The organism is Burkholderia cepacia GG4, assembly GCF_000292915.1.
GTDB lineage: Bacteria > Pseudomonadota > Gammaproteobacteria > Burkholderiales > Burkholderiaceae > Burkholderia > Burkholderia cepacia_D.
In genome coordinates this window covers 1,426,670-1,541,314 of record NC_018513.1, presented here as the reverse complement: position 1 = coordinate 1,541,314, position 114,645 = coordinate 1,426,670, and the positions used below count along the sequence as shown (strand labels likewise).

The 114,645-nt window shown below is 67.2% G+C and carries 97 protein-coding genes, 8 tRNA genes and 2 pseudogenes (2 of these 107 only partly in view); 40 read left to right on the top strand and 67 right to left on the bottom strand.

All coding sequences use genetic code 11. From position 1 onward, the window contains the following. The 3 genes from GEM_RS07030 to GEM_RS07020 form a co-directional block, all read right to left on the bottom strand. A protein-coding gene (locus tag GEM_RS07030; protein ID WP_014896727.1) for a cell division protein ZipA C-terminal FtsZ-binding domain-containing protein crosses the window boundary here: on the bottom strand, nt 1–1,145 show its 5' portion. It extends 163 nt beyond the left edge of the window; 1,145 of the gene's 1,308 nt are visible here — the first part of the coding sequence; it begins with the start codon at nt 1,143–1,145; its stop codon lies beyond the left edge, outside the window. An 85-nt stretch (nt 1,146–1,230) separates the two neighbouring features. Next, the gene (gene smc / locus GEM_RS07025; RefSeq protein WP_014896726.1) at nt 1,231–4,743 is read right to left on the bottom strand and encodes a chromosome segregation protein SMC; all 3,513 of its coding nucleotides are present in this window, start codon (nt 4,741–4,743) and stop codon (nt 1,231–1,233) included. Nucleotides 4,744–4,882: 139 nt separating this feature from the next. After that, on the bottom strand, nt 4,883–5,824 hold the full coding sequence (locus tag GEM_RS07020; RefSeq protein WP_014896725.1) for a DMT family transporter: 942 nt from the start codon (nt 5,822–5,824) through the stop codon (nt 4,883–4,885). A gap of 159 nt (nt 5,825–5,983) precedes the next feature. Here GEM_RS07020 and dapC point away from each other — a divergent pair, with 159 nt between their 5' ends. From dapC to cls, 6 genes are all read left to right on the top strand, one after another. After that, complete coding sequence (dapC, locus tag GEM_RS07015; RefSeq protein WP_014896724.1) at nt 5,984–7,231, top strand: succinyldiaminopimelate transaminase; 1,248 nt, start codon at nt 5,984–5,986, stop codon at nt 7,229–7,231. A gap of 44 nt (nt 7,232–7,275) precedes the next feature. Further along, nucleotides 7,276–8,103, top strand: coding sequence for a 2,3,4,5-tetrahydropyridine-2,6-dicarboxylate N-succinyltransferase (gene dapD, locus GEM_RS07010; protein WP_014896723.1), 828 nt, complete (start codon nt 7,276–7,278; stop codon nt 8,101–8,103). After that, nucleotides 8,103–8,471: an ArsC family reductase gene (locus GEM_RS07005; protein ID WP_014896722.1), complete on the top strand. Its 369-nt coding sequence runs from the start codon at nt 8,103–8,105 to the stop codon at nt 8,469–8,471. The genes dapD and GEM_RS07005 overlap by 1 nt, the downstream gene beginning before the upstream one ends. A 90-nt stretch (nt 8,472–8,561) precedes the next feature. Beyond that, nucleotides 8,562–9,701, top strand: coding sequence for a succinyl-diaminopimelate desuccinylase (gene dapE / locus GEM_RS07000; protein WP_014896721.1), 1,140 nt, complete (start codon nt 8,562–8,564; stop codon nt 9,699–9,701). Nucleotides 9,702–9,712: 11 nt separating this feature from the next. Then, nucleotides 9,713–10,621 (top strand): 50S ribosomal protein L3 N(5)-glutamine methyltransferase, encoded by a 909-nt coding sequence (gene prmB, locus GEM_RS06995; protein WP_014896720.1) that lies wholly within the window; start codon nt 9,713–9,715, stop codon nt 10,619–10,621. A 112-nt stretch (nt 10,622–10,733) separates the two neighbouring features. Then, nucleotides 10,734–12,173 carry a cardiolipin synthase gene (gene cls / locus GEM_RS06990; protein ID WP_014896719.1) on the top strand — a complete coding sequence of 480 codons (1,440 nt, stop codon included), beginning with the start codon at nt 10,734–10,736 and terminating at the stop codon, nt 12,171–12,173. A 105-nt stretch (nt 12,174–12,278) separates the two neighbouring features. Here cls and GEM_RS06985 read toward each other — a convergent pair whose 3' ends face one another. Continuing rightward, the gene (locus GEM_RS06985) at nt 12,279–12,758 is read right to left on the bottom strand and encodes a glutathione peroxidase (protein ID WP_014896718.1); all 480 of its coding nucleotides are present in this window, start codon (nt 12,756–12,758) and stop codon (nt 12,279–12,281) included. A gap of 135 nt (nt 12,759–12,893) precedes the next feature. Between GEM_RS06985 and GEM_RS06980 the strand changes: the two genes are divergently transcribed. Then, nucleotides 12,894–14,825, top strand: a complete 1,932-nt coding sequence (locus GEM_RS06980; RefSeq protein WP_014896717.1) for an ATP-binding cassette domain-containing protein — start codon at nt 12,894–12,896, stop codon at nt 14,823–14,825. Nucleotides 14,826–15,036: 211 nt separating this feature from the next. On the opposite strand, the gene GEM_RS06975 is transcribed toward GEM_RS06980, so the two are convergent. The 3 genes from GEM_RS06975 to alr form a co-directional block, all read right to left on the bottom strand. After that, a complete protein-coding gene (locus tag GEM_RS06975) occupies nt 15,037–15,303 on the bottom strand; it encodes a DUF2866 domain-containing protein (protein ID WP_014896716.1) in 267 nt (88 codons plus the stop codon). A 148-nt stretch (nt 15,304–15,451) separates the two neighbouring features. Beyond that, on the bottom strand, nt 15,452–16,828 hold the full coding sequence (radA, locus tag GEM_RS06970) for a DNA repair protein RadA (protein ID WP_014896715.1): 1,377 nt from the start codon (nt 16,826–16,828) through the stop codon (nt 15,452–15,454). Nucleotides 16,829–16,839: 11 nt separating this feature from the next. Further along, nucleotides 16,840–17,910, bottom strand: a complete 1,071-nt coding sequence (gene alr / locus GEM_RS06965; RefSeq protein WP_014896714.1) for an alanine racemase — start codon at nt 17,908–17,910, stop codon at nt 16,840–16,842. 218 nt (nt 17,911–18,128) lie between these two features. Here alr and lplT point away from each other — a divergent pair, with 218 nt between their 5' ends. Beyond that, nucleotides 18,129–19,436 carry a lysophospholipid transporter LplT gene (gene lplT / locus GEM_RS06960; protein WP_014896713.1) on the top strand — a complete coding sequence of 436 codons (1,308 nt, stop codon included), beginning with the start codon at nt 18,129–18,131 and terminating at the stop codon, nt 19,434–19,436. Nucleotides 19,437–19,494: 58 nt separating this feature from the next. Next, the gene (gene thiD, locus GEM_RS06955; RefSeq protein WP_014896712.1) at nt 19,495–20,304 is read left to right on the top strand and encodes a bifunctional hydroxymethylpyrimidine kinase/phosphomethylpyrimidine kinase; all 810 of its coding nucleotides are present in this window, start codon (nt 19,495–19,497) and stop codon (nt 20,302–20,304) included. A gap of 18 nt (nt 20,305–20,322) precedes the next feature. Here the strand turns inward: thiD and GEM_RS06950 are convergent, their stop codons facing one another. From GEM_RS06950 to tsaB, 4 genes are read right to left on the bottom strand one after another with little or no spacing between them, the layout of a single operon-like run. Further along, nucleotides 20,323–21,282 (bottom strand): DUF1853 family protein, encoded by a 960-nt coding sequence (locus GEM_RS06950; protein ID WP_014896711.1) that lies wholly within the window; start codon nt 21,280–21,282, stop codon nt 20,323–20,325. Beyond that, nucleotides 21,279–22,313, bottom strand: a complete 1,035-nt coding sequence (locus GEM_RS06945) for a uracil-DNA glycosylase (protein ID WP_014896710.1) — start codon at nt 22,311–22,313, stop codon at nt 21,279–21,281. The genes GEM_RS06950 and GEM_RS06945 overlap by 4 nt, the downstream gene beginning before the upstream one ends. Next, a complete protein-coding gene (rimI, locus tag GEM_RS06940; protein WP_014896709.1) occupies nt 22,300–22,800 on the bottom strand; it encodes a ribosomal protein S18-alanine N-acetyltransferase in 501 nt (166 codons plus the stop codon). Before rimI ends, GEM_RS06945 begins: the two co-directional genes overlap by 14 nt. Further along, on the bottom strand, nt 22,797–23,564 hold the full coding sequence (gene tsaB, locus GEM_RS06935) for a tRNA (adenosine(37)-N6)-threonylcarbamoyltransferase complex dimerization subunit type 1 TsaB (protein WP_041490472.1): 768 nt from the start codon (nt 23,562–23,564) through the stop codon (nt 22,797–22,799). The genes rimI and tsaB overlap by 4 nt, the downstream gene beginning before the upstream one ends. A gap of 147 nt (nt 23,565–23,711) precedes the next feature. Between tsaB and GEM_RS06930 the strand changes: the two genes are divergently transcribed. From GEM_RS06930 to aceA, 3 genes are all read left to right on the top strand, one after another. Next, complete coding sequence (locus tag GEM_RS06930; protein WP_014896707.1) at nt 23,712–23,981, top strand: acyl-CoA-binding protein; 270 nt, start codon at nt 23,712–23,714, stop codon at nt 23,979–23,981. A 356-nt stretch (nt 23,982–24,337) separates the two neighbouring features. Further along, entirely contained in the window at nt 24,338–25,885 is a 1,548-nt protein-coding gene (locus tag GEM_RS06925; RefSeq protein ID WP_014896706.1) for a DEAD/DEAH box helicase, read from the top strand. Nucleotides 25,886–26,266: 381 nt separating this feature from the next. Then, nucleotides 26,267–27,574 (top strand): isocitrate lyase, encoded by a 1,308-nt coding sequence (gene aceA / locus GEM_RS06920; RefSeq protein WP_014896705.1) that lies wholly within the window; start codon nt 26,267–26,269, stop codon nt 27,572–27,574. Nucleotides 27,575–27,794: 220 nt separating this feature from the next. Here aceA and GEM_RS06915 read toward each other — a convergent pair whose 3' ends face one another. Then, nucleotides 27,795–28,229, bottom strand: a complete 435-nt coding sequence (locus GEM_RS06915) for a universal stress protein (protein WP_014896704.1) — start codon at nt 28,227–28,229, stop codon at nt 27,795–27,797. 159 nt (nt 28,230–28,388) lie between these two features. Then, a complete protein-coding gene (locus GEM_RS06910; RefSeq protein ID WP_014896703.1) occupies nt 28,389–29,294 on the bottom strand; it encodes a LysR family transcriptional regulator in 906 nt (301 codons plus the stop codon). A gap of 155 nt (nt 29,295–29,449) precedes the next feature. Between GEM_RS06910 and GEM_RS06905 the strand changes: the two genes are divergently transcribed. Further along, on the top strand, nt 29,450–30,211 hold the full coding sequence (locus GEM_RS06905; RefSeq protein ID WP_014896702.1) for a haloacid dehalogenase type II: 762 nt from the start codon (nt 29,450–29,452) through the stop codon (nt 30,209–30,211). Nucleotides 30,212–30,278: 67 nt separating this feature from the next. Beyond that, entirely contained in the window at nt 30,279–31,871 is a 1,593-nt protein-coding gene (aceB, locus tag GEM_RS06900) for a malate synthase A (RefSeq protein ID WP_014896701.1), read from the top strand. 163 nt (nt 31,872–32,034) lie between these two features. Here aceB and GEM_RS06895 read toward each other — a convergent pair. Continuing rightward, nucleotides 32,035–32,427 (bottom strand): annotated as a pseudogene (locus GEM_RS06895) (gamma-glutamylcyclotransferase family protein); the annotation flags it as partial. A 300-nt stretch (nt 32,428–32,727) separates the two neighbouring features. Between GEM_RS06895 and GEM_RS06890 the strand changes: the two are divergent. Continuing rightward, the gene (locus GEM_RS06890) at nt 32,728–33,594 is read left to right on the top strand and encodes an AraC family transcriptional regulator (protein WP_041490627.1); all 867 of its coding nucleotides are present in this window, start codon (nt 32,728–32,730) and stop codon (nt 33,592–33,594) included. 27 nt (nt 33,595–33,621) lie between these two features. On the opposite strand, the gene GEM_RS06885 is transcribed toward GEM_RS06890, so the two are convergent. The 9 genes from GEM_RS06885 to gltX form a co-directional block, all read right to left on the bottom strand. Further along, complete coding sequence (locus GEM_RS06885) at nt 33,622–34,086, bottom strand: GNAT family N-acetyltransferase (protein WP_014896698.1); 465 nt, start codon at nt 34,084–34,086, stop codon at nt 33,622–33,624. Nucleotides 34,087–34,442: 356 nt separating this feature from the next. Then, nucleotides 34,443–34,519: transfer RNA gene (locus GEM_RS06880), tRNA-Asp, on the bottom strand. A gap of 73 nt (nt 34,520–34,592) precedes the next feature. Next, nucleotides 34,593–34,668 (bottom strand) — tRNA-Glu (locus GEM_RS06875). 65 nt (nt 34,669–34,733) lie between these two features. Then, nucleotides 34,734–34,810: transfer RNA gene (locus tag GEM_RS06870), tRNA-Asp, on the bottom strand. A gap of 82 nt (nt 34,811–34,892) precedes the next feature. Then, a tRNA-Glu gene (locus GEM_RS06865) sits at nt 34,893–34,968 on the bottom strand. A gap of 63 nt (nt 34,969–35,031) precedes the next feature. Further along, nucleotides 35,032–35,108, bottom strand: a tRNA-Asp gene (locus GEM_RS06860). Nucleotides 35,109–35,191: 83 nt separating this feature from the next. Next, a tRNA-Glu gene (locus GEM_RS06855) sits at nt 35,192–35,267 on the bottom strand. Nucleotides 35,268–35,407: 140 nt separating this feature from the next. Then, nucleotides 35,408–35,483 (bottom strand) — tRNA-Ala (locus GEM_RS06850). Nucleotides 35,484–35,611: 128 nt separating this feature from the next. Continuing rightward, a complete protein-coding gene (gene gltX / locus GEM_RS06845) occupies nt 35,612–37,021 on the bottom strand; it encodes a glutamate--tRNA ligase (protein ID WP_041490471.1) in 1,410 nt (469 codons plus the stop codon). A 280-nt stretch (nt 37,022–37,301) separates the two neighbouring features. Here gltX and GEM_RS06840 point away from each other — a divergent pair, with 280 nt between their 5' ends. Further along, nucleotides 37,302–38,228 (top strand): patatin-like phospholipase family protein, encoded by a 927-nt coding sequence (locus GEM_RS06840; RefSeq protein ID WP_014896696.1) that lies wholly within the window; start codon nt 37,302–37,304, stop codon nt 38,226–38,228. A gap of 142 nt (nt 38,229–38,370) precedes the next feature. On the opposite strand, the gene GEM_RS06835 is transcribed toward GEM_RS06840, so the two are convergent. The 6 genes from GEM_RS06835 to GEM_RS06810 form a co-directional block, all read right to left on the bottom strand. Next, nucleotides 38,371–39,045, bottom strand: a complete 675-nt coding sequence (locus GEM_RS06835; protein ID WP_014896695.1) for a C40 family peptidase — start codon at nt 39,043–39,045, stop codon at nt 38,371–38,373. Nucleotides 39,046–39,173: 128 nt separating this feature from the next. Next, nucleotides 39,174–40,796: an ABC transporter ATP-binding protein gene (locus GEM_RS06830; RefSeq protein ID WP_014896694.1), complete on the bottom strand. Its 1,623-nt coding sequence runs from the start codon at nt 40,794–40,796 to the stop codon at nt 39,174–39,176. Beyond that, a complete protein-coding gene (locus tag GEM_RS06825; protein WP_014896693.1) occupies nt 40,793–41,890 on the bottom strand; it encodes an ABC transporter permease in 1,098 nt (365 codons plus the stop codon). The genes GEM_RS06830 and GEM_RS06825 overlap by 4 nt, the downstream gene beginning before the upstream one ends. A gap of 75 nt (nt 41,891–41,965) precedes the next feature. After that, nucleotides 41,966–43,009, bottom strand: coding sequence for a microcin C ABC transporter permease YejB (locus tag GEM_RS06820; RefSeq protein ID WP_014896692.1), 1,044 nt, complete (start codon nt 43,007–43,009; stop codon nt 41,966–41,968). Nucleotides 43,010–43,061: 52 nt separating this feature from the next. Next, entirely contained in the window at nt 43,062–44,945 is a 1,884-nt protein-coding gene (locus GEM_RS06815) for an extracellular solute-binding protein (RefSeq protein WP_014896691.1), read from the bottom strand. 201 nt (nt 44,946–45,146) lie between these two features. Continuing rightward, entirely contained in the window at nt 45,147–45,527 is a 381-nt protein-coding gene (locus GEM_RS06810; protein ID WP_014896690.1) for a hypothetical protein, read from the bottom strand. Between the two features lie 313 nt (nt 45,528–45,840). Between GEM_RS06810 and GEM_RS06805 the strand changes: the two genes are divergently transcribed. From GEM_RS06805 to GEM_RS06790, 4 genes are all read left to right on the top strand, one after another. Beyond that, a complete protein-coding gene (locus GEM_RS06805; protein ID WP_014896689.1) occupies nt 45,841–49,059 on the top strand; it encodes an efflux RND transporter permease subunit in 3,219 nt (1,072 codons plus the stop codon). Continuing rightward, nucleotides 49,049–50,224: an efflux RND transporter periplasmic adaptor subunit gene (locus GEM_RS06800; protein ID WP_014896688.1), complete on the top strand. Its 1,176-nt coding sequence runs from the start codon at nt 49,049–49,051 to the stop codon at nt 50,222–50,224. Before GEM_RS06805 ends, GEM_RS06800 begins: the two co-directional genes overlap by 11 nt. Then, the gene (locus GEM_RS06795; RefSeq protein WP_014896687.1) at nt 50,217–51,632 is read left to right on the top strand and encodes an efflux transporter outer membrane subunit; all 1,416 of its coding nucleotides are present in this window, start codon (nt 50,217–50,219) and stop codon (nt 51,630–51,632) included. The genes GEM_RS06800 and GEM_RS06795 overlap by 8 nt, the downstream gene beginning before the upstream one ends. A 110-nt stretch (nt 51,633–51,742) precedes the next feature. Then, nucleotides 51,743–52,000, top strand: coding sequence for a DUF4148 domain-containing protein (locus tag GEM_RS06790; protein WP_014896686.1), 258 nt, complete (start codon nt 51,743–51,745; stop codon nt 51,998–52,000). Between the two features lie 76 nt (nt 52,001–52,076). Here the strand turns inward: GEM_RS06790 and GEM_RS06785 are convergent, their stop codons facing one another. From GEM_RS06785 to GEM_RS06775, 3 genes are read right to left on the bottom strand one after another with little or no spacing between them, the layout of a single operon-like run. After that, nucleotides 52,077–52,742, bottom strand: coding sequence for a response regulator transcription factor (locus GEM_RS06785; protein WP_014896685.1), 666 nt, complete (start codon nt 52,740–52,742; stop codon nt 52,077–52,079). Nucleotides 52,743–52,761: 19 nt separating this feature from the next. Next, the gene (locus tag GEM_RS06780) at nt 52,762–54,153 is read right to left on the bottom strand and encodes a sensor histidine kinase (protein WP_014896684.1); all 1,392 of its coding nucleotides are present in this window, start codon (nt 54,151–54,153) and stop codon (nt 52,762–52,764) included. A gap of 11 nt (nt 54,154–54,164) precedes the next feature. Continuing rightward, nucleotides 54,165–54,839, bottom strand: coding sequence for a response regulator transcription factor (locus tag GEM_RS06775; RefSeq protein WP_014896683.1), 675 nt, complete (start codon nt 54,837–54,839; stop codon nt 54,165–54,167). Nucleotides 54,840–55,056: 217 nt separating this feature from the next. Here GEM_RS06775 and GEM_RS06770 point away from each other — a divergent pair, with 217 nt between their 5' ends. Then, nucleotides 55,057–55,359: a DUF4148 domain-containing protein gene (locus GEM_RS06770; RefSeq protein WP_014896682.1), complete on the top strand. Its 303-nt coding sequence runs from the start codon at nt 55,057–55,059 to the stop codon at nt 55,357–55,359. Nucleotides 55,360–55,460: 101 nt separating this feature from the next. Here the strand turns inward: GEM_RS06770 and cyoD are convergent, their stop codons facing one another. From cyoD to GEM_RS06730, 8 genes are all read right to left on the bottom strand, one after another. Further along, complete coding sequence (gene cyoD / locus GEM_RS06765; protein ID WP_006759069.1) at nt 55,461–55,793, bottom strand: cytochrome o ubiquinol oxidase subunit IV; 333 nt, start codon at nt 55,791–55,793, stop codon at nt 55,461–55,463. Beyond that, on the bottom strand, nt 55,794–56,402 hold the full coding sequence (gene cyoC, locus GEM_RS06760; RefSeq protein ID WP_014896681.1) for a cytochrome o ubiquinol oxidase subunit III: 609 nt from the start codon (nt 56,400–56,402) through the stop codon (nt 55,794–55,796). Further along, nucleotides 56,402–58,408: a cytochrome o ubiquinol oxidase subunit I gene (gene cyoB, locus GEM_RS06755; protein WP_014896680.1), complete on the bottom strand. Its 2,007-nt coding sequence runs from the start codon at nt 58,406–58,408 to the stop codon at nt 56,402–56,404. Before cyoB ends, cyoC begins: the two co-directional genes overlap by 1 nt. Before the next feature lie 3 nt (nt 58,409–58,411). Further along, nucleotides 58,412–59,299, bottom strand: a complete 888-nt coding sequence (cyoA, locus tag GEM_RS06750; RefSeq protein WP_041490470.1) for a ubiquinol oxidase subunit II — start codon at nt 59,297–59,299, stop codon at nt 58,412–58,414. 300 nt (nt 59,300–59,599) lie between these two features. Further along, nucleotides 59,600–61,129 (bottom strand): NADH-quinone oxidoreductase subunit M, encoded by a 1,530-nt coding sequence (locus GEM_RS06745; protein WP_014896678.1) that lies wholly within the window; start codon nt 61,127–61,129, stop codon nt 59,600–59,602. A gap of 456 nt (nt 61,130–61,585) precedes the next feature. Then, complete coding sequence (locus tag GEM_RS06740; protein ID WP_014896677.1) at nt 61,586–62,959, bottom strand: hypothetical protein; 1,374 nt, start codon at nt 62,957–62,959, stop codon at nt 61,586–61,588. Between the two features lie 185 nt (nt 62,960–63,144). Continuing rightward, nucleotides 63,145–63,238: transfer RNA gene (locus GEM_RS06735), tRNA-Ser, on the bottom strand. Between the two features lie 110 nt (nt 63,239–63,348). Beyond that, a complete protein-coding gene (locus GEM_RS06730) occupies nt 63,349–64,602 on the bottom strand; it encodes an aspartate kinase (protein WP_041490469.1) in 1,254 nt (417 codons plus the stop codon). Here GEM_RS06730 and GEM_RS32495 point away from each other — a divergent pair. After that, nucleotides 64,585–64,822: pseudogene (locus GEM_RS32495) on the top strand (hypothetical protein); the annotation flags it as partial. The gene GEM_RS06730 and the pseudogene GEM_RS32495 sit on opposite strands and share 18 nt — an antisense overlap. 122 nt (nt 64,823–64,944) lie before the next feature. Here the strand turns inward: GEM_RS32495 and tilS are convergent. From tilS to cysS, 4 genes are all read right to left on the bottom strand, one after another. After that, complete coding sequence (tilS, locus tag GEM_RS06725; RefSeq protein WP_014896675.1) at nt 64,945–66,351, bottom strand: tRNA lysidine(34) synthetase TilS; 1,407 nt, start codon at nt 66,349–66,351, stop codon at nt 64,945–64,947. 43 nt (nt 66,352–66,394) lie between these two features. Beyond that, nucleotides 66,395–67,366 (bottom strand): acetyl-CoA carboxylase carboxyltransferase subunit alpha, encoded by a 972-nt coding sequence (locus GEM_RS06720; RefSeq protein ID WP_014896674.1) that lies wholly within the window; start codon nt 67,364–67,366, stop codon nt 66,395–66,397. Nucleotides 67,367–67,469: 103 nt separating this feature from the next. After that, a complete protein-coding gene (locus GEM_RS06715) occupies nt 67,470–68,333 on the bottom strand; it encodes a DNA-3-methyladenine glycosylase family protein (protein WP_014896673.1) in 864 nt (287 codons plus the stop codon). 43 nt (nt 68,334–68,376) lie between these two features. Next, complete coding sequence (gene cysS / locus GEM_RS06710; protein ID WP_014896672.1) at nt 68,377–69,774, bottom strand: cysteine--tRNA ligase; 1,398 nt, start codon at nt 69,772–69,774, stop codon at nt 68,377–68,379. Nucleotides 69,775–70,008: 234 nt separating this feature from the next. Here cysS and GEM_RS06705 point away from each other — a divergent pair, with 234 nt between their 5' ends. From GEM_RS06705 to GEM_RS06690, 4 genes are all read left to right on the top strand, one after another. Beyond that, nucleotides 70,009–70,731, top strand: coding sequence for a tetratricopeptide repeat protein (locus GEM_RS06705; protein ID WP_014896671.1), 723 nt, complete (start codon nt 70,009–70,011; stop codon nt 70,729–70,731). Nucleotides 70,732–70,773: 42 nt separating this feature from the next. Further along, nucleotides 70,774–71,349 carry a peptidylprolyl isomerase gene (locus tag GEM_RS06700; RefSeq protein ID WP_014896670.1) on the top strand — a complete coding sequence of 192 codons (576 nt, stop codon included), beginning with the start codon at nt 70,774–70,776 and terminating at the stop codon, nt 71,347–71,349. Between the two features lie 88 nt (nt 71,350–71,437). Beyond that, nucleotides 71,438–71,929, top strand: a complete 492-nt coding sequence (locus tag GEM_RS06695; RefSeq protein ID WP_006751616.1) for a peptidylprolyl isomerase — start codon at nt 71,438–71,440, stop codon at nt 71,927–71,929. Between the two features lie 23 nt (nt 71,930–71,952). Then, nucleotides 71,953–72,753 carry a UDP-2,3-diacylglucosamine diphosphatase gene (locus GEM_RS06690; protein ID WP_014896669.1) on the top strand — a complete coding sequence of 267 codons (801 nt, stop codon included), beginning with the start codon at nt 71,953–71,955 and terminating at the stop codon, nt 72,751–72,753. Between the two features lie 32 nt (nt 72,754–72,785). Here the strand turns inward: GEM_RS06690 and cysE are convergent, their stop codons facing one another. Continuing rightward, complete coding sequence (cysE, locus tag GEM_RS06685; RefSeq protein WP_014896668.1) at nt 72,786–73,559, bottom strand: serine O-acetyltransferase; 774 nt, start codon at nt 73,557–73,559, stop codon at nt 72,786–72,788. Nucleotides 73,560–73,862: 303 nt separating this feature from the next. Next, nucleotides 73,863–74,687: an RNA methyltransferase gene (locus GEM_RS06680; protein ID WP_014896667.1), complete on the bottom strand. Its 825-nt coding sequence runs from the start codon at nt 74,685–74,687 to the stop codon at nt 73,863–73,865. 279 nt (nt 74,688–74,966) lie between these two features. On the opposite strand from GEM_RS06680, the gene GEM_RS06675 reads away from it, so the two are divergent. Further along, complete coding sequence (locus tag GEM_RS06675; RefSeq protein WP_014896666.1) at nt 74,967–75,770, top strand: inositol monophosphatase family protein; 804 nt, start codon at nt 74,967–74,969, stop codon at nt 75,768–75,770. Nucleotides 75,771–76,086: 316 nt separating this feature from the next. Then, nucleotides 76,087–77,709 (top strand): NAD(P)/FAD-dependent oxidoreductase, encoded by a 1,623-nt coding sequence (locus tag GEM_RS06670; protein ID WP_014896665.1) that lies wholly within the window; start codon nt 76,087–76,089, stop codon nt 77,707–77,709. A 472-nt stretch (nt 77,710–78,181) separates the two neighbouring features. On the opposite strand, the gene GEM_RS06665 is transcribed toward GEM_RS06670, so the two are convergent. Beyond that, nucleotides 78,182–79,066: a LysR family transcriptional regulator gene (locus GEM_RS06665; RefSeq protein ID WP_014896664.1), complete on the bottom strand. Its 885-nt coding sequence runs from the start codon at nt 79,064–79,066 to the stop codon at nt 78,182–78,184. Between the two features lie 164 nt (nt 79,067–79,230). On the opposite strand from GEM_RS06665, the gene GEM_RS06660 reads away from it, so the two are divergent. The 4 genes from GEM_RS06660 (at nt 79,231) to GEM_RS06645 (ending at nt 86,068) form a co-directional block, all read left to right on the top strand. After that, nucleotides 79,231–80,430, top strand: a complete 1,200-nt coding sequence (locus GEM_RS06660) for an MFS transporter (protein WP_014896663.1) — start codon at nt 79,231–79,233, stop codon at nt 80,428–80,430. 331 nt (nt 80,431–80,761) lie between these two features. Continuing rightward, nucleotides 80,762–81,991 (top strand): flavin-containing monooxygenase, encoded by a 1,230-nt coding sequence (locus tag GEM_RS06655; protein WP_014896662.1) that lies wholly within the window; start codon nt 80,762–80,764, stop codon nt 81,989–81,991. A gap of 176 nt (nt 81,992–82,167) precedes the next feature. Further along, on the top strand, nt 82,168–84,825 hold the full coding sequence (gene mutS / locus GEM_RS06650; protein ID WP_014896661.1) for a DNA mismatch repair protein MutS: 2,658 nt from the start codon (nt 82,168–82,170) through the stop codon (nt 84,823–84,825). Then, on the top strand, nt 84,806–86,068 hold the full coding sequence (locus tag GEM_RS06645) for a hypothetical protein (protein WP_014896660.1): 1,263 nt from the start codon (nt 84,806–84,808) through the stop codon (nt 86,066–86,068). The genes mutS and GEM_RS06645 overlap by 20 nt, the downstream gene beginning before the upstream one ends. On the opposite strand, the gene GEM_RS06640 is transcribed toward GEM_RS06645, so the two are convergent. Then, on the bottom strand, nt 86,048–86,602 hold the full coding sequence (locus GEM_RS06640) for an FKBP-type peptidyl-prolyl cis-trans isomerase (RefSeq protein WP_014896659.1): 555 nt from the start codon (nt 86,600–86,602) through the stop codon (nt 86,048–86,050). The genes GEM_RS06645 and GEM_RS06640 overlap by 21 nt on opposite strands. Nucleotides 86,603–86,634: 32 nt before the next feature. Here GEM_RS06640 and GEM_RS06635 point away from each other — a divergent pair, with 32 nt between their 5' ends. After that, nucleotides 86,635–87,855, top strand: coding sequence for a cupin domain-containing protein (locus GEM_RS06635; protein WP_014896658.1), 1,221 nt, complete (start codon nt 86,635–86,637; stop codon nt 87,853–87,855). 54 nt (nt 87,856–87,909) lie between these two features. Then, on the top strand, nt 87,910–88,155 hold the full coding sequence (locus GEM_RS32490; RefSeq protein WP_011657350.1) for a hypothetical protein: 246 nt from the start codon (nt 87,910–87,912) through the stop codon (nt 88,153–88,155). A 305-nt stretch (nt 88,156–88,460) separates the two neighbouring features. Here GEM_RS32490 and GEM_RS06630 read toward each other — a convergent pair whose 3' ends face one another. The 10 genes from GEM_RS06630 to GEM_RS06585 form a co-directional block, all read right to left on the bottom strand. Beyond that, nucleotides 88,461–89,237, bottom strand: coding sequence for an MBL fold metallo-hydrolase (locus GEM_RS06630; RefSeq protein WP_014896657.1), 777 nt, complete (start codon nt 89,235–89,237; stop codon nt 88,461–88,463). A gap of 4 nt (nt 89,238–89,241) precedes the next feature. Beyond that, the gene (gene bamC / locus GEM_RS06625; RefSeq protein WP_014896656.1) at nt 89,242–90,387 is read right to left on the bottom strand and encodes an outer membrane protein assembly factor BamC; all 1,146 of its coding nucleotides are present in this window, start codon (nt 90,385–90,387) and stop codon (nt 89,242–89,244) included. A 111-nt stretch (nt 90,388–90,498) separates the two neighbouring features. Beyond that, the gene (gene dapA / locus GEM_RS06620) at nt 90,499–91,404 is read right to left on the bottom strand and encodes a 4-hydroxy-tetrahydrodipicolinate synthase (RefSeq protein ID WP_014896655.1); all 906 of its coding nucleotides are present in this window, start codon (nt 91,402–91,404) and stop codon (nt 90,499–90,501) included. A gap of 47 nt (nt 91,405–91,451) precedes the next feature. Beyond that, nucleotides 91,452–92,054, bottom strand: coding sequence for a class I SAM-dependent methyltransferase (locus GEM_RS06615; protein ID WP_014896654.1), 603 nt, complete (start codon nt 92,052–92,054; stop codon nt 91,452–91,454). Nucleotides 92,055–92,063: 9 nt separating this feature from the next. After that, nucleotides 92,064–93,266, bottom strand: a complete 1,203-nt coding sequence (locus GEM_RS06610) for a tryptophan--tRNA ligase (protein ID WP_041490468.1) — start codon at nt 93,264–93,266, stop codon at nt 92,064–92,066. Nucleotides 93,267–93,274: 8 nt separating this feature from the next. Further along, nucleotides 93,275–93,937, bottom strand: a complete 663-nt coding sequence (locus GEM_RS06605) for a site-2 protease family protein (RefSeq protein ID WP_014896652.1) — start codon at nt 93,935–93,937, stop codon at nt 93,275–93,277. Between the two features lie 50 nt (nt 93,938–93,987). Next, the gene (locus GEM_RS06600; RefSeq protein ID WP_014896651.1) at nt 93,988–94,620 is read right to left on the bottom strand and encodes an L-threonylcarbamoyladenylate synthase; all 633 of its coding nucleotides are present in this window, start codon (nt 94,618–94,620) and stop codon (nt 93,988–93,990) included. A 72-nt stretch (nt 94,621–94,692) separates the two neighbouring features. Beyond that, a complete protein-coding gene (locus tag GEM_RS06595) occupies nt 94,693–95,523 on the bottom strand; it encodes a 3',5'-nucleoside bisphosphate phosphatase (RefSeq protein ID WP_014896650.1) in 831 nt (276 codons plus the stop codon). 82 nt (nt 95,524–95,605) lie between these two features. Then, nucleotides 95,606–96,496: an alpha/beta fold hydrolase gene (locus GEM_RS06590; RefSeq protein WP_014896649.1), complete on the bottom strand. Its 891-nt coding sequence runs from the start codon at nt 96,494–96,496 to the stop codon at nt 95,606–95,608. Between the two features lie 203 nt (nt 96,497–96,699). Further along, the gene (locus tag GEM_RS06585; protein WP_014896648.1) at nt 96,700–97,557 is read right to left on the bottom strand and encodes a ferritin-like domain-containing protein; all 858 of its coding nucleotides are present in this window, start codon (nt 97,555–97,557) and stop codon (nt 96,700–96,702) included. A gap of 143 nt (nt 97,558–97,700) precedes the next feature. Between GEM_RS06585 and GEM_RS06580 the strand changes: the two genes are divergently transcribed. The 3 genes from GEM_RS06580 to GEM_RS06570 all read left to right on the top strand — a co-directional run bounded on the left by GEM_RS06580 (nt 97,701) and on the right by GEM_RS06570 (nt 99,698). Beyond that, nucleotides 97,701–98,225: a gamma carbonic anhydrase family protein gene (locus GEM_RS06580; protein WP_014896647.1), complete on the top strand. Its 525-nt coding sequence runs from the start codon at nt 97,701–97,703 to the stop codon at nt 98,223–98,225. Between the two features lie 25 nt (nt 98,226–98,250). Further along, complete coding sequence (gene hslO, locus GEM_RS06575) at nt 98,251–99,201, top strand: Hsp33 family molecular chaperone HslO (RefSeq protein WP_014896646.1); 951 nt, start codon at nt 98,251–98,253, stop codon at nt 99,199–99,201. Nucleotides 99,202–99,347: 146 nt separating this feature from the next. Then, nucleotides 99,348–99,698, top strand: a complete 351-nt coding sequence (locus GEM_RS06570) for a hypothetical protein (protein ID WP_014896645.1) — start codon at nt 99,348–99,350, stop codon at nt 99,696–99,698. Between the two features lie 85 nt (nt 99,699–99,783). Here the strand turns inward: GEM_RS06570 and ftsB are convergent, their stop codons facing one another. From ftsB to GEM_RS06525, 9 genes are all read right to left on the bottom strand, one after another. Then, nucleotides 99,784–100,209: a cell division protein FtsB gene (gene ftsB, locus GEM_RS06565; protein WP_014896644.1), complete on the bottom strand. Its 426-nt coding sequence runs from the start codon at nt 100,207–100,209 to the stop codon at nt 99,784–99,786. 82 nt (nt 100,210–100,291) lie between these two features. Further along, nucleotides 100,292–101,575, bottom strand: coding sequence for a phosphopyruvate hydratase (eno, locus tag GEM_RS06560; RefSeq protein WP_009689673.1), 1,284 nt, complete (start codon nt 101,573–101,575; stop codon nt 100,292–100,294). 106 nt (nt 101,576–101,681) lie between these two features. Continuing rightward, complete coding sequence (gene kdsA / locus GEM_RS06555; RefSeq protein ID WP_014896643.1) at nt 101,682–102,536, bottom strand: 3-deoxy-8-phosphooctulonate synthase; 855 nt, start codon at nt 102,534–102,536, stop codon at nt 101,682–101,684. Between the two features lie 2 nt (nt 102,537–102,538). Further along, nucleotides 102,539–104,191 (bottom strand): CTP synthase, encoded by a 1,653-nt coding sequence (locus tag GEM_RS06550; protein WP_014896642.1) that lies wholly within the window; start codon nt 104,189–104,191, stop codon nt 102,539–102,541. Nucleotides 104,192–104,367: 176 nt separating this feature from the next. Then, nucleotides 104,368–105,213, bottom strand: a complete 846-nt coding sequence (locus GEM_RS06545) for an alpha/beta fold hydrolase (RefSeq protein WP_014896641.1) — start codon at nt 105,211–105,213, stop codon at nt 104,368–104,370. A 239-nt stretch (nt 105,214–105,452) separates the two neighbouring features. Further along, the gene (locus tag GEM_RS06540) at nt 105,453–107,936 is read right to left on the bottom strand and encodes a DNA internalization-related competence protein ComEC/Rec2 (protein ID WP_014896640.1); all 2,484 of its coding nucleotides are present in this window, start codon (nt 107,934–107,936) and stop codon (nt 105,453–105,455) included. Between the two features lie 57 nt (nt 107,937–107,993). Next, a complete protein-coding gene (locus GEM_RS06535) occupies nt 107,994–108,782 on the bottom strand; it encodes a TatD family hydrolase (protein ID WP_014896639.1) in 789 nt (262 codons plus the stop codon). 65 nt (nt 108,783–108,847) lie between these two features. Further along, entirely contained in the window at nt 108,848–109,606 is a 759-nt protein-coding gene (lolD, locus tag GEM_RS06530) for a lipoprotein-releasing ABC transporter ATP-binding protein LolD (RefSeq protein WP_080599365.1), read from the bottom strand. Beyond that, a complete protein-coding gene (locus GEM_RS06525) occupies nt 109,599–110,852 on the bottom strand; it encodes a lipoprotein-releasing ABC transporter permease subunit (protein ID WP_014896637.1) in 1,254 nt (417 codons plus the stop codon). The genes lolD and GEM_RS06525 overlap by 8 nt, the downstream gene beginning before the upstream one ends. 152 nt (nt 110,853–111,004) lie before the next feature. On the opposite strand from GEM_RS06525, the gene GEM_RS06520 reads away from it, so the two are divergent. From GEM_RS06520 to prfB, 3 genes are all read left to right on the top strand, one after another. Next, nucleotides 111,005–112,081, top strand: a complete 1,077-nt coding sequence (locus GEM_RS06520) for a hypothetical protein (RefSeq protein ID WP_041490466.1) — start codon at nt 111,005–111,007, stop codon at nt 112,079–112,081. Between the two features lie 10 nt (nt 112,082–112,091). Next, on the top strand, nt 112,092–113,789 hold the full coding sequence (gene recJ, locus GEM_RS06515) for a single-stranded-DNA-specific exonuclease RecJ (RefSeq protein WP_014896635.1): 1,698 nt from the start codon (nt 112,092–112,094) through the stop codon (nt 113,787–113,789). Between the two features lie 161 nt (nt 113,790–113,950). Next, nucleotides 113,951–114,645, top strand: a protein-coding gene (prfB, locus tag GEM_RS06505; protein WP_148283807.1) for a peptide chain release factor 2 whose coding sequence is annotated in 2 segments (ribosomal slippage) — nt 113,951–114,031 and nt 114,033–114,645 — 1,104 coding nt in all; it runs 410 nt beyond the window's last position. Because the reading frame shifts where the segments join, the coding sequence is not laid out codon by codon here.

Here is a 114,645-nt window from a genome sequence, read left to right as displayed (position 1 = left end):
AGCGACTTCGCGTAGTCGCACATCAGCCGGAACGGCAGGATGTCCTCTTCGGCAACGGGCACGTCGAGCACCAGCGTGATCATGTTGCCGCCCTTGTACGTCAGGTCGTCGCGCAGGAAGTTCGTGTCGCCGAACTGCAGCATGAACACCGGGTTCTGCTTCGCGTCGAGCTTCACGAAACGCGTGCCGTCGCGCGACAGCAGCAGCCCGTCCTGCGATGCGATGGCCTGCACGTAGTTCGCCGACCACGGCGCGCCGTCCGACATCACGTTGATCGACAGTTGTGCGTCGCACTGCGCGGCGAAGGCGTCGAGTTCGCGCGCCATCGCGACCGTCTCCATCATGTCCGGGAATTCCGGTGCGCCGTCGATCGTGTCGGCGAACTGCTGGACGCCCGTGACGAACTCGGAGAACTCGAGCTCGTTCAGCGCGCCGCTGCGGTTCGCGAGCTGCGCGGCCGCGCGCAGCTCTTCATAGCGCACGCCGTTCTGCAGCAGCTCCCACTGGCCGCCCTCCGGCTTGCCTTCGATATGCACGGGCTTGCTGCCTGCGCGGCGCAGCCGCTGCGCGGCCGGCAGGATCTTGTCGCCCGGCAGAGACGCACCGAGGCGAATCGGCACGATGCAGTCGATCCGGCGGTCGACGATCGCCGGAGGCGCCGACGAAATCGTCGTCGCGGCCGGCAGCACGGGTTCAGCCGGTTCGGCCGGTTCGTTCGGCGCAGCGGCGGCCGGCGCTTCCTGCGCAGCGGCTACCGCCCCGTCGGCGACGGCTTGCTCGGTCGACCCGTTCAACTCCAGCGGCGTGTCGACCCCGGTAGCCTCGGCCTGCAGATCGGCCGGCATGTCGGCAGGCGCCGCGCCGCCGAAGGTCGGCTCGACGCGCGCAGCTTCGACCGGCGCGCTCGGGGCGGCCGCCGGCGCCGCTGCGGGCGCCGCGGGCTCGCGGCGCGCAGGCTGGCGCACCGGCTCGATGAACGGCAGTTCATCGTCGCGCTCGGGGCGATTCATCGCCTCGGCCGCTTCCTCCGGCATCGGGCGCGGCATCCTGCGCCGCACCTTCGCGCCCTGCCACGCGTTGTAGACCACGACGCCGCCCACCACGACGGCGCCCGCGCCGATCAAACCGAGTGTCAACTCGTCCATGCACGCTCCATCAGCAATTCTTTTTCGACGGATCCGCGAACGGGCGCCCATGCGCCGCGCGAACGCGGTCCGGTTTCGTCAAACGTCAATTCTGGGCAAAACCCGCGGCGGTTTCCATGTCCACCGCGACGATCCGCGACACGCCCTGCTCCTGCATCGTCACGCCGATCAGCTGTTGCGCCATCTCCATCGCGATCTTGTTGTGCGAGATGAACAGGAACTGCGTCTTGTCGGACATCGCGCGCACGAGATTCGCGAAACGCTCGGTGTTCGCGTCGTCGAGCGGCGCGTCGACCTCGTCGAGCAGACAGAACGGCGCCGGGTTCAACTGGAACATCGCGAACACCAGTGCGGTGGCGGTCAGCGCCTTTTCGCCACCCGACAGCAGGTGGATGGTCGCGTTCTTCTTGCCGGGCGGCTGCGCCATCACCTGCACGCCGGCATCGAGGATTTCGTCGCCCGTCATGATCAGCTTCGCCTGGCCGCCGCCGAACAGCCGCGGGAACAGGTCGCTGAAGTGACGGTTGACCTCGTCGAAGGTGCCCTGCAGCAACGTGCGGGTTTCCTGGTCGATCTTGTGGATCGCGTCCTCGAGCGTCGTGATCGCGTCGATCAGGTCGGCCGACTGCGCATCGAGGAACACCTTGCGCTCGCTGGCGGCCTTCAGTTCGTCGAGCGCGGCCATGTTCACCGGGCCGAGCGCGTTGATCGCGTTGTTCAGGCGCGTGACTTCGCCCTGCAGGTACGACGGCTTCAGGTCCGCCGTCAGCTTCGCGGACAGCGCGGCCTCGTCGACCTCGGCCGTCGCGAGCTGCTCGGCGAACTGCTCGACGGACAGGCGCGCGGCCTGCTCCTTCAGCTGCAATTCGGTGATGCGGTCGCGCAGCGGCTGCAGCGAGCGCTCGGCCACGAGACGCTGCTCGTCCGAGGCGCGCAGCTTCGCGGTCAGGTCGTCGAGTTCGATCCGCGCGGCCTGCAGCGCCTCTTCCTTCACCGCGCGAATTTCGAGCGCGTCCTGCAAGCCCGTGTGCGCGGTCTGCTCGTTGATCGTCTCGAGTTCGGCGCGCGCGTCCTCCAGCGACGCCGCGACGCGTTCGCTCTGCTCGTGCGCGACCTGGATGCTGCGCTTGAGCTCGTCGATCCGCGTGACAGCATTGCGCGCGGCGAAGCGCGCGTCGTTCGCGCCGCGCTCGAGGTCGCGGGCTTCCTGGCGCGCCTGCGTCAGCGATTCGTCGAGCGCTTCGAACGCGAGCTGGTTGTCCTCGAAGCGCGCCTGCAGTTCCGCGAGCTCGCCATCGAAGCGCTCGAAGTTCGCTTCCGATTCCGCGCGCAGTGCGCGCTGCTCGTCGATCTGCGCGCCGATTTCCTCGAGCTCCTCGCGGATCTGCGTGCTGCGCTGCGTGTAGCGTTCATGCGCCTGCGCGAGCTTCAGCACGTCCATCTGCAACGCATGCACGCGCTGCGTCGCGCGTTCGGCCTGCGCGCGCACGTCGCCGAGCGCCTGCGTGGCCTGCGTGTGCGCGGCTTCCGCCCGCACGGCGGCCGTCCGGGCCTCGTCGGCAAGCAGCGCCTGCGCGCGCACCTGGCGCGACAGGTTCTCGATTTCCTGCTGGCGGGCCAGCATCCCGGCCTGTTCCGAATCGGCCGCGTACAGTTGCACGCCGACCCGCGTGACGATGTGGCCGGCCTTGACGACGAACGCGCCGCCCGCCGGCAGTTGCGCGCGCGTCGCGAGCGCCTGCGCGACGTCGTCGGCGACATACACGTTGCCGAGCCAGTCATTCAGCACCGCGCGGATGCCCGCATCGTCGATGCGCAGGAGCGACAGCACCGGGCGCAGCCCGGCCGCGACGGCAGGCGCCTCACCCGCCGCGGGCGGCGCGTAGAACGCGAGCTTCGCGGGCGGCGCGTCGGTCGCGAACGCCTTCACCCAGTCGAGATTCGACACTTCGAGCGCGGCGAGGCGCTCGCGCAGCACCGCCTCGAGCGCCGCTTCCCAGCCCGGTTCGACGTGCAGCTTCTTCCACAGACGCGGCAGCGCGCCGAGTTCGTGCTTGTCGAGCCACGGCTGGATCTTGCCTTCGGTCTGCACGTTCTCCTGCAGCTGCTTGAGCGCGGCGAGCCGTGCCTCGAGCTGGTGGATCTGTGCGCTTTCGGCCTGCACGCGCTCCTGTGCCGCACGGCGTTCGCCGTCGAGGCGCGGCACCGTTTCCTGTGCATCGGTAAGGCGTGCCTGCGCTTCGGCGAGGATCTCTTCCTGCTCGGCGAGCTGCATGCGCAACTCTTCGAGCTGCGCCTCGTCCGGTGCGTCGAGCCCGCCCGCCTCGGACTTCAGGCGCTCGTGGCGCTGCTGAAGCTGCTGGAGCTGCTGGTCGGCATTGCGCTGGTGCGCGGCTTCGAGCTTCAGCGACTGTTCGGTCTGCGCGATCCGCGCGCGCTCGTCGTTGAGCTGCGCCTGCGCGTCGCGCCACTTCGCTTCGAGCGCCGGCAGCGCGTCGTGCTTCGCGGCCGCATTGTCCTCGGCGAGCGCGGCCTTCTCGTCGGCCATCGCGCGCGCCTCTTCGGCGTCCTCGAGCTCGTCCTGCGCCTTCTCGGCCTGCGCACGCCATTGCTCGCGCTGCGCGTTCAATGCGGCGATCTGCGCCTGCACGCGATTGCGCGATTCGACGATGAACTTGATCTCGGCCTCGAGGCGGCTCACTTCGGCATTCGCCTCGTAGAGCGCACCCTGCGCGCCCTGCATCGCGTCGCTCGCCGAGTAATGCGCGACCCGCAGCGTCTCGAGCTGCGACTCGACCTCGCGCAGCTTTGCCGTCTGCGCCTCGAGGTCGATCTGCGCCTGCTCGATCGCGCGCTGCTGCTTCTGCTGCTCGCCCGCGGCCTCGTTCTTGCGCAGCAGCCACAACAGGCGCTGCTTCTCCTCGCCGTCGGCGACGAGTTCCTTGTACTTGGTCGCGACGACCGCCTGCGCCTCGAGCTTCTCGAGGTTCGCGCCGAGTTCGCGGACGATGTCTTCGACGCGCGTCAGGTTCTCGCGCGTGTCGTGCAGACGGTTCTCGGTTTCGCGGCGGCGTTCCTTGTACTTCGACACGCCCGCGGCTTCCTCGAGGAACACGCGCAGCTCTTCCGGCTTCGCCTCGATGATCCGCGCGATCATGCCCTGCCCGATGATCGCGTACGCACGGGGCCCAAGGCCCGTGCCGAGGAAGATGTCCTGGATGTCGCGGCGGCGCGCCGGCAGGTTGTTGATGTAGTAGCTCGACGTGCCGTCGCGCGTCAGCACGCGCTTCACGGCAATCTCGCCGTACTGGCCCCACTGGCCGGCCGCGCGGCCGTCGGAGTTGTCGAAGATCAGCTCGACGCTGGCCCGGCTGCCGGGCTTGCGGGCGGTCGAGCCGTTGAAGATCACGTCCTGCATCGACTCGCCGCGCAGCTCGGACGCGCGCGACTCGCCGAGCACCCAGCGCACGGCATCGATGATGTTGGACTTGCCGCACCCGTTCGGGCCCACCACGCCGACAAGCTGGCCCGGAACCTGGAAATGCGTGGGATCGACAAAGGATTTGAAGCCAGCGAGTTTGATCGAGCTCAGACGCACGGCGGTATCGGATGTGAAGAAGGTGTGAAACGGACGGGGCCGCGATGCGCGGGGCCGGACGGCCCGTGTGCGCGACGCGCCCCGGAATTCAAAAGCGGGGCCGCGCGCATCCAGCGTTGGGCCCCGCAAACGGCTTCCATCATACCATCGCGCGTGCGCCGTCCCGCCCGTCGCCAGGTTTGCCCGATGCCGGCGCGGCACGATGGACCCGGCTCGACAGCAGCGTCGCCAGCACGATGCACGCACCGCCCGCCCACTCGCGCGCCGTCGGCAGTTCGCTCGCGAACACCCACGCGGACAGCGCGGTGATCACGATCTCGAACAGCATGATGATCGACGCGCGGTTCGCCGGCACGCGCGCCAGCCCGTACTGCACGAGCAGGTTGTTCACCGCGATCGTCACGCCGATCGCGACGATGATCAGGGCGGCGACGCCGAGCTGGCCGCTGGCCGGCGCGGCCGGCAGCCCCTCGAACAGCGATGCGACCGCGCCGAACACCGCCGCGCCGCCGAACAGCGTCGCGGTGCGCATTTCCGCACGCATCTGCGGCAGCTCGCGGCTCGCCTTGATCACCAGCACGTTGCTCATCGCGAAACTCAGCCCGGCCGCGAGCCCCGCCCATTCGGCCGGATTGGCCGGCAGCGGCATGCCGAGCTTCGGCGACCACAGCATCAGCATCGCGCCGCCGATCGACAGCGCCGCGAGCCCCGCGCCGGCCCAGGTCAGCCGCTCGCGCAGCAGGAAATGCGCGTAGATCGCGGTCCATGCCGGGGTCAGGTAGAACAGCAGCATCACGCGCAGCACTTCACCGTGGATCGTGCCCCACACGAAGCCGAGGTTCGTCACGCCGGCCGTGATCGCGATGCCCGGCAGCACCCAGTGCCAGCGCAGCGTCGCGATCGTGCGGTGGCGCACGACGACCACGAACAGGAATGCGACGGCGCTCGTCAGCGCGCTCGCGAGCGTGCCCGTCAGCCCGAGCGACGCGAGGATCCGCAGCGGATACCAGATCAGGCCCCATACCGAAGCGCCGATCAGGATGGCCAGCGTCGGCAGGCTGCCGCGTACCGCGTTATTCATTTGCTTCGATACCCTTTATTCGACCGGCCCGGCCGCCGTTCCGGCGGGCCGTGACCGCATTGCGTCACGCTATAATCGTCCGTTGCGACCCGCGCGCCGTCGGCGCCCGTTCGCAACCGTGCGGCACGTCCGCCGCTCCTTTCGCTCCAACCGGCCGCGATGGCCGCCTTGCCCGTGAACCCTCGACTCGACTCGCTCCAGCCCTATCCCTTCGAAAAGCTGCGCGCCCTGTTCAAGGACGTGACGCCCGCTGCCGGTGCGCCCTCCGGCAGCCTGAAACCGATCAGCTTCGGCATCGGCGAGCCCAAGCACCCGACCCCGGCACTGATCCGCGACGCCGTGGTGGCCGCGCTCGACGGCCTGGCGTCGTACCCGGCCACGGCCGGCTCGGACGCGCTGCGCACGTCGATCGCCCACTGGCTCGAACGCCGCTACGGGCTGCCGGCGATCGATCCGGCCACTCAGGTGCTGCCCGTGTCGGGATCGCGCGAGGCGCTGTTCTCGCTCGCGCAGACGGTGATCGACGCGCGCCCGACCGACGACGGCAAGAAGGCGATCGTACTCTGTCCGAATCCTTTCTATCAAATTTACGAAGGCGCGGCGCTGTTGGCCGGTGCCGAACCCTATTTCGCGAACAGCGACCCGGCCCGCAACTTCGCGTGCGACTACGCGGCCGTGCCCGACGAAGTCTGGGCGCGCACCCAGCTGCTGTACGTGTGCTCGCCGGGCAACCCGACGGGCGCCGTGCTGACGCTTGACGACTGGCGCGAACTGTTCGCGCTGTCCGACCGCCACGGCTTCGTGATCGCGGCCGACGAATGCTATTCGGAGATCTATTTCGACGAAGCGGCGCCGCCGCTCGGCGGCCTCGAGGCCGCGCACCGCCTCGGCCGCGGCTTCGAGCGCCTCGTGATGCTGTCGAGCCTGTCGAAGCGCTCGAACGTGCCGGGCATGCGCTCGGGCTTCGTCGCCGGCGACGCCGCGCTGCTGAAGAAATTCCTGCTGTACCGCACGTACCACGGCGCCGCGCTGTCGCCCGTCTGGCAGCACGCAAGCATCGCCGCGTGGAACGACGAGGCGCACGTGCGCGAGAACCGCGCGCTGTATGTGCAGAAGTTCAATACGGTCACGCCGATGCTGGCCGACGTGATCGACGTGAAGCTGCCCGACGCCGCGTTCTACCTGTGGGCCAACGTCGCGCGCACCGGCCTGTCGGACACCGAGTTCGCCCGCCGCCTGTACGCCGACTATAATGTTACGGTTCTGCCCGGCTCGTACCTGGCGCGCGACGCGCACGGCACCAATCCGGGCCGCGATTTCATCCGGATCGCGCTCGTCGCGGGCACCCCCGAATGCGTCGAGGGCGCGCAACGCATCGTCGATTTCTGCCGGTCTCTCGCGCGGTAATCGTCCATCCGATCAATTCCATCCAATCTCCTGCGAAAACGAACATGTCGCAACAACTTCAGCAAATCATCGATACCGCCTGGGACAACCGTGCCGAGCTGTCGCCGAAGGCCGCACCGGCCGACGTCCGCGAAGCCGTCGCGCACGCGATCGAGCAGCTCGACAAGGGCGCGCTGCGCGTTGCCGAGAAGATCGACGGCAACTGGACCGTGCACCAGTGGCTGAAGAAGGCCGTACTGCTGTCGTTCCGCCTGGAGGACAACGCGCCGATGCCCGCCGGCGGCTACTCGCAGTTCTACGACAAGGTGCCGTCGAAGTTCGCGAACTACACGGCTGAAGATTTCGCCGCGGGCGGCTTCCGCGTCGTGCCGCCGGCCATCGCGCGCCGCGGCTCGTTCATCGCGAAGAACGTCGTGCTGATGCCGTCGTACACCAACATCGGCGCATACGTCGACGAAGGCACGATGGTCGACACGTGGGCGACGGTCGGTTCGTGCGCGCAGATCGGCAAGAACGTGCACCTGTCGGGCGGCGTCGGCATCGGCGGCGTGCTCGAGCCGCTGCAGGCGAACCCCGTCATCATCGAAGACAACTGCTTCATCGGCGCGCGTTCGGAAGTCGTCGAAGGCGTGATCGTCGAAGAGAATTCGGTGATCTCGATGGGCGTGTACCTCGGCCAGAGCACGAAGATCTACGATCGCGAAACGGGCGAAGTCAGCTACGGCCGCATCCCGGCCGGCTCGGTCGTCGTGGCCGGCAACCTGCCGTCGAAGGACGGCTCGCACAGCCTGTACTGCGCGGTGATCGTGAAGAAGGTCGACGCGAAGACCCGCGCAAAGGTCGGCCTGAACGAGCTGCTGCGAGGCGACTGATGGCCAAGCCGCACACCGTGGTCGTCTACGGTATTCCGAACTGCGACACCGTGAAGAAGGCCCGCGTGTGGCTCGACGATCACGGCGTCGAGTTCGAGTTCCACGACTTCAAGAAGCTCGGCGTCAGCGCACCGCTGGTCGAAGACTGGCTGAAGGACGTGTCGCTCGACGCGCTCGTCAACAAGCGCGGCACCACATGGCGCGGCCTGGACGACGCCATGAAGGCGGCCGCCGAAACGAAGACCGGCGCGGTCGCGCTGATGATCCACAAGCCGTCGGTCATCAAGCGTCCCGTGCTCGTCGTCAACGGCCGCGTGAAATCGCTCGGCTTCGTGGCCGATCAGTACGCGGCGCTGTTTGCCGCCTAGGGCCGCCCGCGCCGCGCCCGCTGGCGCGGCTCGACGTCTCATCGCTGCCGGCCACCGCGCCGGCATTTTTTATCGAAAGTGGTCCGAACCATGTCCGCCACCCTAGCCCTTACCGAACAGCTGATCGCCCGCGCGTCCGTCACGCCCGACGACCAGCACTGCCAGCAGATCATGACCGAGCGGCTCGCCGCACTCGGCTTCGAATGCGAGACCATCGCGTCGCACGGCGTGACCAACCTGTGGGCCGTCAAGCGCGGCGCCGACGGCCGCGACGGCAAGCTGCTCGCGTTCGCGGGCCACACCGACGTCGTGCCGACCGGCCCGCTCGAGCAGTGGACCTCGCCGCCGTTCATTCCCGCCCATCGCGACGGCAAGCTGTACGGCCGCGGCGCGGCCGACATGAAGACGTCGCTCGCGGCGTTCGTCGTCGCGTCCGAGGAATTCGTCGCGGCCCACCCCGGCCACCGCGGCGCGATCGCGTTCCTGATCACGAGCGACGAGGAAGGCCCGGCCACCGACGGCACCGTGAAGGTCGTCGAGCTGCTCGAAGCACGCGGCGAACGCCTCGACTACTGCATCGTCGGCGAACCGACCTCGACCGCCGAACTCGGCGATGTCGTGAAGAACGGCCGCCGCGGCTCCATGTCGGGTGAACTGGTCGTCAAGGGCGTGCAGGGCCACATCGCCTACCCGCACCTCGCGAAGAACCCGATCCACCTGCTCGCGCCGGCGCTCGCCGAGCTCGCCGCCGAACAGTGGGACGAAGGCAACGAATACTTCCCGCCGACCACCTGGCAGGTGTCGAACCTGCACGCGGGCACCGGCGCGACCAACGTGATCCCCGGCCACGCGGACCTGATGTTCAACTTCCGCTTTTCGACGGCGAGCACCGTCGAGGGCCTGCAGGCCCGCGTGCATGCGATCCTCGACAAGCACGGCCTCGAGTACGCGCTGAAGTGGTCGGTGAGCGGCCTGCCGTTCCTCACGCCGCGCGGCGACCTGTCGAACGCGCTGGAGAACGCGATCCGTGCCGAGACCGGCATCACGACCGAACTGTCGACGACGGGCGGCACGTCCGACGGGCGCTTCATCGCACGCATCTGCCCGCAGGTGATCGAGTTCGGCCCGCCGAACGGCAGCATCCACAAGATCGACGAGCACATCGACGTGCGCTTCGTCGACCCGCTGAAGAACGTGTACCGCCGCGTACTCGAACAACTGATCGCCTGATGGAGCCTCGCATGACGACACCTTTTGCAACAGTTCGCGACCTGCTGCGCTATGCAGTCACGCGCTTCTCGAAGGCAAAGCTCGCGTTCGGCCACGGCTCCGACAACGCGTACGACGAAGCCGCCTACCTCGTGCTGCATACGCTCGACCTGCCGCTCGACACGCTCGAGCCGTTCCTCGATGCGCGCCTGCTGCCGGACGAAATCGGGGCCGTGCTCGCGGTGATCGAACGACGCGCGACGGATCGCGTGCCGGCCGCGTATCTCACACACGAAGCGTGGATGCACGGCCACCGCTTCTATGTCGACGAGCGCGTGATCGTGCCGCGCTCGTTCATCGGCGAGCTGCTCGACGACGGGCTGCAGCCGTATGTCGCCGACCCCGAGCAGGTCGGCGCGGTGCTCGAACTGTGCACCGGCTCCGGCTGCCTCGCGATCCTCGCGGCCAGCGCGTTCCCGAACGCCGAGATCGACGCGGTCGACCTGTCCGACAAGGCACTCGAAGTCGCCGAGATCAACGTGCGCGACTACGGCCTCGAGGATCGCGTCACGCTGCATCACGGCGACCTCTACGCGCCGCTGCCCGCGTTCCGCACCGCCCCCGGCGCACGCTACGACGTGATCCTGACCAACCCGCCGTACGTGAATGCGGCGTCGATGGCCGCGCTGCCGCCCGAGTACCGGCACGAGCCGGAGATGGCGCTCGCCGGCGGCGACGACGGGATGGACATCGTGCGACGGATCATCGCGGATGCGCACAAGTGGCTGCACAACGACGGCGTGCTCGTCGTCGAGATCGGCAACGAGCGCGAGCACGTCGAAGCCGCGTTCGGCGGCCTCGACCTCACGTGGCTGCCCACCAGCGCGGGCGACGACAACGTGTTCCTGATCCAGGCATCCGACCTGCCGCGCAAGGGCTGAGGGCCGCGGCGACCCAACCGTGCGGTGTGCCACACCGCTGCATCGCACGGTTGGGTAAGATGCGCGTAAGCGGCCATCGCGCCGCACGACTTCAGGAGTCCGTCACGCGCCTATGACCCTCGACTGGCTACACCTCGGCACCCTGATCCTGGCCATCCATGTGCTCGGGATCATCGCGGCGTGTCACGCGATCATGAACACGCGCACGTCGCAAGGCGCGATCGCGTGGGCCGTGTCGCTCGCCGCGATGCCGTACCTGACGCTCATCCCCTACCTGTTCCTCGGCCGCAGCAAGTTCTCCGGCTACGTCGACGCACGGCGCCACGAGATGGAAGCGTTGCGCACGCACACGCCGCGCGCGCCGTGGCTCGATGCGGACGCGACCGACGGGCCCGCCGTCGACGCGATCGGCCGGGCCGCCGTGCTCGCGCTCACGCGGCTTGGCGGCATGCCGTTCGTCGGCGGCAATGCGGTGCGCACGCTCGTGAACGGCGATGCGACCTTCTCGGCGATCCTGTCGGCGATCGACGCCGCGCGCGACTACGTGGTCGTCCAGTTCTTCATCGTGCGCGACGACGCGCTCGGCCAGATGCTGAGCGACGCGCTGCTCGCGCGCGCGGCGGCCGGCATACGCTGCTACCTGCTGTACGACAGCATCGGCAGCTTCGACCTGCCGCACAGCTACGTCGACACGCTGCGCCGCGGCGGCGTCGAGGTTCATCCGTTCGCGACCCACCGCAAGTTCGTCAACCGCTTCCAGCTCAACTTCCGTAACCATCGCAAGATCGTCGTCGTCGACGGCAATCGCGCGTTCGTCGGCGGACACAACGTCGGCGTCGAATATCTCGGCGCGAACCAGCGCCTGTCGCCGTGGCGCGACACCCATATCGAGATACGCGGCCCGGTGGTCGCCAGCGTTCAGTACGTGTTCGCCGAAGACTGGCACTGGGCGACGCAGACGCTGCCGCCGCTCGCCGCGCCGCCGCCGGCGCTGCCCGACGACGCGATGCATTGCCTCGCGGTGCCAATGGGCCCGGCGGACCAACAGGAAACCGGCTCGCTGTTCTTCGTCGAGGCGATCAACGCGGCGCGCGAACGGGTCTGGATCACGACGCCGTATCTGGTGCCCGACGAAGCGGTGATCGCCGCGCTGAAGCTCGCGGTGATGCGGGGCGTCGACGTGCGCATCCTGATCCCGAGCCGGCGCGACCACTACGTCGTGTTCGAGGCGTCGAAGCTCTACGCGCGCGACCTCGTCGATGCAGGCGTCAAGGTGTTCCGCTACCGGCCCGGCTTCCTGCACCAGAAAGTCGTGCTGATCGACCGCATCGCAGCCGCGATCGGCAGCGCGAATCTCGACAACCGCTCGTTCCGGCTCAACTTCGAGATCATGGTGCTGACCGTCGATCGCACGTTCGCCGACGAGGTCGAGGCGATGCTCGACGCCGACTTCGCGCAGGCCTACGAGGTCGATGCGAGCGAGTACCGGCAATCGCCCGCGTGGCGGCGCATCGCGATGCACGTCGCGCGCCTGTTCGCGCCGATCCTGTAGCGGCAGCGCGAACGCCGGCACCGCGCTGCCGGTATCGCGGCGTAGCTCCCCACCTTGCGCGCCGGCGCGACGGCCGCGGCCCTTTCGGCCCGCCGCGTCACACGGTTACAGCAGCTTGTCGATATCCGCCGCGATTTCCTCGGGCTTCGTCGACGGCGCGTAGCGCTTGACGATCCGCCCATCGCGGTCGACCAGGAATTTCGTGAAATTCCACTTGATCGCCTTGAGGCCGAGGATGCCGGGCGCCTCGTCGGTCAGGTAGCGGTATAGCGGATGCGCGTGATCGCCCTTCACGTCGATCTTCGCGAACATCGGGAACGTGACGCCGTAGTTGCGCTCGCAGAACGCGCCGATCTGCGTGGCATCGCCCGGCTCCTGCTTGCCGAACTGGTTGCACGGGAAGCCGAGCACGAAGAAGCCGCGCGCCGCGTACTGGTCGTACAGCTTCTGCAGGCCCGCATACTGCGGCGTGAAACCGCACTCGCTCGCGGTGTTGACGATCAGCAGCACCTGGCCGCGATACGCATCGAGCGACGCCGGCTCGCCGGCGAGCGTCTCTGCGCTGAACGAATACAGGGTGGACATCGGGCACTCCTTTTACGAAACCGGATCGACGGGAGTCTAGGCGAAATCGCGCCGTTGCGGCACCTCCCGAACGGCAGATGCCCGGGGCAAGTCGCGCGCAGTCTAGAATAGCGGTTTTGGCCAGTCATACACGCCGTGATCCGTTTCAATCAGTTCAGCCTTGCGCGCGGCACCAAGCCGCTGTTCGAGTCGGCCTCGTTCGCGCTCAATCCCGGCGAGAAAGCCGGCCTGATCGGCGCGAACGGCGCCGGCAAATCGACGCTGTTCTCGGTCCTGCGCGGCGAGCTGCATTCCGACGCAGGCGATTTCGCGATGCCGCCGTCGTGGCGGATCGCCCATGTGTCGCAGGAAACGCCCGCCGTCGACCGCTCGGCGCTCGACTACACGCTCGACGGCGACACCGCGCTGCGCGAGATCGAAGCGCGCATCGCCGCCGCATCGGCCGCGCATGACGGCGCGGCCGAAGCCGACGCGCATGCAGCCTTTGCCGACGCCGACGGCTATACCGCGCCGGCGCGCGCCGAAGCGCTGCTGCTCGGCCTTGGCTTCACGCTCGCGCAGACGCGCGAGTCCGTGGCCAGCTTCTCCGGCGGCTGGCGCATGCGCCTGAACCTCGCGCAGGCGCTGATGTGCCGCTCCGACCTGCTGCTGCTCGACGAACCGACCAACCACCTCGACCTCGACGCGATCGTCTGGCTCGAAGACTGGCTGCACCGCTACGCCGGCACGCTCGTCGTGATCTCGCACGACCGCGAATTCCTCGACTCGATCTGCAACGTCACGCTGCACCTGGAAAATCGCCAGGTGAAGCGCTACGGCGGCAATTACTCGCAATTCGAAGTGCTGCGGGCGCAGCAGCTTGCACTGCAGCAAAACGCATACGAAAAGCAGCAAAAGACGATCGAGCACCTGCAGAGCTTCGTCGATCGCTTCAAGGCCAAGGCAACCAAGGCCAAGCAGGCGCAAAGCCGGATGAAGGCGCTCGAGAAGATGGAGCTGATCGCGCCCGCGCACATCGCGTCGCCGTTTACGTTCGAGTTCCGCACGCCCGATGCCGCGCCGAACCCGATGATGGTGATGGAAGACGTGCGCTGCGGCTACCATGCCGACGACGGCGCGGACATCCCGATCGTCGATCGCGTGGCGCTGTCGATCCAGAACGGGCAGCGCATCGGTCTGCTCGGCGCGAACGGCCAGGGCAAGTCGACGCTGATCAAGACGCTGGCCGGCACGCTCGCGCCGCTGTCGGGCCAGGTGCGCGACGGCAAGGGGCTGACGATCGGCTATTTCGCGCAGCACCAGCTCGAAACGCTGCGCGAGGATGATTCGCCGCTCGCGCATCTCGCGCGGCTCGCACCCGATACGCGCGAGCAGGAACTGCGCGACTTCCTCGGCGGCTTCAATTTCTCGGGCGACATGGCGACCAGCCCGGTCGGCCCGTTCTCGGGCGGCGAGAAAGCGCGGCTCGCGCTCGCGCTGATCATCTGGCAGAAGCCGAACCTGCTGCTGCTCGACGAGCCGACCAACCACCTCGACCTCGAAACGCGCCACGCGCTGACGATGGCGCTCGCGCAGTTCGAAGGCACGCTGATCCTCGTATCACACGACCGCCACCTGCTGCGCGCGACCACCGACCAGTTCATGCTGGTCGCGAAGCACCGGCTGCAGCCGTTCGACGGCGACCTCGACGACTACCGCGACTGGCTGCTGCAGCATGCCGCCGAGCAGCGTGCCGCGGCGAAGGCCGACGGCGCGGCCGCGGCGGGCGCGGATCCGGGCGTCAACCGCAAGGATCAGAAGCGTCAGGCGGCCGAGGAACGCCAGCGCCTGTCGCAGTTGAAGAAGCCGCTACAGAACCGCGTCACGAAGCTCGAAAGGGAAATGGAAACGCTGCACGCGGAGAAGGCGCGCCTCGACGCGTTCGTCGCCGATCCGGCGAGCTACGAGGCCGCGCGCAAGACGGAACTGACCGACGCGATCCGCAAGCTCGGCGAGGTCAATACGCGGCTCGAAACGGTCGAGGCGGACTGGCTCGCCGTGCAGGAAGAACTCGAGCAGATCGGCTGACCGCGGCCCGGGAGCCGTCAGCCGATCGGTTCGGCGGCAGCCCGGCATCCCGGGGGCGCCCACGCCCCCACGCGACCGCCCGCGGCGCCGGGCCCGGATACGACAAGGCCGGGCGCCCTGGCCCGGCCTCTTTGTCATCGTTGCGTTCGACGTTGTCACGTCGGCCAGCATCGGCCTGTTGCATCGGCCGTATGCCGGCCACGCCATCCGCTCAACGCCGCGGCAGCGTATCGCGCGGCAGCTGCTCGTCATCGCCCATCAGGTAACGGCGTCCTTCGGTCGGCCGGCGGATCGCTGCGGCGACTTCCGCTTCCGTCACGTCCTCGGATACGACGCGGCGCGCCAGGCGCCCTTCGTCGTCGATCCACTCGACGATCCGGCATCCGCCGCCCCAGGGCTGGACGATCGGCTCCGATACGCGGCAGCCGCGCAGGTTGTAAAGGCGTCCGCTCGGCGCTTCCCCATACTGTTTCAACATAGGTTCCCTTCGCATTGCGCGGTTCGACAATCCGGCAAAGGATAGGGAAAAGGGATGTCCGGCGGGTTACAGAAGCCTACATAATCTTTACAACCAATTACGCGACAGATCCCGCTGGCCGGCACGCGGTGGGGCCAGCCACCCGCGGTCATTCGAGATCGCGCACGCGGTCGATCGCCTGCTCGATCCGCTCGACGGCCATCACGTTCAGCCCTTCGATCGGCTGTTTCGGCGCGTTCGCCTTGGGGATCAGCGCAGCCGTGAAACCCAGCTTCGCCGCCTCGCGCAACCGCTCCTGCCCGCGTGGAGACGGCCGGATCTCGCCCGCCAGGCCTACTTCGCCGAACACGATCAGGCCCTTCGGCAGCGCCTTGTTGCGCATCGACGAATGGATCGCGAGCAGCACCGCGACGTCGGCGGCCGGCTCGGTGATCTTCACGCCGCCCACCGCGTTCAGGAACACGTCCTGGTCGAAGCACGCGATGCCCGCGTGCCGGTGCAGCACCGCGAGCAGCATCGCGAGCCGGTTCTGCTCGAGGCCGACCGCGAGCCGGCGCGGATTCGGCACGTGGGCCGTATCGACGAGCGCCTGGATCTCGACCAGCAGCGGGCGCGTGCCCTCCTGCGTGACGAGCACGCAGGAACCCGGCACCACCTGCTCGTGCTGCGACAGGAACAGCGCGGACGGATTCGCGACACCGCGCAGCCCGCGCTCGGTCATCGCGAACACGCCGAGTTCGTTGACCGCGCCGAAGCGGTTCTTGAACGCGCGCACGAGCCGGAACGACGAATGGGTGTCGCCCTCGAAGTACAGCACCGTGTCGACGATGTGCTCCAGCACGCGCGGACCCGCCAGATTGCCCTCCTTCGTCACGTGCCCGACCATGATGATCGCGGTGCCGGACTGCTTCGCGATGCGCGTGAGCTGCGCCGCGCATTCGCGCACCTGGGCGACCGAGCCGGGCGCCGAGGTCAGCGCCTCGGAATAGACGGTCTGGATCGAGTCGATGACGGCGACGTCGGGCCGTTCCGCGTCGATCGCGGCCTGGATCTTTTCGAGCTGGATCTCGGCGAGCAGCTTCAGTTCGTCGGCCGGCGCGCCGCCGTCGAGCAGCGCGAGCCGTTGCGCGCGCAACGCGATCTGCGCGGCCGATTCCTCGCCGCTGATATAGAGTGCGCGCCGCTCGCTCGCGATGTCCGCGAGCGACTGCAGCAAGAGCGTCGACTTGCCGATGCCCGGATCGCCGCCGATCAGCACGACGCCGCCCGGGACCAGCCCGCCGCCCAGCACGCGATCGAATTCACCGATGCCCGTCGAGAAGCGCGGCACGTCGGCCGCCTCGATGTCGACGAGACGCTGCACGGGCGCCCGCTTCGCGAGCGACTGGAACCGATGGGCGGCCGGCGATTCGGCGACCGATTCCACGAGCGTGTTCCAGGCCTGGCATGACGGGCACTGCCCCTGCCACTTCGGAGTTTGTCCGCCGCACTCGCTGCAGACGTAGACGGTTTTCTGTTTGGCCACGCGCGCTACCCTTATTCCGCGCGCACCGGTACGCGGCCGGCGACCGCGCACATCAGTTCATAGCCGATGGTTCCGCAATGCCGCGCGACGTCGTCGATCGGCAGCGTATTGCCCCACAGCTCGACCCGCGCGCCGACGCCGGCCTGCGGGCACGGGGTCAGGTCGACGGTAATCATGTCCATCGACACGCGGCCGACGATCCGCGTACGGATGCCGTCGACGATCACCGGCGTGCCTTCGGGCGCGACGCGCGGATAGCCGTCCGCGTAACCACACGCGACGACGCCGATACGCATCGGCGTTTGCGCGGAGAACGTCGAGCCATACCCGATCGCCTGCCCCTTCGCGATGGTCTGCACCGCGATCAGCTCGGACGCGAGCGTCATCGCGGGCTTCAGCCCCGTCTCGGCGATATCGGCCGACAGCCCCGACGGCGACGCGCCGTACAGCACGATCCCCGGTCGCACCCAGTCGAAGTGCGTCTCCGGATGCCACAGCACGGCGGCCGAATTCGCGAGGCTACGCGCGCCGGCAATGCTGTGCGCGCCGCGCTCGAACGTCGCGAGTTGCTCGGCGACGCCGCGCTCGTTGTCCGCGTCCGAAAAATGGGTCATCAACGTGATCTGGCCGATGCCGGGGCACGCGCGGGCGCGCTCCCACGCGGCACGGTATTTCTCCGGCACGTAGCCGAGCCGGTTCATCCCGCTGTTCATCTTGAGCTGCACGTTGACGGGCTTCGACAGCCGCGCCGTTTCCAGCATCCGCATCTGCTCGTCGTTGTGGACGGTGGTCGTCAGGCTGTAGCGGTCGATCACGTCGATGTCGGTCGAGCGGAAGAACCCTTCCAGCAGCAGGATCGGGCCGGCCCAGCCGAGCTCGCGCAACTTCACGGCCTCGTCGAGGTCGAGCAGGCCGAAGCCGTCGGTGCCGCGCAGGCCGGGAAAGGCGCGCGCGAGACCGTGGCCGTATGCGTTGGCCTTGACGACCGCCCAGACCTTGGACGGGCCGGCAAATCGGCGGACGACGGAGAGATTGTTCGCGAGAGCGGCGGTATGGATGGTGGCGGAGATCGGGCGCGGCATGGGAAATTTACGTAAAGACGCTTGCGAATCATCAGCTTACCGCGCCTTTTGAGCACCGAAGCCGACAATTTGCGGAACGATCGGGGAATCTTGCTAGTCCGAATTGCCGTATTTTCGTGTTATAAAGCCGTGCGCACAACCCATTTCGAACGGAATAAGCCGATCGCATACCAGGCGGCCTACGCGGCCTTGCCGCAGCGACGAAAGCATCGCATCAGATGAAAAAAGGTTTTTACACCATCATGGCCGCGCAGTTTTTCTCGTCGTTGGCCGACAATGCGCTTCTCATCGCCGCCATCGCCCTGCTGAAAGACCTCCACGCCCCCAACTGGATGACACCGCTGCTCAAGCTGTTCTTCGTGTTGTCGTATGTGGTGCTGGCGGCGTATGTCGGTGCGTTCGCGGATTCGCGCCCGAAGGGCCGCGTCATGTTCATCACCAACTCGATCAAGGTGATCGGCTGCCTGATCATGCTGTTCGGCGCCCACCCGTTGATCGCGTACGGCATCGTCGGATTCGGTGCCGCGGCCTACTCGCCCGCGAAATACGGCATCCTGACCGAGCTGCTGCCGGCTGACCGCCTCGTCGCCGCGAACGGCTGGATCGAAGGCACGACCGTCAGCTCGATCATCCTCGGCACCGTGCTCGGCGGCGCGCTGATCAGCCCGCACATCGCCTCGCACGTGATCGCGCACACGCCGGCCTGGATCGCCACGCCTGCCGAAGCGGCGATGGTGATCATCATGGCGATCTACGTGGTCGCCGCGATATTCAACCTGCGGATCCCCGATACGGGTGCGCGCTACCCGAAGCAGGAGCGCGGCCCGGTCAAGCTCCTCACCGATTTCGCCGACTGTTTCATGGTCCTCTGGCGCGACAAGCTCGGCCAGATCTCGCTCGCGGTCACGACGCTGTTCTGGGGCGCAGGCGCGACGCTGCAGTTCATCGTGCTGAAGTGGGCCGAAGTCTCGCTCAACATGTCGCTGTCCGAAGGCGCGATCCTGCAGGCGGTGGTTGCGGTCGGCGTCGCGGGCGGCGCGATCGCGGCCGCAGCGCGGATCCCGCTGAAGAAGTCGCTGACCGTGCTGCCCGTCGGCATCATCATGGGCATCGCGGTCATGCTGATGGCGTTCTACACGCGCGACCTGTTCCCGTCGCACTGGGCTCTGCACATCGGTCACCTGCGCCTGCCGGCGTACCTGATCGTCGCGTATATCTTCCTGATCGGCGTCGGCGCGTTGTCCGGCTATTTCGTCGTTCCGATGAATGCGCTGCTGCAGCATCGCGGCCACGTGCTGCTGTCGGCCGGCCACTCGATCGCGGTGCAGAACTTCAACGAGAACCTTTCGGTGCTTGTGATGCTGTGCCTGTACGCGGTGCTGGTATGGCTCGACGTGCCGGTCGGCGTCGTGATCGTGCTGTTCGGCACGTTCGTCTGCCTGACGATGTGGCTCGTGATGCGCCGCCACCAGGCGAACCAGCGCCAGTTCGACTCGGTCGCGCTGATCGGCGAATCGCGGCACTGACGCTACACTTTCCGTTTCCGTCCGTCGACGCCGGTCCTCGAACCGGCGTCTTGCCATCATGACGCACCCGATACCCAACGTCCTGACGATCGCCGGCTCCGACTCGGGCGGCGGCGCAGGCATCCAGGCCGACCTGAAGACCTTTTCCGCGCTCGGCGCGTACGGCGCGAGCGTGATCACCGCGCTGACCGCGCAGAACACGCGCGGCGTGACCGGCGTGCATGCGCCGGACGCCGCGTTCGTGACTGCGCAGCTCGACGCGGTGTTCGACGACATCCGCATCGACGCGGTCAAGATCGGCATGCTCGCGAACGCGGCGATCGTGCACGCGGTGGCCGACGCACTGCGGCGTTACACGCCGCGCTTCGTCGTGCTCGATACGGTGATGATTTCGAAGAGTTCCCACGCGCTGCTCGCACCCGACGCGGTCGACGCGTTACGCGACGCGCTGCTGCCGCTCGCGACCGTCGTCACGCCGAACCTGCCCGAAGCGGCCGCGCTGCTCGGCGAGGCCGCCGCGACGACCGAAGACGACATGGTCCGGCAAGGCCACGCGCTGCTGCAGACCGGCGCGCGCGCCGTGCTGATGAAGGGCGGCCACCTGCCCGACGCGGCCGCGAGCCCCGACTGGCTCGTCGATGCGGCGCATACCGTGCGGCTCGACGGCGCGCGTGTGCCGGTCAGCAACACGCACGGCACGGGCTGCACGCTGTCGTCCGCGATCGCCGCACTGCTGCCGCAGCAGCCCGATCTCGACAGCGCGGTACGCGAAGCGAAGGCGTACCTGACCGGCGCGATCGCCGCGAGCGGCCAGCTCGACGTCGGCCGCGGCGTCGGCCCCGTCCATCACTTCCATCGCTGGTGGTAAGCAGCGGCTGACGCGGTGTCAGCTGTCCTGCGCCGCGAACGCCTGCGCGCGCGCCGGCCAGTCGTCCGGCACGATGAAGCCGCGCGCCGTCTCCCGCCATGCGCCGGCGCCGTCCGGTCGATGGACGCCGATCAGCGCGGGCGCCTGGCGCGCCGTCAAGACGGCCGGCAGCCCAAGCGAGTCCGCCAGCGGTTCGGGCGCGGCATCGGCCGCCATCCGTCGCGGCGCGAGCCATGCCAGCCGTGCCAGCACGCTCCACGCCGCGCCGTCGGGTTGTGCGGCCGCCCAGGCCGGCCACTGCGCATGCGTGAGCCAGAAGCCGCGCGAATGATCCGCCGCGATTTCCGCGGATACCGGCGGCAGCGGCACGCCATGCGGATAGAACAGCCAGCCCTTGATGAACATCTGCGCGTCGGACGGCGCGCCGTAGCCGAGCAGCGCAAAACCGTGGCGATCGCTCAGCCGCAGCTGGTGCTCGAGCAGCCGGCTGCGCTTGCGGTCGAGGCGGTCGACGAGATTCGGGCCGACGAAATCCGCGAGCGATGCGCCGCCGCACACCGGTGCGCATAGATAGCACTTCACCGCGAGTTCCCAGTGCAGGCGCAGCCCGCCCGGCGCATCGACGAGGAAATCGACTTCGCCGAGCGTCTTCCCGTTGCTGCGCAGCGGCAGGTTGGCGGCGACGAGCCGCAGCGACGGCCCGTGCGTGAGGAAATATTCGAGCAGGCATTCGGCATAGCGGCCGAGGCGCACCGGCCGCAACCCGTCGAGCGCGCGGTGCAGCGGCTCGGGCGCGGCATCGAGCGCGACGAGCCACGCTTCGACGGCCACCCGTTCGACCGCATCCGACCACGGATGCGCGAGCGGCGCGCCGGGCGCCGCGGTGAGCAGGCTCGGGCTCGCGAGGAGCCAGCCCAGGTCTCGAACCGCGGCATCGCGCAGCGTATCGACGAACGCGAATGCCGCGCCGTTCGTCATTGTCCAGCCGGCCCGTTCGCGTCGGCGTCCCCCGCCTGCTGGAACGTGTCGCGCGCAAGGCACAGGTCGGCCCATGCCTTCGACTTGTCCTGCAGGCTGCGCAGCAGGTACGCAGGGTGGTAGGTGACGATGACGGGCACGCCTTCGTATGCGTGCACACGGCCGCGCAGCGAGGCGATGCTCGCATCCGTCTTCAGCAGCGTCTGCGCGGCGAAGCGGCCGAGCGCGACGATCAGCTTCGGCTTCACGAGCGCGACCTGGCGCTGCAGGTACGGCTCGCAGCGCGCGACCTCGTCGGGTTCCGGGTTGCGGTTGCCCGGCGGCCGGCACTTGATCACGTTCGCGATATAGACGTTGTCGCCGCGCTTGAGCGACAGCGACTGCAGCATGTTGTCGAGCAGCTTGCCGGCCTGGCCGACGAACGGCTCGCCCTGCTTGTCCTCGTTCTCGCCCGGCGCTTCGCCGATCAGCATCCAGTCGGCTTCGCGATCGCCGACGCCGAACACGGTATTGGTGCGCTTCTCGCACAGGCGGCAGCTCGTGCAATCGGCAACGCGCGCGGCGAGCGTATCCCAGTCGAGCATCGCGACCGGCGTTGCGACAGCACGCGGTTCGGCGGCCGGCAGCGGATCGCCGGTCGGCGTAGCGTCGAACCACGCGAAATCGTCGTCGGTGACCGGCGGCATGTCGTCCGCGGAAGCGGCCGGCACGTGCCTGGCCGAGGCACGATCGTCATCGATCGCTGCACGTGCGGCCGTGCCCGATTCGGCAGCCGGCGCCGCATCGCGCGCGGCGCCACCCACCTGCGACGCATCGTCGCGCACGAGCGCACGGGCTGCGGCAGGCTGCGCATCGCGCGCCTGCCCGGCCACCGGCCGCGGCGCCGCCGCGACGGTTGCGGCCGCAACGGCAGGCAGATCGTCCGCCGCAGCCGGCGCTTCGGCCACCGCGCCAGGCTCCGCGCGCTGCCCGCGCCGCACCCAGATCTGCGCAAGCCCCATTTCCTCGAGCGCTGCTTCAGCCCACGCCATGCGCGTCCCCTTCGTCCTTGTTCAGCGTCAGACGCATCACGATCGCGTCCTCCCGGCTGCGATGCCGCGCCGGATAGTAGTTCTTGCGCCGGCCGATCGTCACGAAGCCAAAGCGCTCGTACAGATGGACCGCGCGCGAATTGGACGGCCGCACCTCGAGCAGCACGCCGTCGAGCCGTTCCGCACGCGAGACGCGCACGGCTTCGCGCAGCAGCGCGAGGCCCGCGCCCGATTGCTGGGCGGCCGGCGCAACGCACAGGTTCAGCAGGTGCATCTCGTCGATCACCGGCATCAGCACGCAATAGCCGACCAGCGCACCCGTCACGTGCCGCAGGCACACGCCGAAATAGCCGTTGCGCAGCGAATCCTCGAAGTTGCCGCGGCTCCACGGGAATTCGTACGCAACCTGCTCGATCGCGACGACCTCGTCGAGATCGGTATCGGTCATCGGCGACAAATAGCGGTCGCTCAGCAATACTCCCGTCATCCTTGCGCCCCGCCCTTCTGCGCGGCGCGTGCCGCGATCCTCTCGGCGGTGGTCTGCGCGACCTTGTCGCGCACGTATTCGGGCGCGGCCTGGTCGGCCGGCACCGCACGGCCGGCGCGGAACGCCCGCAGCCCGGCATGCGCGACTGCCAGCGCATGCGGCAGCGCGTCGCCGTCGATCACGGCCGCGCGTGCCGTGGCCGGCAACTGCGCGCCGAACGCCGCGGCCGCATTGCCCGCGAGCGTGAACGGCGCGTCGGGCACGCCGACGGCGCCCGGCGCATCGAGCGAAGCCGGATGCAGCGTGCGCCAGTCGCCCGCGACGTCGTCCCACGCGAAGTCGGCCCAGTACGCTTCGTCCATCCGCGCATCGAGCGCGACCAGCACGCGCGTCGTGCCCGGCGCGCGCAGCCGCGCGTGCTCGGCGCACGCGAGCAGCGTGCTGACCGGCACGACCGGCAGCCCGCGCCCGAACGCGAGGCCCTGGGTAATGCCGGTCGCGGTGCGCAGCCCGGTGAACGAGCCGGGGCCCGCGCCGAACGCGATCGCGTCGCAGTCGGCGAGCGTGAGGCCCGCTTCGGCGAACAACTCCTGGATGGCCGGCAGCACGCGCGTGCTCGACACGGCGCCCGTCAGCTCGTGGCGGGCCCAGGTTTGCGGGATGGAAACGGCGTCATCGGCGTGGGCCGAGCGCAGCAGCGCGACCGAGCAGTATTCGGTCGACGTATCGATGGCGAGGAGCACTGTTTGCGTCATGGCCGACATTGTAATGCGGCGCCCCGCTCCCACGGGCGATTGGACCCGATCGCGGTGCGCGCGCCGCGCCGCCGGCGGTTTGGAAGGATCGCTCGACCCCGCGCGGCGCGGCGCTTGTTAAGATCGGCCGACTCGAAACTCTTACGGAGACACACGATGAGCGAACTCACCACCCAATTCGACCAGGCCCAGGTCGACGTCAAGCAACTGACCGAGCGCCCGGGCAACCTGACCCTGCTGCGCCTGTACGCGCTCTTCAAGCAGGCCACCGACGGCGACGCGCACGGCGACAAGCCGGGCTTCACCGACATCGTCGGCAAGTACAAGTACGACGCGTGGGACGCGCTGAAAGGCACGTCGCAGGATGCAGCAAAGCAGCAATACATCGAGCTCGTCGAATCGCTGAAGAACGGCACGGCGTCCTGACCTGTCCCTCCTGACGCAATAGGCAATCAAATCAGTGGCGCAGCGCAGCAAATTTCTTTATAATGCGGCCTGCGTCACCTCCGCGCTCGGCTCGCAAGCCGTCCGGCCTGACGCCTCGTAGCGTTAAGCTCCAATCCGGTTTAGAACCTGTCCCCTCCTGCTTCGACCCTTGCGGTCGTCAACTAGGCTGGCGGCCTCGCTCCAGAAGCGCGCCGCACCCAAAACAGCTTCTAATGCCTCATCCGCCGACGGTTCGGCGGATTGCACCCGTTTCCCGATTTGCTCGCTGAATCCGACGACTTGGGTATGCGCGATTGGCGCCGACGTTTCACCCACTGTGTGTTTCAAGGATTGTTATGACTTCGAGCATCAACTCCAGCCCGCTCAACGCGATCGCCGACCAGGCGCTCGGTCTCGACGACGCCGCCGCACCGGCCGCGGTCGAACCGGCGTCGGACGAGCCGACTTTCGCGTCGCTCGGGCTGTCGCCGGAGATCGTCTCCGCGCTGCAGGCCGCCGGCTACGCCAAGCCGACGCCGGTCCAGCAGCGCGCGATTCCGGCCGGCATCGCCGGTCGGGATCTGCTGGTGTCGAGCCCGACCGGTTCGGGCAAGACCGCCGCATTCATGCTGCCCGCGATCGAACGTTTCGCGCAGCTCCAGAAGACGCAGGCGCAGCAACCGCGCGCGCCGCGTGAACCGAACCAGGGCGACCGCCGTGTGCGCCGCCCGCAGCCCGTCGCCCGCCCGGGCCTGCTCGTGCTGACGCCGACCCGTGAACTCGCGATGCAGGTCACCACGGCCGCGTCGACCTACGGCAAGCACCTGAAGCGCCTGCGCACGGTCAGCATCCTCGGCGGCGTCGCCTACGGCCAGCAGCTGATGCTGCTCGCGAAGAACCCCGAGATCCTGGTCGCGACGCCGGGCCGCCTGCTCGACCACCTCGAGCGTGGCCGCATCGACCTGTCCGAGCTGAAGATGCTCGTGCTCGACGAAGCCGACCGCATGCTGGACATGGGCTTCATCGACGACATCGAGACGATCGTCGCCGCGACGCCCGAGTCGCGCCAGACGATGCTGTTCTCGGCGACGCTCGACGGCAAGATCGGTTCGCTGACGAGCCGCCTGCTGAAGGATCCGGAACGCATCGAGATCCAGCAGCGCCTCGAATCGCGCGCGAACATCGCGCAGACCGTCCATTACGTCGACGACCGCGACCACAAGGACCGCCTGCTCGATCACCTGCTGCGCGACGACGCGCTCGACCAGGCGATCATCTTCACGGCGACCAAGATCGATGCCGACCAGCTCGCCGGCCGTCTCGCCGACGCTGGCTTCGAATCGGCTGCGCTGCACGGCGACCTGCCGCAAGGCGCGCGTAACCGCACGATCCGTGCGCTGCGCGAGCGTCGTGTGCGCGTGCTGGTTGCGACCGACGTCGCGGCACGCGGCATCGACATCCCGGGCATCACGCACGTGTTCAACTACGACCTGCCGAAGTTCGCGGAAGACTACGTGCACCGGATCGGCCGTACCGGCCGTGCTGGCCGTTCGGGCACGGCAGTGAGCCTCGTGCACCACGCCGAGCAAGGCGCGCTCAAGCGCATCGAGCGCTTCGTGCGCTCGCCGCTGCCGGTCAACGTGATCGAAGGTTTCGAGCCGCGCAAGGCGCCCCCGCGCAACGATCGCGGCACCGGCGGCCGTGGCCGTCCGGGCGGCGGTAACGGCGGTCGTCGTTTCGGCGGCAAGCCGGGCGGCGGTTATGGCGGCAACGGCGGCGGCCGCAGCTACGGCGGCGGCAATGGCGGCGGCTGGAGCGGCAAGCCGAGCGGCAGCCGTGACGGCGGCCCGCGTCGCGACGGCCAGCGCAGCGGCGGCCCCCGTCGCAGCAATTCGGCGTCGTAAGCACGCCCGGGCGGCCCTTCGGCCGCCCCGCCCATCCGGCAGACCGGCGCATCCGCGCCGGTTTTTTTTCGTCCCGCGCCAAATTTCACGATGCGGAAAATTTTTTTGCGTCGTAAAAAACCATGCTGCGTGGCACAACCCTCGCGATTGCGGGATGGGAAAATACGTTTCTTACTGTGAAATGTACATTGCAAGCAATTGATTTATAACAGCTAAAAAAATTCACACATCCTGATAAAGCCCCTGTTTCACTCCGATCGGTTTGCCTAGACTCTTATACAAGACCTCACGAAACGGAAACGCACGACGCCCCGCTTCGAGAACAGCATCCCACCGTCCGATTCGACCCATCAGGCAATACACCGCATCAAGGAGCTCATCATGTCGCGACAGCAACAGGCACAGGAACTGCAACAGCAATGGGAATCCGATCCGCGCTGGAAGGGCATCAAGCGCAGCTACACGGCTGAGGACGTGGTACGCCTGCGCGGCTCGATCGCCGTCGAGCACACGCTGGCCAAGCGCGGCGCGGAAAAACTGTGGCGCCTCATCAACGAAGAGCCGTTCGTCAACGCCCTCGGCGCACTGACCGGCAACCAAGCGATGCAGCAGGTGAAGGCCGGTCTCAAGGCGATCTACCTGTCCGGCTGGCAAGTGGCCGGCGACGCGAACGTCGCGGGCGAAATGTACCCGGACCAGTCGCTGTACCCGGCGAACTCGGTGCCGCTCGTCGTGAAGCGCATCAACAACACGCTGACGCGCGCCGACCAGATCCAGTGGTCGGAAGGCAAGAACCCGGGCGACGAAGGCTACGTCGATTTCTTCGCGCCGATCGTCGCGGACGCGGAAGCCGGCTTCGGTGGCGTGCTGAACGCGTTCGAACTGATGAAGGCAATGATCGAGGCAGGCGCATCGGGCGTCCACTTCGAAGACCAGCTCGCGTCGGTGAAGAAATGCGGTCACATGGGCGGCAAGGTGCTCGTGCCGACGCGCGAAGCGGTCGCGAAGCTGTCGGCGGCGCGTCTCGCCGCCGACGTGATGGGCACGCCGACCGTGCTGGTGGCGCGCACCGACGCGGAAGCCGCGGACCTGATCACGTCCGACGTCGACGACAACGACAAGCCGTTCCTCACGGGCGAGCGCACGGTCGAAGGCTTCTTCCGCACGAAGCCGGGCATCGAGCAGGCCATCTCGCGCGGCCTCGCGTATGCGCCGCATGCCGACCTGGTGTGGTGCGAAACGGGCAAACCGGATCTCGAGTACGCGAAGAAGTTCGCGGAAGCGATCCACAAGCAGTTCCCGGGCAAGATGCTGTCGTACAACTGCTCGCCGTCGTTCAACTGGAAGAAGAATCTCGACGACGCGACGATCGCGAAGTTCCAGAAGGAGCTCGGCGCGATGGGCTACAAGTTCCAGTTCATCACGCTGGCCGGCTTCCATGCGCTGAACTACTCGATGTTCAACCTCGCGCACGGCTACGCCCGCACGCAGATGAGCGCGTTCGTCGAGCTGCAGCAGGCCGAGTTCGCGGCGGCCGACAAGGGCTTCACGGCCGTCAAGCACCAGCGCGAAGTCGGCACCGGCTACTTCGACGCCGTGACGCAGACAGTCGAGCGCGAAGCCTCGACGACCGCGCTGCACGGCTCGACCGAGGACGAACAGTTCTTCGACGGCAAGAAGGTCGCGTAACGCGGCCGGCGTCAAGCCGATGCCCACCCGTCACGCGACGGCGCGGCATCGGCAGCACCGAACAACCATCAGGGAGGAGACGGCAGGCGCGCGACGAACGTCGCGCGACCGGCCGCGCGGCCTGCGGCCGCCAGCAACGACGCGCGCCGGCTTCGTCCGGCGCGCCCTTATTCATGCGGCTGCCGTGCCGCCGCCCGCGCGGCAACCAGCGGCGTCGCATTTACCGATAGACGATCACCGGAATTTTCGTATGGGTCAGCACGCGCTGCGTTTCGCTGCCGATCAGCAGGCTGCCGAGCCCGCGGCGCCCGTGGGACGCCATGAAAATCACGTCGCAGCCGCCGCGTTCGGCCGCCTCGATGATGCCGAGGTACGGCGACGGATGCACGCTGGTCCAGCTGTCGCAGACGACGCCGGCCTCCTTCGCGGCCGCCTGCACCTCGTCGAGGTGCGCGCGCGCCTCGCGCTCGCTGCGCGCCCGGAAATCGGCGGGCGGCTCGATGATCACTTCGGAAAACGGCGAGTACGGATATTGCGGCAGGCACGCATAGGCCGTTACCTGCGCGCCGACCGCGCGCGCCAGGTCGATCGCGCCGTCGATCGCCTTCCGCGACAGTTCGGAACCGTCGGTTGGAACGAGGATGTGCCGGAACATCGCGCCCTCCTGCGTCAGTCGCACCGTGCGCGCCGCGAACCCGTGCGAACCCGTCGCGACCCGTTGCCCATGTCAGTTTCGATTGTAGTGCGCGAAACCGCGCGACCGGGGCCGGCAGCGGGTTCGTCCTCATATCGGAAACGCGCGGGCCAGCACGCCCTACTCGCCCCAATATCCGGGCCGTTCGTACGTATGTTTCAGGTAATCGAGGAACAGGCGCACGCGCAGCGGCAGGTGGCGGCGTTGCGGAAACACCGCGTGGATACCGATCGGCGGCGCCGCGAACGCATCGAGCACGCTGACGAGGCGGCCGGCCGCGATGTCGTCGCCGACCTCCCACCACGATCGCCACGCCAGGCCGTGGCCGGCCAGGCACCACTCGTGCAGCACCGCGCCGTCCGAGCACTCCATCGTGCCGTTCACGCGGATCGACACGACCTTGTCGTCTTCCTGGAATGCCCAGCCGCGCTGCTGGTTCGCGTTGGCGGCAAGCGCGAGGCAGTTGTGGCGCGCGAGTTCCGCGAGCGTGGCAGGCGTGCCGCGCCGTGCGAGATACGCGGGGGACGCCACGCATACGCGACGGTTCTCGCCGAGTTTCAGCGACACGAGCGACGAGTCCGGCAGCTCGCCGAGCCGCACCGCGCAATCGAACCCTTCATTGACGAGGTCGACCATCCGGTCGGACAGGTCGAGCGTGACCGACACGTCCGGATGCACGCCGCTGAATTCGGGCACGAGCGGCGCGACGTGCCGCCGGCCGAAGCCGGCCGGCGCGGAAATGCGCAGATGGCCGCTCGCCTTCACGCCGCCGGCGGACACGCTCGCCTCCGCGTTCTGCATGTCGTTGATGATCCGCTGGCAATCCTCGAGAAAGGCCGAACCCTCGAAGGTCAGTGTGAGCTTGCGCGTCGTGCGCACCAGCAGCTTGACGCCGAGCCGCTCCTCGAGCGCGTCGAGGCGGCGGCCGATGATCGCCGGCGCGACGCCTTCCGCGTGCGCAGCCGCCGACAGGCTGCCCTTTGCCGCGACCGCGGCGAACGTTTCGATCTGTTTGAACCGGTCCATGACTCGAAAGGACGGCGCTCCCGCCCCTCATATTGACTGAAGCCGCTCAAGATTAGGTATATGAAAGTAAAAGATCAAGTGATGTTTAGCGTCTTTTTTAGTAGATACGATCACGAATAGAATCGAACCGACCTCTGAAACTGGAGCGCAAGGCTATGTCGGCCACAACGACACTCTCCTCTCCCGACGCAATCCTCTTCGACGCATTCGGCACGTTGTTCGACGTGCATGCGGTCGTGGCCGCGTCGGAGCAGATGTTTCCCGGCCACGGGGAACGGTTGTCGCAGCTGTGGCGACGCAAGCAAATCGAATACTCGCAGTTGCGCACGCTCGCCGATCCGGCCGGCGCCCGCTATCGGCCGTTCCGCGACATCACGCTCGACGCGCTGCGGTTCGCCGCGCGCTCGCTCGGCCTCGCCCTGAACAGCGCGGCCGAAAAGCGGCTGATGGACGAATACGCGTGCCTGTCCACGTACCCCGACACGGTGCCCGCGCTGCGCAAGTTGCGCGCGCTCGAACCGCGCCCGCCGCTCGCGATCCTGTCGAACGGCAACCCGCAGATGCTCGACATCGCGATCAAGAGCGCAGGCATGACCGGTCTGTTCGATCGCGTGCTGTCGGCCGACACCGTGCGCGCGTACAAACCGAGTCCGGCCGTCTACGCGCTCGGCACCGCCGCGTTCGGCGCGAACCCGCGCGACATCGTGTTCGTGTCGTCGAACGCGTGGGACGTCGCCGGCGCTGCGTGGTTCGGCTACACGACGTTCTGGCTCAACCGCACGGGCGCGCCCGCCGAGGAACTCGGCGTGTCGCCCGACGGCACCGGCACCGGCATGGCCGACCTGCTCGCATTCCTCGCCACCCCGGCTCCGTCCGGCAGACCCGCAAACCGCGCGCGCCCCGGCCCGGGTGCATGACGTTCGCAGCGCTGCCGCCTTCCCCCTTCACCGAAACCGCAACTGACCGACCAAGGAGATGAGACTCATGAGCACCCCGATCACGCTGCCGCAAGGCATGGCGATCACCGGCGAAATCAAGCCGGGTTACGAAGCGATCCTGACGCCCGAAGCGCTCGCACTCGTCGCAGCGCTGCACCGCACGTTCGAGCCGCGCCGCCAGGCGCTGCTGCAAGCCCGGGTCGAGCGCACCCAGCGCCTCGATGCCGGCGAACGCCCCGATTTCCTGGCCGACACGCAGGCGATCCGCGAAGGCGACTGGAAAGTCGCGCCGCTGCCGGCCGACCTGCAATGCCGCCGTGTCGAGATCACCGGCCCCGTCGAGCGCAAGATGATCATCAACGCGCTGAACTCGGGCGCCGATTCGTACATGACGGACTTCGAGGATTCGAACGCGCCGAGCTGGACGAACCAGATCGACGGCCAGATCAACCTGAAGGACGCGGTGCGCCGCACGATCTCGCTCGAACAGAACGGCAAGTCGTACCAGCTGAACGACAAGATCGCGACGCTGATCGTGCGTCCGCGCGGCTGGCACCTCGACGAGAAGCACGTGACGGTCGACGGCCAGCGCGTGTCCGGCGGCATCTTCGATTTCGCGCTGTTCCTGTTCCACAACGCGAAGGAACTGATCGCGCGCGGCTCCGGCCCGTACTTCTACCTGCCGAAGATGGAAAGCCATCTCGAGGCGCGCCTGTGGAACGACATCTTCGTCGCGGCCCAGGAAGCGGTCGGCGTGCCGCGCGGCACGATCCGCGCGACGGTGCTGATCGAAACGATCCTTGCCGCGTTCGAGATGGACGAGATCCTGTATGAACTGCGCGAACACAGCTCGGGCCTGAACGCCGGCCGCTGGGACTACATCTTCTCGGCGATCAAGAAGTTCAAGAACGACCGCGACTTCTGCCTGGCCGACCGTTCGAAGATCACGATGACGGTGCCGTTCATGCGCGCGTACGCGCTGCTGCTGCTGAAGACCTGCCACAAGCGCAACGCGCCGGCGATCGGCGGGATGAGCGCACTGATCCCGATCAAGAACGATCCGGAAGCGAACGACAAGGCGATGGGCGGCGTGCGCTCGGACAAGCAGCGCGACGCGACCGACGGCTACGACGGCGGCTGGGTCGCGCACCCGGGCCTCGTGCCGATCGCGATGGAAGAATTCGTCAAGGTGCTCGGCGACAAGCCGAACCAGATCGCGAAGCAGCGCGACGACGTGCAGATCGAAGGCAAGAACCTGCTCGACTTCCAGCCTGAAGCGCCGATCACCGAAGCCGGCCTGCGCAACAACATCAACGTCGGCATCCACTATCTCGGCGCCTGGCTCGACGGCAACGGCTGCGTGCCGATCCACAACCTGATGGAAGACGCGGCCACGGCCGAGATTTCCCGCTCGCAGGTGTGGCAATGGATCCGTTCGCCGAAGGGTGTGCTCGACGACGGCCGCAAGGTCAGCGCGGAACTCGTACGGGAGTACACGAAGGCCGAGCTCGACAACGTGAAGCGCTCGGTCGGCGGCGACACGCAGCCATACGAGCGTGCCGCGGCGATCTTCGAACAGATGTCGACGTCGGAAGGCTTCACCGAATTCCTGACGCTGCCGCTGTACGAGGAAATCTGACGGCCATGGCCGAGGCCGGGAGGCCCCGGTCTTCCCCGTCCTGCCCGCCATCGGTCGCACTGCACGACGGCATGAAACAAGCGCCCCTCGGGGCGCTTTTTCTTTTGCGGCGTGGCGGTTCGCCGGGTCGGCGTTCCGGCCGCTCAGGCGGCTTCCCGCTCGCGCGGTGCTGAACCCAGTCGCCCGACGCGATGCGCGGGCGGTCGGCTGCCGCATGCGCGGCGACCGGATAGTAAACGCACGCGTACGCGCGGCCGCCGAGCTCGACGGTTACCGGTTCCTGGCGGAACAGCGTGTCGACGCCCGGATAAACGCGCTCGATCTCGTCGAGCACGGGCATCAGCCGCTCGTCGATCTCGTAGACGTCGCCCCACACGAGCGACTGGCCGGCCGCCCCGACAACCATGCCCGGATACGTACCGAAATCGTACAGTTCGCCCGGCAGCGCGGCCGCACCGAGCAGCGTCGGCGCGGTGATGCCGTGCCGCGCGGCCGCATGGCCGATGTCGTTGGCCTCTCCCTCTCTCAACGTGCCGTAGACGAATACATAGCGCATCGTGGTTCTCCTCTTCGCTTCAGGTATTGCCGTGCCGGGCTGCCGCGGCCTTGCCGCGGGCACCGGCGTTGCCTGCGCGCCGCTTGCGCGGACACGCATGCATCGATAGACCGCACGGGCGGCCCGATGGTTCGGTTCGGCATCCGGTGCCGCGCCGGCTCGGGCTCGCGCCGCCCGCAATGCGCGCGGCCCCATACAAAGTTCATTTGACCGGCGCATTATCGGCCGAAAGACCGCCGCATGCGCCTGCGCGGCGCCTTCTACAATAACGGCATCGCTGCCGCGCCGACCGAATCGTCCATGAATCCGCCTGCCCAAACCGACGCATCGAATCCCTACGACGTCATCGACATCCCGCCCGAGTTCGCGCCGACCCGCGCCCACCCGATGCGCGTCCGGGCGCGGCAGGTGGATGCCGGCCGCCGGATCCCGCTGCACACGCACGCGTGGGCGCAGCTCGCGTATGCGTCGCGCGGCGTGCTGCGCGTCGCGACGACCGGGACGACGTGGATGGTGCCGCCGTCCCGCGCGATCTGGGTGCCGCCGCACATCACGCACGAGGTCGTGATCGTCGAGGAGGCGTATTTGCGCACGCTGTATATCGACGAGTCGATCGTGCCCGACGGGCTCGACGCGTGCCGCGTGGTAGAGGTGACGGGCTTGCTGCGCGAACTGATCGTCGCGCTCGATGCGCGCGACCTGAGCGACGCGCGCGAGCGGCTGCTGTGCGGGCTCGTGCTCGACGAGCTGAGCCACGCCGAACCGCTGCCGCTCGCGGTGCCGATGCCCGACGAGAAGCGGCTGCGCACGCTGTGCGAGTCGGTACTCGCGCAACCGGCGCACGCGGAGTCGCTCGAACACTGGGCGAGCGAGGTCGGCGCGAGCACGCGCACGATCTCGCGGCTTTTCAAGCAGGAACTCGGCGTGAGTTTTTCGCAGTGGCGGCAGCAGGCGCTGCTCGCGCGCGCGATCCCGCTGTTGAATCAGGGGCGCCCGCTGTCGCATATCGCACGCGAGCTCGGCTACCAAAGCCAGAGTGCGTTTTCAGCGATGTTCCGCCGCGCGTTCGGCGAAAGCCCGCGCGCGTTCATGCTGCGCGGTTACGAACATCGTGGCGCGGAAGACAGCATCGCGGTGGACGACGACGCGATCGGCACGGCCCGCTGACCGTCGCCGCGTCGAACCGTCACGCGCTCAGACCGGGCGCACCATATGGCGGATCGACCCGAGCTGCGCAAGCCTCGGCCCGGTGACGCGGTAGCCCATGCGCAGGTAGAGCCGCGCGGCCGGGTTGTCGACGAACACGCGCAACTGCAGTTCATGCAGCCCGCGCGCACGCGCCCAGCGGTGCGACATGTCGAGCATGTAGGTGCCGGCGCCCTGCCCGCGATGACCGGCCGCGATCTGCACGTCGCGGATGTGCAGCGAATCGCCTTCCTCGGTCACGCGCAGCACGCCGATACGCTCGCCGTCGGCTTCCAGGATGAAATTCTCGGATTCGCGCCAGCTCGCGTAGAACAGGTCGCTACGCCAGACGAGCCCGTGGCGCTTGTAATAGCCGCCCATGTTGCCGTGCGTGAGCGCCTCGGCAAAGGGGAAATCGCCAGGCTCCGCGGGCCGGAGCTGATACAGCAATCGCAGGTCGGTCGGATCGAGCATCGCGCAGGGGTCAAGAACGCATTCCGCCACGATAGCGCAGTCGCGTGCGGATGCAATCGCGAATTTCTCGTAGCAGTGCGGCCGCCACCGCACGAACCGGCGACGCGCCCGCAAGCGGGTACAACCGGAAACGCAAATGAAAAAGCCCGCACAAGGCGGGCTTTCTCATTTTTTGGCGGAGCGGGCGGGACTCGCCTACATCCTGCAGGCCGCGGCTGCGCGTGCACGCGCAGCCCTTCGAGTCCCGCCGGAAGCCGCGCAGGCGGCTTCCTCCGCGCCGCAGTCACGCGCCCGCAAACGGGCGCGATCAACGATACAAATGAAAAAGCCCGCACAAGGCGGGCTTTCTCATTTTTTGGCGGAGCGGACGGGACTCGAACCCGCGACCCCCGGCGTGACAGGCCGGTATTCTAACCGACTGAACTACCGCTCCAGTCTTGCTTCTTGCCTGGCAGGCGTCGGTTACTTCCTGCCGGCGCATCGTTTGTTCGAACGACGCCGAAATCTGGCGTCCCCTAGGGGATTCGAACCCCTGTACTCACCGTGAAAGGGTGATGTCCTAGGCCTCTAGACGAAGGGGACAACGTACTGCTTACATCTTTAATGCATCAGCCCGTTCAAAAACGTCCTTTGAACGGGCTTCGTTCTGGCGGAGCGGACGGGGCTCGAACCCGCGACCCCCGGCGTGACAGGCCGGTATTCTAACCAACTGAACTACCGCTCCAGCTTTCTTCACCCTCACCTGCAGGACCTCGTTCACGTCCTGCAAGCGCTGCGACACTTCTACTACGAAACGCCGCTGAATCTGGCGTCCCCTAGGGGATTCGAACCCCTGTACTCACCGTGAAAGGGTGATGTCCTAGGCCTCTAGACGAAGGGGACAACGTACTGCCTACATCTTTAATACAAAAGCCCGCTCAAAAACGTCTTGAACGGGCTTCGTTCTGGCGGAGCGGACGGGACTCGAACCCGCGACCCCCGGCGTGACAGGCCGGTATTCTAACCGACTGAACTACCGCTCCAACTTTCTGCACCGTTACCCGCAGGACGTCGGTTACGTTCCTGCAAGCCTCGCGACACTTCTACTACGAAACGCCGCTGAATCTGGCGTCCCCTAGGGGATTCGAACCCCTGTACTCACCGTGAAAGGGTGATGTCCTAGGCCTCTAGACGAAGGGGACATAATCTTTTCAGATCTGTCTGACTCTCGCTATTCATTCATCATCAACAGCGAAGGCCGAAATTATAACTGCTTTAAATCGTTTTGTGAAGCATTTATTACTACCACCACTGCTTCGCAAATCAATTCATTCTGCTCTGATGGTGGAGGTAAGCGGGATCGAACCGCTGACCTCTTGCATGCCATGCAAGCGCTCTCCCAGCTGAGCTATACCCCCTTGCAGAACAGAAATGAGATTATATGGACCGAATTTGAACTTGTAAATACCCTTTTTGCGATTCGAGCGAAATTTTTTGCGAAGCCGCCGCGATGTCACGCGCCGACGGCTTCGCTCGCGCCCGAACCTCAGGCCAGCGCGGCCTCGATACGCGACACCACGACGTCGCGACCGAACAGCACGAGCACCGCGTCGATCGACGGCGTATGCGTCGTGCCCGCCACCAGCAGGCGCACCGGCATCGCAAGCTGCGGCATCTTCAGCTTGTGCGTGCCGAGCGTCCCCTTCAGCGCGGCGGACACCGCCTCCTTCGTCCAGTCGGCCGCCTTCAGCGCGGCAACCAGGTCGGCCAGTGCCGGGCGCACCGTATCGGTCACGTGCTGCGCGAGCGCATCGGCGTCCGGCGCCGGCACGCGGTAGAACATCGCGGCGCCTTCGGCGATCTCCTTGACCGTCGTCGCGCGATCCTTCATCAGGCCGACCACCGCGTCGAGCGCAGGGCCCGTCGCGATCGCCGCGTCGTCGATGCCGAGCGCCTCGAGGAACGGCTTCGCCAGCCCGGCGAGGCGCGCGTTGTCGGCTTCCTTGATGTAATGGGCGTTCAGCCAGCTCAGCTTGCTGTGGTCGTATTGCGCAGGCGACTTGCCGAGATGCTCGAGATCGAACCATTCGACGAACTGCTCGCGCGTAAAGATTTCTGCGTCGCCGTGCGACCAGCCGAGACGCGCGAGATAGTTGACGACGGCCTCCGGCAGGAAACCTGCGTCGCGGTACGCCATCACGCTCATCGCGCCATGCCGCTTGCTCATCTTCTCGCCCTGCTCGTTCAGCACGGTCGGCAGGTGCGCATAGACGGGCGGCTCGCCGCCGAGCGCGCGCAGGATGTTGATCTGGCGCGGCGTGTTGTTCACGTGGTCGTCGCCACGGATCACGTGCGTGATGTTCATGTCCATGTCGTCCACGACCACGCAGAAGTTGTAGATCGGCGTGCCGTCCGGACGCGCGATCACGAGGTCGTCGAGTTCCTCATTCGAGATCTCGACGCGCCCCTTCACCGCGTCGTCCCACACGACCGTGCCGGTCAGCGGGTTGCGGAACCGCAGCACGGGCTTTACGCCGGCCGGCGGCTCGGGCAGCACCTTGCCCGGCTCCGGACGCCACGTGCCGTCGTAGCGCGGCTTGAGGCCTGCCTCGCGCTGGCGTTCGCGCAGCGCGTCGAGTTCCTCGGCCGACATGTAGCACGGGTACGCGAGGCCCTGGTCGAGCATCTGCGCGAGCACCGCGCGATAGCGGTCCATCCGCTGCATCTGGTAGATCGGACCTTCGTCGAAATCGAGGCCGAGCCACTGCATCCCCTCGAGGATCGCGTCGACGGCTTCCTGCGACGAGCGCTCGACGTCGGTATCCTCGATACGCAGCACGAACGTGCCTTTCATCTTGCGCGCGAACGCCCACGGATAGAGCGCGGAGCGGATGTTGCCGAGGTGGATGAAGCCGGTGGGACTCGGCGCGAAGCGGGTACGGACAGGACGGGTCATAAACGGTAACTCGAACGCCTGGGGCGCATGAATGATTCGACGCGGGATCGACGGCGACAGCCCGGACAGCAATGGGGCCGGCCGCGCCCGGAACGGGAAAGAAGCCGGAATTATACTCGTGCCGTTCATCGCGCCAAGCGCGCGGCTTGCTTTATGATGTGCGCGCCGCGGCCGCCAGCCGGCGCCGCGCCGGCCGCACGGTGTCCGCCGCACGGCCGCTTGGAACCTATCGCCGCCGCGGGCCGGTCAGCCCGCCGCCAAGCCGCCGGAGAATCATTCGATGTCGTCCCCTCGCCTGTCGCGCCGCCACTTCACGATCGCATGCGCATCCGCCAGCCTCGCCGCCTGCACGTCGTTCGGCGACAAGTCCCGCCCCGACAACGCCGCGAATCCCGCGCAGCCGCACGAGAAGCCCGTGAAGATCGGCATCGCGCTCGGCGGCGGTGCCGCCCGCGGGTTCTCGCACATCGGTGTGCTGAAGGCGCTCGAGGCACGCGGCATTCCGGTCGAAATCGTCGCGGGCACGAGCGCGGGCTCGGTGGTCGGAGCACTTTACGCGTCGGGGATGAGTGCGCTGCAGATCAACAAGATCGCGCTCGACATGGATCAGGCGGCGATCAGCGACTGGGCGCTGCCGTTCCGCTCGCGCGGACTGCTGCAGGGCGTCGCGCTGCAGAACTTCCTGAACAAGACGCTCAACAACCGGCCGATCGAAAAGATGGCCAAGCCGCTCGGCATCGTTGCGACCGATCTGCAGAGCGGCCAGCCGATCCTGTTCCAGCAGGGCAATACGGGGCTCGCAGTGCGTGCGTCGTGCAGCGTGCCGTCGGTGTTCGAACCGGTGAAGATCGGCAACCGCGAGTACGTCGACGGCGGCCTCGTGAGCCCGGTGCCCGCGTCGTTCGCGCGCAAGATGGGCGCGAGCTTCGTGATCGCGGTCGACATCTCGGCACGGCCGGACGGCGCGGCAACCAGCAACCCGATCGAGATGCTGCTGCAGACTTTCACGATCATGGGCCAGACGATCAAGACCTACGAGCTCGACAAATACGCGGACGTCGTGATCCGCCCGAACCTCGCTGCAATGGGCGGCAGCGACTTCAACCAGCGCAACGCGGCGATCCTCGCGGGCGAGGAAGCCGTCGCGCGCATCATGCCCGAGCTGCAACGCAAGCTCGCGGCGGCCCGTGGCGTCGCGGCGGCCTAAGCGGACGCTTCGCGGGGCGCGGGGCGTAGCGGCGCGCCTCGCCGCCAACAGCGCCCCACCCGCCGCTTCCGCGCGCCCCAAAACAAAAAGCCCTGCCGCCTTTCGGTGACAGGGCTTGTTTCGGCGGACCCGCCGGCGAGCGTCAGTTGCTGCCGTTCGCCGCGTCGTCGCCGATCGTCGCGCGCACGCGCTGGCGCAGGTCGTCGGCCTTCATCGGAAACTCCGATTCGATCCGGCGCGCGCCAGTGAAACGCTTCTCCCAGTAGCCGCTATCGAGGTCGTCGACGCGAATCGTGCTACCCGTCGACGGCGAATGCACGAACTTGTTGTCGCCGATGTAGATGCCGACGTGCGAGAACGTACGGCGCATCGTGTTGAAGAACACGAGATCGCCCGGCTTCAGGTTGCTCATGCTGACCTTCTCGCCGACGCGGCTCATCTCTTCCGCACGACGCGGCAGCGACATGCCGAGCGTGTCCTGGAACACGTAGCGCACGAAGCCGCTGCAGTCGAGGCCGGAATCCGGCGAGTTGCCGCCCCAGCGGTAGCGCACGCCGATCATGTTGAGCGCGCCGACGACGACGTCGCCTGCCTTGCCCGCCATGCCCGCGAGGAACGACTTCGCGCCGCCGCTCGACGGCTGGGCGCTGGCCTGCTGGACGGAGGAATTCGAGCCGAATTGGGTCGAATTCGTGACATTCTGGTTAAAACTGCTGACTTCGTCGGCGAACGCGCCGGGAGCTGCTGCGAACAGGGCGCCGATGAACAGCCCGGCGAGGGTGCGCGCGCATGCCTGGGTCAGGGATCGATGCTGCATTGGTCGATGGAATTTGCTTAAAAATCAGCTGATTGGCGGAAAATTTCGGTCGATACTAGCCAGCGCGTAATCGTTTGTCAAAACAAATTAAAAAATACAATCGAGATGGTCAGACCATTGGACGCTTATCACGCTTTCCAGACCGCTTTCAACAGCTTTTGTGTGTAAGGATGTGACGGTTTCGTGAAGATGTCGGCCACCTCGCCGGACTCGACGATCGCCCCGCCCTGCATCACCGCGACGCGGTGCGCCATGGCGCCGATCACCTCCAGGTCGTGGCTGATGAATACATAGCCGAGGTTGTATTTCTGTTGCAAATTCGCGAGCAGTTTCAACACCTGCTGCTGGATCGACACGTCGAGCGCGGAAGTCGGCTCGTCGAGGATCAGGATGCGCGGCTCCAGCACGAGCGCGCGCGCGATCGCGATCCGCTGGCGCTGCCCGCCCGAGAATTCGTGCGGATAGCGATGCAGCACCGTGCGATCGAGGCCGACTTCGCGCAGCACGGCCAGTGACTTCGCCCGGCGCGCGTCCGGTGTCAGCTCCGGACGGTGCAGTTCGAGCCCCTCGCCGACGATCCGCTCGATCGTGTGGCGTGGCGACAGCGAACTGAACGGGTCCTGAAAGACGACCTGCATGTTCGAGCGCAACGCGGCCTGTTCGCGGCCGCGATAGGTCGACAGCGCGCGCCCCTGGAATTCGATCTCGCCGTGCGCGGTCCTTTGCAGCCCGAGCAGCGCCATCGCGAGCGTCGATTTCCCTGAGCCCGATTCGCCGACGATGCCGAGCGTCTCGCCCTGCCGCACCGACACGGACACGTCCGCGACGGCGGTCACGGGCACCGTGCCGAACCAGCCCGCAAAGCCCGGCCGCTTGCGCGCGAACTGCACGCTGACGTGGCGCGCGTCGAGCACCACGGGCGCGATCGGCATGACCGGCGCGACCGCGCGCTGCGGCCGGCTGTTCAGCAGCCGCTGGGTATACGGATGCTCCGGCTCCACGAAAATCCGCTCGACCGGCCCGCTCTCGACCAGCTTGCCGCGTTCCATCACCGCGACCCGCTGGGCGAAGTGCCGCACGAGGTTCAGGTCGTGCGTGATCAGCAGGATGGCCATCCCGCGCTTTTCGGCCTCCTCGCGTTGCAGTTCGAGCAGCAGGTCGACGATCTGCGCACGGATCGTCACGTCGAGCGCGGTGGTCGGCTCGTCGGCGAGCAGCAGCCGCGGCCGGCACGCCAGCGCCATCGCGATCATCGCGCGCTGCCGCTGGCCGCCCGACAACTGGTGCGGGTAGCTGTCGACGCGCTTCTCCGGCTCCGCGATGCCCGTGCGCGCCAGCAGCGCGATCGCCCGCTTGCGCGCCTCGGCCGCCGTCACGCCGTCGTGCAGCACGATCGTCTCGCCGATCTGCGCGCCGATCGTATACAGCGGGTTGAGCGCCGTCATCGGCTCCTGGAAGATCATCGCGATGTCCGAGCCGCGCAGTCCGCGCATCTCGCGCTCGCTCTTGCCGGCGAGGTCGTGCCCCGCGAAGCGGATCGTGCCGCTCACGTCGGCATCGCGCAGCAGCCGCAGGATCGACAGTGCAGTCACGCTCTTGCCCGAACCCGACTCGCCGACGAGCGCGACACGCTCGCCGCGGCCGATCGCGAGCGTCACGTCGTCGACGGCCACGGTGTCGCCGAAGCGCACGTGCAGATGTTCGAGCGACAGCAGCGGCTCGCCCGGCTTCGCTACGACCGTGTCGCTCATCGCTGGCCTCCCGCCGCGCGCACCGAATCGGCGATCCGCGTGTCGAGCGCGTTGCGCAGCGCGTCGCCCATGAAGGTCAGCAGCAGCAGCGTCGCGACCAGCACGCCGAACGTCGACAGCGAGATCCACCAGGCGTCGAGGTTGCCCTTGCCCTGCGCGAGCAGCTCGCCGAGACTCGGCGTCGGCGGCGGCACGCCGAGCCCGAGGAAGTCGAGGCTCGTAAGCGCGAGGATCGCGCCGCTCATCCGGAACGGCAGGAACGTGATCACGGGCGTCATGCTGTTCGGCAGCACGTGGCGCCAGATGATCTGCCAGTTCGTGAGCCCCATCGCGCGCGCCGCGCGCACGTAGTCCTGGGTGCGGTTGCGCAGGAATTCGGCGCGCACGTAGTCGGCAAGGCCAATCCAGCCGAACAGCGACAGCAGCACGATCAGCAGCAGGAAGCTCGGCTCGAAGATCGACGCGAAGATGATCAGCAGGTACAGCTCAGGCAGCGAGCTCCAGATCTCGATCAGCCGCTGCCCGACGATGTCGATGCGCCCGCCGAAGAAGCCCTGCACGGCGCCCGCGGCGATCCCGAGCAGCGTGCCGATCGCGGTCAGGATCAGCCCGAACTCGACCGACACGCGGAACCCGTACACGAGCCGCGCTAGCAGGTCGCGCCCCTGCGCATCGGTGCCGAGCCAGTTCGCGTGCGACGGCGGCGCCGGGTTCGGCACGGCCGAGAAGTAGTTCAGCGTGTCGTAGTAATAGCGGTTGGGCGGATAGACGACGTAGTTGCCCGGCGCCTCGAGCCGCTTGCGGACGTACGGATCGAGATAGTCGGCCGGCGTCGGGAAATCGCCGCCGAAAGTGGTCTCCGGGTACGCATGGAACATCGGGAAATAGTATTGGCCGTCGTAGCGCACGACGAGCGGCTTGTCGTTCGACCACAGCGGCGCCGCGAGGCTCGCGGCGAACGCGACGACGAAGATCACGAAGCTCCAGTAGCCGAGGCGCTGCTGGCGAAAGCGCTGCCATACGCGGCGCGCGGGCGACGGCGACACGCGCGCGCGCGCCGCATCGATGCGGGACGACACGACGGCCCGGTTCATCGCGCACCTCGCCCGGCCGACGCGGGCATGCTGGCAGGCGCGCCGGCAAGCGGCGTGCGAACGGACGGTTTCATGTCAGCGCTCCAGGTTGTCGAATTGAATGCGCGGGTCGACCCACACGTAGCAGAGGTCGGAGATCAGCTTGGTCGCGAGCCCGATCAGCGTGAACAGATACAGCGTGCCGAGCACGACCGGATAGTCGCGCCGCACGACCGATTCGTACGACAGCAGCCCGAGGCCGTCGAGCGAGAACAGCGTCTCGATCAGCAGGCTGCCCGTGAAGAACGCGCCGATGAACGCGGCCGGAAACCCGACGATCAGCGGCAGCATCGCGTTGCGGAACACGTGCTTCCACAGCACGGTGCGCTCGGCGAGCCCTTTCGCGCGCGCGGTCAGCACGTATTGCTTGCGGATCTCGTCGAGGAACGCGTTCTTCGTCAGCATCGTGATCACCGCGAAGCTGCCGACGACCGAGGCCGTGATCGGCAGCGCGATGTGCCACAGATAGTCGAGCACCTTGCCGGCGAGCGACAGCTGCGCGAAGTTGTCCGACGTGAGCCCGCGCAGCGGGAACAGCTGCCAGAACGAGCCGCCGCCGAACAGCACCAGCAGCAGCACGCCGAGCACGAAGCCCGGGATCGCATAGCCGACCAGCACGACGAGGCTCGTCGCGAGATCGAACGGCGAGCCGTTGCGCACGGCCTTCGCGATGCCGAGCGGCACCGAGATCAGGTACGTGACGAAGAACGTCCACAGCCCGATGCTGATCGACACCGGCAGCTTCTGCACGATCAGCGACCACACGCTCTGGTGGCGGAAGTAGCTGTCGCCCAGATCGAAGCGCGCAAAGCGCTGCAGCATCAGCCAGTAACGCTCGAGCGGCGGCTTGTCGAAGCCGTACAGCGCCTTGAGCTGCGCGAGCTGCTGCGCGTCCACACCCGTATGCGCGCGCATCCCGAACGGCGCCGCGCCCTGCTCCGTCGCGCCCTTGCGCAGTTCCTGCACGGCCTGCTCGACCGGACCGCCGGGCACGAACTGGATCACGGCGAACGTGAGTGTGAGCACGCCGACGAGCGTCGGGATCATCAGCAGCAGGCGTTTGAGGATGTAGCTCCACATAGGGCGTCGACTCGCGAACGATAGGCTGGGTTGGACGAAGGGCCGGCAGGCTTCAGTGATCGGGCTTGGCCCACCAGGTCGACACGACCCAGCCCTCGGCCGAATAGTACAGCGGCAGCGTTTGCGGATAACCGAGCGTGTGCCTGTAGGCGATCCGGTGCGTGGTGCTGTACCACTGCGGGACCGCGTAATAGCCGTGCATCAGCACGCGGTCGAGCGCATGCGTCGCGTCGAGCAGGTCGACGCGCGTCTGCGCGGCGCCGAGCGCATGCAGCAGCGTGTCGACGGCCGGCGACTTCAGGCCGACGATGTTGTCGGAGCCTGGTTCGTCGGCGAACTTGCTGGCGTAGCGCGAGAACTGCTCGGCACCCGGCACCTGCACGCCCGGCAAACGGACCGTCGTCATGTCGTAGTCGAACGCGTCGAGCCGCTTTTGCAGCAGCGCGTAATCGGCCGTGCGAAAGCGCGCGTCGATGCCGAGCTTCGCGAGATTGCGCTGGTAGGCGGTCACGACACCTTCCATCGCCGCACCCGAGTCGTCGAGGATCTCGAACGTGAACGGCTCGCCCTGCGCGTTGCGCAGCGCGCCGTCGCGATAGGTCCAGCCGGCCTGCGCGAGCAGCGTGCGGGCCTTCAGCAGGTTCGCGCGCAGCGTGCCCGGCGGGCTCGTGGTCGGCTGCGTGACCATCGGGCCGAACACGGCCGGGTCGAGTTGCCCGCGCAGCGGCTCCAGCAGCTTCAGCTCGCCCGGGCCCGGCGTGCCGGTCGCCTGCAGGTCGGTGTCGGCGAAATAGCTGTCGAGGCGCGTGTACGCGCTATAGAACAACTGACGGTTCAGCCATTCGAAGTCGAACGCGAGATCGAGTGCCTGGCGCACGCGCACGTCGCGAAACAGCGGCCGGCGCAGGTTCATGAAAAAGCCCTGCATGCCCGCGCCGTTGTGCTGGCGGAATTCGCGCTTGACGAGCTCGCCGCTGTCGAAGCGCTTGCCGACGTCGCGCCGCGTCCAGTTGCGCGCGATGTACTCGACCAGCACGTCGTACTCGCCAGCCTTGAACGCCTCGAGCCGCGCGACGCCATCGCCGTACAGCTTGTAGACGATGTGTTCGAAGTTGTTGGTGCCGACCCGCACCGGCAGGTCGGCGCCCCAGTATGCGGGATTGCGCCGGTACGTGATCGTGCGGCCGTTGTCGTAGCGCTCGATCAGGTACGGGCCGCTGCCGATCGGCTGCTCGAACGCGAGCTGGTCGAATGGAATCCGCGAACCGTCCGCGCGCAAGCCCCACTTGCGCGAGAACACCGGCACGCCGCCGGCGATCAGCGGCAGTTCGCGGTTCGCGCTGCGGAATTCGAATCGCACCGTCGCAGGGTCGACCACCACGGCCTTCGCGATTTCGGCGAAATACGCGCCGAACTGCGGCGCGGCCAGCTTGCTCTTCAGCGTGTCGAACGAAAATTTGACGTCGTCGGCCGTGACGGGATCGCCGTTCGAGAAGCGCGCGCGCGGGTTCAGGTGAAACGTGACCGAGCGGCGGTCCGGCGCGATCCCGATGTCGTCGGCGAGCAGCCCGTAGGCGGACGCCGGTTCGTCCGAGCTGCCGGTCGCGAGGCTCTCGAACAGCATGTCGATGCCCGGCGCGGGGTTGCCGCGCATCGTGAACGGATTGAACTTGTCGAACGACGTCAGCCGGCTCGGGTTCGCGAGCACGAGCGTGCCGGCCTTCGGCGCGTCCGGATTCACGTAGTCGAAATGCTTGAAGCCCGGCGGATATTTCGGCTCGCCGTACTGGGCGATCGCATAGGCCGCGTGCGCGGCCGCCGCGGCCAGCACCGCCTGAATTGCCCATACTGCCGCCGTGCGGCCGGCGGCCCGTACCGCATACGCGGCGCCGAAGCGGATGCGCGTGGCGGCGGTCCGGGGCGAACCCTTCGTCATAGAAGCCCTGTCGGTCGATTGAGGGGTGTAACGTGGGTCGATTCTACCCATTCAATTCGACGTCGAGCCAGCCTGCGGCTGTTCGTGCGTGGCGCCGGCGCGTCGCGACATCCGCGCGCGGCCCGCGCAGGCAAAAGAAAACCGCCACGTGGGCGGTCTTCATCTCATGCGCGCACGCAGCACGCGTGCGCCGCATGTCGATCAACGCCAGCCGTTGTGGCGGCCGTTATCCCAGTGACCGCGATCGCGATCGTGATCGCCGCCCCAGCCGCGGCCGTGATGGCGATACCAGTCATCGCGGCCCCAGTAGCGGCGGCCGTCCCAGTAGCGGTCGCCGTGCCAGCCGATCACGATCGCCGGCGCGTAGACGGGTGCCGGTGCATAAACAGGCGCCGGTGCGTACACGGGCGCCGGCTGGTAGACGACCGGCGGAGGCGGCGGCGCATACACGGGCGCGGGCGCAACGTAGACCGGAGCCGGCACGCCGACGTTGATCCCGACATTGACTCCCGCCATTGCTGCGCCCGACACGAGCAAGGCCGTCATACCGGTCAAGAGCGAGGCAACACGCAAAGTCTTCATGGATTCCTCTTCGAGTTGTTTCATGTGTGATTCGACTATAACGGCAAGCACCGTCCCCGCATATTTCAAGTTTGTAAGAACTGATGCGCCGCATCGCAACGGGAAGCGCTCGCTAACGTCTTGTAACAATTGACGCCCGGCCTTGCTGCGCCGGCCGCCGGCGTTCTCGGCCCGTTCCTGAAACATCTTTCATCCTGGCCCGCGCCGGGCGTTAAGCGACGCCACGCACACTGCGCGAGCCGATGCACGCTCCCGCCGCGCTTCGGCACCTCGCTGACAGGCCGGCGCCCCCGCGCCGGCGGAGACCTCGCCGATGCTGAAACTCGTCCGACTCGCGCTCGCGCGCCCCTATACGTTCATCGTCCTTGCCCTGCTGATCCTGATCGCGGGACCGCTTGCGGCACTGCGCACGCCGACCGACATTTTCCCCGACATCCGGATTCCGGTCATCAGCGTCGTGTGGAACTACGCGGGCCTGCAGCCGGCCGACATGGCCGGACGCATCGTCACATATTACGAGCGCACGCTCGGCACGACGGTCAACGACGTCGCGCACATCGAGTCGCAATCGTTCCGCAGCTTCGGGATCGTCAAGATCTTCTTCCAGCCGAGCGTCGACATCCGCACCGCGACCGCGCAGGTCACGTCGATCTCGCAGACCGTGCTCAAGCAGATGCCGCCCGGCACCACGCCACCGCAAATCCTCAACTACAACGCGTCGACCGTGCCCGTGCTGCAGCTGGCGCTGACGAGCGACACGCTGAACGAGCAGCAGCTCGGCGACTACGCGACCAACGTGATCCGGCCGCAGCTGCTGTCGGTCGCAGGCGTCGCGATTCCGTCGCCGTATGGCGGCAAGGTACGCCAGGTGCAGATCGACCTCGATCCGCAGGCGCTGCAGGCGAAGGGTTTGTCCGCGCAGGACGTCGCGACCGCGCTCGCGCAGCAGAACCAGATCATCCCCGCCGGCACGCAGAAGATCGGCCGTTTCGAGTACAACATCCGGCTCAACGACAGCCCGCTGACCATCGACCAGCTCAACGCGCTGCCGATCCGGACGGTGAACGGCGCGGTGATCTTCATGCGCGACGTCGCGCATGTTCGCGACGGCTTTCCGCCGCAGGGCAACATCGTGCGCGTCGACGGGCGCCGCGCGGTGCTGATGAGCGTGCTGAAAAGCGGCTCGGCGTCGACGCTCGACATCATCGCCGGCGTGAAGGCGCAGTTGCCGCGCATCGAGGCGACGCTGCCGCCGTCGCTCCGGCTCGTCGTGATGGGCGACCAGTCCGTGTTCGTCAAGGGCGCCGTGAGCGGCGTGGCGCGCGAAGGCCTGATCGCCGCCGCCCTCACGTCCGCGATGATCCTGCTGTTCCTCGGCAGCTGGCGCTCGACGCTGATCATCGCCGCGTCGATTCCGCTCGCGGTGCTGGCGGCGATCGCCGCGCTCGCCGCCGCGGGCGAGACGCTGAACGTGATGACGCTCGGCGGGCTCGCGCTCGCGGTCGGCATTCTCGTCGACGACGCGACCGTCACGATCGAGAACGTGAACTGGCACCTCGAACAGGGCAAGGACGTCCGCAGCGCGATCCTCGACGGCGCGTCGCAGATCGTCGCGCCGGCGTTCGTGTCGCTGCTGTGCATCTGCATCGTGTTCGTGCCGATGCTGCTGCTCGACGGCGTGGCGCGCTTCCTGTTCGTGCCGATGGCCGAAGCGGTGATCTTCGCGATGATCGCGTCGTTCGTGCTGTCGCGCACGTTCGTGCCGATGATGGCGCGCTACCTGTTGCGCCCGCACGCCGCGCATCCGGCGGCCGTCATCGCGCCGCACGGCGCGTCGCACCCGCCACCGCGCGCGCGCAATCCGCTCGTCGCGTTCCAGCAGGGATTCGAGCGACGCTTCGGGGCGTTGCGCACCGGCTACCGCGCCGTGCTCGGCCTCGCACTCGCGCACCGCGCGCGCTTCGTCGCGCTGTTCCTCACGGCGGTCGCGCTGTCGTTCGTGCTGGTGCCGTGGCTCGGCCGCAACTTCTTCCCGTCGGTCGACGCGGGCGAAATTGCGCTGCACGTGCGCGCGCCGATCGGCACGCGCATCGAGGAAACGGCCGCCCTGTTCGACCGCGTCGAACGCACGGTGCGCGGCGTGGTGCCGCCGCGCGCGCTCGCGAGCATCGTCGACAACATGGGCCTGCCGAACAGCGGGATCAACCTCACGTACAGCAACAGCGGCACGATCGGCCCGCAGGACGGCGACATCCTCGTGTCGCTCACGGGCGACCACGCGCCGACGGCGGACTATGTAAGGCAACTGCGCACCCTGCTGCCGCGCGCGTTTCCGGGCGTGACGTTCTCGTTCCTCCCTGCCGACATCGTCAGCCAGATCCTCAACTTCGGCGCGCCCGCGCCAATCGACGTGCAGGTGACGGGCCCCGATCTCGCCTCGAACCGCGCGTATGCGACCGAGCTGCTGCGGCGCATCCGCACGGTGCCGGGCGTCGCCGATGCACGCGTGCAGCAGGCGTCGACCTATCCGCAGTTCACGGTGTCGGTCGATCGCGCGCTCGCCGCGCAGCTCGGCATTACCGAGCAGGACGTCACCGATGCCGTGGTGGCGAGCCTGTCCGGCACGAGCCAGGTGTCGCCGACCTACTGGCTCGATCCGCACAACGGCGTGTCCTATCCGATCGTCGCGCAGACGCCGCAATACCGGATGACGTCGCTGTCGGACCTGCGCGCGCTGCCCGTCACGGGTCGCTCGGGCGCCCCGCAATTGCTCGGCGGGCTGGCGACGATCGTGCGCGGCCAGACCGATGCGGTCGTGTCGCACTACGACATCGCGCCGCTGTACGACATCTTCGCGACGACGCAGGACCGCGACCTCGGCGCGGTCAGCGCCGACATCGACCGCCTGCTGCGCGCAAGTGCCGCCGACCTGCCGAAGGGTTCGCGCGTGACCGTGCGCGGCCAGGTGCAGACGATGAACAGCGCGTTCGGCGGGCTGCTCGCCGGCCTCGCCGGCGCGGTGCTGCTGATCTACCTGCTGATCGTCGTGAACTTCCATTCGTGGCGCGACGCGTTCGTGATCGTGAGCGCGTTGCCGGCGGCGCTCGCCGGCATCGTATGGATGCTGTTCGTCACGCGCACGCCGCTGTCGGTGCCGGCGCTGACGGGCGCGATCCTGTGCATGGGCGTCGCGACCGCGAACAGCATCCTGGTCGTCACGTTCGCGCGCGAACGGCTCGCGCATACCGCCGACGCGACCGTCGCCGCGCTCGAGGCCGGCTTCACGCGCTTTCGGCCCGTGATGATGACCGCGCTCGCGATGATCATCGGCATGGCGCCGATGGCGCTCGGCCTCGGCGACGGCGGCGAACAGAACGCGCCGCTCGGCCGCGCGGTGATCGGCGGCCTGCTGTGCGCGACCGTCGCGACGCTCGTGTTCGTGCCGGTCGTGTTCAGCCTCGTCCACCGGCGCGATCGCGCGCCCCATTCCGAATCCGTGTCCCTCACTCCGGGAGAACAGCATGTCCACTGAATTCGACGTCCGTCCCCCCGGCACGCCGCGTTACCTGAAGCCGCTCGCGATCGCGGGCGTGATCGCCGCCCTCGCCGCTGCCGCAGCCGGCCTCGTCGAGCGCGCGCACGATGCGCACGCGGTCGCCGCGTGGACCGCCCGCCAGGCGATTCCGACCGTCGCGACGGTCGCACCGCAACCGGCCAGCGCCGATGCGCTGACGCTGCCCGGCCGCCTCGACGCATACGTCGACGCGCCGATCTACGCACGCGTGCCCGGCTACCTGCACGCGTGGTACGTCGACATCGGCGCGCACGTGAAGGCCGGCCAGCTGCTCGCGTCGATCGATACGCCCGATCTCGACCAGCAGTTGCAGCAGGCGCGCGCCGACCTGCAAAGCGCGACCGCGAACGAACGGCTCGCGACCGTCACCGCCGCGCGCTGGGCCGAGATGCTCGCGCAGGATTCCGTATCGCGGCAGGAGGCCGACGAGAAGCGCAGCGATCTCGACGCGAAACGCGCGGCCGTTGCCGCCAGCACCGCCAACGTGAGGCGGCTCGAAGCGCTCGAATCGTTCAAGCGCCTCACCGCGCCGTTCGATGGTGTCGTGACCGCGCGCAAGACGGATGTCGGCGCACTGATCGACGCGGGCAGCGGCAACGGCGCCGAACTCTTCACCGTATCGGATGCGCGGCGGCTGCGGCTCTACGTCCATATTCCGCAAGACGATGCGGGTGCGATCCGCGCGGGCATGCAGGTCGCGCTGACCGTCCCCGAGCGGCCCGGCACGACGTTCGATGCGACGCTCGCGGATTCCGCGCAGTCGATCGATCCGGCTTCCGGCACGCTGCTCGCGCAGTTCTCGATCGCCAACCCGGCAGGCACGCTGTTCCCGGGCGAATACGCGCAGGTGCGGATCGCGGTGCCCAACGCCGCGCATGCGCTGACGATTCCGGCGAGCACGCTGATCTTCCGCCGCGACGGGCTGCAGGTCGCCGTGCTCGATGCGAACGGGCATGCGCGGTTGCGCAACGTGTCGATCGCAACCGATCTGGGCACGCGCGTCGAGATCGCGTCGGGGCTCGACGCCGGCGACCGCGTGATCGACAATCCGCCCGATTCACTCGCGGACGGCGACCCGGTGCGCATTGCCGGCACCTCGACCACGGAGCGTGCGCATGGCTGACCGTACGCTCGCTGCATGGCTGGGTAGCGTCGCGCTGCTCGCCGGCTGCTCGTTCGCACCGGCGTATCGTGCGCCGGCCGTGCCGGTGCCGGCCGCGTTTCGCGAAACCGGCCCGTGGGTCGATGCCGCGCCGGCCGACCGTCTGCCGCGCGACGGCTGGTGGCGCGTGTACGGCGATGCGACGCTCGACCGGCTCGAACCGCTCGTCGCACGCGCGAATCCCGACCTCGCCGCCGCCGTCGCACGGCACGACGAAGCCGACGCGTTGTTCGACGAGGCGCACGCGGCATTGCTGCCGACCGTCGGCATCGCCGCCGAGACCGACCGCGACCGGCAGTCGGCGCGCCGGCCGCTGCGTGGCAGCGGGCAGCCCGATGTCTACGAATCGAACACGCTCGAAGCAGGGTTCAGCTACGACCTCGATCTGTGGGGCAAGGTCCGCAACACGGTCGCCGCCGGCCGCGACAACGCGCAAGCCGCCGCCGACGACCTCGCCTCCGTCCGGCTCAGCCTCGAGGCCCGCGTCGCCAGCACCTATTTCGATCTCGCGGGACTCGACCGCGAAGCAGACTCGCTCGCGCAAACGATCGACGCATATCGCCGCGCGTGGCAGCTGACGGTCAGCCGTCATCGCGGCGGGCTGGCATCCGGGCTCGACGTGTCGCGTGCGCAGACCCAGCTCGCGCTCGCGCAGGCACGCGCGTCCGACATCGCCGCGCGCCGCGCGCTCGACGAGCATGCGATCGCGGTGCTCGTCGGCGTCTCCGCGTCGACCTTCTCGCTGCCGGCCGCCACCGCGCTGCCCGCCATTCCGTCGATTCCGACCGGGCTCGCGTCGACGCTGCTCGAACGGCGACCGGACGTTGCCGCCGCGGAACGTCGCGTCGCAGCCGCTAACGCGCGGATCGGCGTCGCACGCGCCGCGTACTTCCCGGACCTGTCGCTCGGCCTCGATGCCGGCTTCCAGAGCGATACGTTTTCGCCGTGGCTCGCCGCGCCGAACGAGATCTGGTCGATCGGGCCGCGTCTCGCGACGACGCTGTTCGACGGCGGCCTGCGCGCGGCCGGCGTACGCAACGCGCGTGCGCAGTTCGCCGAACAGGGCGCGCGATACCGGGCGGTCGTGCTGGTGGCGTTCCGCGAGGTGGAGGACGATCTCGCGCTGCTGCATCGGCTCGGCGACGAATCGGCCCAGGACGACACGGCGCTCGTCGCGTCACGGCAGTCGCTTGCGCTCGCGATGTCGCGCTATCGCGACGGTGCCGTCAGCTATCTCGACGTGGTCACCGCGCAGACGACCGAGCTCGATACGCAGATCGCGTCGCTCGATGTCGATGCACGACGCCTGCAGGCGTCGGTCGGGCTCGTGCGCGCGCTCGGCGGCAGCTGGCGCGACGCGCGTTCATGAACGTTTCTTCATCGGCGTGCCGGCTGCCTGGCGGTGCGCGCCCGCTAACGTGTTTCCTGCCGGCGTCACAACCGTGGCGCCGGCCTCCGTCATTCGCACAGGACCCCGCCATGAAGACCTTGCTGTTCGCCACCCTGCTCTCCGCCCTCTGTATCGCATTGCCCGGCCGCGCCGATGCGGCGCCATCCGATGCGGCCAGCGCGCCACACCCGCTCGCATTGACCGCGCCCGCAGCGGCGTCATCGCGCGACGCGTGGCATGCGCCGGCGGCTACCCCGCTCACGCGCGCACAGGTCTATCGCGACCTCGTTCGCGCCGAACGCGACGGCCAGCTCGCGCAGCTCGATCGCGAGCTTTATTCGCACTGATTCCGCGACCACGGATACGCCGTGCCATCTGCCGGCATCCGCTCGCCATCCGCCAGCCTGAACAGATGCCGCGTCGTCACCGTCCCGCGTCGAACCTGAACCCGAAGCGCGCGATCGTTTCGATGCTCGCGGAAAATGCATGGGTGGCCAGCTTGCGCCGCAGCCGCACCACCAGCGCATTGACCGTTTCAGGTTCGATGTCGGCTTCGCCCCATGCATAACGCAGCACGGCGTCGCGCCCGACCGGCCGCCCCGCTTCGCGCAGCAGGCATTCGACGACCCGGAATTCCCGTGCGCTGAGTGCCAGCCTGCGGCCGCGCTCCTCGAGCGCACGCGTTGCCGCGTCGAGCCGCACCGACTCGCGCAACGCGATCACGCCCGTGCGGCGCCACAGCGCACGCAAGCGCTCGTGCAGTTCCACGAATGAACACGGCTGTGCGAGACACACGTCGCAACCGGCCTGCAGCATCCGCGCACGCCGCGCGGGCGTCGCACCGACGACGAGCGCGGCAATCGTCGCGCCGCCGGCCGATGCGGCAAGCCGCGGCAAGATCTCGAGCACCGTCGCACCGGCGGCCGCATCGGGTTCGACCAGCACGATCGCGTCGAAGCGGTCCTGGGTCGCCGCGAAGCAGCCGTCGCGCCAGCCGTCGGCGCGCTCGACGCCGTGCATGCTTTCGCGGAAGGCCTTGTCGAGCCGCGCCGCCTCCGGCGTCGGTGGTGAAATCAGCAGGATGCGCATCGACCGTGCTCCGGCGCCATCATGCGAGCGAGCGCGGCCAGCATTCGACCGTGATCGCTGCGCCGGCCGGCGGCGCATCGCCGATCCGCAGCGCGAAGCCGTGCACGCGCATCACCGCCGACACGACGCTCAACCCGAGCCCCGATCCGTTCACGTGACGCGTGCGCTCGCCGCGATAAAAGCGCTCGAGCACCGCGTCGCGCTCGCCGGGCGCGATGCCGGGACCGGTATCCTCGAACCGCACGAGCGGGCCATTCGGCGTCGCCTGGAGCACGACGCGCACGCGACCGCCGGGCGGCGTGAACTTGATCGCGTTGTCCGCGAGATTGCTGAACGCCTCGAACAGCAATGCGCGGTCGCCATGAATGCCGTCGACCGGCACCGCATCGAGCTCGAACGCCACGTCGCCCGCTTCGGCCAGCGGCTCGTACAGTTCGCACACGTCGCACAGCAATGCCGCGACGTCCACCGCGGCGAAGCCGCCGCGCCGGCTCAGCGTACCGATCTCGGAGATGCGCAGCATCGCGCGAAAGCGCTCGAGCAACCGGTCGGTTTCATCGCGCGCCGACGCCAGCAGTTGCGCCGAGGCGGGATCGTGCGCGCAATGCGGCTGTTCGGCGAGCCGCGCGAGCATCGTGTGCACGCGCGCGAGCGGCGTGCGCAGATCGTGCGCGATGCCGTCGCAGGTATGACGCACCTCGCCCATCAAGCGCTCGACTTCATCGAGCATGTGGTTCACGAGATGCGCGAGCAGGTCGAGTTCGTCGTAGCGGCCCACCGGCAGACGCTTGCCGAGATCGCCCTCGGCGATCTGCCGCGTGACGCGCCGGATCGCAGCCACGCGGCGCATCTGCCGCATTCCGAGCATGCTGCCACCCGCGATGCCCGCGATCAGGATCAGCACGCCGCCGACCACGAGCCCGCGGATCGCGACTTCGCGAATCTGGATGAAATGCGACAGGTCGCGTGCGACGACCAGCGTCATCCCGTTGTCGCGGCGCACGGCCATCGCACGCGTGATCGGCGCGGGCTGGCCGTCGAGGGGCGCGAGCGTGCGGTCCAGCGTGCGCCCCTGGCGATCCGTGCGCAGCACGGGCGGCGTCGCGATGTCACCGGCCACGCGGCGCCCGGTTGCGTCGAACAGTCCGTAGAAACTCGTATGCATGTGTTCGTGCTCGAGCCGCCGATGGATCGCGAGCGGCAGCTCGGCATCGGGAATCGAATCGAAGTAGATCAGCTGCCACGCGAGCACCTCGTCGGTGTCGCGCGTCATCGTGTGCGTCGCCGCGACGTTGATCACGCCCGCAAGCAGCAGCAACGAAACCGAGAAGATCACCGCATACGCGCACAGCCAGCGAAACGTCGTCGTATGCCAGCGACGCGTGAAGTTCGCCGCACGGGCCGCATCCATCGGTGCCTCCGTCATCCAAGCATGTAGCCCGAACCGCGCACCGTCTGGATCATCGGCGCAGCGCCAGGCGGGTCGATCTTCTTGCGCAGCCGGCCCATGTGAACATCGATCAGGTTGGTGCCCGGGTCGAAGTGATAACCCCATACGGCTTCGAACAGCATCGTGCGCGTGATCGTCTGGCCGGCGTTGCGCATCATGAATTCGAGCACGCGAAACTCGGTCGGAAGCAGCGGAATCTCGTCGGCGCCGCGGCGCGCGCAGCGCGAAATGAGATCGAGCTCGAGCGCGCCGACCGTCAACAGCGTCTGTTGCGGCACGCCCGATGCCTGCCGGCGCCGCAACAGCACTTCGATGCGTGCGCTCAGCTCGCCGGAATCGAACGGCTTGGTCAGGTAGTCGTCGCCGCCCGCGCGCAGCCCACGGATGCGCTCGTCGACATCGCCGAGCGCGCTGAGCATCAGCACCGGCGTATCGATTCCGACCGTGCGCATCGCGGTCAGGATCGCGAGACCGTCCGCGCCCGGCAGCATTCGATCGAGCGTGATCGCGTCGTAGGACGCACTCATGGCGCGCATCATCCCCTCGCGGCCGTTGTCGATCCAGTCGACTTCGAACCCGCGCGCGGTCAGCTCGCCGACGATCTCGTTCGCCGTCACCGCATCGTCTTCGACCGTCAGTACTCGCATGCATGCCCTCGCTTTGAACGTCACGGCAGGCGCATCCCATGCGCCCATGCTCATCGTAGACGACCCGATCGCCGTCCGGTGTCACATGAAAATTGCTTCATCCGGCGCCGTGCGAAACCGGGTGAAACATGTTTCATCCGTGCGTCGCCCGCCTGGTCCTGCGCCGCACCTACGCTGACGTCATGCGGCATTGGGCCGCGAAACCAGGAGCCACCGGATGAAACTGTCGACTACCCTCGCCTGCCTGCTGCTCGCATGCGCCAGCACCGCCGCGTTCGCGGCGCCCCACCTGACGCCGCAGGAATGCAACGCCTACCCGTTCGTCCACACGCAGCACGACGTCACGCATGCGGATCTCGTGCGCGAGCTGACCGAACTCGAACGGGTCGGCTACGATCCCGCGCACAGCAGCCCCTACTACCCGGACGATCTCGACGGCGCGAAGCACCGGCTCGCCGCCGAATATCGCGCGGACTGCACGCACGCGTTGACCGCGGACGCGGGCACCGGCACGCATTGACCGGCACGCGAGGCGCGACCGAAACGAAAAAAGGCGGCACTCGCGTGCCGCCTTCCTTTCATGAACGCGCATGGAGATCGTCCGCTGCGCCGCGATGTCGCTCAGCGCGACATCATGTTCATGCTGACGTTGTGCATCACCCACAACGTGCCGACGATCAGGATCGCCGCGGTCAGCACGGTGTAGCTGAACGCCATCACGTTCCAGCGCTGGCCGGACGAACCGTTCATGTGCAGGAAGTACACGAGGTGCACGACGATCTGCACGAACGCGAGTGCGGCGAGCGCGATCAGCGACGCGTGCGGCGACAGCACGCCGCCCATCACGAGGCCGAACGACGCGGCCGTGAGCAGCACCGACAGGATGAAGCCGGCGACATAGCCGCCGACGCTGCCGTGCCCTTCTTCGAGTTGAGACGAATGCGAATGGGCCATTTAGATCACGCTCGCAAGATAGACAAAGGAAAACACGCAGATCCACACGATGTCGAGGAAGTGCCAGAAGAGGCTCAGGCACGTCAGGCGCCGCAGGTCGCGATCGGTCAGGTCGCCGCCGCGCAGCACGATCTGCCCGGCAAGCACGAGCATCCACAGCAGGCCGGCCGTCACGTGCAGCCCGTGCGTGCCGACCAGCGTGAAGAACGCCGACAGGAACGCGCTGCGCTGCGGGCCCGCGCCTTCCGCGATCAGATGCGAGAACTCGCGCAGTTCCATCGCGAGGAACGCCGCGCCGAGCACGAACGTCACCGCGAGCCAGGCGAGCAGCGCGCCGCGCCGCTGCTTGTACGCAGCCAGCATCGCGAAGCCGTAAGTGATGCTCGACAGCAGCAGCGCGGCGGTTTCCACCGCGACGCCCGGAATGTCGAACAGGTCCTTCGCGGTCGGACCGCCCGCATGCTGGTTGCCGAGCACAGCGAAGGTCGCGAACAGCGCCGCGAAGATCACGCAGTCGGTCATCAGGTACAGCCAGAAGCCGAACACCGAGTGCGACGGCGGATGGTCGTCGTGCTCGAGCAGGGTTGCGCTCAAGGTTTTCTGCAGCATCAGTTGGCCTCCAGTTCCACGTCGTCGACACGCGTGGCCACGCGCGCCGCCGGTTGCTTCTCTTCGATCTTGCGCACCTTCGACGCCGGGATGTAGTAGCCGTCGTTGTCACGCGAGCTGTAGATCACGAGCGTCGCGACGATCCCGACCAGGCCGCCGATCGCCATCCACCAGATGTGCCACACCAGCGCGAAGCCCAGCACGAGGCTGAAGATCGCGACCACGAGACCCGCACACGTATTCGACGGCATGTGGATGTCGCGGATCGTCGCCGGGTTCGGCCGGCCGTCACCGCGCGCCTTCATGTCGGCGTACGCGTCGAGCGTGCGCACTTGCGGGATCACGGCAAAGTTGTACTCGGCCGGCGGCGACGTGGTGGCCCACTCGAGCGTGCGGCCGCCCCACGGATCGCCCGTGGTGTCGCGGTACTCAGGCAGGTTGCGGTTGCGGATGCTGACGACCAGTTGCAGCAGCTGGCAGGCGATGCCGATCGCGATCAGCACGGCGCCGAACGCCGCGACCAGCAGCCACGGATGCCACGCCGGGTTGTCGTAGTGGTTCAGGCGCCGCGTCATGCCCATGAAGCCGAGCACGTAGAGCGGCACGAACGCGACGTAAAAGCCGACCTGCCAGAACCAGAACGCGGCCTTGCCGAGCTTCTCGTTCAGCTTGAAGCCGAACGCCTTCGGGAACCAGTAGTTGAAGCCCGCGAGATAGCCGAACAGCACGCCGCCGATGATCACGTTATGGAAGTGCGCGATCAGGAACAGGCTGTTGTGCAGCACGAAGTCCGCGCCCGGGATCGCCATCATCACGCCGGTCATCCCGCCGATCGTGAACGTGACCATGAAGCCGATCGTCCACAGCACCGGCGTCGTGAATTCGATCCGGCCGCGATACATCGTAAACAGCCAGTTGAACACCTTCACGCCGGTCGGGATCGCAATGATCATGGTCATGATGCCGAAGAACGCGTTCACGTTCGCACCCGAGCCCATCGTGAAGAAGTGATGCAGCCACACGAGGAACGACAGCACCATGATCGCGCAGGTCGCGTACACCATCGTCTTGTAGCCGAACAGCGGCTTCTTCGAGAACGTCGCGATGACTTCCGAGAAGATGCCGAACGCCGGCAGGATCAGGATGTACACCTCCGGATGGCCCCACGCCCAGATCAGGTTCAGGTACAGCATCGCGTTGCCGCCGGCTTCGTTCGTGAAGAAGTGCATGCCGAGGTAACGGTCGAGGCCGAGCAGCGCGAGCGTCGCGGTCAGGATCGGGAACGACGCCATGATCAGCACGTTCGTGCAGAGGGCCGTCCACGTGAACACCGGCATCTTCATCAGCGTCATGCCGGGCGCGCGCATCTTGATGATCGTCACGAAGAAGTTCACGCCGGTCAGCAGCGTGCCGACGCCCGAGATCTGCAGCGCCCACAGGTAGTAGTCGACCCCTACCCCCGGACTGAACTGCAGCTCCGACAGCGGCGGATACGCGAGCCAGCCCGTCTGCGCGAACTCGCCGATCACGAGCGAGATGTTGATCAGGATTGCGCTGACCGCCGTCATCCAGAAGGAGAGCGAGTTGATGAACGGGAATGCGACGTCGCGCGCGCCGATCTGCAGCGGCACGACCAGGTTCATCAGGCCGACCATGAACACCATCGCCATGAAGAAGATCATGATCACGCCGTGTGCCGTGAAGATCTGGTCATAGTGATGCGGCGGCAGGTAGCCGGGTGCGTTGTACGCGAGCGCGAGCTGCATGCGCATCATGATCGCGTCGGCGAAGCCGCGCAGCAGCATGATGAGCGCGACGATGATGTACATCACGCCGAGTTTCTTGTGGTCGACCGTCGTCAGCCATTCCGTCCACAGCCACTTCCAGCGGCCGGTGACGGTCAGCGCCGCGAGGATGCCCAGCACGGCCAGCCCCATGAAGGCGCCGGCCACCATGATGATGGGCTGATCGAACGGGATCGCCGATAGTGTGAGTTTGCCGAACATGCGTTACCCCTTCGTGCCGCAGGCGGCGTCCTTCAGATCGAGGACGTGGCCATCGTTGTATTTCGCGATGATGTTGTGGAAGAGCCGCGGATCGACCGACGAGAAGTAGCGCACCGGCGCCTTCTCGCTCGGCTGCGCGACGGTGCCGTACACGGTCGCGTCGAGCCGGTCGGGTGAGGCCTTCACCTTCTGCACCCATGCGTCGAACTGCTCGCGCGGCTCGGCGAGCGTGCGGAACTTCATGTCGGAGAAGCCGCGGCCGCTGAAGTTGGCGGACGTGCCCGCGTAGTCGCCGGCTTCGTCAGCGATCAGGTGCAGGCGCGTCTGCATGCCGGCCATCGCGTAGACCTGGCCGCCGAGCTGCGGAATGAAGAACGAGTTCATCACCGAATCCGACGTGATGTGGAAGTTCACCGGTGTGCCGACCGGAATCGCGAGCTGGTTCACCGACGCGATACCGAGGTCCGGATAGATGAACAGCCACTTCCAGTCGAGGGCGACGACCTCGACGTCGATCGGCTTCACCGACGACTCGAGCGGCTTGTACGGATCGAGCTCGTGCGTGGTTTTCCACGTGAGCACGCCGAGGAACAGGATGATCAGCGTCGGCACCGTCCAGATCACGACTTCGATCGCGGTCGAGTGCGACCAGTTCGGCGCGTAGGTGGCGTTGCGGTTCGATGCACGGTAACGCCACGCGAACCACAGCGTGAGCAGGATCACCGGCACGACGACGATCAGCATCGTCCATGTCGAGGTCGCGATCAGCGCCTTTTCGGCGGCACCGACGCTTCCTTTCGGATTTAGTACATCTAAATTACAACCTGACAGGCTCAGCGCCGCGCCGATCGACATCAGCGCCGTCCAGCCTTTTGAAGCTCTTCTTTTCATCACACAGCCCGAGAGTCATTGAATCTGTTGCGTATGCCCGATGCGCATTCGATCCACGAAAGTGGCCGCATCATACGTCGCGCGAGCGCGATGAAAACCGGTGGATGCGGCAAATCATCATTGCAGAATCTGTTGTGAGACAGATTGTCGCGGGGCAATTTCACGCAGCCTGAAGACGGCCGCAAGCCGCCCGAAACCGGCCCAAAGCCGCGGGATAGCCCAGCCCTTCCCAGATGGATGTGCGCGCAACGACGTCCGCATCGGCGCGCGATGCGGCCCGTCGTGCGCGACGTCAGGCGATCAGCCGTGCGTCGATGCCATGTACGCCGGCTGCGCCGGTGCGTCCCCGTCCCCGGTCGGCACCTTCGAATGGCTCGCGTCTTCGATCAGCCGCCCGACGGTCGGATCGATCGCGTCGGTGAACGGCTTCGGATCGACGCCGACCATCAGCACGATCAGCGCGAGCGACGCGAACATCACGATCTCGCGACGGCTCAGGTCGGCGAGCTTCGCGATGCGCGGGCTCGCGACCTTGCCGAACACGACGCGCTTGACCATCCACAGCGTGTACGACGCGCTGAGGATCAACGTGAGTGCCGCAATTGCGCCGATCCAGAAGTTGAAACGGATCGCGCCCATGATCACCATGAACTCGCCGACGAAGCCCGACGTGCCCGGCAGGCCGACGTTGGCCATCGCGAACAGCAGCGTGAAGGTCGCGAAGCGCGGCATCACGCCCGCCACGCCGCCGTACGCGGCGATCTCGCGCTGCTTCGTGCGATCGACCAGCACGCTCACACACAGCAGCATCGCACCCGCGACGAAGCCGTACGACACGAGCTGCACGATCGCGCCTTCGACGCCGATCCGGTTGAACAGGAACAGCCCGAGCGTGACGATCCCCATGTGTGCGACCGTCGAATACGCGAGCAGCTTGCCGAGATCGGTCTGCGCGAGCGCGATCAGGCTCGCGTAAACGATCGCGAACAGCGACAGCGCGATCACGGCCGGCGCGAAGAAGTGGCTCGCGTCCGGCGTGATCGGCAGCGCGAAGCGCAGGAAACCGTAGCCGCCGAGCTTGAGCATCGCGAGCATCAGTGCGGCGCCCGTCGGGCCGTCCGTGTAGACGTCGCGCAGCCACGTATGAACCGGCCACATCGGCACCTTGACCGCGAACGCGGCGAAGAAACCGAGGAACACCAGCAGCTGCGGCGCGAAGCCGAGCTGCAGCGTGCGCCATGCGTTCATGTCGAACGTGTGCGACTTCGCGTACAGGTACAGCATCGCCATCAGCAGCAGCAGCGAACCCGCGAACGAGATGAAGAAGAACTTCACGGCCGCGTACACGCGATGCTCCCTGCCCCACGTGCCGATCAGCAGGTACAGCGGAATCAGCGTCGCCTCGAAGAAGATGAAGAACAGCAACCCGTCCTGCGCGACGAACACGCCGACCATCAGCCCCGACAGGATCAGGAACGACGCGTAGTACTGCGCGACACGTACCGTCACCGACTCCCACGACGCGATCACGACGACGAGCGTCGTGAAGGCGGTCAGCACCACGAGCCACAGCGACGCGCCGTCGATGCCGACGCGCCAGCCGGCATTGAAGGCCCCGAGCCAGTCGCGGCTTTCGGCGAACTGCATCGCGGCCGAATGCGAATCGAAACCGGCGACGAGCGGCACGACGGCCGCCAGCCCCGCGAGTGCGCCCACGAGCGCGATCAGTCTCGTGCGCTGCAAATGACGGTCGGAACCGGCACGCAGCAGGCTCGCGCCGAACAGGATCGGAACCCAGATCGCCAGGCTCAGAAAGGGGAAATCATGCATGTCAACAGGCCTTGAGAGGGTCGCGCACTGCATCGGGGACAGGCGTGACGAAGGGAACGAAATCAAATCGACCGATAGATTTCGTGGATCGCCATTGTTGGCAAAATGTAAAGCGGAATCAGAGCAAAACTTGACGCCGCTCAAGCGCAATCGGGTTAACCAGCATACGGCGATTGATTATTTTTTGCAGCGCAGCAGACCTTCATTTTGCGGCGCACCGATAGACCACTGATTTTTATGAGTAATTTTTTGTATTACACGATGCAGTCGATCGCAAGAATCGGTGCGATGCCGCATTTTTTTCGGAAACTCGGTGCGCCAGAGCACAAGAACAGAATGTAGGGAACGATGAATGAGAGCGATTCAAACCTTACAGTCATGCTTTCATTTTTATTTCGCCGAACCCCGATCGCCGCGATCCCGGACACCGGAAGCCCCGGCGCATGCCGCTTTCAATTACCGCTGATGGCTCAACCTGTCCCACACGCACATCGTCACCGCGCGATAGTGGTTGTGTTGCGCAGGGAAATGAACGAAGCGGCTGTCGCGCGTCGCATAAACCGGCGATGACGCGAGCGACACCGCGTCGACGATGTAACGCGCGTCGATCATGCCCGCCTGCAGCAGTTCGACATAGATCGCCTGCTGGTCGCCGCCGCTCGCGTAGACCGACGACCGATCGTCGACGCTCTCGATGCGCGCACAGATGCGCTCGACCAGCTCGCGCATCGGCGCGACGTTGCGCACGGCGATCATGCACGAGTTGATCGCCCAGGCCGTGTGGTCGGTGCCGATTACGAAATCGCGGCCGTCGATCACGCTGTCGACCGTCTGGCGCTGGTCGATCGCGAGGATGTCTGCGTCGACCCAGAACACGAACGCATGATCCGGTAGATGTTCGCGAATCAGGTGCAGCTTCGCCCAGTTCGCATCGATGCCGGCCGGCACGAACGCGGGCGGTTCGCGATACGCGTGGTACGCATAGCCGTGTCGCGTGCAGTAGCGCACGAAGTTCTCTTCGTGAAGATCGCCGTAACCGGCGATGTGCGACGTGTGCAGGCTCACGAACGCGATGCGCGCGTCCGGGTTCAGGTGTCGCGCCGGCTCGCGTGTGCGTTGCCGCGCGCCCCGCCAGTCGTCCATCGCGCGCGGTTGCTCGCCTTGCTGGACACGCGCCGCATCATCGACGAGCGCGAGCACGTAGCGAAAGTCGTAATCGGGCGTCGGTGCCCACTCGCCGTCCGTCTGCCGCCATTCGGGCGCCTGGTGCGCGACGAGCGGAAGCGCGGCGACCACCTCGTCGATCGCATGCCCGTCGCCCCACACCGTCTGCGCCGACGCGTAATAGCCGCTCGCAAGCGGCTGGTCGAACCGCAACGGCGGAAAGTATCCGGCCAGCAACGTCGCCTCGCACGCGTGCCGCTGCTCGGACAGGCGCATCGCCCACTGGCCGAGTTCGACAGTCAGCTTGCGCAACCGCTCGCGTACCTCGGGCACATTGCGAAAGATCATGCCGCTCGCCGCGGGCAGCGGCGATGTCGGCGTCTGCGTCGTGACGATCGCGTCGTAACCGTTCGCCACATCGGGCAGCGCATGCGGGCCGAACACGACCGAGAACGGATCGAGCACGAGCAGCAACGCGCCCTGCTCCATCGCGACGAGCTGCGCGATGATCGCGTGGTACTTGTGCAGCACCTGCTGGCGCTCGCCGTACACGTGCGTGCCGTCGACGATCGCATGCCGGTAGGCGTGACCCCGCGCGTAGCGCTCGTGATTGGCGACGAGCCCGTCGACGGGCCGATGAGAAAGGATGGTGAGTACGGAATGCATGCGGGCCAGAACTCCAACTTGGGTCGTGCCGGGCGATACGCCTATTTAGCGCATGAGCGTCGCTCAAGTCGAGCATTGATTGGCTGTCCGGACGAAGCGTGGCGCCGCGCGGCGAGTCCGGAAACGAAGCAGGAAAAGAAAAAGCCCCGCAAGTCCGAGAACTTGCGGGGCTTTGTCACCGCTTTTGGCGGAGACGGAGGGATTCGAACCCTCGATCCAGGTTTTGGCCCAGATGCTCCCTTAGCAGGGGAGTGCCTTCGACCTCTCGGCCACGTCTCCCAAACTTTCGCTCGCACCAGGGAGGCAGTGCGACGAGAACGAAATAATATAGGGTTTCGAACCGTGCGTCAATTTCCGTGATGCATTTTCTTCAATGCATCACGAAAAATTCACGCGGGCTGATCGAGTTCGAACGCCTTGTGCAGCGCGCGGACGGCCAGCTCCATGTATTTCTCGTCGATCAGCACCGAAATCTTGATTTCGGACGTCGAGATCATCTGGATGTTGATGCCCTCTTCCGACAGCGTGCGGAACATCTTGCTCGCGACGCCCACGTGCGAACGCATGCCGACGCCGACGACCGACACCTTCGACACCTTCGGGTCGCCCTGCACGCGCTCGGCGCTCACGTGGCCCTGCACCTGGTTGGTGAGGATGTCCATCGCCTTCTGGTAGTCGCCGCGGCCGACCGTGAACGTGAAGTCGGTTTTCCCTTCGACGCTCTGGTTCTGGATGATCATGTCGACGTCGACATTCGCGTCGGCGACCGGACCGAGGATCTGATACGCGATGCCCGGCTTGTCGGGCACGCCCATCACCGCAATGCGTGCTTCGTCGCGCTGGAACGCGATGCCGGAAATGACTGCCTTTTCCATGGTCTCGTCTTCTTCAAAAGTAATCAGGGTGCCCGAGCGCATTTCTTCGTCGAGCGCAATCAGCGGATCGGTCAGGCTCGACAGCACGCGCGTCTTCACCTGGTATTTGCCGGCGAATTCGACCGAGCGGATCTGCAGGACCTTCGAGCCGAGGCTGGCCATTTCCAGCATTTCCTCGAACGTCACGCGATCGAGGCGTCGCGCCTCTTCGACCACGCGCGGATCGGTCGTGTAGACACCGTCGACGTCCGTGTAGATCAGGCACTCTTCGGCATCCAGCGCGGCCGCAACCGCCACCGCCGACGTGTCCGAGCCGCCACGGCCCAGCGTCGTGATGTGACCGTCCGGATCGACGCCCTGGAAGCCCGTGATGATCACGACCTTGCCGGCGTTCAGATCAGCCTTCACGCGCTCATCGTCGATCGAGTGAATGCGTGCCTTCGTGAACGCGCTGTCCGTCTTGATCGGCACTTGCCAGCCGGCATAGCTCACGGCTTCGACGCCGATTTCCTGCAGCGCGATCGACAGCAGGCCGACGCTGACCTGCTCGCCGGTCGACGCGATCATGTCGAGCTCACGCGGGCTCGGCTGGCTCGAAATCTCTTTCGCGAGACCGAGCAGACGGTTGGTTTCGCCGGACATCGCGGACGGCACGACCACCATCTGGTGCCCGGCCTGATGCCATTTTGCGACGCGTTTCGCGACGTTCTTGATGCGCTCGACCGAGCCCATCGAAGTGCCGCCGTATTTGTGTACGATGAGTGCCATTGTCGTTCTGAACTGAAGGAGAAGCCGCACGGGCGCGCTGGGCAGGCCGCGTTGCCGTTCGGTCACGCGGCTTGTGGCTGTGGACGGACGACGAGGGGGACGGCTGGGACGCAACACGCAAGCGTGACGGATTTTGCCCGGAAGGCCGATCAGGCCGCGCAAACCGGGTACGTCACGCGGAAAACCTGCACAAATCGCTCAAAAATCGAGCCGAGCAAACGACCGAGCGTACCCGATAGAGGCCCGCTTGACAAGCCGCTCGCGGGGTTGGCAAGCGTTCCGGCGCTGTTTACCAAATGGTGAAAACCGGCGCGCGATCACGCTGCCGGAAGCACGCCGCCGTTACGCGATCAGCAGGTCGGGACGCCATTCGATCCGGCGCCACCCGCCGTCGCCGGACAGCCCGTCACCGTGATTCACGCCGAGCCGCGGCACGTACACGAGCCGGTCGCCCGCGAACAGCAGCGGCACGTCGCGCTGCCATGCCGGCACGCCGCGCTCCTGGAACAGGTTCTTCAGCGTGCGCCCCGGGCCGCCGGGCGACGTACGCAACCGCTCGCCGCCCGCACGGGCGCGCGCGGCGAGCGCCGCGCCGCGCAGCAGCGCTTCGGGCACCGCCCCGTCGCTGCCGGCATCGGCCGGCGCGAACACGAACGTGCCGCGCCACGCCGGCACGCGCCAGACTTCCTGTCCGTCCCATGCCAGCGAGGCCTCCGGATGCGGCGTCCCGGTGCCGTCGTCAGCCGGCTCGGCGCTGTCGCCCGCCTCCCAGTACACGGCATCGCGATAGAGCCGCAGGCACTGCCCCGCGTGATCGACACGCAGCGCATGCGCGTCGTGCGCTTCGCGCAGTTGCCGCATCATGTTCGCAAGCCGGCCTGCCGACGCGCCGGGCAATCCGAGCCGGCGCATCCAGAAGCGCAGCAGGTTCGCGCCGCGTGCGTCGTCGAACGCGACCAGCGCATCGCGCGACAGCGCGCGGCCGTCGTCGCGCGCGGCGCCGGCGAAATCCAGTTCGGCCAGATCGTCGAGCAGCCGCTGCGCGGCTGCCGCATGCTGGGCCGCGCGGCCCAGCGCATCGCGAAAGCCCGGGAAGTGCACGGCGAGCGCCGGCAGCACGTCGATGCGCAACGCATTGCGCGCATAGCGCGTGTCGTCGTTGGATTCGTCGTCGATCCATGCGAGCTCGCGCTGCGCCGCATAGCGCTCCAGTTGCGCGCGCAACAATCGCAACAACGGACGCACACGTTCGACGCTCGCGCCGTCAGGGCGATAGCGCGGCGCCATCGCGGCGAGGCCCGCGACCCCGGCGCCGCGCAGCAACTGCAGCAGCACGGTCTCGGCCTGGTCGTCCGCATGCTGCGCGACCCATAGCGCGGCTGCGCCGTGGCGCTCGCACATCGCGTCGAGCGCGGCATAACGGCGCTCGCGCGCAGTCGCCTCGATGCCGAGGCCGCTGTCGCGCGGCACGTCGACGCGCTCCGATTCGAACGCCACGCCGAGTCGCTCCGCCGCCGCTTGTGCATGCGCGACCCACGCGTCGGCGTTCGCGCTCAGGCCGTGATGCACGTGCAGCGCCACGCAGCGTGCAGCGCCGGCCACGCGCACGGCCGCATCGAGTAGCACCGTCGAGTCGAGACCGCCGCTGTACGCGATCGCGATGCGCGCATCGGTCGGCAGATCGGAAAGCGCAACGCCGACCGCGTCGAGTACGGCGCGGTCGGCGGAGAATTCGGTCGGGGGAATCACGAGAGAAACGCGCGCCGGGCGGCGCGCGATGCGAGCACGCCGGTCATGCGCCGGGCGTGGTTTCCTTGAACTTGCCGTAGGCCATCAGGCGCTCGAAGCGACGCTCGCGCAGCGCATCGACGCTCATGCCCTGGAACTGGCGCAGCGAATCGGCAAGGGCGCGGCGCAGCAGCGCGGCCATGCCCTTCGGATCGCGGTGCGCGCCGCCGAGCGGCTCGTTGATGATCTTGTCGATCAGGCCGAGCGCCTTCAGGCGATGCGCGGTCAGGCCCAGCGCTTCCGCGGCCTCGGGCGCCTTCGCGGCGCTCTTCCACAGGATCGACGCGCAGCCTTCCGGCGAGATCACCGAATAGGTCGAGAACTGCAGCATCATCACGGTGTCGGCCACGGCGATCGCGAGCGCACCGCCCGAACCGCCTTCGCCGATCACGGTCGTGATGATCGGCGTCTTCAGTTCGGCCATCACGTACAGGTTGTGGCCGATCGCTTCCGACTGGCCGCGCTCTTCCGCGCCGATGCCCGGGTATGCGCCCGGCGTGTCGACGAACGTGAAGATCGGCAGCCCGAACTTCTCGGCGAGACGCATCAGGCGTTCGGCCTTGCGATAGCCTTCCGGACGCGGCATCCCGAAGTTGCGCGCGGCGCGCTCCTTCGTGTCGCGGCCCTTCTGGTGGCCGATCACCATGCACGGATGGCCGCCGAAGCGCGCGAGACCGCCGACGATCGACAGGTCGTCCGCGAACGCGCGGTCGCCGTGCAGTTCGTGAAAATCGGTAAACAGTTCCGCGACGTAATCGAGCGTGTACGGGCGCTGCGGATGCCGCGCGATCTGCGAAACCTGCCACGGCGACAGGTTCGCGTAGAGGTCTTTCGTCAGTTGCTGGCTTTTCTTCGACAGCCGCTCGATTTCTTCCGAAATATCGACAGCCGAGTCGTCCTGCACGAATCGCAGCTCTTCGATCTTGGCCTCGAGTTCGGCGATCGGCTGTTCGAAATCCAGAAACGTGGTCTTCATGTGTTCGAATCCTTGGGTCTTGCGGCAGCGCGTATTCTACCCGCGCGGGCGATGCGCAAAACCGGCTCTCAACTATTGATGTTTAAAACCTGATAGCCGTTGGTCAGGCGTCGGCGTCGGGCGCATCGAGGCTGCGCCACATGTACCAGGTCGCGACGGTACGCCACGGCTCCCAGTTGGCAGCCACCTCGCGCGCCTCGCTGCGCGTGACGGGCTCTCCGCTGAAGTAATTGACGCTGATCGCGCGGATCAGGCCCGGATCATCGAGCGGCAGCACGTCCGGCCGGGACAGGTTGAAGATCAGGAACATCTCGGCCGTCCAGCGACTGATGCCGCGGATCTGCGTGAGTTCCGCGATCACGTCCTCGTCGTCCATCGACGTCCATTTGTCGACGTGCAGCGCGCCGGACACGAAGTGCTGCGCGAGATCGAGAATGTATTCCGTCTTGCGCTTCGAGAGTCCGCATGCGATCAGCTTGTCCGCGCCGAGCCGGATGACCGGCTGCGGTGCGAGTTTCGGACACGCATCCTCGATGCGCGCCCACAGCGCCTGCGCGGACGGCACCGAGATCTGCTGGCCGACGACCGAGCGCGCGAGCGTGACGAACGGGTCGCCGCGCTTCACGAGATGCGCGGGACCGAACTTCGGGATCAGCTTCTTCATGATCCGGTCGCGCTTGACGAGATCGGCGCACGCCTTGTCCCAGTATGCGGGACGCACGACACCACCGGCGCCGTCGGCACCGTCGGATGCACGCCCCTTGCGGGCCGCGTCGGCGGCCGCCATCGCGACCTCCGGCTGCCCCGCGTCCGCACCCTTCCCGCGCGCGGGCTTCGCATGACCGTTGAGCGCGCCGTTCGGCACGGCGCGCGTCGCGTCCGCCTTCGCCGCCGGCACGCGCTTGGCCGCCGGACGCGCGGCGACCGGGGTCGCGCGCCTGACCGGCGCTTTTCTGGCCGTTGCCATCCTGCCTCCTACCTGACGGATCGGTCAGAGGAACGCACCGCGCTCATACGCGACGCCATTCGGTCGATCCGCCCGGTTTGTCTTCAAGTGCGATACCGACCTCGAGCAGCTCCGCCCGAATCCGGTCCGCTTCGGCATAGTCCTTCGCTTGCTTCGCCGCGACGCGCGCGGCGATCTTCGCTTCGATTTCGTCGGCTGCAAGCCCGCCCGCCTGCGCGGCGCCGGTGCCCTGCTGCAGGAATGCGCGCGGTTCGCGGCCCAGCAGGCCCAGCAGGCCCGCCAGCTGTTTCAGTTGCCGCGCGAGCGACGCATCGCGCGTGCGGTTGACCTCGCCCGCCAGCTCGAACAGTGTCGCCACCGCGACCGGCGTGTTGATGTCGTCGTTCATCGCGGCCGCGAAACGCTGCGCATACGGCTCGTTCCAGTCGAGCGCGAGCGTGTCCGGCTCGACATCCTTCAGCGCCGTGTACAGGCGCGTGAGCGACGCGCGCGCATCGTCGAGATGCACGTCGCTGTAGTTGAGCGGCGAGCGGTAGTGCGTGCGCACGATGAAGAAGCGCATCACCTCGGCATCGTAGCGCTCGAGCACTTCGCGGATCGTGAAGAAGTTGCCGAGCGATTTCGACATCTTCTCGTTGTCGACCTGCACGAAGCCGTTGTGCATCCAGTAATTGACGAACGTCTGGCCGGTTGCGCCTTCACTCTGCGCGATCTCGTTCTCGTGGTGCGGGAATTGCAGATCCTGCCCGCCGCCGTGGATGTCGAAATGCTCGCCGAGCAGCGTGCAGCCCATCGCCGAGCACTCGATGTGCCAGCCGGGCCGGCCCATCCCGTACTTCGAGGCCCACGACGCGCCTTCCGGATCCTCCGCCTTCGCGCGCTTCCACAACACGAAATCGAGCGGATCTTCCTTCGCGTCGTTCGCGGCAACGCGTTCGCCCGCGCGCAGGTCGTCGAGCGACTTGCCCGACAGCTTCCCGTAGTTCGCGAACTTGCGCACCGAGTAATTGACGTCGCCGTCGGTCGCCTGGTACGCGTAGCCGTTCGTCTCGAGCTTCTCGATCATGCCGAGCATCTGCGGAATGAACTGCGTCGCGCGCGGCTCGATGTCCGGGCGCTGGATGCCGAGCGCGGCCTCATCCTCGTGCATCGCGCCGATGAACCGGTCGGTCAGCGACTTGATCGTCTCGCCGTTCTCGACCGCGCGGCGGATGATCTTGTCGTCGATGTCGGTGATGTTGCGCACGTACGTGACCCGAAAGCCGATCGCACGCAGCCAGCGCTGGACGAGGTCGAACACGACCAGCATGCGCGCATGGCCCACGTGACAATAGTCGTAGACGGTGATCCCGCATACGTACATCCGCACTTCGCCGGACTGGCGCGGCACGAAAACTTGCTTGTCACGCGCGAGCGTGTTGTAGATGCGCAGTGATTCCATAGAGATGAACCGTGAGCCGAAGGAAACCGCCCTGGCGAAGCTCGCCCTGCATGCGAAACGGACGGACCACCTGCTGCGGCACGACGCCGGGCGTCCTCGTTATCACATGGGGCGGTCAGGCTGCAAGCACAGCGGTGACGGCCACGAGAGGCAAAGAAAGACTGTCTGCGGCTCGCCGGAACGCGCAGACGTTTTGTTAGAATGGCTCGGAGTATAACATTCCGATTTACGCCTATGAAACCTCATCGCGGCCGCGCGCCGAGCGCTGCGACCCTCGTTGCGACCGCCGTCATGGGCGTCGCGCTGGCGCTTTTCGCGGCCCCTGCGGCGCATGCGCAAAAGGCCCCGGCCACCGCCGACGGCACGCCCGAAATCGACGCATCGATCGCCGGCAAGCAATGGAAGCAGGCCCTCGCGCAACTCGACGCGCGCATCGCGGCGAACCCGCACGACGTGCAGGCGCAGTTCAAGCGCGGCACCGTGCTCGCCCGCCTGAACCGCGACGACGACGCGATCCAGCAGTTCGTCGCGATCACCCAGGCGTACCCCGAGCTGCCCGAACCGTACAACAACCTTGCGGCGCTCTACGCGAAGCACGGCCGTTATGACGAAGCGCGCAGCGCGCTCGTCACCGCGACGCAATCGAACCCGAGCTACTCGCTCGCGTACGAGAACCTCGGCGACCTGTACCTGCGCCTCGCGGCCGAATCGTACAAGCGCGCGCAATCGCTCGGCCGCACGAGCGGCGCGACCGCGCAGCGCCTCGCCGATCTGCAGAAGATCGTGTCGCCGCCGAAACCGGCGGCCGGCGCGCGCGCCGTCACGCCGGCCACGCGCACCTACACCGATCGTGCCGCCGCGAACGTGAACACCACCACGCTGCCGATGTCGCCGACGTTCCAGTTCAGCGGTCCGTCCGGCGCGCTGGCGGCGCCGTACGTCGCGCCGTCGCAGTAAGAAGCGGCGCACCCTTCCTTCCCTCCCAACCTGAGGATCGCAATGAAACGTCTGTTGCTGGCGCTTGGCGGCGCCGCCCTTCTCGCGACCGCGCCCGCGTTCGCGCAAACGGCCAGCGCGCACCCCGTCGTGCAGCTGAAGACCTCGCAGGGCGACATCCGCGTCGAGCTCTACCCGGAGAAGGCACCGAAGTCGGTCGCCAACTTCCTCGATTACGTGAAGTCCGGCCAGTACAACGGCACGATCTTCCATCGCGTGATCAAGGGCTTCATGATCCAGGGCGGCGGCTACAAGACCAACTTCGAGGAGAAGCCGACCCGCGCGCCGATCCCGCTGGAAAGCCGCAATGGTCTGAAGAACCTGACGGGCACGATCGCGATGGCGCGTACCAGCGATCCGAACTCGGCCACCGCGCAGTTCTTCATCAACACGGTCGACAACAGCGGCCTCGACTACCCGAACCCGGACGGCAACGGCTATGCGGTGTTCGGCAAGGTCGTGTCGGGCCTCGACGTCGTGAAGAAGATCGAAGGCGTGGCGACGACCTCGCGCGGCCCGATGCAGGACGTACCGGCCCAGCCGGTCCTGATCGAATCGGCCAGCATCGTCTCGAAATAAGCACCTGCCGGCACGTCCGGCGCCACACGCGGCCGCGTCGCACGACCGGCCGCGTGCCATTTAAACCGCCTTACCGAAGGAATTCATCATGGTTGAACTGCACACGAACCACGGCGTGATCAAGCTCGAGCTCGACGCCGCGAAGGCACCGAAGACGGTCGAGAACTTCCTCAACTACGTGAAGAAGGGCCACTATGACGGTACGGTGTTCCACCGCGTGATCAACGGCTTCATGATCCAGGGCGGCGGCTTCGAGCCGGGCCTGAAGCAGAAGCCGACCGACGCGCCGATCGACAACGAGGCGAACAACGGCCTGAAGAACGACAACTACACGATCGCGATGGCGCGCACGAACGATCCGCACTCGGCGACCGCCCAGTTCTTCATCAACGTGAACGACAACGACTTCCTGAACCACTCGTCGCCGACGCCGCAGGGCTGGGGCTACGCCGTGTTCGGCAAGGTCGTCGAAGGCCAGGACGTGGTCGACAAGATCAAGGGCGTCAAGACGGGCAACGCGGGCTTCCATCAGGACGTGCCGGCTGACGACGTCGTGATCGAAAAGGCCGTGGTGGTCTGACGCGCAGTTACGGAGGCACTTCGATGTTGCAGGAGAGTCCGCCGCGAAGCGTCTCCGCGGGCGTGCCGGGCGAGCGCGAATACGCGCAAGCCGCACGCCCGTTCCTGTTTCTCTCCGATCTGCATCTGAGCGAGGCGATTCCGAAGACGGTTGCCGCGTTCGAGCATTTCGTGAAATACACAGCCGACAGCGCCGACTCGGTGTTCATCCTCGGCGACCTGTTCGAATACTGGATCGGCGACGACGTGCTCGACGACGATCCGTTCGCGGCCCGCATGGCCGCGCTGATGCATACGTTCTCGGAGCGCGGCATCGCGCTCTACGTGATGCACGGCAACCGCGACTTTCTGCTCGGCCGGCGCTTCATGAAGGCGGCCGGCGCGATGCTGCTGCCCGATCCGGCGCTGATCATCGCTTTCGGCCAGCGCATCGTGCTCGCGCACGGCGACGCGCAATGCACGGCCGATCGCGGCTATCAGGTGTTCCGGCGGTTTGCCCGCAATCGTGTCGCGCAAGCGCTGTTTCTCGCCTGGCCGTTCCGCTGGCGCCGCGCGCTCGCGCAGCGGATGCGCTCGAACAGCGAAGCGGGCCGGATGCGCCCCGCTTCGGCGATCTACGACGTCACGCGTGAAGGCGTGGCCGCGCTGTTCCGGAAAAGCCGTGCGAGCGTGATCATTCACGGCCACACGCATCGCCCTGCGCGCCACCTCGAACCGGAAGGGATTCGCTGGGTGCTGCCCGACTGGGATCTCGACCATGGCAGGCCGCGCGGCGGCTACCTGCGCGTCGACGCGGAAGGCATCCACGCGCTGCCGCTCGACTGACGCCATCGTCGCGGCCGCCGGCATGCGCCGCGTTACGACTGGCGCTCGACCGCCTTGCCTTCCAGCACCGCCGACAGCCTGCGCAGGTCGAGACGCGCCGCGTCCGCGCCCTGCAGCGTTTCCAGATGCGTGCCGAGTTGCTCGAGCGCCGCGACGATCTCGTCGACGCGCCGGCTTTCCTTCGCCGCGTGATCGATCAGGCCGTGAATCGCGAGCGACATCGGATCGTCCGCATTCGGCGTGATCCCGTATGCGCTGAATGCGGCGCGTTCGGGCTGCGGCTTCGGTTGCGCCGGCATCACGATACGCGCCGGATTGCCGACCGCGGTGCCGCCCGCCGGCACCGGCTTCACGACGACCGCGTTCGAACCGATCTTCGCGCCCGCGCCGACCGTGAAACCGCCGAGCACCTTCGCGCCCGCGCCGACGATCACGCCGGCCTCGAGCGTCGGATGGCGCTTCGCGCCGCGCGTGAGCGACGTGCCGCCGAGCGTCACGCCCTGATAGATCGTGCAGTCGTCGCCGATGATCGCCGTCTCCCCGATCACGACACCCATCCCGTGATCGATGAACACGCGCCGGCCGATCGTCGCGCCCGGGTGAATTTCGATCCCCGTCAGGAAACGCGCGGCCTGCGACGCGAAGCGCGCGAGCCAGTAGCGTTTCGCGCGCCAGCACGCATGCCCGAAACGGTGCAGCACGAGCGCATGCAGCCCCGGATAACAGGTCAGCACTTCCCAGGCACTGCGAGCGGCGGGATCCCGCTCGCGAATCGTCGCAACGTCTTCGCGCAGTCTAGTGAACATGATCTGATCGGGAAAAGGCCGGCGTGCCCCGCCGGCGATGGCCGGCCGTTATCGCACCGGGTAATTTGCTTATGACGTCCGGCGATTGTAGGGCCACTCGCGCACGGCCGCACGGCGGCGCGCGTTCACCCCGCCGGCGGCACGGGTATTCGCGCGGGACGCCGGTTGTGAACGACTGGCGCGGCCATGCACTGGATTGGCGCGAACCCGACCGACCATCGCGCGGCCGATGCAACGCGGCCGTTGCGGACCGACACGCTGCCGCCGAGCGCGGGAGCGCACGGCAGCCGGCGTACTGGCCATTCACGCGTCGCCGTCGGGCGTACCGGACTTCAGCAGGATGTGTTTCGCGACGCCGCGCAGGATGTTGACTTCCTCGCGCTCGAGACCGGTACGCGCGAACAGGCGGCGCAGCCGCGGCATCAGCTTCTTCGGGTTGCGCGGGTCGAGAAAGTCGAGCGCGATCAGCGCGTTCTCGAGATGCGCGTACATCCGTTCGATCTCGTCGCTTTGCGCGAGCGTGCCGACCTCGGCCTGCGCCGGGTGCGACGGCTCGCCCCCCTGCTCCAGGAACGCGACGCGCAACTCATAGGCGAGCACCTGCACGGCCTGCGCGAGGTTCAGCGAACTGTAGGCCGGATTCGCCGGGATGTGCGCGAGCGCGCTGCACTGCTCGACGTGCTCGTTCGCCAGGCCCGTGCGCTCGTTGCCGAACACGAGCGCGATGTCGCCCGTGCCGACCTGCGCGTGCGCTTGCGCGGCGGCCGCGCGCGGTGCAAGGCGCGGCGGACCGTATTCGCGCGTGCGTGCGGTCAGCGCGATCGACCAGTGGACGCCGGACAGCGCGTCGCCGAGCGTGGGCACGACATGCGCGGACGCGAGGACGTCGTCCGCGCCGCTCGCCATCGCGATCGCCTCGGGATCGCTCTGCACGTGCGGCACGCGCGGCGCGACCAGCACCAGCCTGGAGAAACCCATCGTCTTCAGCGCGCGGGCGGCCGCCCCGACATTACCGGGATGGCTCGGCTCGACGAGCACGAAGCGGGTGGACGTGAAGCCGCCGGACGGCGGCACGGACAAGGCCGCGCCCGATTCGGACGGCACGGCGGGGTTCTGCGGAGTTTCCACTACATACGACTCGGTTCATCGGAATGGCAGTATGGTATCGCCATCGCCCCGGCAAGCCCACTCGTCCGGACGGCCAGTGGGGTTTCCCCGTATCCCGGTCACCTGAAGCTGTCGAAAATCGGGTAAAATCATGCGTTTACGCGTCGCATCCCGTGCGGCGCGGGTCGTACCCCGCTCTTTGTCAATTCGCGTCTCATCTCGCCCGGCACGTTTGCGCCGTTCCGGGCGGGTTGTTCCACTTCGTGGCGGCCCGTGCCGCCGGCTACAGGATCCAGGCTCATGCATCCCATGCTCAACATTGCTGTCAAGGCTGCGCGTCGCGCCGGACAGATCATCAACCGCGCCTCCCTCGATCTCGACCTGATCGAGATCCGCAAGAAGCAGCAGAATGACTTCGTCACCGAAGTGGACAAGGCCGCCGAAGAGGCGATCATCGAGACGCTGAAGACCGCCTACCCCGACCACGCGATCCTCGCGGAAGAATCGGGCGAATCGGAGAACGAATCCGAATTCAAGTGGATCATCGATCCGCTCGACGGCACGACCAACTTCATCCACGGCTTCCCGTACTACTGCGTATCGATCGCGCTCGAGCACAAGGGTGTCGTCACGCAGGCCGTCGTCTACGATCCGAACAAGAACGACCTGTTCACGGCCACCCGCGGCCGCGGTGCGTACCTGAACGACCGCCGCATCCGCGTCGGCCGTCGCGACCGCCTGGCGGACGCGCTGGTCGGCACGGGCTTCCCGTTCCGCGAAAAGGACGGCCTCGAAGCCTATGCGCGCCTGTTCACCGAAATGACGCAGGCCTGCACGGGCCTGCGCCGCCCGGGCGCGGCCGCACTCGACCTCGCGAACGTCGCGGCCGGCCGTCTCGACGGTTTCTTCGAGCAAGGCATCAACGTGTGGGACATGGCGGCAGGCAGCCTGCTGATCACCGAAGCCGGCGGCCTCGTCGGCAACTACACGGGCGACGCCGATTTCCTGCATCGTCATGAGATCGTCGCTGCGAACCCGAAGATCTACGCGCAGATGATCCCGATCCTGAACCGCTACAGCTACCTGCATCCGGCAGCGGAGTAAGCCCGGGCCGCGCCCGCGCGGCGCGGTTGTCGCATCAGCATCAACCACTCGCCGGCACCGTCATGATGGAGCGCGCGTTGTCTACCGGTTATCCGGGGGACGAAGTACTCTTCTCCACGCAGGGGGCGCTTCAGGCGCCCGCCCTGACATGGCCCGAGTGGTCCGGCCTTGCCGGCGTGCAGCCGCGCGTACCACGCCTCCCTGCGCCAGATGACCTGGCTTCGGGATGGCTCACGCCGCGAACGACGCCGCCGGCATGCCGGCCCCGCCTGTCTCAACACCGCCACGACTTCGTGGCGACCGTATCCGACTACTCATGTTACGGCTAAGCGAACTTAAACTCCCGCTCGACCACCCCGAGAGCGCCCTCGAAGCCGCGATTCACGCGCGCCTCGCGGAGCTTGGCGTGGCGGCAGACGGGCTCCTCCGCTACACGGTGTTCCGCCGTGCGCACGATGCGCGCAAGCGCTCCGACATCAAGCTCACGTATATCGTCGATGTCGAGGTCAAGGACGAAGCGGCCGTGCTGCCGCGACTCGCCGGCACGCCGCACTGCGCCGTGACGCCCGACATGGCGTACCACTTCGTCACGAAGGCGCCCGAGCACGGCAACTTCCTGCGCCCGGTCGTGATCGGCATGGGGCCGTGCGGCCTGTTCGCCGGACTGATCCTCGCGCAGATGGGCTTTCGCCCCATCATCCTCGAACGCGGCAAGGCCGTGCGCGAGCGCACCAAGGACACCTTCGGCCTGTGGCGCAAGAGCGTCCTCAATCCCGAGTCCAACGTGCAGTTCGGCGAAGGCGGCGCCGGGACGTTCTCCGACGGCAAGCTGTACAGCCAGATCAAGGATCCGCACCACTACGGCCGCAAGGTGCTCGACGAATTCGTCAAGGCCGGCGCACCGGAAGACATCCTGTACCTGAGCCGGCCGCACATCGGCACGTTCCGCCTCGTCAGCATGGTGGAAAAGATGCGCGCGACCATCCATGAACTGGGCGGCGAAGTGCGCTTCGAAACCCGGGTCGAGGACATCGAGATCGATCAGGGCAAGGTGCGCTCGCTGACGCTGTCGAACGGCGAAACCCTTCGCTGCGACCACGTGGTGCTGGCCGTGGGCCACAGCGCGCGCGATACGTTCCAGATGCTGCACGATCGCGGTGTGTATGTCGAAGCGAAGCCGTTTTCGCTCGGCTTCCGGATCGAACATCCGCAGGGGCTGATCGATCGCAGCCGCTTCGGCAAGTTCGCGGGTCACAAGCAACTCGGCGCGGCCGACTACAAGGTGGTCCACCACTGCAGCAACGGGCGCGCTGTCTACAGCTTCTGCATGTGCCCCGGCGGCACGGTGGTCGCGGCGACCTCCGAGCCGGGCCGCGTGGTCACCAACGGCATGAGCCAGTATTCGCGCGCCGAGCGCAACGCGAACGCGGGCATCGTCGTCGGCATCACGCCGGAAGACTATCCGGGCGGGCCGCTCGCGGGCATCGCGTTCCAGCGCAAATGGGAAGAGCGCGCGTTCGAACTCGGCGGCGGCGACTACAGCGCGCCGGGCCAGCTGGTCGGCGATTTCATCGCGGGGCGGCCGTCGACGTCGCTCGGTTCCGTGGTGCCGTCGTACAAGCCGGGCGTGCGCCCGACGGATCTCAGCACCGCGCTGCCCGACTACGTGATCGAAGCGATTCGTGAAGCGCTGCCGCAGATCGACAAGAAGATCGCCGGCTTCGCGATGCACGATGCGGTGCTCACCGGCGTGGAGACGCGCACGTCGTCGCCGATCCGGATCCGGCGCAAGGACGATTACCAGAGCGTGAACGTCGAAGGGCTGTATCCGGCCGGCGAAGGCGCCGGGTATGCGGGCGGCATCTATTCGGCTGCCATCGACGGTATCGAAGTCGCGCAGGCAGTGGCGCTCAGCATGACGTCGACGCAAGCGTCCTAATGTGCCGGACGGCCCCGGCGCACGGAGGTTCGTGCGCCGGGTCAAGCCGGGCTTTGAATGCCCGCCTCGCCGCAAGATCAGAGCGCCCTATCGGGGCGACGCCTGCCGATCGCGCCCTCCCGCTACTGGCCGAACGGCGAACTTCGCGCTGGTGCACCGAAGCCACTGGTAAACTCGGGCAACTCAAGCAACAACTTTACGCCGGATCTATGGCCACGCTGTCGCCCGAGGCCTTTACTGGCCACACTCCGATGATGCAGCAGTACTCGCGCGTTACCGGAGAAAACTTGGCACAAAAACCTGCGCCGTAACCTGCGCCCCCTCCTTTAATTCGGCGGATTCCTCCCCCGCTGCCGGCCGAAGTCCATTTGTGTTTTCCCCACACGACAGATCGATTCATTGCCATCAGGGACGAAGGCACGACCGATAGTCATGTCGGCTTGCCACGCGCGACCCAGCCGTCAAATGATCATCAAGAGTGATCAAACAGACCCAGGATGAAATCGCGTACATGCATGATGCGTGGACTGCGCGTCGACGCCTTGTTCCAGACCAGGTACAGATTGTTGGCAGGCGCATCCTGAACGGGCAGGAGCGACACCAGCTTTCCCGCCGCCAGTGCAGCGCCGCACTGATAATCGGGAAGCGCGCTCCACCCCTGGCCCTTGATCACCAGCTCCTGAATGATGCGCAAATCGGGGATCGTGATGGCTGCCTGCAAGGTTGGCGCAAACTGGAAGCGTTCGGTCCAGACTGGGCGGATCAGCGGGAGGTCTTCGTCGAAGGCAATCAGCGGGAGACCGGCAAGCGCCTCCGCAGTGGGATGCGGGCCGAGTTGCCTGGCCAGCTTCGGCGCAAGCACCAGCAGGAATCGTTCGGTCAACAATCGCGCGAATCCATGCGAATGCTCGTCTGGCAGCGATGCCGTGATCGCCAGGTCTGCCGTGGATTCGTTGAGAAGCGCATAGATGCGCTCCCGATTGCCGGTGTGCACACGGATGCGAAAGCCCTGACTCACCAGCGGCGCCAACCCCGTCGCAATCCTGGAAAAGAGGAAATCGGATGGCCCGGCGATGTGCACGGTCCCACCCAACGCACCGCCGCTGCGATAGGACGCCATGCGCATTTCCAGCCCGTCCACCATCGGACCGATCGCCCTGGCCAGCTCGTCGGCCGCTTCGGTCGGCATCACGCCGCGCGCGTGGCGCACGAACAAGGGTTTGCCCACAAGCGTTTCCAGCGCCTGAATATGCAAGGACGCAGCGGGTTGAGTCATGCCCAGGGACTCGGCGGCCCGCGAGAACGAACGCAGCCGGTAAGCCTCGATGAAGGTGCGCAGATGATCAAGATGGCTCATGGCGTATGGCGCTTTTCAGGTCATAAGGAAGACCGTCTCGAAGATATGAAATTATTTATATCACATTAGATAAATAATAATTTCTCATATCTCATTGCGCTCTCTACGATGCATGTCACCACGGCCCACGGCCGCATTTCCGTGGTTGATCGAGAGAGCTTTCCATGCCAGTCGTCGTCTATATCTTTACGCTCAGTGCCTTTGCACTGGGCCTTGCAGAGTTCGTTCCCATCGGCCTGACCGACGTCGTTGCCCACAACCTCGGGGTCGGCATCGAGCAGGCGGGCAGTTCTGTCACGCTGTACGCATTGGGTGCCACGTTCGCGGCCCCGATCCTGTCTGCGCTGACTGCCGGCTGGTCACGCAAGAAAACCATGCTGATGACCCTGATGGTCTTCACTGCCGGCAGTCTGGTTGCAGCCATCGCCACCAGTCTGCCCATGCTTCTCGCCGCCCGCTTTGTCGCGGGCATGGGGCACGGCCTGTTTCTCGCCGTGGCCTCAAGTACGGCGGCACGTCTTGTCGGACAGAAGAAGGCCGGCAGCGCCGTCGCGACGGTATTTGGCGGCTTCACCATCGCCATGGCGATCGGCGTGCCGCTCAGTACTTATCTCGGCGGCGTGATCTCGTGGCGTCCCGTGTTCGGCGCGATCGCGGCCTTCGGTGCGCTGGGTTTTCTGGGTCTGCTGGCGGGCATGAAAGCGCCTCCCCGATCGCAGGAACACGATGCGGCCAATTCGGTCGGCGCCGCGCTGAAGACGATGTTTCATCCGGCCTTGCTGTTTGCTGCGCTCGTCACCGTGCTGGGCTACGCCGGTTCATTTACCGCCTACACCTACATTGCACCGCTGCTCATGGACGTGACCCATGTCACCAGCAGCACGGTTGGAACGTTCATGCTCGCCTACGGCGTGCTTGCCGCGTTCGGCAACGTGCTCGGCGGCAAAATCACCGACAGGCTCGGCGTGAATAGCGCCGGCCTGATCGTGATCAGCGGCATCGCAATCGTCGCGCTCGCCATGTGGGCCTTCTCGACCTTCGCGCCCGCGATGGGTGCCCTGGTGGCGTTGCTGGGCATGTTCACCTTCGCGTCAGTGCCCGCGCTGCAAGCACGTTTGATTGGTGTCGCGGAACAGCATGCTCCCCATGCACATGGCGTCGCAGCAGGCCTGAACATCGCCGGCTTCAATTCAGGCATCGCGTTGGGCTCGATTGTCGGCGGACTGACGATCCATACGGTCGGCATTGCCTACACCGGTATCTCGGGCGCCGTCGTCTCAGGTCTTGGCCTCGTGTTGCTGCTGATTCTGATGACGCGCGACCGTGGCGCGCCGTATCACTCGGCCCTTGGCGCCGGCGATTGACTTAGCCACGACGCTTGACGAAACAGATAGCCCCCGACGTCGGCGCTCACGCCAACCCAAGGCCGCTGACAGTCTCTCGACATCAGCGGCCAGCATCAATCCGGCGCTCCCACGTACCAGTTCACCCGCGATTCCATAGATCTATCGCCGAGCTCACGATCACGGCAGTGATCTGCTGCAGAAATCCCGGTCACGAATGCGTGTTGGTGTTTCGGAGGCAATTTCCCCGGCAGCGTTGGTGCATCTGCCAGGGAGGGCCATCCGTTCCCTGTGCTACTGTTTTAGCCATGCGACGGTTGATCGGATCGGCAGGAATGTTCCGGAGGCGGCCATGGGCGACGCGAGCATTCTGGATGCGCTGGTTGTCGGTGCTGGATGGGCCGGTCTCGGCGTGAGCCATGCGCTCGCGCGGGCGAATATCCGGCATTGCGTTCTGGAGCGAGGCAGAATTGGCGAAACCTGGCGGACCCAGCGTTGGGATTCTTTTCACTTCAATCTCCCCAACATCTACAGTGTCTTGCCTGGCGATAGTTACAACGGCGCCGAGCCGGAAGGATTCATGACGCACACGGCGTTCGTCACGCTGCTCGAACACTACGCGCGGCGTCATCAACTCCCCGTTCACACCGGCGTCGAGGTCTCGAAACTGGATTCGCGCGACGGGCGCTTTCGCATCGTGACGCCACAACAGACGTGGTGGGCCAAAAGCGTCGTCGTCGCCAGCGGCAGCCTGAATCGGCCACGCCGACCGGCTGCCGCCTCTGCATTGACGAACGGCCCGGTGCAAATCGATGCGTCGGACTACCGCAATGCAAGCGTGTTGCCCGCCGGGGCAATCCTCGTCGTGGGCAGCGCACAGTCTGGCTGCCAAATCGCCGAAGATCTGATCCTGGCAGGCAGGGAAACCTACCTCGCGACGAGCCATATTGGGCGTATGCCGCGACGATATCGTGGGTCGGACATTGTCGTGTGGATGGTGAAGACGGGCATGTTCGACGTGCCGCGCAAGGATTTCGTCGATGCGTCCGGTCACGTTGCTGCTCGCCCCACGCTTGGCGCGTTGCACACGATAAGCCTGCAGTCCCTGAGCGCACAAGGTGTCGTGCTGCTCGGGCGATTGATCGGCGTGGAGAATGGCCGGCTCGTCTTCGCCGATGACCTTGTCGAAAATCTTCGGTTCGGTGACCAGATTTCCGCGCAACTCAAAAGCCGTATCGATGAATTTATCGAGCTTGGCGGCCTTGCCGCGCCAGCAGCCGCCGAGGACGTGGCGGAGACGGTTGCGCCATGCCTGCCCGAGCGACCTATCCTGTTGCTCGATCTCGTCGAGCGGAACATTTCAACGATTGTTTGGTGCACCGGCTTCGGGGGCGACTTCAATTGGATCGACATCCCGGGGGCGCTCGATGCGCAACGACAGCCGATTCATGAAGACGGCATCGCTGCGGTCCCCGGCGTCTATTTCGCCGGACTCGACTTTGCGTCCACGCGCCGGTCGGGCACCGTGATGGCAATTGAAGACGAGGCGCGGCGGTTCGTCGCCCATATCGCGGCGCGCTGAACGGGCACAAGTGGGGGAAACAAGTCCGCCCGAAAGGGCGAACGAAGAACAGCATGAGGCCGGCGGCGGCCGGTCGCGCAATCTCCGGCAACCTGACCAAACGGCGAACTTCGCGCGTGTACGGTGAAGCCACTGGTAAACTCGGGCAACCAAAGCAACAAGTTCATGCCTGACCTATGACCACGCTGTCGCCCGAAGCCTTTGCCGGCCACACCCCGATGATGCAGCAGTACCTGCGCATCAAGGCCGATCACCCCGACACGCTCGTCTTCTACCGGATGGGCGACTTCTACGAGCTGTTCTTCGAGGATGCGGAAAAAGCCGCACGCCTGCTCGACCTGACCCTCACGCAGCGCGGCGCATCGGCCGGCACGCCGATCAAGATGGCCGGCGTCCCGCATCACGCGGTCGAGCAGTATCTGGCGAAGCTCGTGAAGATGGGCGAATCGGTCGCGATCTGCGAACAGATCGGCGACCCCGCCACGTCGAAAGGCCCCGTCGAGCGCAAGGTCGTGCGCGTCGTCACGCCCGGCACGCTGACCGATGCCGCGCTGCTGTCGGACAAGAACGACGTCTACCTGCTCGCGATGTGCACGGGCCACAACAAGCGCGGCGTCGCGGTCAATATCGGCCTCGCATGGCTGAACCTCGCGAGCGGCGCGCTGCGGCTCGCCGAAATCGAACCCGACCAGCTCGGCGCCGCGCTCGAACGCATCCGCCCGGCCGAGATCCTGACGGCGGACGGCGCGACCGACGCCGTGCCTGCGGGCACCGGCGCGACCAAGCGCGTGCCCGCATGGCACTTCGACATCGCATCGGGCACGCAGCGCCTGTGCGACCAGCTCGACGTGGCCGGCCTCGACGGCTTCGGCGCGCATTCGCTGACGAGCGCGTGCGGCGCGGCCGGCGCGCTACTGCTGTACGCGGCGGCCACGCAAGGCCAGCAGCTGCGCCACGTGCGCAGCCTGAAAGTCGAGAACGAAACCGAATATATCGGCCTCGATCCGGCGACCCGCCGCAACCTCGAATTGACGGAAACGCTGCGCGGCACCGAATCGCCGACGCTGTATTCGCTGCTCGACACCTGCTGCACGACGATGGGCAGCCGCCTGCTGCGTCACTGGCTGCATCACCCGCCGCGCGCGTCGGTCGCCGCGCAGTCGCGCCAGCAAGCGATCGGTGCGCTGCTCGAGGCCCCCGCGAACGCGAGCCTCGACGCACTGCGCAGCGCGCTGCGCCAGATCGCCGACGTCGAGCGGATCACCGGGCGTCTCGCACTGCTGTCCGCACGGCCGCGCGACCTGTCGAGCCTGCGCGACACGTTCGCCGCACTGCCGGCCCTGCGCGAGCGCATCAGTGCGATCGTCGCGAACGCGGATGCGCTCACGCGCGTCGACGCGGCGCTCGCACCGCCCGCAGAATGCCTTGACCTGCTGACCAGCGCGATTGCCCCGGAACCTGCCGCGATGGTGCGCGACGGCGGCGTGATCGCGCGCGGCTACGACGCGGAGCTCGACGAGCTGCGCGACATCTCCGAGAACTGCGGCCAGTTCCTGATCGATCTCGAAGCACGCGAGCGCACCCGCACGGGCATCGCGAACCTGCGCGTCGAATACAACAAGGTGCACGGCTTCTACATCGAGGTCACGCGCGGCCAGACCGACAAGGTGCCGGACGACTATCGCCGCCGCCAGACGCTGAAGAACGCCGAGCGCTACATCACGCCCGAACTGAAGACCTTCGAGGACAAGGCGCTGTCCGCGCAGGAGCGCGCGCTGGCCCGCGAGCGCGCACTGTACGACGGCGTGCTGCAGGCGCTGCTGCCGTTCATTCCCGAGTGCCAGCGCGTCGCGTCGGCGCTCGCGGAACTCGACGTGCTCGCCGCGTTCGCCGAGCGTGCCCGCACGCTCGACTGGGTCGCCCCCGCCTTCACCGACGAGATCGGCATCGAGATCGAACAGGGTCGCCACCCGGTCGTCGAAGCGCAGGTCGAGCAGTTCATCGCGAACGACTGCCGGTTCGGCAGCGAGCGCAAGCTGCTGCTCATCACCGGCCCGAACATGGGCGGTAAGTCGACGTTCATGCGGCAGACGGCGCTGATCGCGCTGATGGCGTATGTCGGCAGCTACGTACCCGCGAAGTCGGCCTGCTTCGGCCCGATCGACCGCATCTTCACGCGAATCGGCGCGGCCGACGATCTCGCCGGCGGCCGCTCGACGTTCATGGTCGAGATGACCGAGGCCGCGGCGATCCTCAACGACGCGACGCCGCAAAGCCTCGTGCTGATGGACGAAATCGGCCGCGGCACGTCGACCTTCGACGGCCTTGCACTCGCGTGGGCGATCGCGCGCCATCTGCTTGCGCAAAACGGTTGCTACACGCTGTTCGCGACGCACTACTTCGAGCTGACGCAACTGCCGGCCGAATTCCCGCAAGCGGCGAACGTCCACCTGTCGGCCGTCGAGCACGGCCACGGCATCGTGTTCCTGCACGCGGTCAACGAAGGCCCGGCGAACCAGAGCTACGGGCTGCAGGTTGCGCAGCTCGCGGGCGTGCCGGCGCCGGTAATCCGCGCCGCGCGCAAGCATCTCGCGTATCTCGAACAGCAGTCGGCCACGCAGCACACGCCGCAACTCGACCTGTTCAGCGCGCCGCCCGCCGCGGCCGACGAACTCGAATGCGCGGATGCGCCGGCACCGTCCGACATCCCGCATCCGGCACTCGAAAAACTGCGCGACATCGATCCCGACGACCTCAAACCGCGCGACGCGCTCGACCTGCTGTACGAACTGCGCTCGCTCGTCCGCTCGCACGATGCCGACGGACACGCATAAACGCGTCCCGTCGGGCCGGCCGGCCCGCGTCGCCGCCGCGCTGGTCGCGGCGGTGCTCGCGCTGGCCCAGGCCGGCGCGCTGGCGGCGCCGCCCAAGCGCGCCGCCCCGCCCTATTCATTCGCGGTCGTGTCGGGCGTCATCAACGTGCCGGCCGACGAACCGGCCGCGCAGCGACTGCTCGATTCGATCGCGCGCGAGCGCAACCTGGCGTTCGTCGTCTACGCGGGCGACATCAAGGGCGCGAAGGAAGCGTGCCGCGATTCGCTGTACACGCAGCGTGGCGCGATCCTCGACGCGTCGCGCGTGCCGCTCGTGTTCATTCCCGGCCACGACGACTGGGTGACATGCAGCACCGCGGCCGGCGGCGGCTACGATCCGGTCGAGCGCCTGGATTTCCTGCGGCAGACGCTGCTGGCGGACGCGGCACTGCCCGACCCCGGCGCACTGCCGATCACGCGCGAAAGCGAGGTCGCCCGGTTCCGCCCGTATCGCGAAAACGCGCGCTGGATGCACGACAACGTCGTGTTCGTCGCGCTGAACGCACCGGCGCCGAACAACCATTACCTGACGGCTGGCGGCCGCAACGGCGAGTTCGAGGATCGCATCGTCGCGAACGGTTTCTGGATCGACCATGCGGCCGAATATGCGAAGCGGCGCGAAGCGCGCGCGATGGTGGTGATTTTCGAAGGCGACCCGCAGTTCGATCGCTATGAGCGCGCGGAGCGCTTTGCATGGTTGCGCTTCAACCGGCCGCGCGTGCGCGACGGCTTCCGTGAGCTGAAACGAACGCTGGTGAAGGCAGCGGCAACATTCCGCGGCCCGATACTGGTGATGCACGCAAGCAGCGAGCCGCTCGCGAACGGTTTCCTGATCGATCGCCCGCTGCATGCGGACGACGGTGCCCTGGTGGGCAATGTGACGCGCGTCGCGTTCGGACCGCGTCATCCGGCGAATCAGTGGGTGCAAGTGAACGTCTCGCCGGCCCGGCAAACGATCTTCAACGTGAGCCTGCAGGACGTGCCGAAGAACGTGCCGATCCCGCCCGCGCTGCCGCTCGTGCCGCGCGACGATGTCCCGTTGCCCCAGATGCCGGAAATCCCGGCGTTGCCGGCACTGCCCGACTCGTCGTCGGTCGCGCCACCGCTGCAGGGCGACGGCACGACGACGCCGGGCAGCACGCCGCCCCCTGCTTCAGGGCCGGCGCCCGGCCTGCCGGCCAGCTCAGTGCAGGGTACGCCCTGACGGCTCGTCGCCGCCCTCGTCTTCGTCTTCGTCCTCGTCCTCGTCGACGATTTCGAGCCCTTCCGCGCCGTGCGCGTGCTCATGCTCGATCTCGTCCTCGGTCGCTTCGCGAACGTCCTTCACAGTGAGGGCAAAACGCAGCGCCATGCCCGCGAGCGGGTGATTGCCGTCGAGCACGACCTTGTCTTCGGCGATGTCGGTGACCGTGTAGATCAGCGAATCCACTTCCTCGTCGCCGTCTTCCGGCGTGCCTTCGAACTGCATGCCCACTTCGATCGGCTCGGGAAAACGATCGCGCGGCTCGATCTTCACGAGTTCGGGATCGTAGTCGCCGAACGCGTCCTGCGGCTCGAGCTGAATCTGCGCCTGGTAACCGGGCTCCTGGCCGTCGAGCTGTTCCTCGATCTTGGGGAACGTGCCATCATAGCCGCCGTGCAGATAAACCATCGGCTCGTCGCTTTCCTCGATCAGATTGCCTTGCGCATCCGACAGCTTGTAAGTGACCGACACGACGGTGTTTTTTGCGATTTTCATCCAATTCTCCCAAATACAAGTCTCATTATACGATGCGCAACCGGTCTCAAGCCGAACCGCGGGATACCGCTGCCGCCCCGCTCGGCGCGCCGCCCTCCGATCTTCCCACGCCGCTGCTCGGCGGCCTCACGCCGGCACAATTCATGCGCCGCTACTGGCAGAAGAAACCGCTGCTGATCCGCCAGGCGATCCCGGGCGTGAAGCCGCCGGTCACGCGCGATGCGCTGTTCGAGCTGGCGGCCGACTATGACGCCGAAGCGCGCCTGATCACCCATTTTCGTAACAAGTGGCAACTTGCGCACGGTCCGTTCGAACCGGGCGCGCTGCCTGCCGTTTCGCGCAAGTCCTGGTCCTTGCTCGTGCAGGGGCTCGACCTGCATGTGGACGCCGCCCGCGCGCTGCTCGACCGCTTCCGCTTCATCCCCGACGCGCGCCTCGACGACCTGATGATTTCGTACGCGACGGACGGCGGCGGCGTCGGCCCGCACTTCGACTCGTACGATGTGTTCCTGCTGCAGGTGGAAGGCCGGCGTCGCTGGCGCATCGGTGCGCAGAAGGACCTGTCGCTGCAGCCGGACGTGCCGCTGAAGATACTCGAGCATTTCGAGCCGACCGACGAATGGGTGCTGGAGCCCGGCGACATGCTGTACCTGCCGCCGCACATCGCGCACGACGGCGTCGCCGAGGGCGAATGCATGACTTGCTCGATCGGCTTTCGGGCGCCGTCCGCCGGCGAACTGGGTGCGCAATTCCTGTACTACCTCGCGGAACGCGGCGGCCTGCGCGACGAGCGCGGCGACGCACTTTACCGCGATCCGAAGCAGCCGGCGGTCGACGCGCCTGCCCAGCTGCCGCCGGCGATGGTCGAGCGCGTGGCGGAGATCGTCGACGCGATCCGCTGGCGCAAGCGCGACGTCGCCGAATTCCTCGGTTGCTACCTGAGCGAACCCAAATCGAACGTCGTTTTTGAGCCGCCGGCGCGTCCGCTGTCCGAGACCGCATTCGTCGCGCAGGCGTCACGCCGGGGCGTGTATCTCGACAGACGCGCCGCATTGATGTATAACGCGCGCTCGTACTTCATTAATGGCGAAGAAGAACCGCTCGAGCAAGCCAGCGAATGGCTGCCCGAACTGGCCAATCTGCGCCACATGGAGGCGAAACGGTTTGTAACACTATCCCGGGTTCCCTCAATGACAGGCTTGCTGCACGAGTGGTATTGTGCGGGCTGGCTACGGGTCGGAGACCGGATTTAGTGGGCCGCCCCGTATGCCCGTACAGATCAAATTCTGTATGGGAAAGACAACGTATTGACCCCGCATTTGTCGACGGTCGATAGGAAAGTGCATATAATTTCCGCCCAAGCCGTAGGGAAGATTCACGCTCTAGAAGTGCGTCTCCACCAGCGGCCCAGGTCGGTGTTGGAGCACATTACCGGTATTGTTTCGCGCTGTTGCTTACCTTTAACCATAAAAGGACGTGATCATGAAGAAATCCCTCCTCGTAGCTTCCCTGTTGGCTGCTGTTGCACTGGCTGCTTGCAACAAGAGCGCTGATCAAGCTGCTTCGTCGGCTGCTAGCGACGCAGCTGCTGCTGCTTCGTCGACTGCTTCGGCAGTTGCTGGTGCTGCGAGCGACGCTACGGCTGCTGCATCGTCGGCTACGGCTGCTGCGAGCGACGCAGCTGCTGCTGTGGCGTCGGCTGCTTCGGCAGCGACGGCTGCTCCGGCTTCGGGCGCAAGCCAGTAAGCCTCAGCATCAGCTGAAAAAAACCGGCCCATCGGGCCGGTTTTTTTACGTCTGTCGGTTCCGCGCAGCGCGCGCGGCTGCCGCGGGCCATCCGGCCCACTGCTGCGCCCGCTCAGCCGAGCGTCAGCCAGTCGAAGCCCGCGTCCTGCGTGGCCACGACCACCTCCTCTCCAGCGGTTCCCAGCACGCCTGCAAACGCCTGGCGAGCCAGCTCCGGCCGGTTGTTCTGCTGGCTCAGGTGCGCCGCGACCAGGTGCTGGAGGCGGCTACGTTCGAGCGATGCGAGGATGCCGGCAGCGGCATCGTTGCTCAGGTGGCCGTGATTGCCGCCGATCCGCGCCTTCAGCGACTGCGGATAGCGGCTCCCGGCCAGCATCGCGGTATCGTGGTTGGATTCGAGCACCAGCGCGTCACAGCCGCTCAGGACGGTCGTGATGTGCGGCGTGGCCATCCCGACGTCGGTCAGCACGCCGAGCCGGCGGCAACCATCCATAAAGACGAACTGGAGCGGTTCCCGCGCGTCGTGGGGCACCGTATAGGGCATCACGGCCAGATCGCGTATCGCGGCCGTCTCGTCGCCCCACAGCACGTGGAGATCGACATCAGCCTCGTCCGCGCCCACCGCGCGCGCCGTGCCCCAGCTCATGTAGAGCGGCAGCGACCCGCGCCGCGCGAGCGTCAGCGCACTGCCGACGTGGTCGCTGTGTTCATGGGTGATGAGAATCGCATCGAGATCGTCGATGCCGAGATTCAGGCGGCCGAGCCGGCGCTCGACCTCCTTCGCTGAAAAACCGCAGTCGAGCAGCACGCGGGTGGTCGTCGTGCCGCTCGAGGCCTCGACGACCAGCGCGTTGCCTTCGCTGCCGCTACCGAGGCTGGCGAAGCGCACGCGTTCAGTTCAGCTGGGCGTGGAGCAGCGAAATGATACGCTGCGCTTCCGACGAGTTGTCGACCTGGCCGTTCGCATCGACCACTGCGACCTGCGTGCCGCCATTGCCCTGCGCGCGCACGTTGACGAGGTATTCCTTGCCGGGCTTGGCCGCCGACGGGCCGCCGTAGAACAGCTTGCCGAACAGGCCGTCGCGCTTGAGCTCTTCCATCGTATTCGCGTAGCGGACGGTGTACAGGCCCTTCTCGCGGTCGCGATTGTCGACGGCGAAGTTGGTGCGGTCGAGCGCGAGACCGACGCGCAGCCATGCACGGTCGAACGATTCGGCCAGCTGCAGCGTCGCGGCGCCGCCGTTCGTGTCGCTCACCTGCGCCGGTGCGGTCGCGGGGCGCGCATCGGTCAGCAGCTGCTTCGCCTGCGCATCGCTCAGGCCGAATTTCTGCATCAGCTTCGACAGGAACACGGCTTCAAGCACCGGGTTGCGCGGCCGCTCTTCCCAGCGCGACGACGTGCCGCCCTGCGGGCCGACCATCATTTCCTCCATCGCGCTGTGCGTGATCGAGATGTCGGTGTTGCCGTTCGGCGTGCGGTTCACGAGCGTACGGAAACGATCGCGCGTGCCCGACGAATAGGCGAAGTCGATGACCTTGCCGATCGTGCGGCGGAACCAGTCGTCGGGGATGTTCGCGCGGTTCTCGGCCCAGTCGGTGGCCATGATGCCGGTCGACGGTGCGTCGGTCTTCAGCGAGAAACCGTTCTCCTGCCAGAATTCCTTCAGGATCGGCCACAGCTGCTCGGGCGTGCGGCCGTCCACGACGAGCCAGCGATGGTCGCCGTCGCGCTCGATATGCATGCCGAGCGGATCCTGCGCGCTCGGGACGCCGTCGGTCGCGTTGCCGGCGGCCGTCGTCGCCCGCGGCGGCAGCGTGCCGAGACCGGCGTTGCTCGGCGGCGCGACGAACTGCTGGGTCGTCGGCACGGGCTTCAGGTCGCTCGGCACCGCGAGCGGCGGCGCCGAACCCGTGTTCTTGTAGTTGACCCGGTCAGGGGCCAGGTAATCGTTCAGCGTATCGCAGCCGGCGAGCGCGCCCAGCGCCAGCGCCACCACCGAAACCTGGATGGCGCGAGAGGAAAAGGCGAAACGTTTCATGAAATCCTTCGTCTTGCTAGAACGCTCGTCAGGAGCGGCGCCGGACGGAGCCGGCCGGTGCGGGTTGATGAGGGGTCGAGCCGGCGGCCGCAGGGCGCGGCCGCCTCTGCATCAGGCGAGGACGCCGGCCTCGACGAGGGCCGAACGCACTGCATCGTGGCAGCGCTCGTCGAGCGGCGTGAGCGGCAGGCGGATGCCGCCCTGCATCTTGCCCATCGCCTGCAGCGCCCACTTCACCGGGATCGGGTTCGCCTCGATGAACAGGTTCTTGTGCAGCGACAGCAGCTTCATGTGCAGCTCGCGCGCCGTCGCCACGTCGCCGGCCAGCGCCGCGCGGCACAGGTCGCTCATCGCGCGCGGCGCGACGTTCGCCGTCACCGAGATGTTGCCGTGGCCGCCGAGCAGCATCAGCGCGATCGCGGTCGGATCGTCACCGCTGTAGATCGCGAAATGCTTCGGCGCGGCCTTGATCAGGTGCGCGGCGCGATCGATGTTGCCCGTCGCTTCCTTCACGCCAATGATGCCCGGCACCTGAGCGAGGCGCAGCGTCGTCTCGTGCGCCATGTCCGCGACCGTGCGGCCCGGCACGTTGTACAGGATCACCGGCAGGTCGACCGCTTCGGCGATCGCCTTGAAGTGCCGGTACATCCCTTCCTGCGTGGGCTTGTTGTAGTACGGCACGACCTGCAGCGTCGCGTCGGCGCCAACCGCCTTCGCGTGCTTCGTCAGCTCGATTGCCTCGGCGGTCGAGTTGCCGCCCGCGCCCGCGATGATCGGGATGCGTTTCGCCGCATGCTCGACCGCCGTGCGGATCATCAGGATGTGCTCTTCGACGTTGAGCGTTGCCGACTCGCCGCTCGTGCCGACCACGACGAGTGCGTCGGTGCCTTCCGCGATGTGCCAGTCGATCAGTTTGCGAAACGCCGGCAGGTCGAGACTGCCGTCTTCGAGCATCGGGGTGACGATCGCGGGGATGCTGCCGCGGATTTGAATGCCGTCTTGGGTGCCGTTAGCCATGAAACGCGATTGATTGATGTACCGGTAAACGTTGAGATTGTAGCGGATTAGCCGGGCAGTTCGTAACGTGGAATTCCCGCCCCCGCCGTCGGGGTCGCGCCCTCGCGTACCGCGCAGAGGCGCTGAACGAACGCCTCGCGCGGCGCGGCGACGAATCCGTCCTCGTACGCGACCACCCGCAGGCGGCCGCGCACCGCGTCCAGCAGCTCGCCCGGGGCGAGCAGGAACGCAGGGTTGGACGGTTTGCCGACCGTTTCGTTTCCTTGCGCGAAGGTTTCGTAGATCAGCACGCCGCCCGGCGCCACTGCATCGAGCAGATGGGGCCAGAGCGGACGATGCAGATAATGGGTGACAATCACGGCCGCGAACGACTTGCCGGCCGGCAGCGGCCACGGCGCGCCCTCGAGATCGGCGTCGCATGCAGCGACGCCCGGTATCGCGCGCAATGCGGCCAGCGCGACCGGATCGCGGTCGAGTGCGACGACCGGATGCCCGTGCGACGCAAACCAGCGCGCGTGGCGGCCGCCGCCCGCGGCGACGTCGAGCACCGCGCCGCCCGCCGGGACGAGCCGCGCCCACCGGGCGACCCAGCGCGACGGCTCGGTCTGGGCGACGTGGCCGCCCGCGGCGGCAATGACAGGTTCGCGCATGGCGTCAGGTCAGGTGTACGACAGGCCCATCGCCTCGCGCACGTCGCGCATCGTCTCGACCGCGTGCTTGCGCGCCTTGTCGCAGCCGTCCGCGACGATCGCGCGCAGCAGCGAAGGATCGTCCATGTACTTCTGCGCGCGCTCGAGCATCGGCTGCTGTTCGCGCAGGATCCCTTCGACGACCGGCTGCTTGCAGTCGAGGCAGCCGATGCCTGCCGAGCGGCAGCCGCTCTGCACCCACTCGTGCGTCGTTTCGTCCGTATAGACCTGATGGAGCTGCCACACCGGGCACTTGTCGGGATCGCCCGGATCGGTACGGCGCACGCGCGCCGGATCGGTCGGCATCGTACGGACCTTCTTCGTGATCGTCTCCGCGTCTTCGCGCAGGCCGATCGTGTTGCCGTACGACTTCGACATCTTCTGGCCGTCGAGGCCCGGCATCCGGGACGCTTCGGTCAGGAGCGCCTGCGGCTCGACCAGGATGATCTTGCGCGCGCCTTCGAGATAGCCGAACAGGCGCTCGCGGTCGCTCATCGACAGGCTCTGCGATTCCTGCAGCATCGCGCGCGCCTGCTCGAGCGCCTCGTCGTCGCCCTCCTGCTGGTACGCGTTGCGCAGCTCGTGATAAAGCTTCGCGCGCTTGCCGCCGAGCTTCTTCGCGGCTTCGAGCGCCTTCTCCTCGAAGCCCGGCTCGCGGCCATACAGGTAGTTGAAGCGGCGCGCGATCTCGCGCGTCATCTCGACGTGCGGCACCTGGTCTTCACCGACCGGCACGAGCGAGCCACGATACAGCAGGATGTCGGCCGCCATCAGCACCGGGTAGCCGAGGAAGCCGTAGGTCGACAGGTCCTTCTCCTTCAGCTTCTCCATCTGCTCCTTGTAGGTCGGCACGCGTTCGAGCCAGCCGAGCGGCGTGCTCATGCCGAGCAGCAGCGCGAGTTCCGCATGCTCGGGCACCTTGCTCTGGATGAACAGCGTCGCCTGCGCCGGGTCGATGCCGGACGCGAGCCAGTCGACCAGCACGTCCCACACGTTCTTCTCGATGACCTCGGGCGTTTCGTAGTGCGTCGTCAGCGCGTGCCAGTCCACCACGCAGAAGAAACACGGGTACTCGGACTGCAACTTCACCCAGTTTTTCAGCACGCCGTGGTAGTGGCCGAGGTGCAGCGACCCGGTGGGTCGCATGCCGGAGAAAATACGATCTGGGAACATGATTGTCGTTAGAAAAGCGAGGCGAATGGAGACAGGATGGCGCTCAGAATGCCGGCGGCGGCGTTCACGAGCGGACGCAGCCAGAAGTTCGTCAGCACGCCCGTCGAGACCAGCACGAGGACGATGATGAAACCGTACGGCTCGATGCGCGACAGCGCGATCGATTGCTTCGGCGGCAGCAGTGCCGCCAGGATGCGGCCGCCGTCGAGCGGCGGCAGCGGGAACAGGTTCAGCACGCCGAGCACGAGGTTCGCGCTGACGCCCGCGTAGGCCATCCGAGTGAAGAACGGCTCGTCGATGCCGACGGCGGGAAGCACGATGGTCAGCACGCCCCAGATCAGCGCCTGCACGAAGTTGCAGGCCGGGCCCGCGAGCGACACCCACAGGCTGCCCCAGCGCGGATTGCGCAGGTTGCCGAACGATACCGGCACCGGCTTCGCATAGCCGAACAGGAACGAACCGCCGGTCAGGAAATACATCGCGAGCGGGATCGCGATCGTGCCGAGCGGATCGATGTGGCGCATCGGGTTGAACGACACGCGCCCCATCATGTACGCGGTGTTGTCGCCGAGCAGGCGCGCGGCATAGCCGTGCGCGGCCTCGTGCAGCGTGATCGCGAAGATCACGGGCAGCGCGTAGACGGCGATGGTCTGTATCAGGGAAGCATCCATATCGCGTTATTGTAACAAGCGCACTCGCGCAAAAAATGAATGGCGCGCGCTTACGCGGCCGACAGCCCGAACGGTTCGAGCGCGCCGCGCCCCGCACGCACGAGTTGCGGCTCGTCGCCCGTCAGGTCGATCACCGTCGACGGCTCGCGCGGACACGCACCGCCGTCGATCACGAGATCGACCTGCTTCTCGAGCCGCGCGCGGATGTCTTCGGGATCGTTGAGCGGCTCGTCGTCCGGCGGCAGGATCAGCGTCGTGCCGAGCAGCGGCTGGCCCAGCGATTCGAGCAGCGCGAGCGTGATCGCGTGCTCGGGCACGCGCAACCCGATCGTCTTGCGCGACGGGTGCGACAGCCGGCGCGGCACTTCCTTCGTCGCCTGCAGGATGAACACGTACGGGCCCGGCGTCACCGACTTGATCTGCCGGTACTGACGATTGTCCACCATCGCGAAATTGGCCAGCTCCGACAGGTCGCGCACGAGCAGGGACAAGTGCTGCTTCTCGTCGAGGCCGCGGATGCGGCGCACGCGCTCGACCGCGTCCTTGTCGTCGAGGTGGCACGCGAGCGCGTAGCTCGAATCGGTCGGCATCGCGATCACGCCACCCTTGCTGACGATGTCGACGGCCTGCTTGATCAGGCGCGGCTGCGGATTATCCGGGTGAATCCTGAAGAACTGGGACATGAGGGCAGGTAAAGGGGGAGGAATCGGATGCGCACATCGGCGGCAACGCGAACGGCAAGTGGCGGCCGCACGTCAGAGCCAGCGCTCCCAGACCGGTTTCAGGTCGGGCGGCAACGGCGGCAGGCTGCCGAGCTCGACGCGCCCCTCGCCCGGTGCATGGAAATCCGAACCGCGCGACACTTCGAAGCCGAAGCGGCGCGCCACGTCCGCGTATTCGCGGTACTGGTCGGGCGTGTGGCTGCCCGTGATGACTTCGATCGCGCGGCCGCCGAGATCGATGAACTCGCCGAAGAACGCGTCGAATTCGACCGGCGTGTAGCGGTAGCGCCCCGGATGCGCGACCACGGCCTCGCCTCCCGCGCCACGAATCCATGCGACCGCATCAGACAGCGCCGCCCAGCGGTGCGGGACGAACCCGGGCTTGCCATCGCCGAGCAGGCGATCGAACACGTCGGAAGTCGAGGCAGCATGGCCGTTCTCGACCAGGAAGCGCGCGAAATGGGTGCGCGAGATCAGGTCGGGATTCGATACGTATTTCAGCGCGCCGTCGTACGCGCCGGGGATGCCGAGCGTCTCGAGCTGCGCGGCGATCGCCTGCGCACGGGCGGCACGGCCGTGGCGCGTGCGGTAGAGGCCGTCGACGAGCGCCGGGTTCGACGGATCGATATGGAGCCCGACGATGTGCACGGTGCGCGACGCCCACGTGACCGAAATCTCGACACCGCTCAGGTAGCGCATCCCGAGCGCCTCCGCCTCGCTGCGCGCCGCCGCCTGGCCGCCGATCTCGTCGTGGTCGGTCAGCGCCCACAGGGTCACGCCGCCAGCATGGGCGCGGCGCGCGACGTCGGCAGGCGACAGCAACCCGTCGGAAACATTCGAATGGCAGTGGAGATCAGCGTTCATTGTCGGTATGGCAGGTGAGGCTTCATTCTACTGCAACGCGGCAATTGCGCCGCCCGCCTGCCCCGCCACTGCCGCCGCCGGCCTACGCGCAGAACGCCTCGATCAGCGCCGCGATCTGCTCCGGCTGGTCGTGATGGACCATGTGGCCGGCATCTTCGACGCGCTTTTCGCGCCAGTCGGGGAACGCGCCGAAACGCGCCTTGAACTCCGGCAGCGGGATGTCGCCCGCGAGATACGCGAGCGTCGGCGAATTGACGGCCTCGACGTGCAGCACCTTCGCACGCACCTGCTTCCAGACCGCCATCACCTCGTCGAGCCGGTACAGCATCGGGCCCGCCATCTTGTGCGCGGAGTCCGCCAGCAGGTGGTAGAGACCGTCGTCGCCGCGCTTCGACCAGTGCGCGGCGAGGAACGCGGCGCGGCGCGGATCGAGCCGCGGATTGGTCTTGGTCAACCGGGCCGCAACCTCGTCGAGCGACGCGTACGGACGCAGCGCAGGCGGTTCGCGCAGTTCGTCGAGCCAGCCGCGCAGCCGGCGCGGCGCCTGTTCGGCCCGTGCGGGCGCAAGCCCGAATCCCTCGAGGTCGACCACGCGCCGCACGCGCTCCGGCCGCGCGCCCGCGTACAGGCACACGACGTTCGCACCCATGCTGTGCCCGACCAGGTTGACTTCGCCAGTCGGCGCATAGTGGTCGACGAGTGCGTCGAGATCACCCAGGTACTCGTGGAACCAGTAGTGGCCGCCGCCCTGCCGTGCTACCGGCCAGTCGGACAGGCCGAAGCCGCGCGCATCCGGCGCGATCACCTGCCAGTCGCCCGCGAGCGCATCGACGACGAACTGGAACGACGCCGCGACGTCCATCCAGCCGTGCAGCATGAAGAGCGTCGGCGCATCGGGCCGGCCCCAGCGCCGCACATGCAGCTTGACGCCGCGCACCGTGACGAAATCGGAAACAGAACTCGAGGCATTCATTGCAGCCGCCAGAAAAAAAGAATGATCGTTCGATTATAGCGACGACGCTTCCGTTCCGGCGCCCGGCAGTCGAGGCAGCGCTCTAGCGCTGGAGCGCCAGCGGCACATCAGACCGGCGCAGCGGAGGTCGGCGGGAGGCCGCCGGACGGTCGTGCGGCCAGCCGGCGACGGCTTTCGCGACCCGGGGCGGGCACGCACCCGCGCTAACCCGCCGCGGTGCCGTCCGCCGCGTCCTGCGCGGCGAGCTCGTCCAGCTCCGCCTGCTCGAAGCCCGCGGTGCGGCGCGCGTCGAAATTGAACGGACCGCGCAGCCGCGGCGCATGGTATTGCTCGGCGAGCTCGCGGTAGGCCGGCACCGGATCGCGGCCGGCCTCGTCGCACAGGTGCCGGAACCAGCGGTTCCCGATCGCGACGTGGCCGATCTCGTCGCGCAGGATCACGTCGAGGATCGCCGCCGACGCGTCGTCGCCCGCCTGCACGAGCCGCGCACGGATCGGCGGCGACGCGTCGAGCCCGCGCGCTTCGAGCGTGCGCGGCACGAGCGCCATCCGCGCGAGCACATCGGCCTTGGTCCGCTCGCACATCTCCCACAGCCCGTTGTGCGCGGGAAAATCGCCGTACGCATGCCCGAACGCGGCGAGCCGGTCGGACAGCAGCGTGAAGTGATAAGCCTCCTCGGCCGCAACCTTCAGCCAGTCCGCATAGAACGCGTCCGGCAGCCCGGCGAAGCGCCACACGGCGTCGAGCGCCAGGTTGATCGCATTGAATTCGATATGCGCGAGCGCGTGCAGCAGCACCGCGCGCCCCGCGGGCGAGCGCATGCTGCGGCGCTCGAGCTGGCGCGGCTCGACGAGCGGCGGGCGCGCCGGACGACCGGGCAGGTCGGCCGGCTCGTGCAGGTCGAGCGCCGCCGCGACCGCGGCCTGCCCGGCCAGCAGGGCATCGTACAGCGCGCGGACCTGCGCGGCCTTCGCGGCCGGCTCGGACATCCGCAGCGCGTCGAGCGCGGAGCGGCGCACGCAGAGCGGCGCAGCGGCGTGAGAAATGGGCTCCATGCTCATCAAACGGGTGACCGCCCGTGCGCATCGCGGGAGCGTATGCACGCGACGGTTTACAATAAGCGTTTGTGCCGCGACGCAATGCGCCCGGCACGCCAGACGCGCCATTCTACCGGCGCCCAACATCAAAGAGACCAGGAGACTCCGTGACGATCTACAAACTGGGCGATACGGCCCCGACGATCCACGAAAGCGTATTCGTCGCCGATACGGCGGCCATCATCGGCAAGGTCGTGCTCGAGGAAAACGCGAGCGTGTGGTTCGGCGCGACGATTCGCGGCGACAACGAGACGATCGCCGTCGGCGCCGGCAGCAATGTGCAGGAAGGCGCAGTGCTGCACACGGACCCCGGCTTTCCGCTGACGATTGCCGAAAACGTGACGATCGGGCACCAGGCGATGCTGCACGGATGCACGATCGGCGCAGGTTCGCTGATCGGGATTCAGGCGGTGGTCTTGAATGGAGCGGTAATCGGCCGCAACTGTCTGGTTGGTGCCGGCGCGGTCGTGACGGAAGGCAAGACGTTCCCGGACAACTCGCTGATTCTCGGCGCCCCGGCGAAAGTCGTGCGCGAGCTGTCGGCAGACGACATCGCGCGGCTGCGCGCAAATGCGAAGACGTACGTCGAGCGGCGTGCGCATTTCAAGGAGCAACTCGTGCGGATCGGGTGATTCGCGCGGATTTCAAGGAAGAAGAGTGAGCGACCAGTTACAGAAATTCATGTTCAATTCGGCACCGGTGCGCGGCGAGATCGTTTCGCTGCGCAACACGTGGCAAGAGGTGCTTTCCCGCCGCGACTACCCTGCCCCGGTGCGCACGGTGCTCGGCGAGATGATGGCCGCGTGTGCGCTGCTGTCCGCGAACCTGAAATTTCACGGCACCCTGATCATGCAGATCTTCGGCGACGGGCCGGTCCAGATGCTGGTCGTCCAGTGCGGCTCGGACCTGTCGATGCGGGCCACGGCCAAGTTCGCCGGCGACGCGGCGCATACGATCGGCGACGACACGAGCTTCCCGTCGCTCGTCAACGCGAGCGGCCATGGCCGTTGCGTGATCACGCTCGACCCGGCCGAGAAGCTGCCGGGCCAGCAGCCGTACCAGGGCATCGTGCCGCTCAACGGCGTCGACGGCCCGCTCGAATCGGTGTCGCAGGTGCTCGAGCACTACATGCACCACTCGGAGCAGCTCGACACGCGCCTGTGGCTCGCCGCCGATCGCGACCGTGCGGTCGGCATGCTGCTGCAGAAGCTGCCGGGCGACGGCGGCATCGTGCCGCGCAACGCCGAGACGGACGCCGACACCTGGGAGCGCGTCTGCACGCTCGGCGGCACGCTGTCCGCGCAGGAGCTGCTCGAAGTCGAACCGGAAGTCGTGTTCCGCCGGCTGTTCTGGCAGGAAAACGTGCAGCACTTCGAACCGGCCGGTACGCGCTTCCAGTGTTCGTGCTCGCGCGAGAAGGTCGGCGCGATGCTGCGCATGCTCGGCCGTGACGAAGTCGACAGCGTGATCGTCGAGCGCGGTCACGTCGAGATCCATTGCGAGTTCTGCAACCAGCGCTACGAGTTCGATCCCGTCGACGTCGCGCAGCTGTTCGCCGCGCCGGAACTCGCGACCGGCATCACGCCCGCGACCGACCAGCGTCACTGAGCCGCGCGCTCGTGCCCGCGCTGCGGGCGCGGGCGCATAATGGATGCACGAGCGTCGCACGCACGGCTCGGGCGCCGCAGGCCCGGCCTTCGGCGCAAGCCGCTTTCCGCCCGCCTCCCGCCGTCGGCGCGCTGCTGGAGAAACACATGAATCGCCCGTTCCGCACCTTCGTCCTGACCAGCGTCGCCGCCGGCACGCTGGCCCTCGCCGGCTGCGCGGTGCAGCCTCCTTCCTCGACGATCCTGAGCCGCCTGCCCGAACCGGGTGCATCCGGCGGCCAGCCGCCCGCCCTGTCGAGTGCCGAGCGCAAACGCTACGACGAGATCGACCGGCAGGTGCTGCGCGAGCAGAACGATGCCATGGCGGCCGAGGCGGCCGCGCGCGCGTGGGCGTACTACGCGCCGGCGCCCGTGACGGTCTACGGCGGCTATTACGGTGGTTGGGGAAACCGGTGGGGAACCGGCATCAGCTACGGCTACCCGGGCTGGTGGTGGTAATGCTTTACCGGGTCTATTGACGCCTGACAGGAAATAAAAAAGCGCGGTATTTCCCGCGCTTTTCCAATGATTCGAACTGCCGTGCTCAGTGATGCGCGGCCTTGCCCTTCTCGCCGCCGTGATGCCGCGACGGCCTCGCGATCGACTGCGGATTCGGCACGACCCGTACGGGCGCAGCGGACACCGCACCGCGCGTCGACGTGTTCGAAGGCGTGTTGTTCAGCGGCCCGGCCGGCGCATTCGGCGACACGAACTGCACGAACACTTCGCCGTCCTTCACCATGCCCATCTCGTAGCGCGCACGCTCCTCGATGGCCGCGGTGCCGCCTTGCAGATCCTGCACTTCGCCGGCGATCCGTTCATTGCGCAGCTTCTCGTCCGCATTCTTCTGCAACTGGTCGCCGAGTTGCTGACGCAATTCGTGCACCCGCAACCAGCCGCCGTGTCCCCACCATAGGGGGTACTGAATGAGCGCCAGCAAGGCAATCAGGACGACAGTGACAAGCCGCATGTAAGAGACGCAGATATAAGAAGCGCCGCTCCGCGCGACATGCACAGAGCGGCGTCGAGATGACGAACCCGATAGTAGCGCGTTAGCGCAGGTTATAGAAAGCCGATTTGCCCGGGTAGCTCGCGATATCGCCGAGATCTTCCTCGATACGCAGCAGCTGGTTGTACTTCGAGATGCGGTCGCTGCGCGACAGCGAACCCGTCTTGATCTGACCGGCGTTCAGGCCGACCGCGATGTCCGCGATCGTCGAATCTTCCGTTTCGCCCGAGCGGTGCGAGATCACGGCCGTGTAGCCCGCACGCTTCGCCATTTCGATCGCCGCGAACGTTTCGGTCAGCGTACCGATCTGGTTGATCTTGATGAGGATCGAGTTCGCGATGCCCTTCTCGATGCCTTCCTTCAGGATGCGCGTGTTCGTGACGAACAGGTCGTCGCCGACGAGCTGCACCTTCTTGCCGAGGCGCTCGGTCAGCAGCTTCCAGCCTTCCCAGTCGCCTTCGTGCATGCCGTCCTCGATCGACACGATCGGGAACTTGTCGGCGAGCGTCGCGAGGTAGTCGGTGAATTCGGCCGACGACAGTTGCAGGCCTTCGCCCGCGAGCTGGTACTTGCCGTCGTGGTAGAACTCGGAGGCCGCGCAGTCGAGCGCGAGCAGCACGTCTTCGCCCGCACGGTAGCCGGCCTTCTCGATCGCCTGCAGGATCGTCGACAGGCACTCGTCGTTGCTGCCGAAGTTCGGTGCGAAACCGCCTTCGTCGCCGACTGCCGTGCTCATGCCGCGGTCGCTCAGGATCTTCTTCAGTGCGTGGAACACTTCCGCGCCGCAACGCAGGGCTTCACGGAACGTCGGCTGGCTCACCGGAACGATCATGAATTCCTGAATGTCGAGGCTGTTGTTCGCGTGCGCGCCGCCGTTGACGATGTTCATCATCGGCACCGGCAGTTGCATCGCGCCCGAGCCACCGAAGTAACGGTACAGCGGCAGGCCGGCTTCTTCAGCCGCTGCCTTCGCGACGGCCATCGACACGGCCAGCATCGCGTTCGCGCCGAGGCGCGACTTGTTGTCGGTGCCGTCCAGCTCGAGCAGCGTCTTGTCGAGGAACGCCTGTTCCGACGCGTCGAGGCCCATGATGGCTTCGGAGATTTCGGTATTGATGTGCTCGACTGCCTTCAGCACGCCCTTGCCGTTGTAGCGGCCGGCTTCGCCGTCGCGCAGTTCGATCGCTTCACGCGAGCCCGTGGACGCGCCCGACGGAACCGCCGCGCGGCCCATCGTGCCCGATTCGAGCAGCACGTCGCATTCGACGGTGGGGTTGCCGCGCGAATCCAGAATCTCGCGGCCGATGATATCTACGATTGCACTCATGGGTTTCCTCTGAGAATGACGATGGATTCTTCAAACTGCGACGGCGCGCACGCCGGAACCGCTTTCGCTACAGACGCGCGAAGCCGTCGCAAGGTTCATTCGATCTTTAGTTGAAATCGTTTTCCAGGAACGGATTGCGCTTCACCGCCTGGTCGAGCGTGACGAGGGTCTCCAGCAGCGCGCCCATCCGGTTCAGCGGCACCGCGTTCGGGCCGTCCGACTTCGCTTCGGCCGGATTCGGGTGCGTCTCCATGAACAGACCCGCGACGCCCGTCGCGACCGCAGCACGCGCGAGCACCGGCACGAATTCGCGCTGGCCGCCCGAGCTGGTGCCCTGCCCGCCCGGCAGCTGCACCGAGTGGGTCGCGTCGAACACGACCGGCGCGCTCGTCTCGCGCATGATCGCGAGCGAACGCATGTCGGACACGAGGTTGTTGTAGCCGAACGAGACGCCACGCTCGCACGCCATGAAGCGGTCTTCCGACAGACCGGCTTCACGCGCCGCGTCGCGCGCCTTGTCGATCACGTTCTTCATGTCGTGCGGCGCGAGGAACTGGCCCTTCTTGATGTTGACGGGCTTGCCCGAACGCGCGCACGCGTGGATGAAGTCGGTCTGGCGGCACAGGAACGCGGGCGTCTGCAGCACGTCGACGACCGACGCGACCTGCTCGATCTCTTCGATCGAATGCACGTCGGTCAGCACCGGCAGGCCGAGCTGGCGCTTCACTTCGCCGAGGATCCGCAGCCCCTCGTCCATTCCGAGACCACGAAACGACTTGCCCGAACTGCGGTTCGCCTTGTCGTAGGACGACTTGTAGATGAACGGAACGTTCAGCTTCTCGCAGATCTCCTTCAGGCGGCCCGCTGTGTCGATCGTCATTTGCTCCGATTCGACGACGCAGGTACCCGCGATCAGGAAGAAAGGCTGGTCGAGACCGACCTCGAAATCGCACAGCTTCATGCTTACACTCCGCGCGCTTGCTTGTTGGCAAGCGAGGCTTCGACGAACGATTTGAACAGCGGATGGCCGTCACGCGGCGTGGACGTGAATTCCGGGTGGAACTGGACGCCGACGAACCACGGATGCATCGAACGCGGCAGTTCCATCATTTCCGGCAGATCCTCGCTCGGGGTACGGGCGCTGATGATAAGGCCGCCGGCTTCGAGCTGGGGCACGAAGCGGTTATTGACTTCATAACGGTGGCGATGGCGTTCGTTCACATCCTTGCCATAGATCTCTTCGGCCATCGTGCCGGGCTTGATCGGGCAGCGTTGCGAGCCGAGGCGCATCGTGCCGCCGAGGTCGGACTCCTCGGTGCGCGTCTCGACCTTGCCTTCGCGGTCGTGCCATTCGGTGATCAGCGCGACCACGCGTTCCGGCGTGTCCGGATCGAATTCCGTGCTGTTCGCCTGCTTCAGGCCGACCACATCACGCGCGAATTCGATCACCGCGAGCTGCATGCCGAGGCAGATGCCGAGGTACGGCACCTTCGACTCGCGCGCGTAGCGGATCGCCGCGATCTTGCCTTCCGTGCCGCGACGGCCGAAACCGCCCGGCACCAGCACCGCGTCGAGATGCTTCAGGCTGTCGACGCCGTTCGTCTCGATCTCTTCCGAGTCGATGTACTCGATGTTGACCTTGGTCGACGTATGCAGCGATGCGTGACGCAGCGCTTCGATCAGCGACTTGTACGACTCGGTCAGGTCGACATACTTGCCGACCATGCCGATCGTCACTTCGTGCTTCGGGTTCTCGAGCTTCTCGACGAGCTCCGACCACATGCTCAGGTCGGCGTCCTTCGGCGACAGCTTCAGTTCCTCGCAGATGATCCGGTCGAGGCCCTGGTCGTGCAGCATCTGCGGAATCTTGTAGATGCTGTCGGCGTCCCACACCGAGATCACGGCGTCTTCAGGCACGTTCGAGAACATCGAGATCTTCTTCGATTCGTCGTCGGGGATGCGGCGGTCCGCACGGCACAGCAGCACATGCGGCAGGATGCCGATCTCGCGCAGCTTCTGCACGCTGTGCTGGGTCGGCTTCGTCTTCAGCTCGCCGGCCGTCGCGACGTACGGCACGAGCGTCAGGTGCACGAAGCACGCGCTGTTACGGCCGAGGCGCAGGCTCATCTGGCGCGCGGCCTCGAGGAACGGCAGCGACTCGATGTCGCCGACCGTGCCGCCGATCTCGACGATCGCGACGTCCGGTTCGCCGCAGGTGGCCGATGCCGCCCCGCGCTCGATGAACGCCTGGATTTCGTTCGTGATGTGCGGAATCACCTGCACGGTCTTGCCGAGATAGTCGCCGCGGCGTTCCTTGCGGATCACCGATTCGTAGATCTGGCCGGTCGTGAAGTTGTTGGCCTTGCGCATCTTCGTGCTGATGAAGCGCTCATAGTGGCCGAGGTCGAGGTCGGTCTCCGCTCCGTCTTCCGTCACGAACACTTCGCCGTGCTGAAACGGGCTCATCGTGCCGGGGTCGACGTTGATGTAGGGATCGAGTTTGAGGAGGGTGACTTTCAGACCGCGCGATTCGAGGATCGCGGCGAGGGAGGCGGCGGCAATACCCTTGCCGAGGGAAGAAACTACGCCGCCGGTGACGAAAACATATTTGGTCATCGCTGGATGCTCGCGGGAAAAACGGATTATACCGTAAAGCCCGCCCTTCTCTCAGCATTAGACGCGATGATCCCGCCCTTTCGCGCTGTGCCGCACCAGCCGTGCGCGCCACGGGGCAAACTGGCTTGCCGGCCGGTGCAACCGCCCACGCCGGACGCGGTGCACCGGGCGATACGTCACGCGCGTTTCGCGTGCGGCACACTGTCACGCGGCACGCCGCCCTCCGCCGCTTTCAGCGAATTCAGCATCCGCTGCAATGCGCGGGCCGTCTCGATCGGCCGCTCCATCGGGAACAGGTGGCTGCCCTCGAGCCATTCGATGCGCCCACGCGCCGCGCGCCGCGTCGCGTCCAGCCCGACCTGCCGCACTTCGCGCGAGCGCGTGCCGGCGAGAAAGCCGAGCGGAACCGGCGCGCCGTGCGCGAGCCGCGGGCCGAGCGTGTGCGGCAACGTCCGGTAGATCAGGTATTCGACCTGGCGGTCGAAGGCGAGCGCGCGTTCGCCGTCGGCGCCCGCCTGCGGAATGCCGTAGTCGATGTAGTCGGACAGCATCCGCTCGTCCCAGCGCGCGAACGCGGGTTTCCCGTGGAAATGCCGCCAGACTTCGTCGCGGCTCACCCAGCGCGTGCGCCGGTTGCGCGTCGCGGCGGCCGGCGACAGCCGTTCGTCGAGCCCGGCCCACTGGCTCGCGCGCAATGCGCCGGCGCGCCATCCCGCGATGATCGGCGAATCGATCATCACCACGCCGCGCACCCATTGCGGCTTTTTCAGCGCGGCCATCAGCGACAGGTAACCGCCGAGCGAGTGGCCGACGAGCCAGACCGGGCGCTCGTAGCGGCTGCCGATGTCGTCGAGCAGTTGCTCGACGAGATGCGGCCAGTCGCGCGTCACCGGGTAGCGGCGGTCATGACCGATCCGTTCGATGTAGCGCAGATCGTAGTCGTCTGCCAGCTCGGCGAAGATCGTCCGGTACGTCGATGCCGGAAAGCCGTTCGCATGCGAGAAGTGGAGGATGTCCTTCAAACGCCGTTGTCTCCTTTGTCGGCGGGAGTTAGTGCTTTAGCACTTACTCCCGCCCCATGCTTCGCGGTCGACGAGAGTTAGTGCTTTAGCACTTACTCTCGCCCCATGCTTCGCGGTCGGCGGGAGTGGGTGCTTCGGCACTTGCGCTGCTCCCGTGCTTCATTTTCTGCCGGGGCCGTGCTTCGGCACTTTACGCCGGCCCCGCGTTTTCTTGCCTGATACGCCGGCCCTCGCCGCGCTCACCGGTCCATCCAGTACCGGCGCCGCTCGTCGCGATAACGCACGAATGCGAACCCGCCATCGGCCGGCGCGACGTCGAACCGGATGGCGCCGTCGCGATCGGTGCGCGGCAGCGGAATCCCGCGCGCCTCGTAACGTGCGAGGACGCTCCGGTGCGGATGCCCGAAACGATTGCGATAGCCTACAGGAAATACCGCGACGCGCGGCCCGACCGAATCGAGGAAAGGCTCGATCGACGACGTGCGGCTACCGTGGTGCGGCACGACCAGGATCTGGGCGGCCAGCGCGTCGCGCGCGGCGCTCACGAGCTGGCGCTCGGCGGGTGCTTCGATGTCGCCCGTCAGCAGCGCGGACGTTCCGCCCGCATCGATGCGCAGCACGCATGACTGCCCGTTCGCCGGACCCGTATCCGGGCCGCCCGACGGCCACAGCATCGTGAACGCGACGCCATCCCAGGTCCAGCGCTGCCCGGCCGCGCACGGCAGCCGGTCGGCGACGCCGGCGGCCGTCGCATCGCGCCACAGTCCGCTCTTCGGCGGAATGCCCGCCAGCAGCTGGCGCACGTCGGCAGCCGCATAGACGGCCGGTGCGCCGCCCGTGTGATCGGCGTGCGCGTGACTGAGCACGAGCGAATCGATCACCGCGATGCCACGCGAGCGCAATGCCGGCGCGACGATCCGCGCACCGGCGTGCGTCGACTCCGCGCCCGGCCCCGCATCGAACAGCAAGGTCCGCCGCGCGGTCTCCACCAGCACCGACGTGCCCTGCCCGACGTCGAGCACGGTCAGACGGAACCCGCCCGGCGGCGGCGCATCGGCTGCCGGCGCGACGAGCGGCAGCCACGTGAGCGGCGCCGCCCAGCGCAGCGGCCAGCCGCGCGGCATCAGCGCCCACACGGCACCCACGCAGGCCAGCGCGAGCACCGGCCAGTCGGGCATGCGCAGCCAGAACACGCCGGCCGGCCAGTCGGCGAGGTGCCCGAGCAACGTCATCATCGGTTCGAGCGCCGCGTGCGCGAGCCGGAACGCATACGCATCGAGCGGCGCGGGCAGCGCGATGCCGGCCAGCACGACCGGCGTCACGACCGAGCTGACCCACGGAATCGCGAATGCATTGCCGAACGGGCCCGACAACGAAATCTGCGCGAACCACGCGGCCGTGAGCGGCGCGAGACCGATCGTCACCGCGTACTGCACGCGCGTAGCCTCGGCGAGACGACGTCCCACGCGCATGCCCCACGCGCGCAACCGGCCCGACAGGCCGGCCGCGCCGCCACCCTCGTCGCCTTCCGCATCCGCCTCCCGCACCGCGCGCCAGCCAGCAACCGCCAGCAGGATCACGGCGACTGCACCGAACGACAGCCAGAACCCGGCCGACAGCACCGCCCACGGATCGGCGAGCAGCACGCAGCCGAGCGCCGCACACAGCACCGCCGACGTCGGCACGCTGCGTCCGGCCAGATACGCGATGCCGCCGCCCGCGATCATCCACCACGCGCGCTGCGCCGGCACGTTGAAGCCCGCGAGCGCCGCATAACCAGCCGCGGCTACCAGGGCGGCAAGCGCGGCCGCGTACTGCGCGGGCAACACGAGCGGCGCGGCCCGCGCGCGCCAGCGCAGCCGGCGCCAGACCATCGACACGAGCCCGCCCGCCATCGCGCCGACCAGCCCGACATGCAGGCCGGAAATCGCGACCAGGTGACTCGTGCCGGTGTTGCGCAGGACGCGCCAGTCGTCGTCGCCGATGCCCGACTGGTCGCCGATCGCCAGCGCGGCGACGATGCCGCGATGCGCAGCGTCGACACCGAGCGTCGCGCCGATACGGGCCCGCAACGTGTCGCGCAGCCGATCGATCGACGCACGCCATCCCGCTGCGCGCGCGTCGAGCAATGCCGCCCGCCGTGGTGCGCTGACATAACCGATTGCACGAATGCCCGCCGCGAGCCATGCCGCCTCGCTGTCGCGCACGCCGGGATTGGCCTCGGCATGCGGGCGCTTCAGGCGCACGACGAAACGCCAGCGCTGCGCGGCGCGCAGGTCGGGAAGCGCTTCGCGTGTCGTGGGCCCGCCGTACGTGCGCCACGACAGCCGGATCAACGGCGGAAAGCGGGCCAGCCCCGCATCGTTCGACTCGACCGCGAACAGCAGCCGCGCGCCGCTCTCGTCGACGACGGGCAGCCCCCTGATCACGCCGGTGACGACGATGTCGCGCCCTTCCCATTCCGCCGGCAAGCTGTCGCCCAACCGCCATTCGGCGCGCACGGCCGCGTAGCCGAATCCCGCGGCGCAGGCCGCGAGCGCGCACAACATCCAGCCGAGTGCGGCCGTCGTACGCGTACGCCGTCGGCGCATGCACCACGCACCCAGCGCCGCGCATCCGGCTAGCATGGCCGCCCCGGCCAACCATGCGATCGCACCCGGCAACGCCGCCTGCCGCTGCAGCACGACGACGCCGAGCGCGAACGCGATCCACCCCACGCGCATTCCACCCCCTCGTCGACCTGGCGCCGCGATGACGAATGCGGCACCTTCCGGCAACGATTATGCGGACGAAAGTGCGAGTCGCGGCAGCGCGGCGAGCGCGTTAGCCGAAGTGCATAGGGACACTGCGCCGGCGTCGAGCCCGCGCAGTTCGGCGAGCACGTCGCCGATGCGCGGCACCTGGTCGGGCGTGTTGCGGGACTTGTACGCCCATTCGGGTGCGATGTCGGGTGCGTCGGTCTCGACGACGAGCGCGTCGAGAGGTAGCTCCGTGGCAAGCCGGCGGATCTGCAGCGCACGCGTGAACGTCACGTTGCCGCCGAAGCCGAGATGCAGCCCTTGCGCCAGATACGCTTCGGCCTGCTGGAAACTGCCGTTGAACGCATGCGCGATGCCGCGCCGCACGCCGAAACGGCGCAGCCCGGCGAGCACGCGGTCCTGCGACTTGCGCACGTGACACAGCACCGGCAGGTCGAATTCGCGCGCGAGCTTGAGCTGCCCCTGGTAGAAGAACTGCTGCCGCGCTTCGTCGAGCCCCGGCACGAAGTAGTCGAGGCCAATCTCGCCGATCGCGACGAAGCGCGGATCGTCGAGGCTCGCCTCGATCTCCATGCGCAGCCGGTCGAGATCCTCGTCGCGTGCTTGCGGCGTGTACATCGGGTGGATGCCGAGCGCATAGACCGCGCCCGGCGTGCGCTGCGCCAGTTCGCGCACCGTCGTGAAATTGTCGCGCCCGATGCTCGGGATCACGATGCGCGACACGCCGGCCGCTTGCGCCGCCTGCGCGACCGCGTCACGGTCGGCGTCGAACTCGGCCGCATCGAGATGGCAATGCGTATCGATCCACATGTCGGTTTTCCTGCGCCCTCGCCGCCGCGCCGCGATTCACCCGGCGGCACGGCGGGGACGTTCGTTCACACCGGCAGCGCCGGCTCCTCGTGCAGCACGCCGTCGCGCAAGCGCATGATGCGATCGCAGCGGGCGGCCAGTTCGGGATCGTGCGTGACGATCACGAAGCTCGTTTCGAGCGTCTCGGACAATTCGAGCATCAGGTTGAACACCGTATCGGCCGTCGTCCCGTCGAGGTTGCCGGTCGGTTCGTCGGCGAGCACGCACGCCGGCTTCGTCACCAGCGCACGCGCGATCGCGACGCGCTGCCGCTCGCCGCCCGACAGCTCGCCCGGCCGGTGCTTCGCACGCGGACCGAGACCGACCCGTTCGAGCATCGCCTGCGCCTGTTCGCGCGCGTCCTCGGTCGTCATCCGGCGGATGCGCAGCGGCATCGCGACGTTGTCGAGCGCAGTGAACTCCGGCAGCAGGTGATGGAACTGGTAGACGAAACCGAGCGCGCGGTTGCGCAACTCGTTGCGCTCGCGCTCGGCCAGCTGCGTAAACGGCTTGCCGAGCAGCGACACTTCGCCCGCGCTCGGTTCGTCGAGGCCACCCAGCACGTGCAGCAGCGTGCTCTTGCCGGAGCCCGACGCACCGACGACCGCGAGCTTCTCGCCGCGCCGCACCGTCAACTCGGTGTTGTTGAGCACCTGCACGTTGAAGCCGCCCTGCACGAACGCCTTCGTGACCCCGCGCGCCTGAAGCACGTATTCCTGCATACCTGCCGAATCCTGTCTGATGGGTTGTCGTGAATCCGCGAATGCGGTCGCGCGGTCATTCATAGCGAAGCGCCTCCGCCGGCTTCACCTTCGCGCCGCGCCAGCTCGGATAGAGCGTCGCGACGGCCGACAGCACGAACGCGATCAGGCCGATCCTGATCACGTCGCTCGCGACGAGTTCGGACGGCAGCTCGCTGATGAAGTACACCGACGGCGGCAGGAACTGCACGCCGAACAGATGCTCGATCATCGGGATCAGCCACGGGATGCTCCACGCGATCAGGCAGCCGAGCGCGACGCCAGTCGCGGTGCCGACGAATCCGATCGTCACGCCCTGCACGACGAAGATCTTCATGATCGACCCCGGCTGCGCGCCGAGCGTGCGCAGGATCGCGATGTCGGCCTGCTTGTTGGTCACCGTCATCACGAGCGACGACACGAGGTTGAACGCGGCCACCGCGATGATCAGCGTGAGGATGATGAACATCATCCGCTTCTCGATCTGCACGGCCGAGAACCAGGTCTTGTTCTGCTGGGTCCAGTCGCGGATGTACAGACTGCCCGACAGCGTATGCGACAGCTCGACCGCAACCTGCGGCGCCTTCTGCATGTCGGCGAGCCGCAGCCGCACGCCGGTCGGCGCGGACATCCGGAACAGCGCCTCGGCATCGCGGATGTTGATCATCGCGAGCGTGCTGTCGTATTCGTAGTGGCCCGACTCGAACACGCCGACGACCGTGAACTGCTTGAGCCGCGGCATCATCCCGGCCGGCGTGATCGTGCCTTCGGGCGCGACGAGCGTGACCTTGTCGCCGACCGTCACGCCGAGGTTGCCGGCGAGCGCGTCGCCGAGCACGATGCCGAACTGGCCGGGCACGAGCGCGGCGAGCTGGCCCGCCTTCATGTCCTTGCCGATGTCCGACACCTGCGGTTCGAGCGACGGCTCGACGCCGCGCAGCATCACGCCGCTCACCGCGTCCTGGCGCGTGAGCAGCGCCTGCGCGTCGACGTACGGCGCCGCGCCGATCACCGACGAATTGCGGCGCGCTTCCTGTGCGGTCAGTTGCCAGTCGGGCATCGAGCCGGTCGGCGAGAACACCTCGACGTGCGCGAGCACCGACAGCATGCGGTCGCGCACTTCCTTCTGGAAGCCGTTCATCACCGACAGCACGACGATCAGCGCCGCGACGCCGAGCGCGATCCCGAGCATCGACACGAGCGCGATGAAGGAAATGAAGCCGTTGCCGGTCGTGCGTTTGCCGGCGCGCGTGTAGCGCCAGCCGATCTGCCATTCATACGGAAGTTTCAAGCGAATCCTTTCTGCTGGTTACGGCGGGAATGGCGGCCCGCGGCCGGACCGATGCCCGGCGGCGGCCGGCCGCCCGGGCGCGGTCGAAAAAACGGTCGCCGGACGCGATCGGGCCGTCGGCCGGCCCGATCACGCGCGCAGTTTGCCATACAATGCGCACCATCATGCACGACCGACGCCTCCATTTTCTCGTTCCGTTCGCGCTGCCGTCGGCGGCCGATGCGGCCTCGTCCCTGCACACGCTGGACAGCCCCGCGCTCGAAAAGTTGCTCGCCCGCGCCAGCCTCGTCGAGCGCGTGGCCGGCGAGGACTTCCAGCGCACGCTGCCGCACGAGCGCTGGCTGGCCCGCCAGTTCGGCGCGACCCAGGGCAACGCCGCCGACGAGGCACCGCTCGCGCCCTACATGCTGCTGGCGGACGGCGGCACCCCCGGCACGCGGGCCTGGGCCTGCGTCGAACCCGTGCACGTCGAAATCGCGCACGATCACCTCGTGCTGGTCGATCCGGCCAGCCTCGCGCTCAACGACGGCGACGCGGCCGCGTTGCTGGCGGTCGCGCGCCCGCTGATCGAGGAGCTCGGCGTGCGGCTGGAAGCGCCGCAGCCGACGCGCTGGTACCTGTCGAGCGAGCAGCTCGCCCGCCTCGCGGGCGCCGCGCCGCTGCGCGCGAGCGGCCGCAACATCGAGATCTGGCTGCCGCACGAGGCACACACCGGCGAACGCTCGCGGATGTGGATGAAGCTGCAGAACGAAGTGCAGATGGCCTGGTTCCAGCACCCAGTCAACGAAGCGCGCGAGGCGCGCGGGTTGCCGGCCGTCAATTCGATCTGGTTCCACGCGCAAGGCACGCTGAAGCCGGTCGGCAAGCCGTTCGAGCGCGTGCTGTCCGCGTCGCCCGCCGCGCTCGGCCTCGCGCGCGCCGCGCAGGCCGACGCGGGTGCCGCGCCAGCCGCATTCGACGCACTGCCCGCCGCCGCCGGCGCCACGCTGGTCGAGCTGCCGGCGCTGACCGCCCCGTTCATCGAACAGGACTGGGCACGCTGGCACGACGCGCTCGCCGCTCTCGAGCGCGACTGGTTCGCCCCGTCCCTCGCCGCACTGCAGAACGGCGAGCTGGCACGGATCGATTTCACGCTGTGCGGCGACACGAGCTCCGTGACACTGCACGCGACGCGCGGCGACCTGCGCAAGTTCTGGCGCCGCCGCGCGCTGGCGTCCCTGTTCGAATAACCAGACCTGTATGACCCGGATCGTTACCCGCCCCGTCGCGCCCGCCGACGCCGAAGCGCTCGCGCGCCACGGCCTGCATCCCGTTCTCGCGCGCCTGTACGCGTCGCGCGGCGTGCAGTCCCCGACCGACATCGAGACCGCGCTCGCGCGCCTCGTCCCACCCACCGAACTGAAAGGCTGTGCGGACGCCGCGTCGCTGCTCGCCGACGCGATCGCCGACAAGCGGCGCCTGCTGGTCGTCGCCGACTACGACTGCGACGGCGCGACCGCCTGTGCGGTCGCGGTGCGCGGCCTGCGGATGTTCGGCGCGCAGATCGACTACCTGGTGCCGAACCGCTTCGAATACGGCTATGGCCTCACGCCCGAGATCGTCGAGCTCGCGGCCGCACGCAAGCCCGACCTGCTGATCACCGTCGACAACGGGATCGCCAGCGTCGCGGGCGTCGAAGCCGCGAATGCGCGCGGCATCGACGTGCTCGTGACCGATCACCACCTGCCCGGCGACGCGCTGCCCGCCGCGCGTGCGATCGTCAACCCGAACCAGCCCGGCTGCGCATTCCCGAGCAAGCACATCGCCGGCGTCGGCGTGATGTTCTACGTGCTGCTCGCGCTGCGCGCCGAGTTGCGCCGCCGCGGCGCGTTCGCGAGCAAGGAGGCCGAACCGCGCCTCGACGGGCTGCTCGACCTCGTCGCGCTCGGCACCGTCGCCGACGTGGTGCGGCTCGACGGCAACAACCGCGTACTCGTCGCGCAGGGGCTGCAACGCATCCGCAACGGCCGCATGCAACCGGGCATCGCCGCGCTGTTTCGCGCCGCGGGCCGCGAGGCGCGTACCGCGTCGGGCTTCGACCTCGGTTTCGGCCTCGGCCCGCGCCTGAACGCCGCCGGGCGGCTCTCCGACATGTCGCTCGGCATCGAATGCCTGATCACCGACGACATCGGCCGCGCATGGGACCTCGCGCAGCAGCTCGACGTGATGAACCGCGAGCGCCGCGAGATCGAGGCCGGCATGCAGCAACAGGCGCTCGCCGACCTCGCCGACGTCGATCCGGCCGACGGATGCACGATCACGCTGTTCAATCCCGAGTGGCACCAGGGCGTGATCGGCATCGTCGCCGGGCGGCTCAAGGAGAAATTCCACCGCCCGTCGTTCACGTTCGCCCACGCGGACGAAGCCGGCACGCGGGTCAAGGGCTCGGGCCGATCGATCCCCGGCTTCCACCTGCGCGATGCGCTCGATCTGGTGTCGAAGCGCGAGCCCGACCTGATCGTCGCGTTCGGCGGCCACGCGATGGCGGCCGGCCTCACGCTCGACACCGACAACGTGCCGCGCTTCGCGGCCGCGTTCGAGGCCGTTGCGCGCGAGTGGCTGTCCGACGACGCGCTGGCGCGTGTGATCGAGACCGACGGCGAACTCGAGGAAGCGTATTTCACGCCGCAGTTCGTCGGGCTGCTCGACGAAGCCGTCTGGGGCCAGGGCTTTCCGGCCCCGCTTTTCTCCGGCGAATTCGACGTCGTATCGCAGTCGCTCGTCAAGGAAAAGCACCTGAAGCTGCAACTGGCGCGCGGCCGCCAGCGCTTCAACGCGATCTGGTTCAACCACACCGAGCCGCTGCCGGCGAGCGCGCTGATCGCGTACCGCCTCGTGGCCGACACGTGGAACGGCGTGACGCGCGTCCAGCTGATCGTCGAGCACGCGGCCGGCTGAGCGCCAAGCGCCCGGCCACCCGGCCCGCGGCGCTCGCGGGCCGCATGCGCGCCGCGCCGGACGGGGCCGCGGCGCGCATGCAAGCACACTCCGCGTCACCGGGACACCCCGCCGATCGGCTATAATTCCGCTTTTTTACGAAGCAAGAATAGCGAACGATCATGGAAGCGGAACGTCTCAACGCGATCGAAAGCTCCCTGCTCGACCTGCGCAACCGCGCGGGCGAGCTTCGGGGGTATCTTTGACTACGACGCCAAAGCTGCGCGTCTGACCGAAGTCAACAAGGAACTCGAAGACCCGAACGTCTGGAACGATTCGAAGAACGCCCAGGCGCTCGGTCGCGAGAAGAAGCTGCTCGAAGGCGTCGTCATGACGCTCACCGCGCTCGATAGCGACCTGCGCGATGCACTCGACCTGTTCGAGCTGGCGCGCGAGGAAGGCGACGAAGACACCCTCGTCGCGTCGGAAGACGACGCCGCGAAGCTCGAGGCGCGCGTCGGCGACATCGAGTTCCGCCGGATGTTCTCGAACCCGGCCGACCCGAACAACTGCTTCATCGACATCCAGGCCGGCGCCGGCGGCACCGAGGCATGCGACTGGGCATCGATGCTGCTGCGCCAGTACCTGCGCTACTGCGAGCGCAAGGGCTTCAAGGCCGAGGTGCTGGAAGAATCCGACGGCGACGTCGCCGGCATCAAGAACGCGACGGTCAAGGTCTCGGGCGAATACGCATACGGCTTCCTGCGCACCGAAACGGGCATCCACCGCCTCGTGCGCAAGTCGCCGTTCGACTCGTCGGGCGGCCGCCACACGTCGTTCTCGTCGGTGTTCGTCTATCCGGAAATCGACGACTCGA

Bases quoted from the DNA above. Each gene is read 5' to 3' on its own strand.
- GEM_RS07020 (WP_014896725.1), bottom strand. From the start codon at position 5,824: ATGAATAACGCGGTACGCGGCAGCCTGCCGACGCTGGCCATCCTGATC.
- dapC (WP_014896724.1), top strand. From the start codon at position 5,984: ATGGCCGCCTTGCCCGTGAACCCTCGACTCGACTCGCTCCAGCCCTAT.
- dapD (WP_014896723.1), top strand. From the start codon at position 7,276: ATGTCGCAACAACTTCAGCAAATCATCGATACCGCCTGGGACAACCGT.
- GEM_RS07005 (WP_014896722.1), top strand. From the start codon at position 8,103: ATGGCCAAGCCGCACACCGTGGTCGTCTACGGTATTCCGAACTGCGAC.
- dapE (WP_014896721.1), top strand. From the start codon at position 8,562: ATGTCCGCCACCCTAGCCCTTACCGAACAGCTGATCGCCCGCGCGTCC.
- prmB (WP_014896720.1), top strand. From the start codon at position 9,713: ATGACGACACCTTTTGCAACAGTTCGCGACCTGCTGCGCTATGCAGTC.
- cls (WP_014896719.1), top strand. From the start codon at position 10,734: ATGACCCTCGACTGGCTACACCTCGGCACCCTGATCCTGGCCATCCAT.
- GEM_RS06985 (WP_014896718.1), bottom strand. From the start codon at position 12,758: ATGTCCACCCTGTATTCGTTCAGCGCAGAGACGCTCGCCGGCGAGCCG.
- GEM_RS06975 (WP_014896716.1), bottom strand. From the start codon at position 15,303: ATGTTGAAACAGTATGGGGAAGCGCCGAGCGGACGCCTTTACAACCTG.
- alr (WP_014896714.1), bottom strand. From the start codon at position 17,910: ATGCCGCGCCCGATCTCCGCCACCATCCATACCGCCGCTCTCGCGAAC.
- lplT (WP_014896713.1), top strand. From the start codon at position 18,129: ATGAAAAAAGGTTTTTACACCATCATGGCCGCGCAGTTTTTCTCGTCG.
- thiD (WP_014896712.1), top strand. From the start codon at position 19,495: ATGACGCACCCGATACCCAACGTCCTGACGATCGCCGGCTCCGACTCG.
- GEM_RS06950 (WP_014896711.1), bottom strand. From the start codon at position 21,282: ATGACGAACGGCGCGGCATTCGCGTTCGTCGATACGCTGCGCGATGCC.
- GEM_RS06945 (WP_014896710.1), bottom strand. From the start codon at position 22,313: ATGGCGTGGGCTGAAGCAGCGCTCGAGGAAATGGGGCTTGCGCAGATC.
- rimI (WP_014896709.1), bottom strand. From the start codon at position 22,800: ATGACGGGAGTATTGCTGAGCGACCGCTATTTGTCGCCGATGACCGAT.
- tsaB (WP_041490472.1), bottom strand. From the start codon at position 23,564: ATGTCGGCCATGACGCAAACAGTGCTCCTCGCCATCGATACGTCGACC.
- GEM_RS06930 (WP_014896707.1), top strand. From the start codon at position 23,712: ATGAGCGAACTCACCACCCAATTCGACCAGGCCCAGGTCGACGTCAAG.
- GEM_RS06925 (WP_014896706.1), top strand. From the start codon at position 24,338: ATGACTTCGAGCATCAACTCCAGCCCGCTCAACGCGATCGCCGACCAG.
- aceA (WP_014896705.1), top strand. From the start codon at position 26,267: ATGTCGCGACAGCAACAGGCACAGGAACTGCAACAGCAATGGGAATCC.
- GEM_RS06915 (WP_014896704.1), bottom strand. From the start codon at position 28,229: ATGTTCCGGCACATCCTCGTTCCAACCGACGGTTCCGAACTGTCGCGG.
- GEM_RS06910 (WP_014896703.1), bottom strand. From the start codon at position 29,294: ATGGACCGGTTCAAACAGATCGAAACGTTCGCCGCGGTCGCGGCAAAG.
- GEM_RS06905 (WP_014896702.1), top strand. From the start codon at position 29,450: ATGTCGGCCACAACGACACTCTCCTCTCCCGACGCAATCCTCTTCGAC.
- aceB (WP_014896701.1), top strand. From the start codon at position 30,279: ATGAGCACCCCGATCACGCTGCCGCAAGGCATGGCGATCACCGGCGAA.
- GEM_RS06890 (WP_041490627.1), top strand. From the start codon at position 32,728: ATGAATCCGCCTGCCCAAACCGACGCATCGAATCCCTACGACGTCATC.
- GEM_RS06885 (WP_014896698.1), bottom strand. From the start codon at position 34,086: ATGCTCGATCCGACCGACCTGCGATTGCTGTATCAGCTCCGGCCCGCG.
- gltX (WP_041490471.1), bottom strand. From the start codon at position 37,021: ATGACCCGTCCTGTCCGTACCCGCTTCGCGCCGAGTCCCACCGGCTTC.
- GEM_RS06840 (WP_014896696.1), top strand. From the start codon at position 37,302: ATGTCGTCCCCTCGCCTGTCGCGCCGCCACTTCACGATCGCATGCGCA.
- GEM_RS06835 (WP_014896695.1), bottom strand. From the start codon at position 39,045: ATGCAGCATCGATCCCTGACCCAGGCATGCGCGCGCACCCTCGCCGGG.
- GEM_RS06830 (WP_014896694.1), bottom strand. From the start codon at position 40,796: ATGAGCGACACGGTCGTAGCGAAGCCGGGCGAGCCGCTGCTGTCGCTC.
- GEM_RS06825 (WP_014896693.1), bottom strand. From the start codon at position 41,890: ATGAACCGGGCCGTCGTGTCGTCCCGCATCGATGCGGCGCGCGCGCGC.
- GEM_RS06820 (WP_014896692.1), bottom strand. From the start codon at position 43,009: ATGTGGAGCTACATCCTCAAACGCCTGCTGCTGATGATCCCGACGCTC.
- GEM_RS06815 (WP_014896691.1), bottom strand. From the start codon at position 44,945: ATGACGAAGGGTTCGCCCCGGACCGCCGCCACGCGCATCCGCTTCGGC.
- GEM_RS06810 (WP_014896690.1), bottom strand. From the start codon at position 45,527: ATGAAGACTTTGCGTGTTGCCTCGCTCTTGACCGGTATGACGGCCTTG.
- GEM_RS06805 (WP_014896689.1), top strand. From the start codon at position 45,841: ATGCTGAAACTCGTCCGACTCGCGCTCGCGCGCCCCTATACGTTCATC.
- GEM_RS06800 (WP_014896688.1), top strand. From the start codon at position 49,049: ATGTCCACTGAATTCGACGTCCGTCCCCCCGGCACGCCGCGTTACCTG.
- GEM_RS06795 (WP_014896687.1), top strand. From the start codon at position 50,217: ATGGCTGACCGTACGCTCGCTGCATGGCTGGGTAGCGTCGCGCTGCTC.
- GEM_RS06790 (WP_014896686.1), top strand. From the start codon at position 51,743: ATGAAGACCTTGCTGTTCGCCACCCTGCTCTCCGCCCTCTGTATCGCA.
- GEM_RS06785 (WP_014896685.1), bottom strand. From the start codon at position 52,742: ATGCGCATCCTGCTGATTTCACCACCGACGCCGGAGGCGGCGCGGCTC.
- GEM_RS06780 (WP_014896684.1), bottom strand. From the start codon at position 54,153: ATGGATGCGGCCCGTGCGGCGAACTTCACGCGTCGCTGGCATACGACG.
- GEM_RS06775 (WP_014896683.1), bottom strand. From the start codon at position 54,839: ATGCGAGTACTGACGGTCGAAGACGATGCGGTGACGGCGAACGAGATC.
- GEM_RS06770 (WP_014896682.1), top strand. From the start codon at position 55,057: ATGAAACTGTCGACTACCCTCGCCTGCCTGCTGCTCGCATGCGCCAGC.
- cyoD (WP_006759069.1), bottom strand. From the start codon at position 55,793: ATGGCCCATTCGCATTCGTCTCAACTCGAAGAAGGGCACGGCAGCGTC.
- cyoC (WP_014896681.1), bottom strand. From the start codon at position 56,402: ATGCTGCAGAAAACCTTGAGCGCAACCCTGCTCGAGCACGACGACCAT.
- cyoB (WP_014896680.1), bottom strand. From the start codon at position 58,408: ATGTTCGGCAAACTCACACTATCGGCGATCCCGTTCGATCAGCCCATC.
- cyoA (WP_041490470.1), bottom strand. From the start codon at position 59,299: ATGAAAAGAAGAGCTTCAAAAGGCTGGACGGCGCTGATGTCGATCGGC.
- GEM_RS06745 (WP_014896678.1), bottom strand. From the start codon at position 61,129: ATGCATGATTTCCCCTTTCTGAGCCTGGCGATCTGGGTTCCGATCCTG.
- GEM_RS06740 (WP_014896677.1), bottom strand. From the start codon at position 62,959: ATGCATTCCGTACTCACCATCCTTTCTCATCGGCCCGTCGACGGGCTC.
- GEM_RS06730 (WP_041490469.1), bottom strand. From the start codon at position 64,602: ATGGCACTCATCGTACACAAATACGGCGGCACTTCGATGGGCTCGGTC.
- GEM_RS06720 (WP_014896674.1), bottom strand. From the start codon at position 67,366: ATGAAGACCACGTTTCTGGATTTCGAACAGCCGATCGCCGAACTCGAG.
- GEM_RS06715 (WP_014896673.1), bottom strand. From the start codon at position 68,333: ATGGCAACGGCCAGAAAAGCGCCGGTCAGGCGCGCGACCCCGGTCGCC.
- cysS (WP_014896672.1), bottom strand. From the start codon at position 69,774: ATGGAATCACTGCGCATCTACAACACGCTCGCGCGTGACAAGCAAGTT.
- GEM_RS06705 (WP_014896671.1), top strand. From the start codon at position 70,009: ATGAAACCTCATCGCGGCCGCGCGCCGAGCGCTGCGACCCTCGTTGCG.
- GEM_RS06700 (WP_014896670.1), top strand. From the start codon at position 70,774: ATGAAACGTCTGTTGCTGGCGCTTGGCGGCGCCGCCCTTCTCGCGACC.
- GEM_RS06695 (WP_006751616.1), top strand. From the start codon at position 71,438: ATGGTTGAACTGCACACGAACCACGGCGTGATCAAGCTCGAGCTCGAC.
- GEM_RS06690 (WP_014896669.1), top strand. From the start codon at position 71,953: ATGTTGCAGGAGAGTCCGCCGCGAAGCGTCTCCGCGGGCGTGCCGGGC.
- cysE (WP_014896668.1), bottom strand. From the start codon at position 73,559: ATGTTCACTAGACTGCGCGAAGACGTTGCGACGATTCGCGAGCGGGAT.
- GEM_RS06675 (WP_014896666.1), top strand. From the start codon at position 74,967: ATGCATCCCATGCTCAACATTGCTGTCAAGGCTGCGCGTCGCGCCGGA.
- GEM_RS06670 (WP_014896665.1), top strand. From the start codon at position 76,087: ATGTTACGGCTAAGCGAACTTAAACTCCCGCTCGACCACCCCGAGAGC.
- GEM_RS06665 (WP_014896664.1), bottom strand. From the start codon at position 79,066: ATGAGCCATCTTGATCATCTGCGCACCTTCATCGAGGCTTACCGGCTG.
- GEM_RS06660 (WP_014896663.1), top strand. From the start codon at position 79,231: ATGCCAGTCGTCGTCTATATCTTTACGCTCAGTGCCTTTGCACTGGGC.
- GEM_RS06655 (WP_014896662.1), top strand. From the start codon at position 80,762: ATGGGCGACGCGAGCATTCTGGATGCGCTGGTTGTCGGTGCTGGATGG.
- mutS (WP_014896661.1), top strand. From the start codon at position 82,168: ATGACCACGCTGTCGCCCGAAGCCTTTGCCGGCCACACCCCGATGATG.
- GEM_RS06645 (WP_014896660.1), top strand. From the start codon at position 84,806: ATGCCGACGGACACGCATAAACGCGTCCCGTCGGGCCGGCCGGCCCGC.
- GEM_RS06640 (WP_014896659.1), bottom strand. From the start codon at position 86,602: ATGAAAATCGCAAAAAACACCGTCGTGTCGGTCACTTACAAGCTGTCG.
- GEM_RS06635 (WP_014896658.1), top strand. From the start codon at position 86,635: ATGCGCAACCGGTCTCAAGCCGAACCGCGGGATACCGCTGCCGCCCCG.
- bamC (WP_014896656.1), bottom strand. From the start codon at position 90,387: ATGAAACGTTTCGCCTTTTCCTCTCGCGCCATCCAGGTTTCGGTGGTG.
- dapA (WP_014896655.1), bottom strand. From the start codon at position 91,404: ATGGCTAACGGCACCCAAGACGGCATTCAAATCCGCGGCAGCATCCCC.
- GEM_RS06615 (WP_014896654.1), bottom strand. From the start codon at position 92,054: ATGCGCGAACCTGTCATTGCCGCCGCGGGCGGCCACGTCGCCCAGACC.
- GEM_RS06610 (WP_041490468.1), bottom strand. From the start codon at position 93,266: ATGTTCCCAGATCGTATTTTCTCCGGCATGCGACCCACCGGGTCGCTG.
- GEM_RS06605 (WP_014896652.1), bottom strand. From the start codon at position 93,937: ATGGATGCTTCCCTGATACAGACCATCGCCGTCTACGCGCTGCCCGTG.
- GEM_RS06600 (WP_014896651.1), bottom strand. From the start codon at position 94,620: ATGTCCCAGTTCTTCAGGATTCACCCGGATAATCCGCAGCCGCGCCTG.
- GEM_RS06595 (WP_014896650.1), bottom strand. From the start codon at position 95,523: ATGAACGCTGATCTCCACTGCCATTCGAATGTTTCCGACGGGTTGCTG.
- GEM_RS06590 (WP_014896649.1), bottom strand. From the start codon at position 96,496: ATGAATGCCTCGAGTTCTGTTTCCGATTTCGTCACGGTGCGCGGCGTC.
- GEM_RS06585 (WP_014896648.1), bottom strand. From the start codon at position 97,557: ATGAGCATGGAGCCCATTTCTCACGCCGCTGCGCCGCTCTGCGTGCGC.
- GEM_RS06570 (WP_014896645.1), top strand. From the start codon at position 99,348: ATGAATCGCCCGTTCCGCACCTTCGTCCTGACCAGCGTCGCCGCCGGC.
- ftsB (WP_014896644.1), bottom strand. From the start codon at position 100,209: ATGCGGCTTGTCACTGTCGTCCTGATTGCCTTGCTGGCGCTCATTCAG.
- eno (WP_009689673.1), bottom strand. From the start codon at position 101,575: ATGAGTGCAATCGTAGATATCATCGGCCGCGAGATTCTGGATTCGCGC.
- kdsA (WP_014896643.1), bottom strand. From the start codon at position 102,536: ATGAAGCTGTGCGATTTCGAGGTCGGTCTCGACCAGCCTTTCTTCCTG.
- GEM_RS06550 (WP_014896642.1), bottom strand. From the start codon at position 104,191: ATGACCAAATATGTTTTCGTCACCGGCGGCGTAGTTTCTTCCCTCGGC.
- GEM_RS06540 (WP_014896640.1), bottom strand. From the start codon at position 107,936: ATGCGCGTGGGGTGGATCGCGTTCGCGCTCGGCGTCGTCGTGCTGCAG.
- GEM_RS06535 (WP_014896639.1), bottom strand. From the start codon at position 108,782: ATGTGGATCGATACGCATTGCCATCTCGATGCGGCCGAGTTCGACGCC.
- lolD (WP_080599365.1), bottom strand. From the start codon at position 109,606: ATGAATGACCGCGCGACCGCATTCGCGGATTCACGACAACCCATCAGA.
- GEM_RS06520 (WP_041490466.1), top strand. From the start codon at position 111,005: ATGCGCACCATCATGCACGACCGACGCCTCCATTTTCTCGTTCCGTTC.
- recJ (WP_014896635.1), top strand. From the start codon at position 112,092: ATGACCCGGATCGTTACCCGCCCCGTCGCGCCCGCCGACGCCGAAGCG.